The organism is Sphingomonas abaci (assembly GCF_014199625.1).
Taxonomy (GTDB): Bacteria; Pseudomonadota; Alphaproteobacteria; order Sphingomonadales; family Sphingomonadaceae; genus Sphingomonas; species Sphingomonas abaci.
In genome coordinates this window covers 55,022-170,364 of record NZ_JACHNY010000001.1, presented here as the reverse complement: position 1 = coordinate 170,364, position 115,343 = coordinate 55,022, and the positions used below count along the sequence as shown (strand labels likewise).

Annotated in this window: 81 protein-coding genes and 1 pseudogene (1 of these 82 cut by a window edge); 30 read left to right on the top strand and 52 right to left on the bottom strand. The window is 67.2% G+C overall.

The window, feature by feature from the left end; all coding sequences use genetic code 11:
• From GGQ96_RS00685 to GGQ96_RS00655, 8 genes and pseudogenes are all read right to left on the bottom strand, one after another.
• Window positions 1-559: the 5' portion of an ABC transporter permease gene (locus GGQ96_RS00685; protein ID WP_184110610.1), read on the bottom strand. The gene continues 239 nt to the left of window position 1, outside the view; 559 of the gene's 798 nt are visible here — the first part of the coding sequence; it begins with the start codon at window positions 557-559; its stop codon lies off the left edge, out of view.
• A complete protein-coding gene (locus GGQ96_RS00680; RefSeq protein ID WP_184110609.1) occupies window positions 556-1,653 on the bottom strand; it encodes a hypothetical protein in 1,098 nt (365 codons plus the stop codon). The genes GGQ96_RS00685 and GGQ96_RS00680 overlap by 4 nt, the downstream gene beginning before the upstream one ends.
• Before the next feature lie 3 nt (window positions 1,654-1,656).
• The gene (locus tag GGQ96_RS00675) at window positions 1,657-2,892 is read right to left on the bottom strand and encodes a glycosyltransferase family 4 protein (RefSeq protein WP_184110608.1); all 1,236 of its coding nucleotides are present in this window, start codon (window positions 2,890-2,892) and stop codon (window positions 1,657-1,659) included.
• Between the two features lie 6 nt (window positions 2,893-2,898).
• Window positions 2,899-3,027, bottom strand: coding sequence for a hypothetical protein (locus GGQ96_RS21630; protein WP_281392599.1), 129 nt, complete (start codon window positions 3,025-3,027; stop codon window positions 2,899-2,901).
• A 25-nt stretch (window positions 3,028-3,052) separates the two neighbouring features.
• A complete protein-coding gene (locus tag GGQ96_RS00670; protein WP_343058884.1) occupies window positions 3,053-5,446 on the bottom strand; it encodes a TonB-dependent receptor in 2,394 nt (797 codons plus the stop codon).
• On the bottom strand, window positions 5,443-6,384 hold the full coding sequence (locus GGQ96_RS00665) for a FecR family protein (RefSeq protein WP_184110606.1): 942 nt from the start codon (window positions 6,382-6,384) through the stop codon (window positions 5,443-5,445). Before GGQ96_RS00665 ends, GGQ96_RS00670 begins: the two co-directional genes overlap by 4 nt.
• Entirely contained in the window at window positions 6,381-7,061 is a 681-nt protein-coding gene (locus GGQ96_RS00660; protein WP_343058883.1) for an RNA polymerase sigma factor, read from the bottom strand. Before GGQ96_RS00660 ends, GGQ96_RS00665 begins: the two co-directional genes overlap by 4 nt.
• A gap of 211 nt (window positions 7,062-7,272) precedes the next feature.
• A pseudogene (locus GGQ96_RS00655) lies at window positions 7,273-7,742 on the bottom strand (integrase core domain-containing protein); the annotation flags it as partial.
• A 463-nt stretch (window positions 7,743-8,205) separates the two neighbouring features.
• On the opposite strand from GGQ96_RS00655, the gene GGQ96_RS00650 reads away from it, so the two are divergent.
• The 4 genes from GGQ96_RS00650 (at window position 8,206) to GGQ96_RS00635 (ending at window position 12,508) form a co-directional block, all read left to right on the top strand.
• Window positions 8,206-8,763 (top strand): 3'-5' exonuclease family protein, encoded by a 558-nt coding sequence (locus GGQ96_RS00650; protein WP_184110604.1) that lies wholly within the window; start codon window positions 8,206-8,208, stop codon window positions 8,761-8,763.
• A 300-nt stretch (window positions 8,764-9,063) separates the two neighbouring features.
• Window positions 9,064-9,909 carry an alpha/beta hydrolase family protein gene (locus GGQ96_RS00645; protein WP_184110603.1) on the top strand — a complete coding sequence of 282 codons (846 nt, stop codon included), beginning with the start codon at window positions 9,064-9,066 and terminating at the stop codon, window positions 9,907-9,909.
• Entirely contained in the window at window positions 9,906-11,144 is a 1,239-nt protein-coding gene (gene kynU, locus GGQ96_RS00640) for a kynureninase (RefSeq protein ID WP_184110601.1), read from the top strand. The genes GGQ96_RS00645 and kynU overlap by 4 nt, the downstream gene beginning before the upstream one ends.
• Entirely contained in the window at window positions 11,141-12,508 is a 1,368-nt protein-coding gene (locus GGQ96_RS00635) for an amino acid permease (RefSeq protein WP_343058881.1), read from the top strand. The genes kynU and GGQ96_RS00635 overlap by 4 nt, the downstream gene beginning before the upstream one ends.
• Before the next feature lie 50 nt (window positions 12,509-12,558).
• Here GGQ96_RS00635 and GGQ96_RS00630 read toward each other — a convergent pair whose 3' ends face one another.
• The gene (locus GGQ96_RS00630; RefSeq protein ID WP_184110599.1) at window positions 12,559-13,545 is read right to left on the bottom strand and encodes a phosphoribosylaminoimidazolesuccinocarboxamide synthase; all 987 of its coding nucleotides are present in this window, start codon (window positions 13,543-13,545) and stop codon (window positions 12,559-12,561) included.
• A 531-nt stretch (window positions 13,546-14,076) separates the two neighbouring features.
• Entirely contained in the window at window positions 14,077-16,065 is a 1,989-nt protein-coding gene (locus tag GGQ96_RS00625; RefSeq protein WP_246359988.1) for an alpha/beta hydrolase family protein, read from the bottom strand.
• Window positions 16,066-16,522: 457 nt separating this feature from the next.
• On the opposite strand from GGQ96_RS00625, the gene GGQ96_RS00620 reads away from it, so the two are divergent.
• The 3 genes from GGQ96_RS00620 to GGQ96_RS00610 all read left to right on the top strand — a co-directional run bounded on the left by GGQ96_RS00620 (window position 16,523) and on the right by GGQ96_RS00610 (window position 19,117).
• The gene (locus GGQ96_RS00620) at window positions 16,523-17,536 is read left to right on the top strand and encodes an EthD domain-containing protein (RefSeq protein ID WP_184110597.1); all 1,014 of its coding nucleotides are present in this window, start codon (window positions 16,523-16,525) and stop codon (window positions 17,534-17,536) included.
• Window positions 17,537-17,577: 41 nt separating this feature from the next.
• Window positions 17,578-17,988 (top strand): hypothetical protein, encoded by a 411-nt coding sequence (locus GGQ96_RS00615; protein WP_343058880.1) that lies wholly within the window; start codon window positions 17,578-17,580, stop codon window positions 17,986-17,988.
• Between the two features lie 187 nt (window positions 17,989-18,175).
• Entirely contained in the window at window positions 18,176-19,117 is a 942-nt protein-coding gene (locus GGQ96_RS00610; protein ID WP_184110593.1) for a D-2-hydroxyacid dehydrogenase, read from the top strand.
• A 372-nt stretch (window positions 19,118-19,489) separates the two neighbouring features.
• Here GGQ96_RS00610 and GGQ96_RS21265 read toward each other — a convergent pair whose 3' ends face one another.
• The 3 genes from GGQ96_RS21265 to GGQ96_RS00595 all read right to left on the bottom strand — a co-directional run bounded on the left by GGQ96_RS21265 (window position 19,490) and on the right by GGQ96_RS00595 (window position 22,237).
• Window positions 19,490-20,248, bottom strand: a complete 759-nt coding sequence (locus GGQ96_RS21265) for a PEPxxWA-CTERM sorting domain-containing protein (protein ID WP_246359987.1) — start codon at window positions 20,246-20,248, stop codon at window positions 19,490-19,492.
• Between the two features lie 343 nt (window positions 20,249-20,591).
• The gene (locus tag GGQ96_RS00600; RefSeq protein ID WP_184110591.1) at window positions 20,592-21,473 is read right to left on the bottom strand and encodes an NAD(P)H-hydrate dehydratase; all 882 of its coding nucleotides are present in this window, start codon (window positions 21,471-21,473) and stop codon (window positions 20,592-20,594) included.
• Window positions 21,470-22,237, bottom strand: a complete 768-nt coding sequence (locus tag GGQ96_RS00595) for a histidine phosphatase family protein (protein WP_184110589.1) — start codon at window positions 22,235-22,237, stop codon at window positions 21,470-21,472. Before GGQ96_RS00595 ends, GGQ96_RS00600 begins: the two co-directional genes overlap by 4 nt.
• A gap of 569 nt (window positions 22,238-22,806) precedes the next feature.
• Between GGQ96_RS00595 and GGQ96_RS00590 the strand changes: the two genes are divergently transcribed.
• Complete coding sequence (locus GGQ96_RS00590; RefSeq protein WP_221239737.1) at window positions 22,807-24,576, top strand: diguanylate cyclase; 1,770 nt, start codon at window positions 22,807-22,809, stop codon at window positions 24,574-24,576.
• Window positions 24,577-24,933: 357 nt separating this feature from the next.
• Here the strand turns inward: GGQ96_RS00590 and GGQ96_RS00585 are convergent, their stop codons facing one another.
• The 5 genes from GGQ96_RS00585 to GGQ96_RS00565 form a co-directional block, all read right to left on the bottom strand.
• Window positions 24,934-26,940 carry a putative bifunctional diguanylate cyclase/phosphodiesterase gene (locus tag GGQ96_RS00585; RefSeq protein ID WP_184110585.1) on the bottom strand — a complete coding sequence of 669 codons (2,007 nt, stop codon included), beginning with the start codon at window positions 26,938-26,940 and terminating at the stop codon, window positions 24,934-24,936.
• 140 nt (window positions 26,941-27,080) lie between these two features.
• The gene (locus tag GGQ96_RS21730) at window positions 27,081-29,039 is read right to left on the bottom strand and encodes a methyl-accepting chemotaxis protein (protein WP_184110583.1); all 1,959 of its coding nucleotides are present in this window, start codon (window positions 29,037-29,039) and stop codon (window positions 27,081-27,083) included.
• Entirely contained in the window at window positions 29,014-31,053 is a 2,040-nt protein-coding gene (locus GGQ96_RS00575; RefSeq protein ID WP_184110581.1) for a TonB-dependent receptor plug domain-containing protein, read from the bottom strand. Before GGQ96_RS00575 ends, GGQ96_RS21730 begins: the two co-directional genes overlap by 26 nt.
• A gap of 2 nt (window positions 31,054-31,055) precedes the next feature.
• Window positions 31,056-31,541, bottom strand: a complete 486-nt coding sequence (locus GGQ96_RS00570; RefSeq protein WP_184110579.1) for a YfiR/HmsC family protein — start codon at window positions 31,539-31,541, stop codon at window positions 31,056-31,058.
• Window positions 31,542-31,739: 198 nt separating this feature from the next.
• Complete coding sequence (locus tag GGQ96_RS00565; RefSeq protein ID WP_184110571.1) at window positions 31,740-34,184, bottom strand: S9 family peptidase; 2,445 nt, start codon at window positions 34,182-34,184, stop codon at window positions 31,740-31,742.
• Between the two features lie 346 nt (window positions 34,185-34,530).
• Here GGQ96_RS00565 and GGQ96_RS00560 point away from each other — a divergent pair, with 346 nt between their 5' ends.
• The 4 genes from GGQ96_RS00560 to GGQ96_RS00545 are packed head-to-tail and all read left to right on the top strand — an operon-like array spanning window position 34,531 to window position 40,494.
• Window positions 34,531-37,971, top strand: coding sequence for a response regulator (locus GGQ96_RS00560; protein WP_246359986.1), 3,441 nt, complete (start codon window positions 34,531-34,533; stop codon window positions 37,969-37,971).
• On the top strand, window positions 37,968-38,807 hold the full coding sequence (locus GGQ96_RS00555) for a CheR family methyltransferase (RefSeq protein ID WP_184110567.1): 840 nt from the start codon (window positions 37,968-37,970) through the stop codon (window positions 38,805-38,807). The genes GGQ96_RS00560 and GGQ96_RS00555 overlap by 4 nt, the downstream gene beginning before the upstream one ends.
• Window positions 38,804-39,361 (top strand): chemotaxis protein CheB, encoded by a 558-nt coding sequence (locus GGQ96_RS00550; protein WP_184110565.1) that lies wholly within the window; start codon window positions 38,804-38,806, stop codon window positions 39,359-39,361. The genes GGQ96_RS00555 and GGQ96_RS00550 overlap by 4 nt, the downstream gene beginning before the upstream one ends.
• A 17-nt stretch (window positions 39,362-39,378) precedes the next feature.
• On the top strand, window positions 39,379-40,494 hold the full coding sequence (locus GGQ96_RS00545; RefSeq protein WP_343058877.1) for a hybrid sensor histidine kinase/response regulator: 1,116 nt from the start codon (window positions 39,379-39,381) through the stop codon (window positions 40,492-40,494).
• A 169-nt stretch (window positions 40,495-40,663) separates the two neighbouring features.
• Here GGQ96_RS00545 and GGQ96_RS00540 read toward each other — a convergent pair whose 3' ends face one another.
• Together GGQ96_RS00540 and GGQ96_RS00535 are read right to left on the bottom strand one after the other, a co-directional pair.
• Window positions 40,664-43,525, bottom strand: coding sequence for a TonB-dependent receptor domain-containing protein (locus tag GGQ96_RS00540; protein WP_246359985.1), 2,862 nt, complete (start codon window positions 43,523-43,525; stop codon window positions 40,664-40,666).
• A 716-nt stretch (window positions 43,526-44,241) separates the two neighbouring features.
• Window positions 44,242-45,597, bottom strand: coding sequence for a serine hydrolase domain-containing protein (locus GGQ96_RS00535; protein WP_184110562.1), 1,356 nt, complete (start codon window positions 45,595-45,597; stop codon window positions 44,242-44,244).
• Window positions 45,598-45,896: 299 nt separating this feature from the next.
• Between GGQ96_RS00535 and GGQ96_RS00530 the strand changes: the two genes are divergently transcribed.
• The 3 genes from GGQ96_RS00530 (at window position 45,897) to GGQ96_RS00520 (ending at window position 50,602) form a co-directional block, all read left to right on the top strand.
• Window positions 45,897-47,648, top strand: a complete 1,752-nt coding sequence (locus tag GGQ96_RS00530; protein ID WP_246359984.1) for an adenylyl cyclase — start codon at window positions 45,897-45,899, stop codon at window positions 47,646-47,648.
• Between the two features lie 339 nt (window positions 47,649-47,987).
• Window positions 47,988-50,330, top strand: coding sequence for a PAS domain-containing sensor histidine kinase (locus GGQ96_RS00525; RefSeq protein WP_184110560.1), 2,343 nt, complete (start codon window positions 47,988-47,990; stop codon window positions 50,328-50,330).
• Window positions 50,331-50,332: 2 nt separating this feature from the next.
• The gene (locus tag GGQ96_RS00520; RefSeq protein WP_184110558.1) at window positions 50,333-50,602 is read left to right on the top strand and encodes a hypothetical protein; all 270 of its coding nucleotides are present in this window, start codon (window positions 50,333-50,335) and stop codon (window positions 50,600-50,602) included.
• Between the two features lie 328 nt (window positions 50,603-50,930).
• On the opposite strand, the gene GGQ96_RS00515 is transcribed toward GGQ96_RS00520, so the two are convergent.
• Both GGQ96_RS00515 and GGQ96_RS00510 read right to left on the bottom strand, forming a co-directional pair.
• Window positions 50,931-53,240, bottom strand: coding sequence for a M61 family metallopeptidase (locus GGQ96_RS00515; RefSeq protein ID WP_184110556.1), 2,310 nt, complete (start codon window positions 53,238-53,240; stop codon window positions 50,931-50,933).
• A 249-nt stretch (window positions 53,241-53,489) separates the two neighbouring features.
• Window positions 53,490-56,615, bottom strand: coding sequence for a TonB-dependent receptor domain-containing protein (locus GGQ96_RS00510; RefSeq protein ID WP_184110554.1), 3,126 nt, complete (start codon window positions 56,613-56,615; stop codon window positions 53,490-53,492).
• Window positions 56,616-56,861: 246 nt separating this feature from the next.
• Here GGQ96_RS00510 and GGQ96_RS00505 point away from each other — a divergent pair, with 246 nt between their 5' ends.
• Entirely contained in the window at window positions 56,862-57,707 is an 846-nt protein-coding gene (locus GGQ96_RS00505; RefSeq protein ID WP_246359983.1) for a SirB1 family protein, read from the top strand.
• 138 nt (window positions 57,708-57,845) lie between these two features.
• Here the strand turns inward: GGQ96_RS00505 and GGQ96_RS00500 are convergent, their stop codons facing one another.
• The 6 genes from GGQ96_RS00500 to GGQ96_RS00475 form a co-directional block, all read right to left on the bottom strand.
• Entirely contained in the window at window positions 57,846-58,895 is a 1,050-nt protein-coding gene (locus GGQ96_RS00500; protein WP_343058876.1) for an ATP-binding protein, read from the bottom strand.
• A 158-nt stretch (window positions 58,896-59,053) separates the two neighbouring features.
• On the bottom strand, window positions 59,054-59,710 hold the full coding sequence (locus GGQ96_RS00495; protein ID WP_184110552.1) for an alpha/beta fold hydrolase: 657 nt from the start codon (window positions 59,708-59,710) through the stop codon (window positions 59,054-59,056).
• Window positions 59,711-59,750: 40 nt separating this feature from the next.
• Window positions 59,751-60,398: a YjbE family putative metal transport protein gene (locus GGQ96_RS00490; RefSeq protein ID WP_184110550.1), complete on the bottom strand. Its 648-nt coding sequence runs from the start codon at window positions 60,396-60,398 to the stop codon at window positions 59,751-59,753.
• 4 nt (window positions 60,399-60,402) lie between these two features.
• Window positions 60,403-61,704 carry a CitMHS family transporter gene (locus GGQ96_RS00485; protein ID WP_184110548.1) on the bottom strand — a complete coding sequence of 434 codons (1,302 nt, stop codon included), beginning with the start codon at window positions 61,702-61,704 and terminating at the stop codon, window positions 60,403-60,405.
• Between the two features lie 31 nt (window positions 61,705-61,735).
• Entirely contained in the window at window positions 61,736-63,250 is a 1,515-nt protein-coding gene (locus tag GGQ96_RS00480; protein ID WP_184110546.1) for an OprO/OprP family phosphate-selective porin, read from the bottom strand.
• Complete coding sequence (locus GGQ96_RS00475; RefSeq protein ID WP_184110544.1) at window positions 63,247-64,326, bottom strand: ABC transporter substrate-binding protein; 1,080 nt, start codon at window positions 64,324-64,326, stop codon at window positions 63,247-63,249. Before GGQ96_RS00475 ends, GGQ96_RS00480 begins: the two co-directional genes overlap by 4 nt.
• A 100-nt stretch (window positions 64,327-64,426) precedes the next feature.
• Between GGQ96_RS00475 and GGQ96_RS00470 the strand changes: the two genes are divergently transcribed.
• Window positions 64,427-65,092, top strand: a complete 666-nt coding sequence (locus GGQ96_RS00470; protein ID WP_184110542.1) for a response regulator — start codon at window positions 64,427-64,429, stop codon at window positions 65,090-65,092.
• Window positions 65,082-66,512 carry a sensor histidine kinase gene (locus GGQ96_RS00465; RefSeq protein ID WP_184110540.1) on the top strand — a complete coding sequence of 477 codons (1,431 nt, stop codon included), beginning with the start codon at window positions 65,082-65,084 and terminating at the stop codon, window positions 66,510-66,512. The genes GGQ96_RS00470 and GGQ96_RS00465 overlap by 11 nt, the downstream gene beginning before the upstream one ends.
• Window positions 66,513-66,655: 143 nt before the next feature.
• Here GGQ96_RS00465 and GGQ96_RS00460 read toward each other — a convergent pair whose 3' ends face one another.
• The 4 genes from GGQ96_RS00460 to GGQ96_RS00445 form a co-directional block, all read right to left on the bottom strand.
• Window positions 66,656-67,819 (bottom strand): zinc-dependent alcohol dehydrogenase, encoded by a 1,164-nt coding sequence (locus GGQ96_RS00460; RefSeq protein WP_184110538.1) that lies wholly within the window; start codon window positions 67,817-67,819, stop codon window positions 66,656-66,658.
• Window positions 67,820-67,831: 12 nt separating this feature from the next.
• Window positions 67,832-68,365: an SRPBCC family protein gene (locus GGQ96_RS00455; protein WP_184110536.1), complete on the bottom strand. Its 534-nt coding sequence runs from the start codon at window positions 68,363-68,365 to the stop codon at window positions 67,832-67,834.
• Window positions 68,362-69,180 carry a Crp/Fnr family transcriptional regulator gene (locus tag GGQ96_RS00450; protein WP_184110534.1) on the bottom strand — a complete coding sequence of 273 codons (819 nt, stop codon included), beginning with the start codon at window positions 69,178-69,180 and terminating at the stop codon, window positions 68,362-68,364. Before GGQ96_RS00450 ends, GGQ96_RS00455 begins: the two co-directional genes overlap by 4 nt.
• A 123-nt stretch (window positions 69,181-69,303) precedes the next feature.
• On the bottom strand, window positions 69,304-71,148 hold the full coding sequence (locus tag GGQ96_RS00445; RefSeq protein WP_184110532.1) for a PAS domain-containing protein: 1,845 nt from the start codon (window positions 71,146-71,148) through the stop codon (window positions 69,304-69,306).
• Between the two features lie 134 nt (window positions 71,149-71,282).
• On the opposite strand from GGQ96_RS00445, the gene GGQ96_RS00440 reads away from it, so the two are divergent.
• The 3 genes from GGQ96_RS00440 to GGQ96_RS00430 are packed head-to-tail and all read left to right on the top strand — an operon-like array spanning window position 71,283 to window position 74,179.
• A complete protein-coding gene (locus GGQ96_RS00440; RefSeq protein ID WP_184110530.1) occupies window positions 71,283-72,458 on the top strand; it encodes a zinc-dependent alcohol dehydrogenase in 1,176 nt (391 codons plus the stop codon).
• A gap of 11 nt (window positions 72,459-72,469) precedes the next feature.
• Window positions 72,470-73,063, top strand: a complete 594-nt coding sequence (locus GGQ96_RS00435) for a hypothetical protein (RefSeq protein ID WP_184110528.1) — start codon at window positions 72,470-72,472, stop codon at window positions 73,061-73,063.
• Between the two features lie 24 nt (window positions 73,064-73,087).
• Window positions 73,088-74,179, top strand: coding sequence for a hypothetical protein (locus GGQ96_RS00430; RefSeq protein ID WP_184110526.1), 1,092 nt, complete (start codon window positions 73,088-73,090; stop codon window positions 74,177-74,179).
• A gap of 102 nt (window positions 74,180-74,281) precedes the next feature.
• Here GGQ96_RS00430 and GGQ96_RS00425 read toward each other — a convergent pair whose 3' ends face one another.
• Window positions 74,282-76,468, bottom strand: a complete 2,187-nt coding sequence (locus GGQ96_RS00425; RefSeq protein ID WP_184110524.1) for a putative bifunctional diguanylate cyclase/phosphodiesterase — start codon at window positions 76,466-76,468, stop codon at window positions 74,282-74,284.
• A gap of 530 nt (window positions 76,469-76,998) precedes the next feature.
• Between GGQ96_RS00425 and GGQ96_RS00420 the strand changes: the two genes are divergently transcribed.
• Entirely contained in the window at window positions 76,999-78,951 is a 1,953-nt protein-coding gene (locus tag GGQ96_RS00420; RefSeq protein WP_184110522.1) for a methyl-accepting chemotaxis protein, read from the top strand.
• Between the two features lie 83 nt (window positions 78,952-79,034).
• Here the strand turns inward: GGQ96_RS00420 and GGQ96_RS00415 are convergent, their stop codons facing one another.
• Window positions 79,035-80,747, bottom strand: a complete 1,713-nt coding sequence (locus tag GGQ96_RS00415) for a GH39 family glycosyl hydrolase (RefSeq protein WP_184110520.1) — start codon at window positions 80,745-80,747, stop codon at window positions 79,035-79,037.
• 246 nt (window positions 80,748-80,993) lie between these two features.
• Entirely contained in the window at window positions 80,994-83,144 is a 2,151-nt protein-coding gene (locus GGQ96_RS00410; RefSeq protein WP_184110518.1) for a putative bifunctional diguanylate cyclase/phosphodiesterase, read from the bottom strand.
• A gap of 520 nt (window positions 83,145-83,664) precedes the next feature.
• On the opposite strand from GGQ96_RS00410, the gene GGQ96_RS00405 reads away from it, so the two are divergent.
• Complete coding sequence (locus GGQ96_RS00405; RefSeq protein ID WP_184110516.1) at window positions 83,665-84,567, top strand: LysR family transcriptional regulator; 903 nt, start codon at window positions 83,665-83,667, stop codon at window positions 84,565-84,567.
• On the opposite strand, the gene GGQ96_RS00400 is transcribed toward GGQ96_RS00405, so the two are convergent.
• On the bottom strand, window positions 84,523-85,782 hold the full coding sequence (locus GGQ96_RS00400) for a cation:dicarboxylate symporter family transporter (RefSeq protein WP_184110514.1): 1,260 nt from the start codon (window positions 85,780-85,782) through the stop codon (window positions 84,523-84,525). The two genes, GGQ96_RS00405 and GGQ96_RS00400, sit on opposite strands and share 45 nt — an antisense overlap.
• A 159-nt stretch (window positions 85,783-85,941) precedes the next feature.
• Here GGQ96_RS00400 and GGQ96_RS00395 point away from each other — a divergent pair, with 159 nt between their 5' ends.
• The 4 genes from GGQ96_RS00395 (at window position 85,942) to GGQ96_RS00380 (ending at window position 91,338) form a co-directional block, all read left to right on the top strand.
• Window positions 85,942-86,775 (top strand): substrate-binding domain-containing protein, encoded by an 834-nt coding sequence (locus GGQ96_RS00395; RefSeq protein WP_246359982.1) that lies wholly within the window; start codon window positions 85,942-85,944, stop codon window positions 86,773-86,775.
• Window positions 86,772-88,082, top strand: coding sequence for an MFS transporter (gene tcuC / locus GGQ96_RS00390; RefSeq protein WP_246359981.1), 1,311 nt, complete (start codon window positions 86,772-86,774; stop codon window positions 88,080-88,082). The genes GGQ96_RS00395 and tcuC overlap by 4 nt, the downstream gene beginning before the upstream one ends.
• Before the next feature lie 58 nt (window positions 88,083-88,140).
• A complete protein-coding gene (locus tag GGQ96_RS00385) occupies window positions 88,141-89,628 on the top strand; it encodes an OprO/OprP family phosphate-selective porin (RefSeq protein ID WP_184110512.1) in 1,488 nt (495 codons plus the stop codon).
• A gap of 87 nt (window positions 89,629-89,715) precedes the next feature.
• On the top strand, window positions 89,716-91,338 hold the full coding sequence (locus GGQ96_RS00380; protein ID WP_184110510.1) for a M28 family peptidase: 1,623 nt from the start codon (window positions 89,716-89,718) through the stop codon (window positions 91,336-91,338).
• Between the two features lie 6 nt (window positions 91,339-91,344).
• Here the strand turns inward: GGQ96_RS00380 and GGQ96_RS00375 are convergent, their stop codons facing one another.
• Window positions 91,345-93,537 (bottom strand): penicillin acylase family protein, encoded by a 2,193-nt coding sequence (locus tag GGQ96_RS00375; RefSeq protein ID WP_184110508.1) that lies wholly within the window; start codon window positions 93,535-93,537, stop codon window positions 91,345-91,347.
• 28 nt (window positions 93,538-93,565) lie between these two features.
• Here GGQ96_RS00375 and GGQ96_RS00370 point away from each other — a divergent pair, with 28 nt between their 5' ends.
• Window positions 93,566-94,852, top strand: coding sequence for a metal-dependent hydrolase family protein (locus GGQ96_RS00370; RefSeq protein ID WP_184110506.1), 1,287 nt, complete (start codon window positions 93,566-93,568; stop codon window positions 94,850-94,852).
• 46 nt (window positions 94,853-94,898) lie between these two features.
• Here the strand turns inward: GGQ96_RS00370 and GGQ96_RS00365 are convergent, their stop codons facing one another.
• The 11 genes from GGQ96_RS00365 to GGQ96_RS00315 all read right to left on the bottom strand — a co-directional run bounded on the left by GGQ96_RS00365 (window position 94,899) and on the right by GGQ96_RS00315 (window position 107,709).
• Window positions 94,899-95,774 (bottom strand): NAD(P)-dependent oxidoreductase, encoded by an 876-nt coding sequence (locus GGQ96_RS00365; RefSeq protein WP_184110504.1) that lies wholly within the window; start codon window positions 95,772-95,774, stop codon window positions 94,899-94,901.
• A 163-nt stretch (window positions 95,775-95,937) separates the two neighbouring features.
• Complete coding sequence (locus tag GGQ96_RS00360; RefSeq protein ID WP_184110502.1) at window positions 95,938-96,924, bottom strand: aldo/keto reductase; 987 nt, start codon at window positions 96,922-96,924, stop codon at window positions 95,938-95,940.
• Window positions 96,925-97,008: 84 nt separating this feature from the next.
• Entirely contained in the window at window positions 97,009-98,109 is a 1,101-nt protein-coding gene (mgrA, locus tag GGQ96_RS00355; protein ID WP_184110500.1) for an L-glyceraldehyde 3-phosphate reductase, read from the bottom strand.
• 150 nt (window positions 98,110-98,259) lie between these two features.
• Complete coding sequence (locus GGQ96_RS00350; RefSeq protein WP_184110498.1) at window positions 98,260-100,656, bottom strand: GH92 family glycosyl hydrolase; 2,397 nt, start codon at window positions 100,654-100,656, stop codon at window positions 98,260-98,262.
• A 261-nt stretch (window positions 100,657-100,917) separates the two neighbouring features.
• Window positions 100,918-101,331 carry a VOC family protein gene (locus GGQ96_RS00345; protein ID WP_184112077.1) on the bottom strand — a complete coding sequence of 138 codons (414 nt, stop codon included), beginning with the start codon at window positions 101,329-101,331 and terminating at the stop codon, window positions 100,918-100,920.
• Between the two features lie 137 nt (window positions 101,332-101,468).
• Window positions 101,469-102,293, bottom strand: coding sequence for an alpha/beta hydrolase (locus GGQ96_RS00340; protein WP_343058872.1), 825 nt, complete (start codon window positions 102,291-102,293; stop codon window positions 101,469-101,471).
• 563 nt (window positions 102,294-102,856) lie between these two features.
• Window positions 102,857-103,819 carry a sensor histidine kinase gene (locus GGQ96_RS00335; RefSeq protein WP_246359980.1) on the bottom strand — a complete coding sequence of 321 codons (963 nt, stop codon included), beginning with the start codon at window positions 103,817-103,819 and terminating at the stop codon, window positions 102,857-102,859.
• 119 nt (window positions 103,820-103,938) lie between these two features.
• Window positions 103,939-105,336, bottom strand: a complete 1,398-nt coding sequence (chrA, locus tag GGQ96_RS00330; RefSeq protein WP_184110492.1) for a chromate efflux transporter — start codon at window positions 105,334-105,336, stop codon at window positions 103,939-103,941.
• Entirely contained in the window at window positions 105,333-106,145 is an 813-nt protein-coding gene (locus GGQ96_RS00325; protein ID WP_184110490.1) for a chromate resistance protein ChrB domain-containing protein, read from the bottom strand. Before GGQ96_RS00325 ends, chrA begins: the two co-directional genes overlap by 4 nt.
• A gap of 195 nt (window positions 106,146-106,340) precedes the next feature.
• Entirely contained in the window at window positions 106,341-106,835 is a 495-nt protein-coding gene (locus GGQ96_RS00320; protein ID WP_184110488.1) for a group I truncated hemoglobin, read from the bottom strand.
• 1 nt (window position 106,836) lies between these two features.
• Entirely contained in the window at window positions 106,837-107,709 is an 873-nt protein-coding gene (locus GGQ96_RS00315; RefSeq protein ID WP_221239735.1) for a DUF3034 family protein, read from the bottom strand.
• A gap of 103 nt (window positions 107,710-107,812) precedes the next feature.
• Between GGQ96_RS00315 and GGQ96_RS00310 the strand changes: the two genes are divergently transcribed.
• Entirely contained in the window at window positions 107,813-108,406 is a 594-nt protein-coding gene (locus GGQ96_RS00310) for a cupredoxin domain-containing protein (protein WP_184110484.1), read from the top strand.
• On the top strand, window positions 108,403-110,718 hold the full coding sequence (locus GGQ96_RS00305; protein WP_184110482.1) for a putative bifunctional diguanylate cyclase/phosphodiesterase: 2,316 nt from the start codon (window positions 108,403-108,405) through the stop codon (window positions 110,716-110,718). Before GGQ96_RS00310 ends, GGQ96_RS00305 begins: the two co-directional genes overlap by 4 nt.
• Window positions 110,719-110,763: 45 nt before the next feature.
• Here GGQ96_RS00305 and GGQ96_RS00300 read toward each other — a convergent pair whose 3' ends face one another.
• From GGQ96_RS00300 to GGQ96_RS00285, 4 genes are read right to left on the bottom strand one after another with little or no spacing between them, the layout of a single operon-like run.
• Entirely contained in the window at window positions 110,764-111,456 is a 693-nt protein-coding gene (locus GGQ96_RS00300; protein WP_184110480.1) for a fimbrial biogenesis chaperone, read from the bottom strand.
• Window positions 111,444-113,924 carry a TcfC E-set like domain-containing protein gene (locus GGQ96_RS00295; RefSeq protein WP_184110478.1) on the bottom strand — a complete coding sequence of 827 codons (2,481 nt, stop codon included), beginning with the start codon at window positions 113,922-113,924 and terminating at the stop codon, window positions 111,444-111,446. The genes GGQ96_RS00300 and GGQ96_RS00295 overlap by 13 nt, the downstream gene beginning before the upstream one ends.
• A 1-nt stretch (window position 113,925) precedes the next feature.
• Window positions 113,926-114,402 carry a spore coat protein U domain-containing protein gene (locus GGQ96_RS00290; protein ID WP_184110476.1) on the bottom strand — a complete coding sequence of 159 codons (477 nt, stop codon included), beginning with the start codon at window positions 114,400-114,402 and terminating at the stop codon, window positions 113,926-113,928.
• 24 nt (window positions 114,403-114,426) lie between these two features.
• Entirely contained in the window at window positions 114,427-114,993 is a 567-nt protein-coding gene (locus GGQ96_RS00285; RefSeq protein ID WP_184110474.1) for a hypothetical protein, read from the bottom strand.
• Between the last annotated feature and the right edge of the window lie 350 nt (window positions 114,994-115,343).

Here is a 115,343-nt window from a genome sequence, read left to right as displayed (position 1 = left end):
ACGAGGCCGGATGCCACAGCTTGTCGACCAGTTCGCTCTGATGACTGAGCGCGCCGAGTGTGATCGCCAGCACGGAGCCGAACCAGGCGATCAGCAGCCAGCCGCCGACCACCTCCAGAATGTTGCGCGGCGGGTCGATCCAGCCGAGCGTGATGAACAGCACGCTCAATCCGGCGAACGACATGGTGGCGCCGCCGAATTCCAGCGCCACGCGTGCGATGTAGATGTCGAGCACGCGGATGTTGCGGTGGTAGAGTAGCGACAGGTTGCTCCACAGCGCGCCGATGCAGCGACCTGGCATGTTGCGCCACAGGAGCACGCTGGAATAGCCCGTGAGCGCAAAGGCGACGATCGGCAGATTGCTGCCGTGATAGGCCTTGGCCGCCGTCCACAAGGCCGCGACACCGAGCGTGAACAGCATCGGTTCGACGAACAACCACAGGAAGCCGATGTTGTGGCGCCCATAGCGGGTCAGCATCTCACGCAGCAGCAGAGCCCAGAGGACGCGCCCCTGCACGCGCAGGTTGTGACGGAGGGACAGGCTGGCGGGCGCGGTCATCCTTCGCGATGCTCGCGGATGCCGGCGAGTAGGACGGAAGCGATGCCCCAGGCGAGCAGCCCGAGCACCAGCACCGCCAGCACGCCGCCCAGGCGGCGGGGGCGGATGGGGTAATCGGGCAAGCTGGGCGACGCGATCCGCTCGACATAGGCGCGTTTGCGCCGGGCCTCGGCATGCGCGTCCTGCAGCGAGATCAGGGCCGCGGCGAGTTGCTTGCCGGCCAGCTCGCTGTCGAGCAGGAGCACCTGATAGCGCGCGCCCGCTGCTGACAAAGAGTTGCGCCCGCCGGCAACCCCGGACCGGCGGCCCGCAATCTCGCGCTGCAGCGTCGCGACCTGGCTTCGCAGATAGGGGATTTGCGGTGCGGCAGGCGTGAACTGTTCCATCTGCTGAAGCTGGGTACGGACGGAGACAAGGTCGTCTTCCAGCTTGGCGATGCCCTGTAGGCGGGACTCGGCTTCCTTTTCGGGGTCGACGATGCCGGCGCGGTTGCGATAGCCGGCAAGCGCGACCGCCGCGTCACGGGCCCGGCGCTGCGCGGTGCGTGCGTCCTCCTCGGCGACCGACACCGCATCGGTCCGCGCGCGACTGGAGAGTCGGTTCACCAGCGCTTCCGACCGCTCAAGCAGCCGCTCATTGATCGCGCGCGCCTGGGCCGGTTCGAAGGCGCTGACGCTCAGATGGAGAACCTGCGTCGTTGGATCAGGCTCGACCTCCACCTTGCCGAGATAATAGTCGAAAAAGCGCTCGCGATTGATCGGCAGGAAGCCGCCAAACCGGTCGAGCACGAAGACCGAACCCGCGGTGTAGGCGTGGGTCAGCAGACCATCTCGATCGGCATCCGCCAGGGCGCTGCGCGACTCGAGATATTCGACGACGGCGTTGCCTTCTTCGCTGGCGCCGCTGAGGCCGCTACCGCTGAGCACTTGGCCAAGCGAGGTGGCCGCCGCCTTGCTGGGGCTGCGCACCACGAACCGCGCCTCTGACACGTACACGTCGCTGGCAAAGAAGGCGAAGTAGAGACATGCCAGGAAGGTCGGAAGGACGACCAGGATGAGGAACAAGGGCGCAGGGCGCGGCAGGCGGGACGACACGGATCAGGGTTCCACATTGAAGCGATGGCGGCTGGGTGCCGGAACGATGGGCGACGTGCCGACGATCGCCGCCAGCCACGGCGTGATCGTGGCGAAATGGTCATCCCAGCGTGGCGGGCAGTAGCCGTGCAGCGCGTCGACGCGCCGCTGGCGCCGGGCCGCGGCGAGATCAAGCGCTTCGATGCGTCTCGCCCAAGAGGTGACGTCATGGGGATCGAGAAGGCACGGAATACCCTGGCCCACTTCGCGGAAACAGGGCAAGTCGCTGGCGATCACCGGTGTGCCAAGCGTAAGTGCCTCGGCCATCGGTAAGCCGAAGCCTTCCGCAAGCGAGGGCATCAGCATCGCGCGTGCCCCGGCCATCAGCGACGCGAGTCCCACGTCGTCGCAATCATCGAGGATGCTGATGAGGCCGCCCGCCATGCCTGATGCCTGAAGTGCGGAGCGGAAATCCTCTGATCCCCATCCCCAGCGGCCGACGATGACCAACCGTGGTGTTGCAGGTCCCCGGCGAGCATGGATTCGTTGCCATACCCGCAGCAGGTGCTGGTGGTTCTTGCGGCTCTCGATCGTGCCGACGCAGAGGAAATAATCTTCGGTGCTGGCCGCATGCGCATCGTTGGGCTTCAGATCCGCTCCTGCTAGGGGTGCCACGACGATCGGTGGTTCGGGAAGGCTATGCCGGGCGGCGTGATCGTGAAGGTCGCGCGCCACGGCGTGCGTCGCGACGATGATCCCCGATCCCTGCGTTAGCGCCGCCGTCACGCGACCCTCATGGCGGGCGACGGCATGAGGACGGCAATATTCCGGATGCAGCACGGGGATGAGGTCATGCACCAGGTAGATCGGGCGTAGGGCATGCCGTGCGATCCATTGCCCGTGCGCGGGTAGATCGAAATCGGTATGAGTGACATTGAGGTACAGGCTACCCGGCTGCGGGCGTAGCGGTGCGGCCAGGGCAGCGGCCAGGTGCCCGGCGATGCGCGTACGGGTGGAGGAGCCGCCCTGAACAAGAAGATTGAACAGATGTCGCGATGCGCCCGCTCCGATAACCCGGATGACGCCGCGATGCTGCACCACGGCGCGGGCGACGTCAGCGAAATGCCGTGCATAGGCAACGCAGACGCGGTCGATGCCGTTCAGCTGCCGGCCGGTCCAGCGCAACTCGACCAGGCGCGTCACGTCGAGCAGGACGGGAGTGGATTTCGGATCAGGGAATGGGTGGCGGTGGCCGTGCATCCTTCCTCAGACGGAGGCGTGACGGCTCAGCCTTGGTGGAACACGTCTTTTTTTGTCAAAGGGAATGCCGAAGCGTTCGCCAGTGGCGTCCGGCGATAAAGCTACGATCATGATGACGGTCGATGTGTCGGCCATGCTCCTGCGCGAATAAGGCGGCATGCTAGAACCGCGTGTCCAAGCCGATCCGAACAGTACGTGGGCGCAGGGGCGTGACCTGGTCGCGACCGGTCGCGAACGGGGTGCCGAGTGCGAAGCGGTTGCCACGGGTGTCGGTCAGGTTGCTCAAGCTGGCGCTGACGCCAAAGCGGACGAAATCCAGACGCGCGGTAAGCTCGGTATCGAGATAGCTGCCCTGTTGTTGGCCAAGTACCGGGCCGATGCCCAGGCGCGATGAACCGATATAGCGTGCCCAGCCATCCAAGGTGAATTCGGCATCCTTGAGGCTGCGGGTGTAGATGGCGCCGATCCGTCCGGTGAAGCGGGCGATGTTCGGAATCTGTTCGAGGCGCGCGAGCGCCAGCGCGCGGGCGCTGGTACCAGGCGGGGGACCGGCAGGCACGGCAAGCGCGACCAGCGCTTCGGAGGGCTCCTCGATCAGGCCATCATTATACGTCGCGCCGCCCTCAATCCGCAAACCCGGCAACGGGCGGATGCCGGCCGCTGCCTCGACTGTCCAGAGCCGGCCATTGCCGATGTTGGCGGTGCTGGGCAGGCCGAATCCATCAATGAAATCCGCCTGGATGTCGCGCCATGCGGCCCGCGCGATGGTCACGCTGAGATCGACGCGGCGCGCATTGTGGCGGATGCCCGCTTCGATCGTGGCGACCCGGTCGTTGCGGAACTCGCGGACAAAGTCGCCCTCGATCGCGAGGCCACCGGGCCGAAATCCCTGTTGGTAGCGCGCGAACAATTTGGATCCCTTTGTGAGATCCAAAAGCAGCGATGCCGCGGGAAGAACGATCGTCTGCGACCGGCGTGCGGTCAGATCGTCGCGCTCTGCAACGACGATCGGAGACACGTCCTGGCCACGTCCCTTCAGCGTGGTGCGGGTCGCACGCAACCCGGCAGTTGCGAGCAGGCCGGGAAGGGGGCGGACACTGCCCTCACCATAGGCAGTCCACTCGGTCACGCTATTTATCACGCCGGTCGCCGGCGCGGGGCGATCGGGTGCGCCAATCAAACGGCGCAGCAACGTGCGGTTGTGAATGTAGCTGATCCCGCCCAGCCACCCCGAACCGTCTGCTCCACTATGCCAGACGCGTGTTTCATTCGCCTCCATACGCGTCTGGTTGCTCTGCACGAACACCCGTGCGGGGCCGCCGGCCGGGGTCGCATCGTAGCGCTCGAGTAGATCGTGCGTGGTGATGCCGCTGGTGGAGCGCAGATGGACGTCACCGATGGTGCCGGACAGGATGGCCTGTACCTGGCCGTAGTCCGAGCGGAAGCCTTCGGGCACCGCGGCGAGGCGAGAAAGCGGCGGGCCGGTGCGGTCGGCATATTGGCTGTCCGCGCCCCGAATACGCTGGCCGATGCCCACGAGCTCGGTGCTCCAGTCTGAACCCAGGGCGAGATGCGCCGTTACGCGTCCACCCATGATGCGGGTGCGATTGACGTCGGTGCGGGAAAGCAGGGGCTTGTCGATATAGCCCCCTTCCAAAGCGGCATTGGCGACCAATCGCACAGCGAGCCGATCCGTGACGATCGGGGCGTTGAGCACCGCCTGCTCGTCCAAGCCCGGCTGACCGTGCTCAGTTGCCGAGCTTCCTACCGTCAACGACCCACTCGTGGCGGACAGGTTGACCGGGTTCGGCACCAGGCGGATGATGCCGCCAAGCGAGCCGGCACCGTAAAGCGTTCCCTGCGGCCCCTCCAGCACCTCCACCGCGGCAAGATCGGCGAGGCGCAAATCGGGATCCGGCGCATTGTAGCTGAGGCGCAGGTCGCCATAATATTGGCCAACGGTCGCCTGGGTCGGTCCGGTGAAGCTGGAGTCGGCGATGCCGCGGATAAACAGTTTGTTACGGCCGGCCCCGAGATAGGTGGAGGTGACGCTGGTAAGCCGCTGAACGAGGCGCTCCGTACCGCCAGCGCCGCCGCGTTCCAGCTCGACGCCCGGCACGCGGGCGACCTGGCCGGCGAACTGGTCGCGGCTGGTGTCGCGTTTGCTAGCGACGACGAGGATGTCAGGATCAGGTGCCGTATCCGCTGGCAGCGCGGCGAGCCGTACGGGTGTGCGCCGCGGTCGCCGAGGCGGTGCCACGGCAGTGTTGAGCCGCCAACCGACCCCGCCGACCGGCTGAACAGTCGCGCGAGCCCGAGCGGCGATGCGTGCCAGCGCCGTCTCCACAGTCATGCGACCACGCAGGGCGGGGACGCGTCGCGCCCACAAGCCGGGGTCGGGCACGACGATGCTGGTGCGCATCTGACGGCCGAGTGCGGTAACCTGCTGGCCGACGGTGCCGGCCCGCAGGTCCACGAATGACGTCTGCGCCGTCGCCGCCGGGGCCATGGCGATCGCCGCGGCCGCGAGAAGGCTTCGAGGAATGAGGCTCAACGGCGCTCGTCCAATATCCATTCACTACCCTCGTGCCGCACTTCGACACCAAGCAGCGCACCTAAGACGCTTGGATCGTCGCGAAGCCCCCGCATCTCTAACGTTCCGTTGAAGGTGCGCCCAGCGACCGCCGGGGCGGCAGTGATCGGCAGGCCAAGTTGCCGCGACAGGTCGTCCGCCACGTCGCGCAACGCCGCATCGTCATAGGACAGACGACCGTCACGCCAGGCGCCCACGTCCGCCGCATCCTGCTGGCTGCGGCGTAACTGCCCGTCGACCTCGGTCACTGATTGGCCCGGTCCGAGCCGCAGCTTGGGACCTCGTGGATCGACCATCACTGCGCCCTCCGCAACCGCGACATGCGTCTGGTCACCCAGCAGGCGCACGTCAAACACCGTACCAAGGTCGGTGAGTTCGAGGTCGCCGACGTTCACGTGAAAGGGATCGCTCGCATCGTGGCGGACGCGGAAAAGCACCTGACCCGCTAGAACGCTGGCGCTGCGGGGGCGAACGGGGTCGAGCCGGACCCGCGACCCGCCCGCCAGCGCGATGCTGCTGCCGTCAGCGAGACGGATGGCGCGCTGCTCGCCTGCCGCTGTGGCGACCATGTAGCTGCGGTCGCGCTCATGCCAGACGCCGAAGCCAATCGCTGCGATCAGGGCAGCAGCCACTGCACCGCCGATCCAATGGCGGCGCACGGGCGAGGGCGAAGACGTGTGGTTTGAGACAGTGGGCGAGAATGCTTGATCGCGCACCATATCGGTCGCGGCCTCCAGCAAGGAGACTGCATGATCATAGCGGGCGGACCGGCCGGGGTCCGCCTCCAGCCAGGCCAGAAAGGCATCCCAGTCCGCCCTCGGTTCCGCCATGCGCAGCGCCCAGTCGAGCGCCTCGGCGTCAACATATTCGGTAGTGCCGGCCCTGCCCAGAGCGCTCATTGAAAAGCATCCTTCAGGGTGATGAGGGCACGGGCGGCCTCGCGCAGGTCGGCTTCGACGGTACTAAGGCTAACGCCGAATTCTTCCGCCACGGTGCGTTGCGCCACTCCATCGATACGAACCCGGCGAAAAATTCCGGCCTTACGATCGCCAAGCGCGTTCAGCACTGCCACGACCCGTTCCGCTTCCTGGCGCGCGCCCACCTCGCGTTCCGGCGTCGGCATCATGAAATTCTCGCCCTCCCGATCCTTCTCCCAGGCTTGCTCGCGTTTTTCGGCTTGGCTGCGCGAGCGATACCGGTCGATCATCAAACGGTCTGCGGCGCGGTGGAGATAGGCGACAGGATTGGCGATGGGCCCCTCGGAGCGGGTAGACACGGTCAACCACAGATCATGAACCAAATCTTCGGCTACATCTCCCGCACCGCGCGCACGCAGAAACCGGACGAGACGGTCACGGTTTTCCAGATAGACAAGTTCCAATCCGCTGGGCGGCATGTCGTGACGCGTGATCCGTGATGGCCGATGCCGCCTCATAATGGGTGGACCGCCGGTAAAGAAAGGTGCTTCTTCAACGTGCCGCGTATGTCGAACTGGTCGACCGGCGGCCTGATGCTCTGCGCGATGGACGCAGCCAGCACCGGGGTGATCGTCAAAATGGGTGTTGATGCCAAGCATATCTGTCTAGACGGAGACCTTGCTCAACATCCTTGCTGCGATCGCCAAACGCTTCTGGCGCAAGATAGCAAGCCTGTCTGAGGAGGGAGATCATAGATTAGGCGTTCCATCGTCATAGTCTGTCAGTAGCCCCTGGATTTCTGAACGCCTTCGGTCCTGATGTTGCGGTCAGGAGGCTGAGCAGCCCCCATCGGGTGGTCCGGGGTGCTAGTCAGTACATCGTGGTCCCCGCCGCCATTGCCGGGCGTAGGTGGAGCGAAGCGGAACCGGAGGCCGGCAACGGCGGTGTCGCCGCTTCCGAAGCCCAAGGATGATCGCCCAGGCTGCTGTGTGGCTGGATGGTGTGAAAGTAACGCCGCCAAACCTCGATCACCACTTCAGCCTCGATGAGGCTGTCGAAGATCTCGCCGCCCCGCAGTTCGTCACCCGGCGGGCCGTGGAAGCCCTCGTTGCAGCCATTCTCCCACGGCAAGCCAGGCGTGATGCAGAGCGTCTCCACCCCGATCTGCCTCAGCCACTTTTGGACAGCGCTGGCGATGAATTGGCTGCCGTTATCCAACCTGACAGGCCCAGGCGGTCCCCGGTCGATGGACAACTCGGCCAGGGCCGCCGGCACGTCTTCGTGCCGGAGCTGGCGGGCGACCGGCAGTGCCAGATATCCCTGCTTGCCTCGTCGGTGATCGGGCCGGCGTCGTGAACGTCCAAGCTGCGCCGGGATGCACGGACCGTCACTGCGTCACGACGAAGCGAGGTAGTAAGGTATTGAAACAAAGGGATGGAACCCCATTTCCGGATCATCGTCAACAACGGAAAGGAGGTGATCGGATGTCTCATTGTCAGATGCCGATTACGGCAACGAAAACGATCGTGGCGGCTTCGCTGGAGCATGGCCGGATCTGAACGGTTGCCGGCCTCGGTCGACAATGGAAAGGCCGCTCCGTGTCGGGGCGGCCTTTCGCTTTCCGGGCAGGCTATTTGGCCTCGGACAGGCCTCACATGGCGGTCACCCGTCGGCAGGTCGGTGAGGTACTTTTGACCTTTCGATGGCGCATAGGGCGGCGGGCGCGGGTCGCCGCGTGTCCCTTCTCACGACGGAGTGCGATCGGTGCTTGGCGGACGCCATCGCCTGAGTAAGGTCAAAGGCATGAAAGTCTTCTTGGATTTCGAGGCGTCGTCGCTGTCCGATCAAAGCTACCCGGTGGAGGTGGCATGGGTGTTTGAGGATGGTTGCGCCGAAAGCCATCTGATCAAGCCCGCTCCGGAATGGATCGAGTGGGACCCGCGGGCAGAAGCGATCCATGGCATCAGCCGGGCGACGCTAGTCCATGAAGGTGAAACGCACACCAGCGTGGCGACACGAATGATCGAGGTGCTGAGCGAGCACGAGCTCTTCGCCAGCGCACCATCCTGGGATGGCAAGTGGCTGAGCGTTCTGTTGCGGGGGGGCGGGCTGCCCCGCCATGCCCTGCGGCTCCGCGACACGGACGACGCCCTGCGAGCCACGGCCACGGAAATCCTCCGGACCGTCGTCCCAGCCGGCCGGCTGGAGGTCGAGGTCGACGGCCTCGTCGCGGCCGCCAATGCGGCGAAAAGCAACACTCCGGCTCACCGCGCGCTGGCCGATGCCATGGGTGAATATGAGACATGGTGCCGGGTGCGTCAGGCCGCACGCGCGTTGGCTGCCGACAAAGACTCGCGCTGACTCCGGAAAGGCCAGATAGGCCTCGTCTCGGAACCGTGCTGACCGGAAAGGATGACCGAAGGTGGGTCGCGTCATCCAACGCCCCGCTTCGGCGGTGGCCCCTCGGTCTTCGAGGTGAATGCCGATTTGCCCGCCGAATGCCGGTTCGCGCGTGGCTCGTAGGAAGCCACGCCGATAGCGCCCGAATCCGAATGCGATACCGGTCCGCCGCCGGAAGCATCGAAAAGGGCTGGTGCCGGATGGCCGCGCTGCCCTACGCGATCGCCGATGGATCATTCTTCTACGGTCATGCAGCGCATCATGAGCTATGCGGATTTCCAGCAGCTTCCGCAGCCTGCACCACCCGCCATCCTCGCCTATGGCAGCGATCCGCTCCAGCATGTCGAACTCTGGAGGCCGGTCGGCCACGGCCCCTTCCCGGTGGTGGTGCTGATCCATGGAGGCTGTTGGCAGACAGCTATCGCCGAGGCCGGCATCATGAGGCGATTGGCCGCGGCTTTCGTCCACAAGGGCGTTGCGGTCTGGAATGTGGACTATCGTGGGATCGACAGGCCGGGGGGCGGCTATCCCGGTACATTTCAGGACGTGGCGGCCGCCGCCGACCTGCTGCGTGACCGCGGCGCGTCCCTCGCTCTGGACCCGAACCGCGTCGTCGCCGTTGGTCATTCGGCGGGCGGACATCTGGCCTTCTGGCTGGCTGGCCGACCGGCGATCGCGGAAGAGAGCATGGTGTGGACCGATCAGCCTCTCGCCTTGCGCGGCGTCGTCAGCCTGGGGGGGCTGCTCGATCTCGCCGAGGTACGATTTGCCGCGGCCGAGGCGTGCGGCGTCCATACGGTCGACCGGCTGGTCGGGCCGGCGACGGCGGCTCGTCCCGATCCGTATAGCGACACGTCCCCGATGTCCCTGGCGCCGCTTGGCGTGGCGCAGGTGCTGGTCTCGGGCGACGCGGACACGATCGCACCGCCTTGCCTCGCCGACCAATATGCCGCCAAGGTCCGCGCGCGGGGGGATAATGTGCAGACGCTGACGATCGCGAACCAGGGGCATTTCGAGCTGATAACGCCCGGCCGACCAGCCGGAGATGCCGCGATCGCCGCGGCGCTGCGCCTCTTGGCGATCGAACAGCTGGAGGATCAATCATGACCGTAGCTTTCCGTCGGCAGGACGCGCTGTCCCTTGATGCTGCCGACCCGCTCGCCCCGATGCGGGACCGGTTCGTGCTGCCCGAGGGCGTCATCTACCTCGACGGCAATTCCCTGGGCGCGTTGCCGCGCACCACGCCGGCTCACTTGGCCGACGTTGTCACGGCGCAATGGGGGCGCGACCTCATCACCAGTTGGAACCGTCACGATTGGATCGGTTTTCCGATGCGGCTGGGCGCGATGATCGCGCCGCTGATCGGCGCACGGCCGGATGAGGTCATCGCGTGCGACTCCACGTCGGTGAATTTGTTCAAGCTGATCGCCGGCGCGGCCGCGTTGCGGCCGGAACGGCGTACGATCCTGGTCGAGGACGGCGGCTTCCCGACCGATCGATACATGGCGGAGTCGGTCGCGGCGCTCGTCGGCGGGTCGGTCCGCACGGCCCCGCGCGAAGCGATCGAAAGCCATATCGACGACAACGTCGCTTTGGTGGTCCTGACCCAGGTCGACTATCGCTCGAGCGACCGCGCGGACATGGCCGAGGTGACGGCCGCCGCACACCGGCGGGGCGCGCTGATCCTGTGGGACCTCAGCCATAGCGCCGGTGCCGTCACAATCGATTTGACGACCTGCGACGCCGACCTGGCCGTCGGCTGCGGCTATAAATATCTGAACGGTGGTCCAGGCGCGCCTGCCTTCCTCTTCGTCGCGCGGCGTTTGCAGGACGCGCTGCCGTCGGTCCTGCCGGGCTGGATGGGACATGCGCAGCCCTTCGCCTTCGAACAAGGCTATCGACCCGCCCCCGGGCTCGCGCGCCATTTGTGCGGGACCCCGCCGATCCTGGCCATGGCGGCACTGGAGGAGGGATTGGGCCAGTTCGATGGCGTCGATCTTCAGGCCCTGTTCGCCAAGGGGCAGGGGCTGGGCGATCTCTTCATCCAGCTGATGGAGGAGCGCTGCGCAGGACATGGCTTCACCCTGGCGTCCCCGCGCCAGGCGACGGCGCGCGGCAGTCACGTCTGCTTCGCGCACGATCACGCCTATCCGATCTGCCGCGCGCTGATCGAGCGCGGGGTCGTCGGCGATTTTCGCGCGCCCGATCTCCTCCGTATGGGCTTCACGCCGCTCTATACGCGGTTTGCCGATGTCTGGGATGCGGTCGAGACCCTTCGCGAGGTGATGACCACAGGCGTTTGGCAAGAGGACAGGCTCCAGCAACGCGAGGTGGTGACGTGACGCCCGCCTCCGCGACGCCCGGCCTTCGTCGCCGCTTGACCTCGGGCCAGTTGGCGATGATCGCGATTGGCGGGGCGATCGGTACCGGTCTATTCCTGGGCAGTGGACTGGCGATTGGTCTGGCCGGTCCGGCCGTGCTGGTCAGCTATGCGATCGGCGGGGTCATCGCGCTCCTGCTGATGGGTTGCCTCGCCGAGATGACCGTCGCGCATCCGACCAGCGGTTCCTTCGGCGACCTGGCCGAACTCTATCTCGGCTCATGGGCGGGCTTCGTGGTGCGCTATGCCTATTGGTCGGCGCTGGTGCTGGCGGTCGGAACCGAGTTGACCGCGGTCGCGATCTACATGCAGTTCTGGCTGCCGGCGGCGCAGGGCTGGATCTGGATGCTGGTCTTCGGTGCGGCATTGATGCTGGTCAACGCGGCCAGCGTCGGTCTGTTCGGCAGGACCGAGTATGTCTTCTCCGCGATCAAGATCGCCGCGATCCTCGGCTTTCTGCTGCTCGGTTCGCTGGTGGTCGCGCGTGCACCTGCCGGGTCCCCGATCGGCTTGGTGAACTACGTCTCGCATGGCGGCTTTTTCCCGCATGGTCTGAGCGGCCTCTGGAGCGCGGTGATCGTCTCCATCTTCAGCTATCTCGGCATCGAGATGATCGCGGTCGCGGCAGGCGAGGCGGTCGATCCCGAGCGGGCGATCGTACGCGCGTTTCGGGCAACGATGCTGCGGCTGGCGATCTTCTATCTCGGCACCCTGGCGCTGATGCTCGCGATCGTGCCCTGGGATGACGCCGGCACCGCCTCCAGCCCGTTCGTGGCCGTGATGCTGGCCATCGGTATCCCCGGCGGTGCCGGGCTGCTCAACGCCGTGGTGCTGATCGCGGCAGTGTCGGCGATGAACAGCCAGCTCTACACGGCCACGCGCATGCTCTTCAGCCTCGCGCGCGCGCGACAGGCGCCTCGGCGTCTTGGCCAGGTCAGCGCTGCGGGGGTGCCGCTGATGGCCTTGTTGGTATCCGCGCTGGGGATCGCGCCGGCGACGTTGCTATACGTGTACCAACCCCAGCGGGCATTCGGCATGATGATCGGCATCTCGGCGTTCGGTGCGATGTTCGCCTGGATGATGATCTTCCTGACGCACCTGGCCTTTCGTGCGCGCGCCGACGCCCGCGAGCGCCCGTTCCGGATGTGGGGCTATCCCTGGACGAGCGTTGCCGGAACGATGGCGATGGCCGCTATCCTGCTCACGACCCCCTTCACCGGCCCGTTCGCCTCGACCTTGCTCTACGGCGTTCCGTTTCTTCTGCTGCTGTCGCTGAGCTATGCCTGGGTCAGGCGACCTGGGCCGGCCGAGCCGTCAGCGGAATGACGGTCCGCCTTCGGGGTGTCGCAACACGGTAGCGATCGACCGATGCGGGATCACGCGGCCGTATCGGTGAAGAGCGGCGCCAACCGGGCGCGTATCCGTTCTAGGACCGTGCCGCCGGTGAGATCGGGCGTGAACGTGCGCCCGGTGATCATCTCGAACGCCTGCACATAGGCGGCAGCCGTACCGGCGATCAGATCCTCGGGGATTTCGGGGATCGGTCCCGAGTACGGATCGCACTGCGCGGCCACCCAGGCACGCACCACGTCCTTGTCAAAGCTGTCCGGTCGCTCGCCCGCGTCGAAGCGCGCCTCATAGCTCGACTTCTGCCAGTATCGACTGCTGTCGGGCGTGTGGATCTCGTCCGCGAGCAGGATCGCACCATCGGGCGTGACGCCGAATTCGTACTTCGTATCGGCAAGGATCAGGCCGCGTTCCTCCGCGATGGTCTGGCCACGCGCGAACAGCGCCAATGCGATGGCGCTCAGCTCCTCCCACTGATCCGGGGTCAGCAGCTTGCGACCGACGATCTCTTCGGGCGTCAGCGGTTCGTCGTGGCCGCCGTCGAATTCCTTGCTGGTCGGCGTGATGATCGGACTGGCCAGCCTGGCATTGTCGCGCAATCCATCGGGCAGGGTCATGCCATACATGGTGCGCTGGCCCTTTTTATAGAGCGTCAGGATGGAGGTGCCTGTCGTTCCCGCAAGATAGCCGCGAACGACGATCTCGACCGGCAGGATGGTCAGTCGACGGCAGATCAGGACATTCGGGTCCGGATAGTCGAGCACATGATTGGCGCAGATATCCGCGGTCTGTTCGAACCAGAAGCGCGCGGTTTGCGTCAGCACCTCGCCCTTGAACGGAATGGCGCATAGGATCCGGTCGAAGGCGCTCAAACGATCGCTGGCGATGATGATCCGCCGCCCGTCGGCCAAGTCGTAATTATCGCGGACCTTGCCCCGATAATGGTTGGGAAGCTCGGGCAGCGTGGCATCGGCGAGGACACGCGGGAGAAACGCTGGGAAATCGATCGGCGGCATCACGCGATTTTAGGCCGATCGGGGATGATATGCCAGAGCGGATGACCGATCGGAACGGCCTGCCGCTCCTCGCAAGCGGTCAGGTAGGCGGTGAGGCCACACCAGTGCGAATTCGGCTTTGAATGCGGTGACAGAGGCATCAGCCCAAGCGCGCGCGCCGCTCGGCGTCAGGAACGATGCGGGCTGTCCCGCCTACGTTGCGACCGACCGCGATCAGCGCGCCGGTGCCAGTACGCCAGGACAGGGCGCAGCCCTCGGCATATGTCTGACCACTTTGGCAGATGATGGCCCGATCGCCGGCTAGCCAGAGCTCAGATGCGGGGAGCGGCCGCACTGATCGTCGGACTGTGTTAGTCCGGCCGTGATCAGCGGGGGGCGAAGGCCGGAACGCCAAACCGTGTCAGAGCTTGGGCGACATTCGAACGTGCCGGCATCCATGTCCGGTCCCACGATAGACCGCCATGTGCCGGGCACGTCCTTTGAAGGGCCCGGCACACGGAGGTCATCCCGCCATTCATTTTTTTCCGAGCATCACCTTTTAGCCTGGAAAGCAGAGTTGATGAAAGTGTCGCTTTTATCCAGCACATCCGCGCGGACGTCAGCATCATCGAGCTGGTGGGTGAGGCCTTTATACTCGATATAGTCGACCTTGCCGCCTGCTGCGCGCAATTGCGACGCCATGAGGCGGGATTCGCCAACGCCAACATTCTGGTCCTGGTCGCCATGGATCAGCAGGACGGGAACCTTGATCCGGCCTGCGTTCTGCGCAGGCGAGCCCTCGCGAACATGCGGCCCATGGCCGATCCTCGCATCCTCGATTGCGTAGGTGACATATGCAGCTCGCTCTGTCCGCAAGGTTTCCAGGTCAGTAACAGGAGCAATCGCCACGATGGCCTTGAACAGGTCAGGGTCCAACACCGCAGATTGCAGTGCGGCGTAGCCCCCGTAGGACCAGCCGAGGATGGCGATTTTGCCAGGCGCTGCGATCCCGCTCGAGAGGAGGTAGCGGCCGGCGTCGTTGACGTCGCCTACGGCTGTCCGCCACGACTGAAAGCCGTTCTTCTGGAACCATGCCGTCCCATATCCCGACGAACCGCGAAAATTCGGTTGAAGCACCGCAAAGCCGCGATTGGCGAAGAATTGGCTAAGCCAGTCAAAGCCCCATTCGTCTCGAGCCTCCGGGCCGCCGTGTGGCATCACGATGGCCGGAATGTTCTTGCCATCGCTTCCCGGCGGCACGGTCAGATAGCCCGGAATGGTGGTGCCATCGGAGGCCTTGAAGGTGATGGCCTTCACGGGGGCCAACATCACGCCCGAGAGCTGAGGACGCGCGGGTAGAATCTCCGTCAGTTTCTTGCTGGTCCGGTCGAAGAGGTAGAAGCGTCCCGGATCCACATCGCTTCCGGCGAACAGCACCAGCCGCTGTTCGTCGGCGCTCGCATCGACAAACTCGACGATGGTCTCGTTCGGCAGCGCTCGCGCCAGCGACGATGCCAAAGCCTGGAGCTCCGGGTCGAAGAACACGGCTCTTCGCTTGTCGGTGGCGAAGCTCGCGCCGACGACCCGACGCTGACGACCGACCTGGATCAGCGCATCGACATCGACGTCGGGATTCTCAAGCACGAGCTCGCGCTTCATGCTTCCATCCAAGGCGATGCGATACAGTGCCTTGCGGCCGTTATGGGAGTCGAAACCGTAAACGGCATTCAATGCCCGATCCACGACATATGGATTGAAGCCCGCCGTCAATCCGCCATTATAAGTCAGCGTCGACAGCGGCTGCCAACCACGTTGCCCGGCTTTTCGGTAGAAATAGCTGGTTCGGGACTTCAGCATCCCTTCATTCGACGTTGGCGTTATTCCCATGACACGGATTTCTCCGTGGCCGTCGGAGATGTATTCGCTGGCATCGGGGTTCGGCTTCTCGATCTGCTGTCGTCGAAGCGTTGAGGTATCGATACGTTCGACGCCCAACCCTCCCAGCCGGGCCGCAAGCAAGGTGCCGGTACTTTGTTGCGTTCCATAGCTACGGGTCATCAGCACGGCACCGCCCTGGTCACCATCGGCCAGAAAGTCTAAGACATCGCCACCATATTGCGCGGCGCCCCCGATCGCGTCCCGGGTCTCGCCGCTGAGCTCCTTCAGTCCACTTCCATCCGCATTGAGGGTAACGACCCGGCTGAAACCAAGCCGCCTGCCATTCTGCATCATCAGCGTGGAAATCGTGCAGACAAGCTGAGTAGAGGTCGACCAGCGGCACTCATCGATCTGATCGGGCCTGCCACTGGATGCGAGGATTGGCTTGGGTGCAGCGCCCGCCGTCAGCTCCGCAACAAACAGAGCGGTGCTCGCTCCTTTGGTCGCACGGAGCATCGCGACACGCTTTCCGTCGGGCGAGAGGCTTACCTGACGCACATCTTCGCGAGCCCCGAACTTCTGCGCAGCCGACTCTTGTGCTTTTGTTGGATGCCCTGCTGCAAGCATTGCGAAGGCCAATCCGAAATGGACGTACTTTGCCAATATTTCCCCCTATTTGCTGCCAAGTCTTATCCAAGCGGAAAAATAACGCAATGCTAAGAAGGCCTTGTGCGTGTCGGCAAAGGCCTGGACGGCTTGCGGAGCAGGACGCCTCAAGGGGCGCATGCCGAACCGGGTCAGGCTCCGCGAGGGAAACGGAATGGCGCGGCCTGTTTCTCTGGCGGATGAGCCGATCGGGCGGTGGGGCAGGAAGCTTTTCCCGACTTGAACCCCTGTCGCACCCAATCGGATATTCGGTGACGATCATTGCACTGTACAGGCTTGACGGCTCGTCGCGCCATTCACGGTGGTGGCCGCCCAGCCGATCCTGAAGGCGCCATTGGACCGCCGCCTCTTGGCGAAGGTCGCCATGGTCCGCTGCAGCCGAGGCTGATACGGGTTGGGCCTTCCACGTTTGCCTGTGCGTTGGATCGCTGGTCCGCTGAGCCAGAGGAATTCCATGAGCACCGACTTCGCCCGTGCTGATAACGAACATCGCGCACCGGTTCGCCGTGCGTTTACCGCAACGACCAGACCGTTGATCGTGACGCCGACCTTCGTCAGCCGTGTCGACGACACGGCGCGAAATGTCCGTCCTGGGGATGCGGGATCGTCGAAGGACCGACAGGGCAGGGAGGTCGTGAATCCCGACCAGCGCCCCCATGACCTCGCAATCGAGTCTGATCCTAATCTCGCCTTTGAGCATTGGGACGAGTATTGGCGCAAGGTCCATGGCCCGAAGTTCGCTTGGGACGAGCCGGGCAGTTCGTCAGAGCAGGTGCTGCGATACGATCAGCTTCACCGGGTCGCGTCCGGACCGTCCTGCTTCTTCCGGCCGCCTTACCGAGCGATGGTGGACGACAATGGTCGATTGCCGACGGATCCCGAACGTCGAGTCCCCGCCTTTGGTCGCCCGCGCTGGGACGGACTTGCCTATATCACCTACGCTCAGGAAGCGGACATCGAGCGGGTGCTGGGGCAGGAAAAGTTCGCCAAGCGCATCATCGCCGACGAGCAGACCGCCTTTCGGATGGTGACGCGGGAGATCACCCGCGAGTTCATCCTGATCCCGTCCGCACGCCACCGCGATCCGATCAGCCTGGTCAAGATCCACCGGCGCCGCCCCGAGCTGTCACGCGATGCATTCCAACGCCGCCTGCTGGAAGCGCATGCAGAGGTGGTGATGAAGGCTCCGGCGACGCACGAGTTCGTGCGCCGCTATGCGCAGCTCCATAATATCGGCTCGACGCAGAAGGATCCCGAGGGCTCCAAAATCGATGCGGTCTCGATCCTCGCATTCGCTTCCCTGAATGACGTCGAGGATTATCTGGTCAGCGACGACCATGCGATGATCGAGGCGTCCGAAGAGGCCCTGGCCGGCGAGGGGTCGGAATGGTGGACCGCGATCAACTACTCGGTGATCAACCGGTTGCTGCCCGAGCTGGCGACCGAGCGCAACGGAGACGGTCGATGAAACCGTATCGGGCAGCGATTGTCGGTGGCCTGGTTGCGGGCGTGGTCACCACGCTGGTGATGACGGCGGGGCGCAAGACCGGCATGCTGTGCAAGACGCTGGACCGAGACGCGGTCGACTGGATGGACGATGTAAGCGGCAGCCGGGCGGTGATCGGCGACGCGGGAACCAGCGCCGTCGAGTTCGTCAACCATCTGGGCGCGTCCGCCGCATTCGCCGCAGCCTGGCCGATCCTGCGACGCTGGGCACCAGGCGTTCCTCCCACGGGCCTCGCAGTCGCCTATGGGACGATGCTGTATGCCGTGAATATCGGCGGCATCGCACCTCTGCTGGGCATCACCGAGGGCGAAGTTCAGGCGGGCGCGCGGAAGGCCACCGAGCGTTGGGCGGTGCATGTCATCCAAGCTGTCGTAACCGGGCTTGTCGCCGAGCGTCTCGGGAAATCCGAATGACCTTTTCGATCCCCGCGGACGACCGCCGAAATCCGGATGTCAGGGAGGGATGGGCTCGGTGCCGATCGATTGCGGCGGGTGCCAGGGTCGGTCATCGATCCATGCCAGCCTCTGCCGCTTTCCATGGCCGCCACATGCTGATGCGAACTCATCGGTGTCGCTGGATCCTTCAACGGGGCTGCTGACGATGACCATAGCCGTTCTTCCCGCCGTGACCCGCGGACTTCTAGAGCATCATCTACCGGCCGGCATCGAAGCACGCTGGTTCGCCAGTCCGTTCGAGGCCAACGCGATGATCGAGGATGCCGAGATCGCCTGGGTCGACATGCAACCGACGTCGCTCGTTGCGGATGCGATCCGGTCGGCGGGGTCTCGGCTTCGTTGGGTCTCGACCATCTATGCTGGCTTGGACGCCTTTCCTCTCGATGTCCTCCGGCAGGGTAATGTCACGCTGACCAACGGAGTGGGCGTGAATGCGATCGCGGTCGCGGAATATGCGGTCATGGGGATCCTCGCGGCGGCCAAGCGCTTCGACGACGTCCTGCGCGCCCGCGACCGGCATGAGTGGCCCAGCGACGCGCCAGGAAAGATCGAGCTGCCGGGGACCTCCGCCCTCATCGTCGGCATGGGCGCGATCGGGGCGCTTGTCGCGGAGCGGCTCCGAGCGTTCGGGGTATCGGTGACCGGCGTGACCCGATCGGGACGGGACGGCACGCTGACGCCGGACGCGTGGCGTCCACGGCTTGCCGAGTTTGACTGGGTGGTGCTGGCCGCCCCCTCGACCGGCGCAACGCGCATGATGGTCGGGGCGGGGGAACTGGCCGCGATGAAGCGCAGTGCGTGGCTGATCAATGTCGCGCGCGGGGACATGGTCGATCAGGAGGCTTTGCTCGCAGGCCTGGATACGGGGCTGATCGCCGGTGCCTTTCTGGACCCAACCGACCCGGAGCCTCTTCCGCCGGAGCACCCTCTATGGCGCGCGCGCAATGCGATGATCACCATGCATCTGTCCGGTCGCAGTCAGAGCCGGATGCTGGAGAGGGGGGCGAGCTTGTTCCTCGAGAACCTGAGGGCTTACCTGGCCGGACGTCCCATGAGGAACGTCGCAGATCTCGAAGCAGGCTACTGACGAGCATCGTGCCTGCCTGGCAATGGCGGGGCGTCGGTTCGCGCCCAGCGATCGAACGCCGGGAAGGCGGCGACTATCCGCTGCCTTTCTTCGCTGGAGCGGCTGCGGATCCGAGCGGCGGGAAGCGGGCGTGAATAGTCAGGTCTGAGCCGACTTTACCCCTGTCAGGCTCCATGCTGCGGACCGGGTCGTCCGACCCGCTCCGTCGCTGGCGGTTGGAGCGGAAGCGGCTGGGTGGAGAGGGCGGGGATGGTGTCAGCCCGGCGCCCTAAGACCATCACGGCGGATGAACGGTCGCCGGCGTCGCCGCCAGCGACCGTTCTTGAAGCCCTGCAGAAGGGTGGGAGTTCGGGCTTCAACCGGGAAGGGTGGTCAGGCCAGGGCGATCTTGGTCGAGCGGCGGCGATAGCGAGCGGCGGCGCCGACCATCGCGAAACCGACCAGCATCATGGCCCAGGTCGCCGGCTCGGGGACCGCCGCCACCGTCAGTTGCGCGACCTTGAAGAAGTCGTTGCGGTCATCCGGCCCATTGAACGAGCCACCCACGATCCAGACGTTCGACGCGTTGGCCAGCGGCAGGGCGTAGGTCTGAAGGGCCGTCTTGTAGGCGTCGCTGTTGCTGTTGAAGCTGCCGAGGCGGGTGTCGAACAGCTTGGCAACGTCCGTACCCGTCAGCGTCGTGCCGAGGCCGAGCTTGGACGCGTTCCAGCCGATAAAGGCGTCATTGTCGGTATAGGCGCGGTCGACGATGCCGAACGAGTTCAGCTTCGCGGATTGAAGAGCAACGGCTTCGCTGAACTGAAGAACCAGGAATTCCCAGCCATTGATGTTGTCGATCTGGTGATAGCCACCGTCGCGGCGCTCACCCTGCTGGTAGATGCCAAGACCGTCAGAACCGAACGATGCCATCTCGCCGGCCGTGAACGCGCCGTCGAAGCCACGCGACCAGCCAGTGGCCTTCATCGTAATGGAACGCGAACCATCGGTTCCAGTGTAGGTGAAAGCGTTGCCGTTGCCCGAGCCAGTAACCATGCCGGCGTTGGTCGTGTTGAACACGAAGTCTGCGGCCTGCGCCGAACCGGCGGTAATAAAGGCGCCAAGTGCTGCCGTTGTGGCGATGATCGTCTTCATGACATTCCCCGTGAACTGATGAACGATCTCCTAACGGCTAATATCATTGTCGCGCAATATGTTGTCGAGGCATGCTCTGTTTCACTATGAGGCTGGAGATGGTTAATTCGAATATTAACCACGAGGCGAGGGGATGGGATCGTTCCAGGTGCTTGGCAGTCGGTGGGCACGACCCGTGCTCGTGCGATCCGCATTCGGCGGGATGAGCGCGCGGACATTGGCGACGAGTCCACAGCGCGGCTGCAACGCCAAAGGTGAGGCGGAGGACGCGAGCGTCGGCCAGGGCCGACGACTGGATCCTTAGCGGCTCGCTGGTGGTGACATCATGGGTCCGGTGTTCCGGTCATTGCGGCAGAAGATGCGGGAATTCCCATGGCAACTGACGGGCCAAAAAGCCGATCGGGCCGCTCGAGGTCGCCAGGCGCCGGCCGCTCTGACCATGCAGCCACACGCCCCACCCGGTCGCGACAACAGGCGTCGCGCCACGAGACAGCAGCCCGGCGATGGCACCCGCCAGGACGTCGCCCGATCCGCCGGTCGCAAGACCCGCGCCCCCGCCGCCATAGTGGAGGCTCATGCCGTCGGGCGCGGCTATGAAGGTGTCGCTGCCTTTCAGGGCTACGACCGCGCGGTGCGCATGGGCGACATCGGCCGCTACGCTCCGAGGATCGTCCTCGATCTCGTCTTCACCAAGCCCACAGAGCATGGCCATCTCGCCATGGTGCGGGGTCAGGACGATCCGACCGGCGAATGCGTCGACCCCGTCCCGTACGGTCTTGAGGCAGCCGATCGCCATCGCATCGACCACGACCGTGAGATCGTCGCGGCGGGTACGCAGCACGACGCCGAGCAGAGCCGCCGCGACATCCGGGTCGCCGATACCGGGGCCGAGCACCACCGTGTCGCACGATTGGAGAAGCCGATCCAACTGGGTGTCCACCGCCCCGATCTCGCCATGTCCGTTCTCGGGCAGCGCGATCACGGCAGCCTCGGGAACCAGCAGGCCGAGCCCCAGTGCCGCCGCCTCGATCGTGGCGAGTTGCACCTTGCCAGCGCCGACCCGTAGCGCAGCCTCTCCGGTCAGTCGCAGGGCACCCGGCACTCGGCGCGAGCCGCCGATGACGAGCACGCGGCCGCGGCTGTTCTTGGTCGTTCCTGGACCATGGACGGGCAACGGATTGGCCGCGATCCAGCCGCTGTCGATGGGGATGAGGTCGTCGCTCATCCGCGAACTCCCGTTATCCGATCTGGCTCGACGGTGACGTCGGCCGTGCGGCTGGCGGCCAGATGTTCCACGCTGTTGTACCGGACCAGCGCCAGGCCGCCGTCTCCGATACCGTGATCGAAGCGATATTCGGTCACCGAGCAATTCGCGACGTCGCCGGCCGCATCGATGGCCAGGATCTGCGGTTCCGACAGGCCTTCGATGACGTAGCGCAGGCACAGCACTACAACCTGATGGGCGACGATCATCACGCGGCGTCCCGCATAGTGCAGCGCGATCATGTCCATGACAGACCGCAGCCGGAAGATCACGTCGCACCAGCTCTCCCCGCCGGGGGGACGGTGATAGAATTTACCCAGCAGCCGCCGGAATTCGGCTTGATCGGGATAAACGGAGGCGACGCCGCTGACGGTCAGGCCGTCAAGGATGCCGAACTCCTTCTCCCGCAACCGCTCGTCGATGCAGATCGGTGTGTCGTTCGCGCTGCCGCCTTCGCCACGGAACAGTGCCGCTGTCGTACAGGCTCGGGCATAGGGTGACGCGAGGATCGCGTCCGGGCGGTCGGCGACGGCCGCGCGCGCGAACCATCTGCCTAGCGCCCGCGCCTGTTCTTCGCCACGCGGGGACAAGGGAATGTCGACGTCGCGCGCCGAAAGTTCGATGCGGTCGTCACCGCGCGCGTGCGCCGCGTCGCGTGCGACATTGCCCGCGCTTTCGCCATGTCGAATGATCCAGAGCCGCTCCGGCCAGCGCCCTGAACTCATAGCGGCATACCCGCGCCCGATAGCGCGCCCAGCGCTTGATCTCGCGGACGGGAATCCGTCATTCCAGGCTCTCCTTCCGACGAAAAAAGCGCGCGGCCGGGGACCGAGTTCCCGCCGGCGTCGAGATGGCGCGTCTGGATCGCGGTGGAACAGGCGCGTTGCCCACGCTTCTAAGCACATGAGATAAAGATCTACTTTACTTCTGCACGAGCCGCGGCGGGGTCGGGGCCGGATGACCTGCGGGTGCCGAGCGGCATCAATCTCCTCAACCGCGCCAAGTTCGCAATCCACGACCGTGATGATCGACACGACCTCGGCGTTCGCCGAAGCAGGCTCTCCGGCACGGCGCATCGGCAGGCATTGGGCCTGTGGAGCCACCGTGTCGCGACCCGCGAATTGGTTCTTGCCGTCCGTGGTGCTGGCCTAAAACCTCCTTGCGAAATCTCTCAATCCGGGCCCGTCCGCTAATCTGCCGCTAACTAATCAGATATAGTTCAATATGGGTGTTTAGCTCTCTCTACAGCCGTATCGGTGCTCTCGCCCTTGTCGTGGTCGTGGCGCTCGCGTCCTTGGCTTGGCTGCTGGCGGATGCCGCGCATCAGACCGGCAGGAGCTTTCGCTGGGTGATTCACTCGGCGATGATCATCGAGACGACCGACGAAGCGTTGGGCGATTTGCGCGAGGCAGAGTCGGGGCAACGCGGCTTCGTCCTGACCCATGACCTATCCTATGCGCGCACGTTCGACGAGCGCATCAACAGCGCGGCCGCCAATATGGCGCGGGTCGTGGCCTTGACCACCGACAATCCGGTTCAGCATGCGCGCGCGCGCGCAATCGCTCGGCTGATGGCCGAGCGAACCATCGCTTTGGGCCGGCCCCTTAAGCTGGGCAGGGCAGGGGACTTCGCCGGAGCGCGGGCCTTTATCGCCAGCGGGCGGGGACGCGAGTTGATGGATGCGATCACCGTTCGTACGCAAAGCTTCCTGGATGAGGAGCGCGCGTTGCAGACGGTGCGCGTCGAGGCGGCGGAACGTCGGCTGGCACGAAGTCAGCGGTTGTCGCTGGCTGGTGCGTCGACCCTGGCCATCCTTCTCCTGCTGGCGTGCGCGTTGCTGATCCGCGGCATCCGACGACCGCTAGCCGCGATGATGCAGGCGATGACGGAGCTTGGGCGTGGGCAGAAGGCCCGTATCGCTGAGGGAATGGGCTCGCGCGAGTTCACGCTGCTGGCCAGAGGCTACAACGCCATGGCGGATCGTCTCGAGCTGGCCGTCGCCAAGCAGGCAACCAGCGAGCAGCGGCTGCAAGTCGCCAATATCGATCTGCAGAACCAGGGCGAGGCCCTGCGCGAGCGCAATGACGTGATCGAACTGCTGGGGGGCATGGCGCATCGCATGCAGGCGGCGCGCACTGATGAGGAGCTGGCGCAGATCATCCGTGTCTTCGTGCCCCGCGTGCTACCCGATCTCGCTGGCGCGCTGTATGCTCACAACAATTCGCGCAACCTGCTGGTGCCTGTCGCGTATTGGGGTGGCCTGACGTTGAGCCCGGATGGTTTTCCGCCCGACGCGTGCTGGGCGCTGCGTCGGGGGCGCAGCCACTGCGTGCTGGAGCCTGGCGCCGATATCGTGTGCGGTCACGCCTCGGGGGAGGAACTGTATCATTGCGAGCCTTTGCTCGCCGGCGGTGAGGTGATCGGCGTGCTCCATCTCCGTGGACGCGTGCCACGGGAAAGCCGCTTCCGGCTGACGGTGTTGACAGAGAACATCGCCTCTGCGCTGGTCAACCACCGGCTGCAGCGATCGCTGCGGGAACAGACGATCCGGGATCCGCTCACCGGCCTGTTCAATCGTCGCTACATGGAGGAGGCGCTCGCTCTGGAAATCGCGCGCGCGTCGCGTTCCGGCCAGCCCCTCAGCCTCGTCATGTGCGATGTCGACCACTTCAAGCGTTTCAATGACGAGTTTGGGCACGACGCCGGTGACGCCGTTCTTCAGGCGGTATCGGCGGAGATGCGCAATCGCTTCCGCGATGGTGACGTGGTCTGCCGCTACGGTGGCGAGGAGTTCACGATCATCGCGCCCGGTACGGACGCCACCGCCCTTCTCAATCGGGTCGAGCAGGTGCGGCTGGCGATTGCCGAGCTCAACATCCGCGCCGGAGGACAGAGATTGGGCGCCACCAGCATGTCCTTCGGCATCGCCACTTGGACCGACGCCATGGACCGCGACGGTACGACCTTGATCAAGGCTGCGGACGCGGCGCTCTACGACGCGAAGCGGGCTGGCCGGAACCGTGCGAAGGTCAGCCTTGTCGAGGCGCAGCGAGTGGCCGCCTGAGGTGATGACGGGTCCGGCCAAGGTCGGCATGGATAGGCGAGTAGGTGACGGTCACTCAGGTTAGTGCGCGCGAGATCAGTGGTCGCGATCAGCCCGCTCGTGATCGGCCTGGCGGGCGTGGTTGATCGCTTCCGCCGCTCGCCGGCGCGCCTCTCGGACGGCGTCTCATGGTGTCGCGCAGACGCAACGCGTGGTGGATGCCTTCGCGCTGCGGCTGCTTCTTGGTCGCAGACAGCGCCCGGTCGAGATCGTCTCCGTGATCGGCCAAACCAAGCGACAAGGCAAAGCGCTCGACCGCCGTCCTGGCGATCGGGTTGGGTCGGCGTCCCGTATAGCTGGAGCGATGGTCGGTAGAGGCTAGTCCGCGTCCTCGCAGAACCGGATCCCCGCCTTGCCCTCATCGACCCAGCGGACCTGACCCGCCCGGATTTGTCCCTGTAGAAGCTCAATGAGAACGTCGGTGTCGATATCGGAGGTCGTCAGGGCAGAGCCTTCGATCATCGCTCCGCCTTTGGAGACATTCCGTATCACGACCTCCTCCCGAGACCCGCCCTTGTTGAGTCGGGCTTTCCGTATCACCTTCTCGCGCGGGGCGCGGCTCACCTTATGGCCTACCGCCGCGGCAGGATCGCCATAGCCGGACAAAGCCGTAAGAACATGCTCGTTCCGTTCGGGGCGGCCGTAGACATAGCCTTGAATATGACTGCATCCGAGATCGCGAACAAAGGCGATCTCATCCTGATGCTCTACGCCTTCCGCCGTCGTCTCCATTCCGAAGGTCGTCGCCAGCGTGACGATCGCCCGGATGATCGCCGCATTGCGATTGCCGGCTTGGATCGCGCCGCGGACGAAACTCTGATCGATCTTGATTTTATCGAACGGCGCGTTCTTCAGATAGCCCAGAGCGGAATAGCCCGTTCCGAAGTCATCGAGCGCCAGACGGACACCGAGATGTTTCAGCGCCTTGAACATGCGATCGGTACGCCCGTCGTCGTTCAGGAACACGCTCTCCGTGATTTCAAGCTCAAGACGTGAGGGGTCGAGACTGGCCGTACTCAGGGCGTTCGCAACGATGGCCGGGAATTTAGGATTGGAAAACTGCATCGGCGATACGTTGACGGCCACCCGGATGCCGGCCGGCCAGCGCGCGCAATCCCGGATAGCGGTCCGCAATACCCATTCGCCGATGCCGGTGATCAGTCCTGCCTCTTCAGCGACCGGGATGAACTCGGCCGGACTGATCACGCCGCGCCGGGTGTGCTGCCACCGGACGAGCGCTTCGTACCCGACAATCCGCTCGGATACCGTGGAGACCACGGGCTGATAGACGACATGAAGTTCGTCATTTGCAAGCGCGTGACGAAGATCGTCTTCCATCTCCCTGCGCCGGGAGGCTTCGATCAGCAGGTCCTCGCTGTAGACGTGGTGCAATCCGCGCCCCTGGTCCTTGGCCGCATACAATGCCAAATCGGCATTCCGCACGAGATTCTCGACGGACTGCCCATGTTCCGGGGCGATGGCGATGCCGATCGAGCAACCGATGGTGATGACATTGCCGTCGACCGAGTAGGGCTGCGAAATGGAGGCGATGACGTTCTGCGACAGCGCTTCGACACGCATCCTTATCGTGTCGTTCGCGATGATCACCTGGAACTCATCGCCGCCCAAGCGTCCGACAACGCCATCGTAGCCGATCACGCGCTGAAGGCGTTGGGCCACCTGCTTCAAAAGCTCGTCGCCCATCTGATGCCCCAGCGTGTCATTGACGGCTTTGAAGCGATCCAGATCGAGCAGGAGCAGCGCTGTGGGCTGGAAGCCGCTCTGCCGGGTGAACAACAGGGTCTCCAGCGTGCCACGCATGCGTTCGCGGTTTGCCAGCCCGGTCAGGGCATCTGAATAGGCGAGCCTGGTGATGGCGGCCTGGGACTGGCGGCGTTCGGCCAGGTCACTGCCAGAGCCGATATAGCCTTCGAACTCGCCCCGTTCATCGACCTTGGGGCGGCCGGTTATCGACCATGCGATATTGGTGTCGCCGCCCGCGATACGCACGGGAACGTTGCGAAACGCAGCCTTTGTCGACAGATGGAAGCGAAGGGTGCGCGATGACGCCAGCTCGTGTGGATCGACCTCCAGAATGTCCGCCAGGACTATGTCGCTGCGGCGGACCGCATCGATCATCAGCTTGCGACATACATGGTCCGACAGGTAGATGATGCGGCCTTCGGCATCGGTTTCCCAGAACCAGCCGGAACCCTCCGCCTCGAATGCCTCGACGAAGCGGGATAGCTGCAGCGCCTTCGCATCGGCCGGTACGGCTTCGGCGCTGTTATCCCTGCTGACCAAGTGGCGGATTTGTCGAAGCATGGTCCAGAGGTAGTGATCGTTCGTTAGCAGGACGTTTACGGCTGGCGCAGGGACCTAGGGATTTCGCCCCGTCACGATTGCGTCGGAAGCCGTCCCAAGCCGGGTGAGTGCGATTGGTCCTCCGCGTCGTCGCGTGCCGACTACGGCTTGGTGCCGGCAACGGCGAACGTGGACGGACCTGAAACCGCGCGGCGCTCTTCCACCGCATCGACCGGCCGTGACCATGTGTCTGCCGGCTGCTCGCCATGAAGCAAGTCGCTGGTGAAGCGCTGAGCGTCCAGTGCAAGCGATTCGAGCGTCTGCCTGAGCGTTTCAGCTGTTTCCTGAACCTGTTGCACGGAGACAAGATTCGAGTCGGCTGATGTGCGGATCTCCACGCCGGTTTCGGCCAGCACCTGGCTGCGCTCCTCGACCGCGCTGATCCGGGCATTGAGTTGCTCGATCGCACTGGTTTGCCCGCGCGACATGGCCGCCACGCGGCCGGCACCGTCGTTCATGCTGTCGATCAGGCTGCTCAGGCTCTTCGTGCTGGCGACGACCGAGCGGATTTGTCCTTGCACAGCCTCGATCTTGCCCCGGACGTCGCCGGCGCTGTCACCGGTTTGCGACGCCAGCGTCTTCACCTCGGCCGCCACAACGGCAAAGCCGGCGCCGACGGGACCGACCCGTGCGGACTCGATCGTCGCGTTCAGCGCCAGCAGGTTCGTCTGCTTGGCGATCGCTGTGATCACGCCGACGATCTGCTCTATGCTATCGGCCTGCAGTTGCGACAGGGCGACCGTTTCACGCGCATCCCGCGCGTGTTCGCTGATCGACTTGGCCGCAAGGCTGGTGTCGGTGATCTCACGGTCGATGTCGTCGAAGGCTCGGGCCAGCGAGTGGGTTTCCTGACCGGCCTCGATCATCTCGCTGGCGAAGCTTTTCGAGATCGCGTCGACCTTCATCGCGAGATCACGGCTGTTGGTGATAGCGCCGCGCAGCGTGACCGCATTCGTCTCAAGATGGGTCATGGCATCCTGCGCGTTGCGGATGATACCGGTCACCTGACGTTCGAACGCCGCGGCGAGCCGGGTGAGCGTGGCCTCGCGATCCAGGCGCGCCTGCTCCCGAACCGAAGCGATGGCAGCGGTCTGACGCTCCGTCTGCTCCCGTGCCTGTCTCCGCATCGCCTCCGCCTCGTGCGCGACCAGCCTTGCCGTCGTCCGCTCGGTCTGGAACGAGGCCAGGGCGGTGACGACCAGTCCAAGCTCATCGCGGCGTTCCAGTTCGACAAAGTCGACGTCTCGGTCATCCAACACCGCTTCGGTCGCGGCAGCGATGCTTGTGATGGACGAGACGATCGATCGTCCGACCACATAGGCCAATGCGACGCTCATCGCGACGCTGACCACCAGCGCGAGCAGCAGCATGGCGATGGTGAGACGGGTGGCGAACAATGCGCCCTTGGCCCGCTCTTCCGCGCGCCCGATCCCGCCAGCGGCGACATGGCGGATCTGCGCGTCGATCCGGTGCGCGTTGAGGCGGAAAGGATCGATCATCGCGGCCGTGCTGGCGAAGTCGATACTCAGCATCGAGGTCAGTACATCCACGGTGGCCGTGTAGCGCTCCAGCTCCGCGATCGCAGGTTGCAACGATGCCGCCTGAGCACGGTGGGTGCGCTGAAAGGCCAGCAGGTCGCCGCGCACGCCCGCAAGGTCATGGTGGATGGACGCGACCTGTCGGTCGATCATCAAGGCAGGCGTCGCCGCCTTGGTGACCAGCAGGTGATAGACGCTGAGGTTCGCCGCGTCGAAGCGCTGCGTGATGCTGTTCAACGCGCCGATGTCGCGCATGTCACGGTTGACGATGTGATCAATTCGTTGGTTCGCGAACAGCAAGGCGGCGGTGCTGGCCAGCGCCATCGCAACGAACAGGACGAGCATGATGGCCGGCGTCGCTGCGACCTTGTGCGTGATCGATCGATCGGCCAGCCGCAGTCGTTGCTCAAAGCGGGCGGCAAGCGTCGACCGCTGCCTGCCACGGCCGCCGATGCTCCACCAGCGTTCGAGCCGCCGGGTCGTCTGCCAAAGGCGCTTAGAGGGCAAGGCGTAGTCCCGCACGCACCCGGCGATCCGCCGGAATGGGAGAGACCGCGGCGCCGCGCGCCAGCGTCAGGTTCTCGCCAGCCACGAACAGCTCGACCGCTTGCGTCAGGTGGAACGCGGCCCGTCCATCCACGGCGACGGCGGCGTCGACGGGATAGAGCAGCAGTTGCGGACTGGTGGAGAACGCGAATTGCCGGGTGGCGGACGTGTATCGCGCGGCGCCGCTGAGCGACGCACGACCCGTCGTGTAGGTCAGGGTGAGATTCGCCTTGTGCGTGGGCGTGGTCGATGCGGGTGACAAGGCGAAGGGGATCGGGAGCGCCGTTCCGCCGAGCTGGTCGTCGCTATGGGTCCAGGTGTAGTTCGCCCGCCAGACGAGCGTGGCAAGTTGGCCCGATGCGGCAAGTTCGGTGCCATAAGTGGTGAAGTCGCCGACTGCCTGGAACCGGGCCACGAGGGATGGCGCCGGGGAGAGGAAGAGTTCGGTCTGCAATCCGTCGCCGGGCGACGCAATGGCGTTCTTGGTGCGGGTGACAAACGCCGTCGCCTCCAGCCGAACGGGGCCCGCCGGGTGCGAATAGCCGATCTCGCCGCTCCAGACCGCCACCGGGTTGGTGCGGGGCGACCCCGCGACATAGATGGGGACGGGGGACGGCGTGATGATCGGCAACCGGATGCCGAAATCGACCAGCGAAGGCAGCTGGTATCCTCGACCGCCATTGATGCGCAGCAAGCCCTCGGCCCCAGTATGGACGAGGACCGCCGCATTGAAGCTGAAGCGCGTGAAGGCTCGGGAAAAGGCGGCGGGATCGTCATAGGCGGGTTGCGCAATCTCGCCGGACTGGTGGAGCCATAGCCGGTCGAGACGCCCCGCCGCCGTCAGCGAGACCTGCTCCAGCGGATGCAGGTCGAGCATCGCATTGGCGGATGCCACGTCATACGAGATCCGGTCGGAGAACTGATAGTCCGATCGCAGCCGGTTGTTGCGGTACTCGGTTCCGACCCGCAGCGTATCCGCGGCGCTCAACCGGATCAGGGACGAGGCCTGGGCGACGATGATGCGGTTCTTGAACGTGATCGGCGCCGTCGCATCCGGCACGGCCCCGACGCCATAGTCCGCGTCCAGCCAGTTGACGTAGCCGCCCAGCGTCAGCCCGCCCCAATCCGTGTCCCGGGTCATGAAGCCGTGCATGGTGTCGCTGCGGAAGTGCTGGTTCGACAGCAGCTGGCTGGGAAGATATTCGATCTGACGATTGTCGGCATGCCCGCCGCCAAGCGTCAGGTCCATGCCGCCCAGCGCCGCGGTCAGATCGGCCGTGATCTGGTTGCTTGCGACGGAATTGATCATCGCCGGCGTCAGCAATGTGGTGGGTATCGAGCGCTCGTCTTCGCGCGCGCGCGCGCCCGCGAGCTTCAGCCCGATCGTCGAGGTGACCGGAAGCAGGAGCGAACCGGAAATCTTGCTGATGCCGTGGTTGCCCAGTTCGGCCGTTGCCACGGCGGACGGGGCCTGCCCACCGCGGCGCGTGACGATGTTGACCACGCCGCTTGCCGCGTTGAAGCCGTACAGGGCATTGGCGGGGCCGCGGACCAGTTCGATCTGCTGGATTTCCTCCAACTGGACGCTCAGCAGATTCCAGTCGGTCATGCCGTAGTGATCGAGATAGACCTGGCGTCCATCGACCAGCACCAGCAGCCTGGCGTTATAGGTTTGCACCCCACCGCGGACGGCGACATCGGTCTGACCGGCGGTCCAGCGGTTCACGTCGATGCCCGCATAGGCCTTGAGCAGGCCCGGAACGTCGCGCGCGGGGGACTTGGCGATGTCGTCACGGGTGATGATGATCGCCGATGCAGGCAGCTCGGATGCGCGCTGGGGTTTGCCGGTCACGCTGGTGGTCACCGGCTCGCCGATCGTCTCCTGCAATGCCTGATAGTCGATCGCCTGCGCCTTCACGGCAGCCGGCGCCAGAAGGGTAGAAGCCGCAAGCAGCGAGCGGAGCAGAGGTGCGCGGGTCATCGCCGACATGATCAGATTTCCTTGACCAGCATGAGGAATGCCGATCCGAAGCGGATGTTGGAGGCGCGAGCCGCGGCCTTGCTGACGGTGATTTGCGTTTTCGGCACGGTGCTGATGCCCACGACGCAGCGTGCCGCCTGCACGCAGGCCGCGTCCGACGAGATCGTCAACACCGAAGACTTCGCAGCAGCAGCAGCGATGTCCCCCTGTTCGGGACGCAGGCCTGCCGTCACGAACGCCACGTGATAGCCGCTCAACGCCCCCATCGCCCCGATCGGGACCCGACGCGCTCGGATCGCGCTACGACCCGCGACCAGACCGTTGCCGACGGCGCGCTCGATGGCGTTCGCTTCCGCCTCCGAGGCGGCATTGCCGGGCTCGAACAAAATGGCGGCCGCCATCGTGCCACTGGGGGGCGGCTGGAGGAAAGAGACCACTCGCGCGGCGATCGGAACGTTCAGTTCGGCCGACAGCGGCGCGGCGCTGCTCAGCGCCACTGCGCTGCAGCTCCATATCCAAGCTTTGATCACGATAATCCTCCCACCATTCGGCGCGCATGGCAGGGGGGGTCTCTCTAAATAGTTAACGCCAGGGCTACGACGCTGAAATCAGAACCAAAAGCAGCGGCGTCTCCAGAGATGCCCACGAAGTGACACGAAGCGTGGCAACGGTGGGCCGTCTCCATCGGGCGCTCGTCAGTCAGGGCGTGATGGTCCCGCCGACGCCAAGGCCGCTGGCTTCGGCTTGACGTGACGGTCGAGCCAGTCTGTCATCTGCCACAGCGTCTCCTCGGTCGATTCCAGCGCCCGGTAGCCATGCGGCTCGTTGGGCAGGACGACATAGCGGACGGTCGCGCCATTGCCCTTCAGCGCGGCATACATGCGCTCGGACTGGATCGGGAAGGTGCCGCTGTTATCGTCGGCACCGCCATGGATCAGCAGGATCGGCGCCTTGATCCGGTCGGCATAGGTGAAGGGGCTCATCTCCGTATAGGTGGGCGTCGCCTGCCAATAGGTGCGCTGCTCGGCCTGGAAGCCGAACGGGGTCAGCGTGCGATTATAGGCGCCCGACCGGGCGATGCCGGCACGGAACAGGTCGGTATGCGCCAGCAGGTTGGCGGTCATGAACGCGCCATAGCTGTGGCCGCCCACCGCCATCCGGTCGCGGTCGCCGACGCCGAGCTTCACCACCGCGTCGACGGCCGCCTGCGCATCCTCGCGCAGCTGCTTGACATAGGTGTCGTTGGCCTCCGCGCCGCCTTCGCCGATGATCGGCATCGCCGGGTTGTCGAGGATCGCATAGCCCTGGGTCAGCAGGAACAGGTGGCTGATGCCCCGTGGGCGAACGAAGCGATTGCCCTGGTCGACCGTCTGTCCGGCGACCCTGGCATCGGTATATTCGGCGGGATAGGCCCAGAGGAGCGTGGGCAGGGGGCCGTCGCGCCGGGCGTCGTAGCCTGCGGGCAGGTACAGCGTTCCCGACAGCGGCACCCCGTCCGCACGGGCATAGGTGATGGTCCGCTGGGTCACGCCCGCGAACACCGGGGCCGGATCGGCAAAGGCGGTGACCGCCCGGGCCCGACCGTCCTTGACGCTGCGGATCACGTAATTGGGCGCGAGCGTGGCGCTCTCGCGGCGGGTGAGCAGCCGTTGCGCGGCGTCGTCGAGCAACGTCACCACGGGCTCGTAATAAGGCGGCTTGGCCGTCCACAGCCGGGTCTGCTTGCCCCCGGCCAGCGGCAAGGTCGCCAGGAAGGGGAAGGCGCCGGCCTTCGTCGCGCCGTCGCCGGTCACATAGACGCCGTCGTGCCGGGGCGTGAAGCGCATCACCGGCTTGCCCGCCGCATTGTCCTCCAGGATCGGACGACCAGGGTCGCCATATTGGTCCTGATAGTTGCGGGTGAGCAGCATCCGGCTCTCGCCCGGTCGCGACGGGACGATGGCCTGGCGGTGCTCGGTGCGCGACCGCCATTCGCGGTCGACGACCATCGCAAAGCCGTCATCGCCCCACATCGTCGTCGCATAGCGGGCCGGCGTTCTGGCCAGCTCGACCGGCGCGGCGTCGAAGGGGGCGGCCTGCATCATCAGCTTGTCGTGGAACGCGATCTTGGCGCGGGGATTGCCGCCGTCGAGCGTTTCGACCCAGACGAGCGTCGCGGGCGCATCGGACCGCCATTCCGCCTCGCGCGGGCCTTTCACAGCCGCATCGAAGTCGACCGGCAGGTCGTCGGCCAGCGGACGGTCGGCCAGCATCTTCACCGGTTTGCCGTCGATCGTCGACACCGCGACCTCGGTGGGAAAGAAGCGCGCGGGCAGCAGATAGGAATAGGGTCGTTTCACCCGCTCGGTCAGCAGATAGCGGCCATCGGGCGATACGCTGAAAGCGGTGACGAGCCCTGGTGTTCCAATCGGTCGCACGGTCCCGTCCAGCGCGACGCGGACGAGCTGGCCGGTGAAATAATGGTCGAACAGCGCCTCGTCGTGCGCGTCGCCCAGCAGATCCTCATAGGTGCGGGCGGCCGAGGCGCGGCCGTTGCTGTCCTGCACGATCGGCCCGGTCGGCGTGGTCGCCGCGACCGGTGCGGCGCCTCGGCCGGCGGGGACGGTGTAGGCGATCAGCGCCTGGCTGTCGGGCGTCCAGGCGAACGGGGTGCCGAAGCTTCCGTTCAGCCGCTTGGCAACGGCGCGCGCGCTCCCGTCCCGCTCGGCGATCCAAAGCGACAGACCCTCGGGTTCCTGCGCATAAAAGGCCACATGGCGGCCATCGGGCGACCACGCCGGCGCGGCGAAGCGCATTCCCGCAGGCAGCCGGACCCCGACCGTCCGTCCGCTCGCCACATCCTTGAAGCACAGCCCGTTCAGCCACTGCATGCGGACCTCGGCCTGGCCGTTGGTCGCCGGATCGATGCGATAGCCGCCCAGGCGCAGGATCGGCTTGGAGAGCGCGGCGATCGACGGCAGGGTCTCGCGATCGAGGATGGCGAGCGTGCGATGGTCGGGGCTCACCGCCACGGCGGGAGTGGGCGGCGCCTCCAGCGCCTTGGCGATGGCATCGGGCGCACGGTGATACGTGGTGCCGACCGTCTGGGCGGTAGCGCTGGTGGTCAGCAGGAGAGTGATCAGGCAGGCACCAGCGCGCATTCGTTATCCCTTGCAATAGAAGGGATGTTCATGTGGCACGGGCGTACCACGCCGGCCAGTGGTTTCCGCCGGATCCCCCCTTCGATCGTGCGGCTGGTACATTATACTCGCGGCCATGTCGGGAGGGGCTCGGCGGCGGAGAGCGGGAGAGTGGAAAGGACCGGCGGGCAACCACGACCGGTTCGTGTCGACGGGACCGGTCGGGGGCAGTGGGGCGCGACTGCGGACCTGGGCGCGCGGAACACTCGTCGCTGGCCTGTGGGGTGTGGGCTCTTGCTCTCCTTTCGAGGCGCGGTATGCGAAGCGCTAAGTTCAGCGGGGATAATAGTGCATGAAGCGCCGGAACATGTTGGATAGCTCCGGTGGGCGTTCCGCTTGGACGACGATCGGGCTGATCGTCGGTCTGGCGTTCTTCCTGCTGAGCGGAACGCTCGCCTATCGCAACATCGTAGCGCTCAAGGCGAGCGATGCCGCCATCCGGCATAGCCACAAGGTGCTGATCGCGCTCGACGAACTGCTATCCAGCGTGCAGGACGCCGAAACCGGTCAGCGCGGCTACCTGCTCACCGGCATACCAAGCTATCTCGAACCCTATAGCAACGCCACCCAGACGCTCGGCGCCAAGCTGGATCACCTGCGGGATCTGATCAGCGACAACGACGTGCAGCAGGGCAATGTCACGCAGCTCCGGCGTCACGTCGGTGCCAAGCTGGACGAATTGCGTGAGACGATCGATGCGCGCCGGGCGCGGGGGCTGGCTGCGGCGTTGGCAATCGTCGACACGGATCGCGGCAAGATCAGCATGGATGCGATCCGCGCGCAGCTTGCCGCGATGGCGCAGGAGGAAGGTCGCCTTCGCAAGGAGCGCCTCGCCGAGATGGCCATCGCGTCGCGGGCGGCGATCGCCAGCGGTCTGGTTTCCAGCCTGATCGGCGCGGCGCTGACCCTGCTGATCTTCGTCCTTGTCCGCCGCAACCAGCGCGCGCGCGCCCGAGAGGATTGGTTGCAGGACGGCCTGCTTGGCATCTCCGCCGCTGTGCGCGGCGACCGGTCGGTCGAGGAGATCGCCGACGCGGTGCTCGGGTATCTGGCCGACAAGCTCCACTTCCAGGCCGGCGCGTTGTTCAAGGGTGAAGCAGGCGAGTTCCGCCGCGTCGCCACGCTGGGGGTTCCAAATGATGCCGATGTGCCGGCGGGCTTCAACCTTCGCGAAGGGCTCCTCGGCCGCGTGGCGGCCGAGGGCGCCCCGGTTCAGCTCAACGATGTTCCCGACCGGTATCTGAAGATCGGCTCCGCCCTTGGCAGCGACAAGCCCCGTCATTTGCTGATCGTGCCCGCCAAGGCGGACGAGGTCGTCAATGCGGTGCTGGAGCTGGGCTTCTTTGAGGCGACCGAACCGCTGATGGTGGAGCTGCTGGAGCGGGTGTCGCCGGTGATCGGCGTCGCACTGCGATCGGCCCGGTTCCGCAGCCGTCTGCAGGATGCGCTGGAGGAAACGCAGCGCCAGGCCAGCGAGCTGCAGACGCAGAGCGAGGAATTGCAGGTCAACAACGAGGAACTGGAGGAGCAGGGTCGATCGCTGCGCGAATCCCAGGCGATGCTGGAACAGCAGCAAGTCGAGCTCGAGCAGACGAACAGCCAGCTGGAGGAACAGGCCCGCGCGCTCGAGACCCAGCGCGACGAACTGGAACGCGGCGGCGCGGCGCTGCTGGCGAAGACGCGCGAGTTGGAACAGGCTAGCCAGTACAAGAGCGACTTCCTGGCCAATATGAGTCACGAGCTTCGTACGCCGCTCAATTCGTTACTGATCCTCGCCAAGCTGCTGGGAGACGATGGGCCTGGCACCCTTACCGCCGAACAGGTGAAGTTCGCGCGCACGATCGAAGCATCCGGCAACGACCTGCTCACGCTGATCAACGACATTCTCGACCTGTCGAAGATCGAGGCGGGCCATGTCGACATCCGCCCCGAGCCGGTCAGCCTGATCAGGATCGGCAACGACCTGGGCCAGATTTTCCAGCCTGTGGCCAAGCAGCGCGGGCTCGATCTCGCGATCGCGCTCGACGAGGAAGCCCCGCGCAGCATCGAGACCGATCGGATGCGGCTGGAGCAAATCCTCAAGAACCTGCTCTCGAACGCGCTCAAGTTCACCGAGAAGGGGTCGGTGCGGCTTGATGTCCGGGCCGCCGGAGACCGGATCGCGTTCGTGGTCCGCGACACGGGCATCGGCATCTCGCCCGAGAAACAGCGCATGATCTTCGAGGCGTTCCACCAGGCCGACGGAACGATCAGCCGCCGCTATGGTGGCACCGGTCTCGGCCTGTCCATCTCGCGCGAGCTCGCCCGGTTGCTGGGCGGCGGCATCACGCTGCAGAGCCGACCCGGGGAAGGCAGCATCTTCACCCTCTCGCTGCCTACGAGCTACGACCCGGCGATGGTGGCGGCCCGCGCGCAGCCCCTGACGCCCGTCCCGCAAGCCGATCCCGCGACGCCATTGGCGCAGCCCGCGCCGGCTGCCGCCGCTCCGGCGCCGCGCCGATCCTCTGCGGCGGCCAACTGGGCGTTGGAAGATGACCGCGACTCGCTGATCTCCGGCGGTCGCCATTTGCTGGTGATCGAGGACGATCCGGTCTTCGCCTCAATCGTCTGCGACCTGTCGCGGGAACTGGGCTTCCAGTGCCTCGTCGCCGGCACCGCCGACGAGGCGGTTCACCTCGCGCAGACCTACCGTCCCAGTGCCGTGGTGCTCGATCTCGGCTTGCCCGACCAGTCGGGGTTGATCGTGCTCGACCGGCTGAAGCAGGAGGACGCCACCCGGCACATTCCGATCCACGTCATCTCGGCGGCCGACCAGAGCCAGACGGCCCTGTCGCTGGGGGCGGTCGGATATCACATCAAGCCGATCAAGCGTGATCTGCTCGCCGAGGTACTGAAGAACCTCCAGGAGCGCACCGCGAGCCGGATGCGCCGCGTGCTGATCGTCGAGGACGACCCTGTGCAGCGAGAGGCCGTCGCCCGCCTCCTCCAGAAGGACGATGTCGAGACGGTCGGCGTCAGCACCGCCGCCGAGTGCCTGGACAAGCTGCGCGCGCAGACATTCGACTGCATGGTGCTCGACCTGTCGCTCCCCGATGCGTCGGGCTATTCGCTGCTGGAGACGCTCAGCCAGGAGGATGGCGCACACAGCTTCCCGCCGGTGATCGTCTATACCGGCCACGACCTCAGCGCCGATGACGAGCAGAGGCTGCGCCGCTATTCGAGCTCGATCATCATCAAGGGCGCGAAATCGCCCGAGCGGTTGCTGGACGAGGTGTCGCTGTTTCTTCATCAGATTGTGTCCGAGCTGCCGAGCGAGCAGCAGGAGATGATCCAGGCCGCCAGGCGTCGCGATGCCGTGCTCGAAGGACGGCGCGTGTTGATCGTTGAGGACGACGTCCGTAATGTCTATTCCCTGACCAGCGTGCTGGAGCCACGCGGCGTGATCGTCCGCATCGCCCGCAACGGCCAGGAGGCGCTGGATGCGCTGGCCAAGGCCGCGGCAAACGCCGAACCCGCGATCGACCTCGCGCTGATGGACGTGATGATGCCGGTGATGGACGGCCTGACCGCCACCCGCGAGATCCGCAGGGATCCGCGTTGGGCCAAGTTGCCGATCATCATGCTGACCGCCAAGGCGATGCCGGACGATCAGGAACGCTGCCTGGAGGCGGGAGCGAGCGATTACATGGCCAAGCCGATCGACGTGGACAAGCTGTTGTCGCTGGTGCGCGTGTGGATGCCGCGATGATCGACGAGGTCGCACCATCCGATATCGACGATATCGAAATCGAGCTCCTGCTCGAGGCATTGTACCGGCGGTACCATTATGACTTTCGCCATTATGCCCGTGCCTCGATCAAGCGGCGGCTGATCCAGGCGCGGGGGCGACTGGGCGTGGCCAGTTTCTCCGCGTTGCAGGAGCAACTGCTGCGCGACCCGGCCATGCTGGCGAAGCTGCTGAACTACCTGACCGTCCAGGTCAGCGAGATGTTCCGTGATCCGAGCTATTTCCGTGCGCTGCGCGAGCGGGTGATTCCTCATCTGCGCACCTATCCCTCGCTCAAGGTCTGGGTGGCGGGCTGTAGCAATGGCGAGGAGGTCTATTCGCTCAGCATCCTGTTCCGCGAAGAGGGGCTGGACCAGCGCACCCTGTTCTACGCGACCGATATCAATCCCAAGGCGCTCAAAGCTGCGGAGGCGGGCGTCTATCAGCTCGATCAGATCCGCAAGTTCACCGAGAACCACCAGAAATCCGGCGCGCGTACCTCACTGTCGGACTATTATGTCGCCGATTACGACCGGGCGATCTTCGACAGCAGCCTCCGCGCCAATGTCGTCTTTTCCGACCACAGCCTGGCTACGGACTCCGCATTTGCAGAAATGCACCTGATTTCGTGCCGCAATGTGTTGATCTACTTCGACCGCGACTTGCAGGAGCGAGCGGTTGGCCTTTTCGAGGAGTCGCTGGTTCGGCGGGGATTCCTGGGTCTCGGGCACAAGGAAAGCCTGCGCTTCTCCGACCATGTCGCCGGCTTTGCCAACTTCAGTCGCGAAGAGAAGATCTACCAGCGGCGGGAGCGATGAGCGGGATGATCGTCATCGGTGCCTCCGCCGGCGGCGTTCAGGCGCTGCTCACGCTGCTGCCTGCTTTGCCGGCGCAGTTTCCCCGGCCCATCCTGATCGTCCTGCACGTGCCGCCCGATCGCGACCACGGATTGGTGACCCTGTTCCGGGCGCGGTGCGCGATGCACGTGTGCGAAGCCGAGGATAAGCAAGCGCCGGTCCCCGGCACCATCTATTTCGCGCCAGCCAATTATCACCTGCTCGTCGAGTCCGGTGGCAGCATGGCGCTGTCGGCCGACGATCCGGTCAACCACAGCCGCCCGTCGATCGACCTGTTGTTTGAGACCGCAGCCGACGCCATGCGGAGCCGTCTGATCGCTGTCTTGCTGACCGGGGCCAACGCGGACGGTGCCATGGGACTACGCGCCGTGGCCCGAGCCGGCGGCACTGCGATCGTCGAAGATCCGGATACCGCGCAGGTGCGCGCCATGCCGGCCGCCGGCCTCGCGCTTTGCCCCGATGCTGTTCGCTTGGTAATCAATACCATAGCCCCGTACCTCCTGCGATTGGCCTGAGCCGAATGTCTGCACCAGTGAAGTTCCTGCTCGTCGATGATCTCGACGAAAATCTGCTGGCGCTGGAAGCGCTGCTGCGACGCGACGGGCTGGAATGCTTGAAGGCGCGGTCGGGGGACGAGGCGCTCGAATTGCTGCTGGTGCATGAGGTCGCCCTGGCGCTGCTCGATGTGCAGATGCCCGGCATGGACGGGTTCGAGCTTGCCGAGTTCCTGCGCGGCAACGAGCGCACGCGTCACGTGCCGATCATCTTCCTCACGGCCGGCAGTGCGGACGCGCAGCGTCGCTTCCGCGGCTATGAGGCCGGCGCGGTGGATTTCCTCCAGAAGCCGATCGACGCCGGCGTTCTGCGATCGAAGAGCGAGGTCTTCTTCAATCTGTATGAGCAGCGACGCCAGATCATGGAGCAGCGTGACGCGCTCGAGCGGATGACGCGCAGCCTCCAGCTCGCCGATCGGCGCAAGAACGCGTTTCTCGGCATGGTCGGGCATGAGCTGCGCAATCCGATCGCGGCGCTCGGTGCTGGCGTGCACCTGCTCGGACGCAGCCGCTCTGACGAGGCGATGGAGCAAGTCCGTGACCAGATGGGGCGACAGGTCGCTCACATGACCCGGCTCATCGAGGACCTGCTCGACGTGGCCCGGATCGATCAGGGGAAGATCGTGCTTCGGACCGGGCGGATGCTGCTCGCCGACGCCGTCGCGCTGGCGGTGGAGATCACCCGGCCCCAGATCGACGCACGCGAGCACCGCCTGACGATCGATTTGCCGGAGGCACCGATCTGGCTCGATGCCGACCATGCGCGCATCGCCCAGATCCTGAGCAACCTGCTGGCCAATGCCGCCCGGTACACCGAGCCCGGCGGCGCCATCTCCCTCACCGCGCAACGCACCGGCACTCAGGTCGCGATTGAGGTCACCGATACCGGGGTTGGTATCCCGCAGGACATGCAGTCGCAGGTCTTTGATCTGTTTGCGCAGGTGGACCGCGGCCATGGGCCAGCGGATGGACTCGGTATCGGGCTGGCGCTGGTCCGGCAACTCGTGGCGCTGCACGGCGGCGGCATCCAGCTCAAGGAAAGTACGGTCGGGCAGGGCTCCACCTTCCTGGTCCGGCTACCCTGCATCGACTGACCGGCTCGCCGGAGCACATGCCATTGGCACGTCGGCGCGCCGGATTGCGCGGTCCCGTGCCGCTAGACGCCCTGAGCCCCATCACGGTCATCTCGGTGGAAAAAACGTTCCTCCCGCCGACATGGTGCCGGTCCCCGCAGATCGACCTGGGCCATCTGCGGGGCGTCCGTCAGAAGCCGTAGGACAGCCGAAGATAGCCGAACCGGCCCGGGATGTCGTACGTCGTTGGATCGTAATTGTTGAGGCTGCAGCTGAAGCAGGCGGGTGGATCCTTGTCGAAGACGTTGTTGACGCCAAGCGTCAGCGCCAGCTTCGACTCCAGCCAAGCGGGGCGGAACTGGAGCTGGACGTCGCCATAGAAGCGGCTCTTCAGCGCGTTGTCGGCCGCGATCTCCTGCACATTGTCTATATAGCGCCCGGTGACGCTGGCCGTGACGGGGCCGACGGACCAGTCGATCGTGCCCAGCCCCTTGAAGTGCGGGTAGGTCTGGTCGGGCGAGCCGCGTTCGGTGCCGACATAGTCGGTCGACACGAAGCCGGTGGTCGCGGGCGTCCGCTCGCTATATTTCAGCAGGTAATTGCCCGACACATACAGGCCGAAGCGGCCCGCGCCGGTCTCGCCGGAGCGGATCGTCAGGGTGGCGTCGACGCCCTTGGTGCGGATGCCGCCGGTGTTGAGCAGCAAACCGTTGATCGCGGTCACGATGCCGCTCGGCGCCCGGCGTACCGCGGCGCAGCTCAGGGCGTCGCCGGTCTGCGCGCACCGGCTGAGCAGGACCTGCGCCGGGATCGAGGCGATCGCGCCGTTCACCTTGATGTCGTAGTAGTTCACCTCAAGGCTGAGCGCCGACAATCCGCCGCCGCGCGCCCAGCGCGGGCTATAGGCGCCGCCGAACACCAGGGTGCGCGCCGTCTCCGGTTGCAGCTCGCGGTTGCCGCCGGTCAACACCGGCAACTGGCCCGAAGGTTCGGCATAGCTGCCGTTGGCGGGAACGCCATTGGCGATGCAGTTGGCCCGGACGGTCGCGTTCGACTGAAAGAGGCCGCCGCTCGCGCTGGTGCAGGGGTCGTCGATCGAGGCGTCGAACCGGGACTGCGCGCCGAACAACTCGCCGATCGACGGCGCGCGCAGCGATTCCGCATATTGGCCGCGCAGCAGCAGGTCGCTGACCGGTTTCCACAGACCGCCACCGCTGAACGTCGTGTTGCCGCCGAAGGTCGAGTAATTCGAGTGGCGGACCGCGCCGTTCAGCTCCAGCGACTGGATGCCGGGAATGTCGCGGAGCAGCGGCAAGCGGATTTCGCCATAGACCTCGTCGACATTGAAACGGCCGCTGGCGGCCTGTGCCGGAATGTCGGCGCCCAGCCCGGCCTGGATGACCGGGTCGGGCGTGAAGCTGCCGAACTGGTAGCGATGCTCATAACCGATTGCGATACCGACCGGACCGCCGGGCAGGTCGAACACTTCGCCGGACAGGTTGGCGGTATAGTCGTTCAGCACCTGGCGGCTGCGGTCGCGCTCGTCGAAGCCGATATAGGCGAGCATTGCCGGGGTGACCGAACCGACGCCGCCGAAGAAGTTGAACGGCACGCACGCGCCGGTGCACTGGCTGATCGGCCCGATCGCTTGGGCCAGTCGCGCCGCGTTGATGTTGCCGGTGAACAACTGCTTGGCATCGTTATAGCCGATCACCGCATTGGCGTCCCAATACCAGTTGCGGCCGAACATCTGGAACTTGCCGTCGAGCGTGCCGGTCAGCGACATGGTGTCGACCTGCTGGCTGTAGGTGCGCTGCCCCGCTTCGACCAGGCGTCGGAAGATGGCGGTGTAGTTCTGTCCCGGCGTCAACGTCACGCCGAACGGGTTGTAGGGATTGGTGGCATCCACCGACAGCGTGTCGAGCAGATTGCCGTTGCCGACATCCGGACCGATGCCCAGCGGCAGGAACGCGGCCTGGTTCTGCGAATTGCGACGATTATAGACCGCCTTCACGCGCAGGTTCAGCGCGTCGGAGAATTCGGCGCGGGTGTTAACGAAGCCGCCATAGCGTTCGACCGGCGTCAGGAAATAGTTGAACGGGGCGAAATTATAGCGGTCGGCCGCCGTGAACGCCTTGAAATCGCCTGTCGCCAGGGTGGGATCATAGACCGGCCGACCATTGGCCACCGGTCCGCGCAGGGTCAGGTTCTGGCCGTTGACCAGGAAGCGGCCGAGCGGCGTGAAGCTGGAGCATCCACCGATCGGGTCGGCGCAACTGGTCTGGCCCGGATTGGGAAATTGCGAGATCGTGCGGTCGGCCGCGCTCACCGCACCCTGCTTGGTGTAATATCCGCCCGCGACGACATGGACCCCCTGGCTGCCGATGCCGTAGCTGAGCTGATAGTCCTGGGTTTTGCCGTCGCCGTCACCCAGATACTCGCCATATTGCGCCGAGCCCTTGAAGCCCTTCTGGTTCTGCTTGGTGATGATGTTCACCACGCCGGCGATCGCGTCCGACCCATATTGCGGCGACGCCCCGGATTGCAGCACCTCGATCCGCTCGATCATCGACGTAGGGATGGAGTTCAGGTCGACGGTCGACGGTATGCCACTGGCGGATGCGCCGTTGACGAAGCGGAGGCCGTCGACCAGCACCAGCGTACGCTTTGCGCCGAGATAGCGCAGGTCCAGCACGGCCGATCCCGCACCGACGCCGCCCCCGTCCGGCGGATTGCCGAAGTTGCCGGAGCTGTTGAACTTGGAGTTGAGCCCGCCCGACGAGGCAGGCAGGCGTTGCAGCACATCGGCGATCGACGAAAGGCCGGTCCGCGCGATGGCGGCGTCGTCGACGGTGGTGATGGGCGACGGCTGGTCGAGGGGATCGCGACGGATCCGCGACCCGGTGACGACGATGTCGTCGACCGGCGCATCGGTCGTGGCCGCGGCGGTGGGCGATTGCGGATCGGTGGCCAACTGAGCGGCGGCTCCGGTCGCGGCGAACAGAAGCCCGGCGCCCAGCGCCAGATTCGACGACCATATCATCCAGGACATACGGCGCATCATTTCCCCCTGTGACGTGCCGCTTCGCGGCGTTGCACAATTGTTACGGCGGGGTTGGCGTCCTTGACCATATGGAACAAAGGTCTGATCTTCGAAGAAAAAATATTGTCGTTCCGCTGTTGCGTCTATGTCACATCTATCGTGCGGTGCCAGCGCGACCGGCTCGGAAAGACGTCGACCGGGCGCTCCGGACCGGATCAGCGAGCGGGAACGGTCGTTCCCTCCAGCGCGGGCCGGTCGAGCTCTATCCAGCCGTACGGGTCTTTCGTCGCGGATCGATCATCGTCCAGCCTCGGTGCTACCGCGCATGTGGCCAACCAAGCGTGCGTAGCGTTGAACCCATGGGGACCGGGTGGGGAGCTGCCATTGCAGCCTCTCGTCCGGACGGATGCTTCAACGTTCCGGAACGGGCGGACGCTCCGCGGTGACCGTCGACGCGCGGATATGTGAACGTTCCGGGACGGAAAAGGGGAGGGCGGGCGAATGGTGTGATGCGGGTCTCGTGGCCGCCGCCGCCTCGCTTTCCGCTAGGCGCTATGACACCGCGCCGGCCGCCGCGGGCAGGGCAGTGGCGAGGTCGAGATCACCCTGCTGGCGGGCCGCAGCAGGACCGTCCTGGCCGTATTGTCCGAGGCGGCGTTCGCGGATCAACAGCGCGCCGGATCATGGGCCGGCATCGCTATGATCCCGCTCGACCGGATCATAGCCTAGGGCAGCGCCGCGGCGACATCGGCGGCGAAGCGCGCGATGTCGAAACGGGCCACGCCGGGATCCTCGCCGCGCCGGACGATCACCAGATGCCGCGCAGGAATGACCATCACATATTGCCCACGATTGCCCTGGGCGGCGAAACTGCCGACCGGCAGCCCCTGTTCCGGGCCGAACAGCCACATCGTCGCGCCATAGCCGGGCCCGCTTGGCGGTTGCGGTCCGCTGGGCGTCGTCATGGTGCGCATCCAGCCTGCCGGCAAAAGGCGTCGGCCCGACCAGACCCCGTCCTGGGACCAGAACAGCCCGAGCCGTGCGAGATCGCGGGCGGTCGACCACACCTGGCTGGAGAGGACGTAGTTGCCGCGCCAGTCCGTCTCGGCGACCGTATGCGCCATGCCGAGCGTGCCGAACAATTCGTTCGGCCATGTGCGATACCGGTCTTCGCCGATCCGCTGGCGCGTGGCGTAGACCGCCAGGAGGATGTCGTTGTTGGCATAGCGGAAGCGCGTGCCAGGCCGCGCCTCCAGGGGCCAGGAGACCGCCTGCTCGTCCACGGCGGTGCCGCCGAAATAGATCGCGTCGGTGCGGTTGCCGGCGGTGTCGCTGTGCAGGCCCGACGCCATGCGCAGAAGGCTGTCGAGCGTGATCGATCGCCGCGGATCATCGGCGCTCCACTGCGGCACGGCGGCGGGTGACTGGAGCGCGCCGGCATCGGCCAGGCCGATCAGCGTTCCGGCGATCGACTTGCCGACCGACCAGGTCCGATTCGACACATAGGGTCCGAAGCCGCTGCCATAACGTTCGGCGACGACCGTGCCGTCCTTCACGACGATCACGCCCACCGTCTTGGCGCCGGCGCCATAGCCATCGGCGAACGCCTTGCCGACCACTGCGGTCAGTCGCGCGGAAGGGCGCGCGGCGATCCCGGCATCGCCCTGCGGCCACGGCCGGGGGTCCGCGCCCGCAATCGGCGGGAGGGCCGCCGATCCGCCGCCTGCCGGTGCCGTGCTGCCGATCGGCAGCGTCATGCAGCCGCGACCGTCACGCCACACCGCGTATCGCGGCGGCAGCGCGCGATCGAAGGTGACGGCGACGGATCGGCGCGGGCGGTCGACCCGCGCGATCAGCGTGGGCACGATCTTGTCGTATTCGGGATAGATGCCGGTCAGTTCGTCGGCATCGATCTGCGCCGGGGTTCGCCCGGCGTTGAATAGGCCCGAGCAGTAGAGTGCCGCCTTGTAGCCCGCCGCCACGGCGCGCGGATAGGCGCCGGCGGAAGGCTGGGCGACGATCTGTGCGGTCGCGGGCACCGACAGGAGGAGGGCGAGGACGGCTGAGCTTGATATCCGCATCGCGGCATCATTCCATCCCGGCCACGGTACGGCAATCCACTTATCTGGCTGGTTGTCCAGCCACTTGTCGGGCCAGGCGTCTCGCGTGCACCGATCGGCCTCTCGCCCGGCGGGGATGCCCGTCACCGTCTCCGCGACGTCACGGCTGCGCTTCGATTTTCCATGCATGCGCCTGGGAACAGGGGCATGTATGCGCGCGCCCGTCATGCGTTCGCATTCTCCGCCGGAGAATGGTCGTGGCGATCGGGCCAGGACAAGGAGGACCATCGATGCGGCGGCGCGACGCAGGAGAGGCCGGGATGAAGACGACGACGCGTCGCGGGATGGTCGCCGGCATGGCCGCGATCGGGATCGGTGCGGTCGCCCGATCGACGCCGGTCGCAGCCGGCCGCGATCCCGATCTGGGGCCCAACGTCCTCGTCGTCGATCCCGGCGCGCCGGGTGCGCAGGCGATCATCGCCCGCTGGTTCAAGGAGCAGGAACGCGCGCATTTCACCGACAGGCGCCGTGCGATCCTGCTCAAGCCAGGCAACCATCGACTCGACATCAATGTCGGCTTCTTCACCCAGGTCGCGGGGATGGGCGCCAGGCCGGGCGACGTGACCGTGACCGGCCATGTCCATGCCGAGGCGGATTGGGCGAACGGCATGGCCCTGGTCAATTTCTGGCGCGGCGCGGAGAACCTGACGATACGCCCGCCCGATGGCGCTGATCGCTGGGCCGTGTCGCAAGCGGCTCCGTATCGCCGTATCCACCTGGCTGGCGACCTGGCGCTGGACGATGGCGGCTGGTCGAGCGGCGGCTTCATGGCGGACTGCCGGGTCGACGGCACGATCCGGTCCGGCACGCAGCAGCAATGGTTCACCCGCAACAGCCATATGGGTGGCTGGGAAGGATCGAACTGGAACATGATGTTCATGGGCGTCGCGGGCGCCCCCGCGTCGCGCTTCCCGACACCGCCCTATACGACGCTGGGGACCGTTCCGGTGATCCGCGAGAAGCCGTTCCTGTGCGTCGGGCCGGGGGGCGCATGGACCATCTTCGTCCCCGCGCTGCGGCGCGACGTGGCGGGCGTGTCGTGGGACCAGCCCCCTGCCGGACGCCACCTGCCCCTCAACGAGGTGCTGATCGCCGATCCGACGACGCCGGTCGCGACGATCAATCGCGCGCTCGCGGCCGGCCGACATCTCCTGCTTACGCCGGGCATATACCGGCTGCGCGAGCCGCTACGGGTGCTGCGGGCCGATACGGTTGTGCTTGGCCTGGGACTGGCGACCTTGCTGGCCGAGGGCGGATCGGCGGCGCTGACGATCGCCGACGTGCCCGGGGTGACGATCGCCGGACTGCTGATCGATGCGGGGCCGCAGGCCTCGCCGATGCTGGCGCAGGTCGGGCCACGCGGTGCGGATGGCGATCATCGGGCCAATCCGACGCTGCTCGCCGACCTCTTCTTCCGCGTCGGCGGGGCAGCCATAGGGAATGCCGCAACCTGCCTGGAGATCAACAGCCACCACGTCATCGGCGACCACCTCTGGATTTGGCGCGCCGACCATGGCGATCGCGACAGCGGCCGGGTCCATGTCGGCTGGGACGAGAGCCGGGCGACCCACGGCCTGGTCGTCAATGGCGACCACCTCACCTGCTACGGCCTGTTCGTCGAGCATTTCCAGGGTTGGCAGACGCTATGGAACGGCGAGGATGGGCGGACCTTCTTCTATCAGAACGAACTGCCGTACGATCCGCCCAGCCAGCGTGCCTGGCGGGCGGACTCGCCGCGCGGATGGGCGGCCTATAAGGTCGCCGATCACGTCTGCCGGCACGAAGCGGTGGGCGTGGGGGTCTATGCCAATTTCACCGCCGATCCGTCGATCGTGCTTGCCAGCGCGGTGGAGGTGCCCGACACGCCGGGCGTGCGCATATCCCATGTGACCACGATCTCGCTGGGCGGCGGCAAGGGGACGATCGCGCATCCGGTCAACGAAGCGGGAGACGCCGCCCGGCCGGGCAGCATCCGCCAGACGCTGACCCGATATGCCGGTCGCGGGACGTAGGGCCGGTCGGGCTCGCCAGCCGTTCGTCCGAAGGGCGGTGATGGCCGGCGGCCCGATGACCGGATCGCGCCGGGGCTGGCCGGGGCGAGGGCGCCGTGACCCCGGCGCATCGCGAGCCGGCGCGTCCGGTCGCGTCTATTCTCGTTTGGATTCATGATCTTCTGGGTATTCCGCAGGGTTTCGAGCGGTTCTAGGATGCGGCAATGACCAGCACCGTCATTCCAGTCCCCCCCCGCGAAGGTCGATGACGTCCTGATCACGGCCGAACTGGCGAACCGACCCGCCCGCGCGAAAAACCATGAAAGAGAGAGCCACGCGCTCGGACTTCTGGCCCAGGAAATGGCGACCAATCCCGCCGGGGTGCTGCAGAAATGCGCCGAGCTGGCCATGGAGTTGTGTCATGCGGAGTCCGCTGGCATCAGCATCCTGGAGCCCCAGGGGGCAACCGACGAGCTCCGCTGGCACGCCGCCGCCGGCGCGTTTGCGCCGCACCTTCATGGCACCGTGCCCACCGAGGCGAGCCCGTGCGGGACAGTGATCGAACGGGACTGCGTCCTGTTGTTCAAGGAAGCGGAGCGGTTCTTTCCCGCTCTCCGCAGCGTCGAGCCACGCATCTACGAGAACCTGCTCGCGCCCTGGCATGTGAAGGGCAAGGCCGCCGGGACGCTCTGGGCAGTCAAGCACACGCCCGAGGGGCGGTTCGATGCCGAAGATGCGCGTGTCCTGCAGAGCCTGGCCCGGTTTTCCGCGGCCGCGTACCAGATGATCTCGGCCCTCGACGAAGCCGCCGCCGAACGGTCGTCGCTCGGCGAGAGCGAGGAGAGGTTTCGTTCGCTGTTCGAAGAGATGGACGAGGGGTTCGCGCTTTGCGAACTCGTGCGAGACGCGGTCGGACATGCGGTGGATTTTCGCTATGTCGAAGTGAATCCGGCCGTGGTGCGGCACGCTGGCATCAAGCCCGAGACATTGCGAGGACGGCTTGCCAAGGAAGTGTTCCCCAACCGCAGCGCCTGGTACGTCGAGACCTATGCACGCGTCGTCGAGAGCGGGCAGTCGGTCGTCGAGGAACATTATTTCTCCCATGTCGACCGCTGGCTCCGCATCAACGCCTTTCCGCGCGGCGGGGACCGTTTTGCCGTACTCTACAGTGATATAAGCGAGCGCAAGCGCACGGACGCGGAGCTCCAGGCCAGCGAGGAGCGGCAGGCATTTCTGCTCCGCTTCACCGACGCGGTGCGTTCGGAGCGGACGGAAGCGGCGCTCATCGCCCGCGCCGTCCAAATGCTTGCCGACGAGTTGCGGGTCGACCGGGCCTATGCGACCAGGCACAATCCGGCCGCCGATCTGACCAACGTCGTCTATGAGGTACGCGCGCCCGGATTGACGCCGCTGCCGACCACGCTCCGCTTTTCGGATTTTCCGGAAGCTGGGCGGCAGACCTTCGAGAGGACCTTGGTCTTCGAGGACACGGCGCGTGACGCCGTCCTCACCGACGCCGACAAGGTCGCCCTCGCCTCCATGGGGGTGGGTGCGCTATTGTCGCGGCCGTTGCGTCGGGACGGCAATCCGCTCTTCGCGCTCGGCGTCGTCAGCACCCTACCGCGTGGCTGGACGCATGCCGAGATAGCCCTGGTCGAAGACGTGACGGAACGGACCTGGGAAGCGGCGGAGCGGCTGCGTGGCGAAACGGCGTTGCGCGATAGCGAGGAACGCCAGAGAGCGTTGATCGAAGGCGTGCCGCAATTGGTATGGCGGGCCAGCCAAACCGGCCAGTGGACCTGGGCAAGCCCGCAATGGACCGAGTTCACCGGCCAGAGCGAAAAGGATAGTCGCGGCTGGGGCTGGCTCGAATGCATCCATCGAGACGACCGCGACGCGGCTCGGGCAGCATGGTCACAGGCTTTGAACCAGGGACGTTTCGAGGCGGACTATCGCATCGCCGCGCATCAGCCGGGTCAGTACCGGTGGTTCCAGACGCGGGCGACCCCGATCCGCGACGGGGCGGGCGGGATCATAGAATGGCTCGGCACCTCGACGGACGTGGACGATCTGCGCAGCCTTCAGGAGCGTCAACAGGTGCTCGTCGCCGAACTCCAGCACCGAACGCGCAACATCATGGGCGTGGTCCGCTCCATGGCCGACAAGACGGCGCGGACCAGCGTCGACCTTTCCGACTTCCGCGACCGGCTGCAGGCGCTGTCGCGTGTGCAGGGCCTCTTGTCCCGGTTGAACGAGCATGACCGGGTCACCTTTGACGAATTGGTCGAGACTGAATTGGCCGCCATGGGCAATGGTGGCAATCGGGTCCGTCTGGAGGGGCCGAAAGGCGTGCGCCTTCGCTCCTCCATGGTGCAGACGCTCGCGATGGCGCTGCACGAATTGGCCACGAACGCGGTCAAATACGGGGCGCTGGGGCAGGCTGACGGGCGACTGGCGGTGACCTGGCGTCTCGTGTCGGATGAAGACGCTGGCGGCCCCCGTCTTCATGTCGACTGGCGGGAGAGCGGCGTGGCGATGCCTCCGTTCGGATCCCGGCCCAGCGGCAGCGGCCAGGGCCGCGAATTGATCGAGAAGGCCCTGCCTTATCAATTGGGTGCCCAGACCCGCTACGTGCTCGGACCGGACGGTGTCCATTGCACCATTTCCATTCCCGTCTCTGCTGCGCCTGCTGAAGGGGTTTGATCATGCCCGATCAGACGCTTTGCGGTTGCCGCATGCTTACCGTCGAGGACGAGCATGTGCTCGCCCACGCACTCGCAACCGCACTTACCGATGCCGGCGCGACGGTCGTGCAGCCGCTCGGCATGCTTGCGGGCGCGACTACCGTCATCAAGGTCGATGTGCCTGTCGACGGCAGCCATTCCCGGCGTGGATTTGCGTGGCGAGATGGTCGTACCCGCCGCGCTTCGCGCAGGTGGACCGGTTCGAGAAGCCCATCACTATCGAGCGTGTGACGCGGGCGACCGGCCGCGTGATCCCCGACTAGGGAACTCGCCAGGCGGCCTGTCTGAACGGACTTCCCTGTGACGGGGTGCCTCGCCGGGCGGCGGCTGGCCGACATCCTGCGCGAGGCGGACATTCCAGAGCGGTTTTGATCAGGTTGAACCGCCGTCGTCGCGCTGCGGTTGAAAGGGGCGGGCGGGGCGGGGCGGGGCGCGTTCGATCCGGGGCGGCGTTGCCTGCCGGTTACTTTGTTCGGGCAATGCTCCCTCCGCGCGCCCTCCCTCGCACCGCGATCGCCGCCGTGCCGATGATCCCACCTGATCAGAAGCCGCGCTGGAGCTAGGGATAAGGCACTGCACGCAGGATCGCGTCCAGCAGCCTGACATCCTGACTGGTCGGTTCCAGATGGGGGAAGCGCAAACCCTGCGTCGCGGCGAGCGCGGCGCGACGGACCCTTGTGCCGGTGCGGAGCGTCAATTCGGTGGCGCCTTCACGCACCGCTTGACAGAGCAGTGCGATGGAAAAGGCCCGGTCGTTGATCGCCACGATCCGCGATCCTGCCGTGACCCCGGCGTCGAATGCCGGCCCGTCCCACAACACGTCCGCCACCTTGCCATCAGGCTGTACGATCAAGCCGATGGCATGGCTCAGGTCGGTGATGTCGAACACCCGCTCGAACGATTGCTGATAGTCGCTCGGCCAGTCGCGATAGACCAGTCGGTAGCCGCCCCGCGCCAAGCCGTCGAGGGGCGCGCCCGCATGGGTGGTCGTGAGCTGCTCCGTCAGGAAGCCGTGCCAGTCGAACGGAACCAGGGCGCCGAGCGTCTCGACGATCTCCTCGGCGGCATAGGTGTGGGTCGACCAATCGCCCGGCACCGCGGCAAAGAAACGGCGGGCAAAGTCATCGAGCGACACGACACCCTTCGACGCGGCCCGCAGACGCGTATCGACGTCAAGCCAGAGCAACGCGCCCTCCGCGTAATAATCCTCGCTCCTTTGCCAGCTCGGCCAAGGCAGCGGGGCCCGCGCGGCGATGATCGGGTCACGCGTCGTGTCGATGGTGGGCCGCCAGCGGCTGCCCGGCCGGACATCGTAGCGCGCCGCAGTGAAGGCCAGAGCTTGAAGCGTCTGCTCCGTCGTCCATAGCCCGGACCGAGCGCACAGCACATAGGTCCAATATTGGGTCAGGCCTTCATAGACCCACATCAGGCTGTTGCGGATCGGCTTTTCGAAGCAGGGCGTCCAGGAGTCCTGACCGCGTCGGTGCTTGCCGTTCCAGCTATGCACATATTCATGTGGGATCGTGTCGCGTCGGGCGAAATTGGCCTCCCAGCCGGTGAAATAGTCCGGCAGGCTGATCGCCTCGAACGATCGATGATGTTCGATCCCGACCCCGGTCAGGTTATCGCTGAGCCCCAGCAGCATCTCGAACCGGTCGAATGGTTGCGAGCGGAACAGCCGGTCGGCCTGCTCCACCACGGCGCGATGTCGTGCAAGCTGCGCGTCGCTGGCCTCCAGGAAATGGGGCTGATCGGCAACGATGGTCAGGGCCACCCGGTCGCTTATCGCTACACGGCGGACGTGACGGCCGGCCAGAACCGGCGAGTCGACCAGCACGTCCAAGCTGGTGCGTTCGACGGTGATGCTGCCCGCGTCCTGCGTCCGCATCTCCAAGGCGCACGCGGCCTTCCAGCCCTGCGGCAGACGCAATTCCGCATCCACCATGATGCGTCGGGCGAAGTGGCCGGCGGGATAGAGAACCGTTGTGTGCCAGGGCAGGCACAGCATATCGGCGGAGCAGAGCACTCGTCCCTGCGACGGGTCGGTGGGGGAGAGGAACTGGAATTCCGCAATGATCGTGTCGCTGTCTGGCGGCACGTCGATCGTGAAGGCGTTGACGGTGACCGGATGCCGTTTCCAGCGTAGCGCCCTGTCACCCGCCGTCACCCGAAGGCCGGCGAACAGTTCGATCGGCGCCTGGGGCGCATGGAAGCCGGGGAGCCACTTCGGATAGAGCAGCACCAATTCTCCGGCCGCTGCGACCGGTATCGTTTCGCGGATCCGGAAGATGCCACGGACCACGTCCGTCGCATCCACCACGACGTGCAGCGTTCCTGGATAGAGAACGTCCACGGGTTCCGGGATGCCGGGCGGATCTGGCAGGGGTTGCGGAAGAGGGTGGAGAGCCACGGTCATCGCGGCCGGTTGCGCGCCTGTATCGGACATCGCGGCCGTCAGGAGATCGCGTGGAGAGCATCCGCGCAATAGACGCGCGCCACGGGTCTGTTCTGTTCGTCCAGCACATCCATCCGGCCGGATGGTTCGAACATCGCGCGGCGTGCGCCTTTCAAGATCTTGCACAAGTGGCGATTGGCCTGACCCAATGCCGTGGAGACGCAATGCGCCTTCACCTTGCGACGAGCGACAATATGTCCGGTATTGTCTAAAAAAGCGAGAGAATACAATGGCATGATCGACGAACCGCTGCGTTTGGATGGCGGTTCCGCCTGCCTTAACAGCGTTATCTACATCGCGGGCCGACCCTAACCGGGGATATGGTTTTCGACCGAGCGTGGCGAATTCTTGCGGCGTGATCTCGCGTGGCGCGCCGCGCGGCCCGCCGCCTTGCGCTTCGCGCGAAGCGATCACCCTCAATCCGGCCGTCCGCCCCGCCGCCAAGCGGTGCTTCAGCCGCCGTGCTGCTTCGACAAGCCGATGGCGGGCGCTGCAATACCGGGAAAAGGCCGTGAATCGGCGGGCGTGGCGCCGCGCCGCGCCATGCCCCGGGGTTTCGCGGCTGCCCGTTCGCCACCGCCGCATGACCAGGGCGTATCATGGCCTGCCGTGTCGTAACAAAAAGGGGCAGGGGGCCTTGTGCCGCCCTGCCCCGAAATATCCTTAGAACTGGATCGTGGTGCTGACGGCCAGGTTGCGCCCCAAGCTATCGTAGCGCTGGGGGATCGTGTTCGACCGGGCCAAGCTGATATTGTACGAGTTCGCCAGGATCGGTGGGTTCTTGTCGAACAGGTTGTTGGCGATCAGGCGCAGGCTGAAGCGCTGCGCGATGTTGAAGGTCAGGGCCAGGTCGAAATAGCTCTGCGCGCCGATATAGTAGAAGGTGGTCTGCGCGCGATCCGGCGTGCCGCCGATCGCCGGATCCCCGGAGTTGTTGGCGCTGGTCAAGGAACCGGTGTACCGCCAGTTGAACGACGCGCTGAACGCATTGTCGGGCAGGGTATAGGTGGTTCGCAGCGTATGCGCCCATTTGGGGAGCAACTGGCTGCAACCGTTGCCGAAATAGCCCGTGCAATTGCGTTGCGGCTGATCCGGCGCATCCTGGCCGCCGGCGAAGGTCGTGCGCGTGCCGTTGAAGTCGAAATCGAGTCGTCCCGCACCGCCCAGACCGAGCGCGTAATTGCCCTGGAAGTCCCAGCCGCGCGCGATCGAGAAGTAATAGTTGGTCGTCCCCTGCCGGATGAACCCGCTGGTCGCGTTGCTGTTGAGGGGGGCATAGAGGGTGCCGTTCGCCGCGCGGACGATGCCCGAACAGAAGAACGGATCGCCGTTGGAGCGCTGGCAGCCGTCGGTATAGTAGGTATAGTCGTTATACCCGAGCGAGTTGTTGATCTTGATGCGGTAACGGTCGACCGAGAAGGTCAGGCCACGCAGGAAACTGGGCTTGAGCACCAGGCCATAGGTCTGCGTATAGGCGGTTTCCGGATCGGCGGTGAAGCCGCCGGAGCGGACGGTGCACTGATTGTCCGGGCAGAGCAGCGTCGTGCTGCCGTACAGGGCATCGGCGAGACCGGTGGCGCGGCAGACCTCCCGCGAGGCGACCGGCGTGCCATAGGTCACCGCGCCGGTCTGCGGATTGGTGGTGACGGTCGGAGCGCAGAAGTCGTTCTGCGACCCGCCCTGCCGGGTATAGCTGATGTTGCTGGCCTGGTACGCCTCCACCACGGTCGGCGCACGCTGCGCCTTGTTGAACGAGGCGCGGACGGTGAGGTCCGATACCGGGGCATACAGCCCTTCCAGCTTCCACGTCGTGAACGTCGACGGGTTGGAGCTGTACTTGGACACGCGGCCGGCGACGTTCGCCTGGACCAGGTGGGCGAACGGCCGGTCCTGCACCAGCGGCAGCTGGACCTCGGCGTTCGCCTCCCAGACATGCTGGCTCAGATCGGAGTCGGAACCGCCATAATCCTCGCGGAAGCCCGCGGTGGCGGAGGAGAATTGCCGATCCTTCCGGAACTCGGTGCCCAGCGCGATGGCGACGCCGTCGTTCGCGAAGGGCGAGGTGATCCCGTATTTGCCCAGATCGCCAGTGACGTTCGCCTGCACGTCATAGAGGATGCCGACCGTGGTCTGGATCGCCGGGCCGACGCCCTGCGACAGATAGTCCAGCAAGGCCTGATTGTTGTTGCCGGCGCTGAACGCATCGAAGGGCACGCAGTTGGGATCGCTGCCATCGATCCGCGAAACGCAGGTCGGGGTGCCGTTGACCGCGACGACGTTCAGCGACCGGTTGACGGCGGTGTAGTTCAGGAGGCGCGACGAGTTCCAGTCCTGCTGGTTGCGTGCGTACACCCCGCCCAGATCATAGGTCCAGGCATCGCCGACCTTGCCGCGGATGCCGCCGGTCGCCCGGATGCCTTTGTTGACATAGCTGTCGACCTGATACGGCAGGCCGCTGAAGCGGTAGCGGACATCGAGCGGGACCAGCCCGCTGCTCGCCGCGCCGCACAGCGTGGTGCGCTGGCCGGCGGACAGGAAGGGGTTGTCGCAGTTCACCAGATACTGCCCGGCATCGTAATTGGCGGCCGCGAACACGCGCGTCGGATAGCGGTTGATCGACTTGTCGCGGAACCACAAGGCGGAGCCGTAGATCTCATATTCCGGCGCCAGCTTCAGCGTGACGAAGCCGCCGGCGTTCACGCGGTTGAGCTGGCGCTGGTAGGAATAGCCGTCATAGGGATTGGCCGCGTTGCCCGCGCCGACGCCATAGGGAACGAAGGTGCGCGACCCGGCTGGGTCGTTGACATAAGCACGCCCGCTGTTCGCGCCTGACAGCGGCGAGATGTAGCCGCTGGTCGAATAGGTCGACAACGAGCAGGACAGCGGGCCATCCTTCGCGGCCTGCACCAGCTGGCAGGCCGAGGTGGACCGCGCGTCATAGGGGATCAGGTCGGCATGTTTGTAGTTGACGAAGCCCGATAGGTTCAGGGTTCCGTCGAACAGCCGCTTGCCGACCGTCAACGTGACGTCCGTGCGGCCGCCGTCGTTCACCTGGCCCAGGCGGGGCGTGAACCCGCTGGCCTCGGCGACCGGCGTGACGATGTTGGCTTTGTTGTCGTGATTGTAGAAATTGTAGTTGGCGTCGATCCGCACGCCATCGAAATCGGGTCGCAGGATGAAGTTGACCACGCCAGCCACCGCGTCCGATCCATAGACCGACGAGGCACCACCGGTCAGGATATCGACGCGCTCCAGCAGCGACACGGGGATGATGTTGGTGTCCTGCCCGTTCTGTGTCCCCAGGCGCTTGCCGTCGATCAGGACGAGCGTGCGCTCAAAGCCCAAGCTGCGCAGCTTGATGCGCTGTCGACCGTCGGAGTCCTGATAGGTCTGCTGGTTGTCGGGTGAAATCTGCGGCAGCCGGTTGAGCACCTCTTCGACGTTGACCGGAGCCTGCGCCCGGATGTCGGCCGCCGTGACCGAGGTGACCGGCGCCGCGGAGGCGATGTTCGGCCGCTGGATGCGGGTACCGGTGACAATGACCTCGCCACCATCGCCAGACTGATCGGTGGAGGCCGCCACACCGGCGATCGCGGCACCGCGTGCGGCCGAGCTGGCGGCGCGTTCCTGGTCGATGGAGGGGCTGTCGCCGGACGACGTTGCTGCGGCCGCGCTCCCCGCCAACTGGTCTGTCGTGTCCGCATCGCTGGTCTGCTGCGCTGTTGCTGGTACTGCTATCGCCAACGCGCCACCCAATGCGAAGAGCGAGACGGATTGCCGCAATTTCATAATGATCCCCTATTTATCGCCGCACGATCCTTACCGTCATGACGATAAATGGTATGGTTTACCAATATCATGCCTGGGTCAATACCCATGACATACCTTTTGTGGCGGGCGGTGCCGCTGGTCGCTTGGTCCGCACGCCGCTCGAACGGCGACATGCCCTGGGCCCGCCTCCGGAATGGCACCGAGACCGATGACGGTCGGCAGTCGTGGCACGGCTGCGGCTGCGTTGGTTCAACGGCGACCCCGATGCGCATCTTTGCACGGCCGCAAGCGAACACCATGTTGGGCGACATGGACAATCTTGAAGAGCTGGGCCTGGTGGACGATGACGACATCGTCCTGGACGAGGCCGCGCTGATGCTGGCGCGGCTCGATCACGATGCGATCGACCTCGGCCCCTATGAGGATGTGCTTTCCGACATCGCGTCGCGCCTGGGCGAGGTCGGCGCCGATGCCGCCGATGGGTCGGAGCGTGCCGCCTGCCTCGCGCAGGTGCTGGCCGGGGAATTCGGCTTCGTGGGGGACCGGCAGACCTATGACGATCCTGACAATGCCGACCTGATCCGCGTCGTCGACCGGCTGCGCGGCTTGCCGATCAGCCTGTCGATCCTGTACGTTGCCGCTGCACGACGCATCGGCTGGTCCGCCGAGATCCTGAACCTGCCGGGGCATGTGCTCGTGATGGTCGGACATGAGGCCACGCCCGTGATCATCGATCCGTTCCGCGGCGGCGTACGCGTGGGGATCGACGAGATCACCGCGTTGCTCTCGGCGGCGAACGGCGGCGTGTCGGCAGCGGTGCGGCACGTCGCGGCCATGCCGAACCGGGCGATCCTCGTTCGGCTGCTGCTCAATCAAGCGACCCGCGCAGAGCAGGCTGGCCAAGGTCGACGGGCGCTGGTGCTCTACAGCCGGATGACGGCGGTCGCGCCAGACTATCCGCATCCCTGGTGGGAGCGCGCCCGGCTCGAGCTTCTCGACGATGACGTGGCGGCCGCCCGCGCCAGCCTCACCGCGATGCTCGAGATCACGCGCGAGCCCGCGCTGCGGGAACGGGTCACCGGCACGCTGGACGCGCTCGCCGCGCGATAAAGGCCTGGCGCCTCCTTCCGGTAGCGTGGCATCGCCGGCCGGCCGAACGGCGGAAGCCCGAGAACGGGCAGGCGACCGCATGTGGGCATGGCGCGTCGAAGCGGCTGGACCGCTCCGCCCAGACGCGACCATCCATCGTCAGGCCGTGACCGGCGAACCCAGGCTCCACGGGGCGGCAAGCATCGCCTGCAAAAGGTCGACATAGCGCCAACCATCGGCGCGCGCGGCGATCGCGGACAGGCAATCCTGATCGTCCCGACCGGGGCGTCCCGGACCGGTCATGTTCGGTTTCATGTTGAGATCGAACAGCTTGAACGAGCCATGTCGATCGGCCCGGCAGTCGATCCGGATCGCTGCGCGGGCATCGACCAACGCGGCGGCCGCCACGCAATGATCGATCATCGCCGCAATTTCGGGATCGTGGAGGCGCTCGGCCTCGATCGCTTGGCTGTTGGCGGTGACCGGCACGTCGCCATTATAGGGGGCCACGCCGCCGCGCTGGTCGAAACGATAGACGGGTCGCAATGCCCAGTGCCGGTGGGATCGTACCCCATCGGGGCGCGGCGAGGCGGGGGGCAGAACCGTGATCGTCATCTCGTCACCCTCCAGGAATTCCTCTACCATCAACATGTCGCCGAACGTGGCGGCCTCGATCAGTGCGGCTGCGGCCTCGCGCAACGCGCCGAGATCGTCGACCAGGGTTACGCCCTGGCTGCCGCGTCCACGCACCGGTTTGACGATCATCGGAAAGGACATGCCCCGGTCTGACAAGGCCCGTTCGACCTCGGCTAGCGAACAGACATTTTCCTGTGCCGCGCCCGACAGTAGAAACGATGACGCGACGGGCAGACCCGCCTTGGCCAGCAGGCGGTTCGTTTCGAACTTGTCGTCGAACGCCTGCATGGCGGCGGGCAGCTGTCCCACGACTTGGTAGTCGGTGAGTACCGCGTCGAGGGGGTGACCTTCGAACAAGACCGTGTTCGCCCACAGGATGGTTGCTCCGCCGGCGCCGGCCCGGCGGAGACCTTCGGCGGTGTCCGGGAACACCCAGTCAAGGGCGATGCCGGGGGCCGGCGACGTCATCGGCGTGACGACATCGACACCTGCCGTTCGCAGGGCGTAGGCGATATCGGCACCGCCATCGGAGTAGCCGCCCGGCTTCGCGTCTTTCCGCAGCCCGTTGATCACCGGTGGCGGCAGGGCCTGGTACAGGATGGCGACCGGCGCTGATGTCATGCGAAACTCCTCTGCGGGGGGCATTAGCGGGCGGCGGCACGGCAGCGCAAATGGATCGCGGGGCGGACCGCCCGTGGCGCTGCGACGCCGGCATTCCGCTCCTGAACGGGTCAGCCCTGCAACCAGCCGCGCAAGAGCATGGTGACCTCTCCGGGACGCTCGATCGGGGCCAGGTGCCCGCAATTGCGGATCTCGTGGAAGCGCGCGCCTGGGATTCGGTCGGCGAGCGCACGGGCGTCCGCGGGCAGGCAGATGCGGTCGCGGTCACCCACGGCGACCAGCGTCGGGCCATGGACGGCGGCGATGGCGGGAGCGATGTCGGGCCGGGCGAGCAGCGCGCGTTGCTGGCGCTCGAACACCGCCGCGCCGACGCGCTCGGCCATCGCCTGGACGGGACCGCTGACGATCGGGGTCAGCAGGGGATCGGCATGGGGCGCGGTGGCGAGCATGCCCTGTTCCGCGACCGTTCGAGGACGCATCTGCATCGAGGCCCGGGTACCGAACAGCGCCACCCTCTCCACCCGCCCGGGTGCCTGGCGGATGATCTCCAGCGCCACATAGCCGCCCAGGCTGACGCCGGCGACGGCGAAGCGCGGCGGGGCGTGCGCCAGCACGCGCGCGGCCATCGCCTCCAGCGTATCGTCGACGGTCAGGTCGCCCAGCATGGGATGGGTGACGTCGCTCAGGTCGATCACTTGCCGGGCCCAGAGCTGTCCGTCGCATCCCATCGCGGGCAGCAGGATCAAGGGGAGCGCGTTGCGGATCATGGCGAGGTTTCCCTGGAAGTGACGTGGAAAGGGGAATGGGTCAGGCGAACAGGGTCAGGACGCCGCGCACGGGATCGGTCAGCCCTTCCCAGATCATCTTGCCCGCGACCCACAGGATGACGAGCAGGCCGACATAGGCGAGCCAGCGATAGCGCTCGATCACGCGTGCGAGCACGTTGGCGGCTAGACCCATCAAGGCGACCGACAGGATGAGGCCGATGGCGAGGATGCCCGGATGGTCGCGCGCCGCACCCGCGACGGCCAGGACATTGTCGAGGCTCATCGACACGTCGGCCACCGCGACCGCCCAGGCCGCCGACCAGAAGCGGCGCGGCGCTGGCGCGGCGAGCGGTTCGTCCGCCGCCGAACCGGCACGCAGCTCCCGTCCCATCTTCCACGCCACCCAGACCAGCAACAGGCCACCCGCCAGCACCAGCCCGACGATCTGGAGCAATTGCGTGACGACCAGCGCGAAGCCGATGCGCAGGACCAGGGCGGCGACGACGCCGACCAGGATCACGTTGCGCCGCATCGCCGCAGGCAATCCGGCCGCCAGCGCGCCGACCACGATGGCGTTGTCGGCGGCGAGCAGGACGTCGATCAGGACGACCTGGACGAAGGCGGCCAGCGCGGCGGGCGAGCCGATGGCGGAAAAATCGGTGACGATATGCTGCCAGAGCAGTGCCATCGGATCAGCCCATCAGCGGGAAGGCGAGCACCGCCATCCCGACCAGCGTCATGACCACGCACACCACGGCGGCGGGAACCAGCGTGAAGCGCTGGTGATCGGCCAGGTCGATCCCCGCCAGGCTGACCAGCAGATAGGTCGAGGGAACCAGCGGGCTGAGCAGATGGACCGGCTGGCCCATCAGCGAGGCGCGGGCGATCGCCATCGGCGACACGCCGTAATGCCCGCCCGCCTCCGCCAGGATCGGCAGCATTCCGAAATAGAAGGCGTCGTTGGAGATGAAGAAGGTGAAGGGCAGGCTGAGCAGCGCGGTGATCGGCGCCATGTACGGCCCCAGCACTGGCGGGATGAAGCCGACCACTTGCTTGCTCATCGCCTCGACCATGCCGGTGCCCGACAGGATGCCCGTGAAGATGCCGGCCGCGAAGATCAGCGAGACGACCGACAGGACGTTGCCGGCATGGGCGGCGATCCGTTCCTTCTGCTCGGCGACCTGCGGATAGTTGACGATCATCGCCACCGCGAAGGCCAGCATCATCAGCACCGACAGCGGCAGGATGCCCGACACAAGCCCGCCGATCAGCATGAGGGTCAGCGCGGCGTTGAACCAGCGCAGGCGTGGGCGGCGCGCCTCCGGGAATTGGGACACGGCCATGCCGGTGAAGGCGGTGGGCTCGCTGGCCTTCACATGGCCGATGCGGCGTCGCTCCTTGCGGCCGAACCAGATCGCCAGGCCGATCAGAAAGGCGAGGCCCGCGATCATGCCAGGAATCAGCGGCAGGAACAGCGTCGCCGGGTCGAGCTTCAGCGCGCTGGCGGCGCGCGCGGTCGGCCCGCCCCAGGGGGTCAGGTTCATGATGCCGCTGGTGCTCATGAGCAGGCAGCACAGGTACAGCCGGTTCATGTCGAACCGCTTGTAGAGCGGCAGCAGCGCGGCGATGGTGATGATGTAGGTCGTCGACCCGTCGCCATCCAGGCTGACAAGGGCGCACAGTACCACCGTGCCGATCAGGATCGCCAGCGGATCGCCATGCACCACGCGCAGCAGCCGGTTCACCAGCGGGTCGAACAGCCCGGTATCGGTCATGATCGAGAAGAACAGGATCGCAAAGAGCAGCATCACGCCGGTCGGCGCGAGGTTCTTGATGCCGTCGATCATCATGTCGCCGAGGCCCGAGGCGAAGCCGGCGATCAGCGCGAACGCGGTCGGCACGACGATCAGCGCGACCAGCGGCGTCATCCGCTTCGTCATGATGAGCGTCATGAAGGTGGCGACCATCAGGAAGCCAAGCAGGGCAAGGTCCATCGAAGGATGCTCCGAAAGGGGAGGAATGCGTTTAGAAGGTGACGGCGAGGCGGGTGCCGATGGTCTCGCCGTCGTCGGGACCGATGAAGGCGCCGGCGCGATTGTCGGTGTCCCAGTGCACCCAGTTGAACTGGAGCCGGGTGAAGCTGTTGAGGTACCAGTTGACGCCCGCCGTCGCGGCCCAGCCGCGCCCGCCGGTCGGCAGGTTGGTATAGTCGAGATCCTCGTAGCGGGCGGTCAGCTCGATCGCGCCCGGCCCGCCCTCGAAGATCGGTTTCAGCACTCGCGGCTGGCCGAAGCTGCCCAGGCGCGGGTTGTACGGCGGCAGATCGCCGGTGAGGAACCAGCCGCCGGACAGGCTCCACGCCTTGCTGAGGAAGTCGGGCCGGTCGCCGGTCAGCCGCGCACGGCGCTCGCCCGCCTCGGCCATCACCCAGACCGGGCCGACATAGCCGCCCAGCTCCGCGCCGTATCCGGTGGTGCTGCGTCCGCCGAGCAGCGTGCCGGTCGAGACGCGAAGCGCCCCGTTGAAACGGCCGCCGATCACGGTGTTGCGGGTCAGCGTGGTCGCGGCGGAGGACAGGGCCTCGTCGAACCCCCAGAGGCCGACATGCAGGACGGACCGGTCGTTCTTGACCGGGTTCCAGTGCGCGCGGCCCAGCACGGTGCGGCTGTCGTTGGTCGCCTGGTTGCCGTCGATCCGGTCGCCGGTCACGGTCAACGAGGCATGGCCCGTCTTCCAGAACAGGCGCGGCATGATGCCGACGCCGTAGAAGCCGCGCTGCGGGATGATCGCGGTGGAGACGACGGTCCGCTCCATGAACGGCGTCGAGTCCGAGCCCGTCGATCCCTCGAAGCCGCGATCGTTGAACAGGTGGCCGGCGCGCAGATCATAATCCAGACCCGGCCGGATGCGATTGCGCCAGCCGATGAAGGCGGTGACGATATCGACCTCGTTTTCCGAAAAGTCGGATTCGAATTGGTAGAAGAAGTGGGTGCCGACCCCGCCTTCCAGGCCGAGGCGCAGCGCGCGCATGCCGGTGGTGGTGATGTTGCGTCCGTTGTAGCGCGATCCGAAGGTCGAGCTGACATCGGTCAGGATGCGGCCGCGCGGCTTGAAGGTGTAGATGCCGTCGGCCGAGTGGAAGACGGGCAGGCCAGCGCCCCACTCGGTCGTCACGCCCGCCGCATTGGCCTGTCGCGCCTGGGTCACATCGCGCTCGGCGGGGCCGGGGGGCACGAGTTGCGGCGCGAAGGGACGGGTGACGGTGCCGCGCGACGCCGGATCGCTTTGCGCCAATTGCGGCGCAGGCGGCGTCGGCATGGGGGTGCCGGAAGGACTGGGGGCGGCGGGTGCGGGTGCGGTGGCGGCGGGGGATGCGCTCGCGACGCCTTCCAGCCGGTCGAGCCGAGCGCGCAGGGTCGCGATCTCGGCGGCCTGCTGGCGGACGAGGGCGGCCAGCTCGTCGCTGCTGGGCGTCTGGGCCAGGGCGGGGGTGGCGGCCAGCAGCGCGATCAGCGCGGAGGCGGTTCGGATCGGGATCATCGCTTGGGAACCTCTTGGGCAAGGGTGGCGCGCCAATCGACCAGGAAGCGGCGGCGCTTGATCGTGTCGAGATTGACGAGAAGCTGCGGCCCGACCCGGATCGGGCGTTGCTGTTCGGGCGACAGCCGGGGGGCCCGGACATCGGCGCGCACCGGCAACAGCCATTGCTTCGCGAGCAGCGTCTGCCCGGTGCGCGACAGCAGGAAATCGAGGAATAGCCGCGCGGCCGCCGGATGCCGGGCGTCGCGGGCGATGAAGGCGACCCGCGAGGCGACGATCGTATAGTCGCGCGGGAAGACGACGTGCAGCCGCGGGTCGCGCATCGCGCGCGTCAGCGCATAGGGGCCGACGACGTTATAGGCGATCGCGATGCGCCCCGCCGAGACCGCGTCCAACATCGGCTCGGTCGTGCGTGCGAGCATCGGTCGCGTCGCCGCGATCGCCTGCACCAGCGACCGGGTGTCGCGGGTGATCGCATGATCCTCGGTCAGATAGAGATAGCCGACATTGGACTGCGCTGGGTCGTAGGTCGCGACCCTGCCCGTGAGTTCGGCGCGACGGGCGCGCAGCAGCCGTTCGAACGCCTCGTGCGTGCGCGGCACCTGCGCGGCCGGGATCAGGCGGCGATTGAGGACGAAGGCGACCGGCTCGGCGGTGACGCCATATCCCATGTTCTTCCAGATCGCCGTGGCCGGCAGCGCGGGCTTTTCGGGGCTGAGATACCCTTGCGCATAGCCGTCGTTGATGAGCTTGGCCTGCAGGTCCATGGCGGAGGACCAGACCAGGTCGGCTCCGGCCGCGCCGGCGCGCGCCTCGGCGACGACGCGGTCGTAGATGGTGCTGGACTCCAGATCGTCGTAGCGCACCGCGACGCCGGGATAGGTCCGGCGGAACGCCGCGACCAACGATCGCAGCGCGGCGGTGTCGGCATTGCCGTAGACGCGCACCATGCGCTCGTTCCGCGCCTCGGCGACGAGCGCGTCATAGGAGCGGGGATAACCGGCCGGGCGCTGCGCATCGGCCTGGCCGGCTGCGACGGCGCCCAGCATCAGCATCGACAGAATTCGGGTGCGCATCGTTCAGCTCCTCTCGCTTCCCGCCTCTGGGTTCGGGTAAGCTCAAGGACATGGATTATGACCGCAAGCTGTCATCCGCCTTTCACGGACCCGCCGCATCATGCGGATTCTGATCGTCGAGGACGATGCGGCGCTGGCGCGCGGGATCGTCGCGCTGTTGCGCGCGGCCGGCCATGCGGTCGATCATGTCGCGACCGGCGAGGACGCGCTTATGGTCGCGGCGGGCGAGGCTTATGCACTGGTCGTGCTCGATGTCGGACTGCCCGGGACCGACGGCTTCTCGGTCCTCCAGACCTTGCGCCGACAGGGAAACCGGGTGCCGGTGCTGATGCTGACCGCGCGCGACGCGCTGGACGACCGGGTGCGGGGGCTCGATCTGGGCGCGGACGATTATCTGCGAAAGCCGTTCGCGCCGGAGGAACTGGAGGCGCGTATCCGGGCGCTGGGACGTCGGCGTGGCGGCGATCCGACACCCGAGCTGGTGGTCGGGGCGCTGGTCCTCGACCGCTCGCGCGGCGCGGCAAGGGTGGGGGCGCGGACGCTGGACCTGCGTCGCCGCGAATGGGCGGTGCTCGACGCGCTGGCGACCCGCGCCGGGCAGATCGTGCCGCGCGAGACGCTGCAATCCGAGGTGTTCGGCTATGACGAGCCGGTCGGCCCCAATGCGATCGAGGTGAACATCACGCGACTGCGCGGCAAGCTGGCCCCCGATGGCCCGGCGATCCGGACGGTGCGCGGCGTCGGCTATATGCTCGATGCCCATTAGGCGCGCGAGAGGACGTGCCCTGGCGCTACGAACCCGGCTGCTCGCGGCGATGCTGGCGCCGATGCTGGCGATCGCGGTGCTGCTGGGACTGGCGGGCGCAACGCTGATCGCCGACGTGGTTCGCCGCACCAACGACCGCGTGCTGGGCGGCGCCTTGGGCGCGGTGGCCGAAACGGTGCAGGTGGAGCGCGGCGCGGTGACGCTCGATCTGCCGGCCGCCGCGTTCGGGATGCTGGAGAACAGCGAACGCGACAATGTCTATTATCGGATCGCGGTGGGGAAGCGGCTGCTCACTGGCTATGCCGACCTGTCTCCACCCGAGATCGCGGAGCTGGCGCTCGATACGCCGCGCTTCCGCTTCGCCCGCTATCGCGACCAGGAGATCCGCATCGCCGAGGTGCGCCGCGCGCTGCCCCGGATCGACGCCCCGGTGATCGTGCAGGTGGCCGAAACGCTCGACGGTCGCCGGGCGCTGCAACGACGGCTGGTGATCGCCCTGGTGCTGGGCGAGATCCTGTTGGTGGGCGTCGCCCTGTTTCTGATCCGTCCGGCATTGGCCTGGAGCCTGCGGCCGCTGGCGGGCCTGCGGGGCGCGGTGGCGGCCCGGGATACGCGTGCGACGCCGGACCTGTCGCCGCTCGATACCGGGCCCTTGCCGGCCGAGCTTCGTCCGCTGGCCGATGCGTTCGACCATCTGCTCGCCCGGTTGGACAGCGCGACGGCCGGCATGCGGCGCTTCACCGCCGATGCCTCGCACCAGATGCGCACGCCGCTGGCGGTGCTGAAGGTCCAGGTGGCGCTGGCACGGCGCGGCAGTCCGAGCGCGCTGGGCGAGATCGCCGATGCCGCCGATCGGCTGGAGCATCTGGTGACGCAGCTGCTGGCGCTGGCGCGTGCCGAGGAGGCAGGGCGCGCGCCGCCGCGCGAGCGGGTCGACCTGCGCGAAGTGGCGGTCGCCGTCATCAATCGCCGCATCGCGCAGGCGATCGAGGCGGGGGTCGACATCCATCTCGATGCACCCGCCGGCATCGGGATCGCCAGCCACCGCACATTGCTGTTCGAAATCCTTTCGAACCTGCTCGACAATGCGATCCGCTACAACCGCCGCGGGGGTCGGGTGGTGCTGACCGTATCGTCCGGCGAAGGGGAGGGGGCCAGGATCGTCGTGGCCGATGATGGCCCCGGCCTGCCCGATGCCGACCTCGCCCGTCTGGGTGAACGCTTCACCCGCCTTTCCACCGCGCGCGACAGCGAGGGGAGCGGCCTGGGCCTGGCCATCGTCCGCTCCGCCGCGTCGCGGCTCGATGCGTCGCTGGCGATCGTCAATACGCGACCCGGACTGCGCATCACCCTAGGCTTCGCCGCCGCCGACACGCATCCGGACGTCATCCGGGACGTCGATCCGGATGCGCGGCAATAGATATGGCGCCGGCCGTGACGTGCGCGGGATAGGTTCACGGCGTCCCCCGGTGGCCACCCGCAACGACCGCGCCACGCCCGCCGGCCACCCTTCGCGCCACGTGCGCCCCTCGTAAATCGGACCGATCGAATCCCCACCGGCAGTCAGGGCGCGAACACGGCGCGCAGGCAGCCATCCTCCTTGTGCTTGAACATGTCATAGCCTTTGGGGGCGTCCTCCAGCGAAAACCGGTGCGTGGCGAGGGAGGCGGGGGTCAGTTCGCCGCGCTGCGCATGGTCCAGCAGGCGCGGAACATAGGCTTGCCCGTGCTGCTGCGCGGTCCGGACCGTCACGCCCTTGTTCATCAGCAGGCCGAGCGGGAATTTATCCATCACGCCGTAGACGCCCAGAATCGACAGGATGCCACCCTTGCGGACCGCCAGCATCGCCTGGCGCAGCGCGGTGCCCCGATCCGTCTCCATGTACAGCGCCTGCTTGACCCGGTCATAGGCCTGCTGGAGCCCGGTCCCGCCCGCTTCCATGCCGACCGCGTCGATACAGGCGTCCGGACCCCGGCCGCCGGTCAGCTCCCTGAGCGCCTCGACCACGTCCACCTTCGTATAGTCGAGCGGGATCGCGCCGAACGCCTCCGCCTGCGCCAGCCGTTCGGGATAGCGGTCGATCGCGATCACGCGCTCGGCGCCCAGCACCATCGCGCTCTGCTGCGCCATCAGTCCGACCCCGCCACAGCCCCAGACCGCGATCACGTCGCCGGGCTGGATATCGCAGAAGTCCGCGCCCATGAAGCCGGTCGGGGCGGCGTCGGAAATGAACAGCGCCGTCTCGTCGGAGACGCCGTCGGGGACCTTGAAACAGTCGGTGTTCGCGAAGGGCACCCGGACATACTGGGCATGCGCGCCGGCATAGCCGCCAAAGGCATGCGAATAGGCATAGATACCGGCGGTCGGATAGCCGAGCAGCGGCTCCTGCAACTCCGGCTTGGGATGGCTCGTGTCGCACAGCGAATAGAGGTCGTGCTGGCAGTACCAGCATCGCCCACAAGAAATGAACGACGGCACGACGACCCGGTCGCCCTTCGCCACTTTCGTGACCGCCGCTCCGACATCGACGATTTCGCCCATGAATTCGTGACCCAGGACGTCGCCTGCGCGCATGGTCGGGATCAAGCCGTCGATCAGGTGCAGGTCGGAGCCGCAGGTGGTCGACAGGCGCACCTTCAGGATCACGTCACTGGGATTGAGGATCTCCGGGTCGGCGACCGTCTCCACGCGAAGGTCGTTGACGCCGTTCCAGCATAGCGCGCGCATGATGATGTCTCCTTAGCGGTCCGTGCCGCCGTGGCGGGCGGCCGGCTGCGGGTCGGTCGTGGGGATCTCGCCGGTCAGCGCCAGTGCCCGGAACCGGTAAAGCGCCGTCCGCACGATCTCGCGCGGGGCGACATGGAACAGCTTGGCGAGCGCTTGCCCGACCACGCCACCCGGCGGATCGAAGCGAACCGCGAGATGCAGCTCGGTGCCCCGGTCGCCGGGGGCGGGGCGGAAGGTCAGCACGCCGGCATTCGGCACGTCGGCCCCGTCATGCGTCGACCAGCGCAGGCGGTCCGGCGCCTCGTCGACGGTTGCCGTCCGCCAGCGATACTCACCGCCCGTCAGGCCGGGCACGGTCCATTCCGCCGTACCGTCGTCCAGGGCGCGGACGGTGGCGAAATGCGACCAGATGCGGGATTGGGTGTCGGGCTCCAGCCAGAGCGAGCGCACCTCCGCGATGGGCTTGCCGACCGTCATCGACGCGGTGGTGGCGGTGTCGACCCCGGCTTCGGGTTCGGCTTCGGCTTTGGCTTTGGCATGGCTCATGACGGACCTCGGCTGTTCGTGGTGGCGGATGGCGAGGGCATGGGGCCGCCCTGCTGCGGCCGGATGGGCAATCGGCGGTCGGTCACGGTCCTGTCGGCCTCATCCGTCCGCCAGCCGGCGATGGCGTGCAGCCGATCCCGGTCGAGGATCGTCACCTGCCGCTTGCCGATGATCAGCACGCCGTCGCGGCGCAGTCCCTGGACGACGCGATTGATATGGACCGAGGTCAGCCCGAGCAGATCGCCGAGCTGTTCCTGGGTCAACGGGCAGGCGAAGGCGCCACCCCTGGCCAAGCCGACCCGCTCCAGGCGGTGGTGCAGGTCCGCGAGGCCGTAGGCGACCCGTCCGCGCGCATCGCGTCGCCCCAGGCTGGTCGCCTGCGTGCGAAGCCGGCGGATATCGCCGATGATCGCGCGCTCCCGGCGCGCGGAAAGGGCCTGGAGGTCATGTCCCTCCACCATCCGGCGCAGCACCGCGACGCGGGCCGGACCGCTGGCCCGGATCTCTTCGTTCGATGCCGGCGGCACCCAGTCGCAAATGTCGCCCGGCACCAGCACGTCGGTAATCTGGCGCGCGCCGTCGAGCAGTCCTTGGGCGCGATAGGCCCAGCCCTCGATCAGCAGGTGCAGGTGGACGTCGGCGTCGGAGGGGCCGCACACGAGGGCGGCGTTGCGCACCGGGACGATGTCGACCAGCGTCCCGGCCAGTGCCTGGCATTCCTCGACCGTGGCGCGGTCGCCGAGCGCCAACCGGATCGCATCGGCCGCATAGGGGATCGGCTTCGTGCCCGCGTCGATCGCGACCAGGATGGGCATGGTCCCGTCGCGCGGGGGGCGTGGTCGGGACGCTGGCGTGGAATGCATGTGGAGCATCGTTCAACCCCTTCAGTCGCAACGACATTTGGGGAATTCACCGCGGTATCGGCACTCGTAGTATTCCTAGGTAGGCTTCCGCGCCGCATGGCCCTCGCCGGGGGAGGCGAGTCCGGCCGCCATGGCGAGCTGGATCAGTTCGGCCAAACTGCCGGCATTCAGCCGGTTCATGACCTGGGCGCGGTGCAGTTCGACGGTGCGCGGGCTGATGCCCAGCTTCCTGCCGAGCATCTTGTTGGTGTCGCCATCGACCAGCCCGACCAGCACCTCCCGTCCGCGCGGGGTCAGCCGGGCGAGGCGCGCGCTGGCGGTCTCGTCGCGAGAGACGGGGCGGACCGCGGCGAGACATTCGGCGATGGCGCTCGACACGCCGAGGCACAGCGCGGCCTCATCGGTCACGACGATATAGTCGGTCGCGCCCGCCTTCATCGCGGCGACCGCCGAGGCCAGGTCGGCGTCAGTCCCGTCCAGCACCACGCTGGGCATGGCGATCGCCCGCGCCTTCAACTCGCGAGAAACGGACAGCCCTTCCACCTTCGCCTTGCGCAGATCGATCAGGACGCATCCGGGGGCGAGGACGGCGGCGATGTCGAGAAAGGCCGCCGGGCTTTCGAAGGTGCGCGCGCGATAGCCCATCGACCGCACGAGGCCGGCCAGCCGCCGGGCCTCGAGCGCCTTGGCGCTGACGATATAAACCTGGCCCAATTCATCCTGCGTCAGGTCCTCGACAATGCCGCCGATGCGGCTGACCGCGCCATGGTCGTCGAGAATGGGGAAGCCGGTATCGCGCAGGCGGCGGACGGCGCCGTCGCTCGGGCGGATGATGCGATATTCGAACTGGGTGACTTCGCCGGCCCCGACGGTGGCCAGCGCATGTTCGACCTGCGCGCGGTCGTCCGGGTGGACATCCTCCAGCCACCGCTTGATGAACCGTGCGCCATCCTCGCGCGGGATGCCCCAGATCCGCTCGAACGCGGCGCTGCGATAGAGAATGGTCCCGGTCGCCGGGTCGCCGATCCAGAGCAGGTTGCTGCTATGTTCGGCGAAGCCGCTGAACTGCGCCTCGCTTGCGCGGATCGCCGCTTCGGCATGGCGTTGCGCGGTCATGTCGATCGCCGCGCCGATGAAGCCGATCGGACAGCCATTCTCGAACGTCGCGCGTCCCGACGTGGCGATGTGGCGGACGATGCCGTCGTCGCGGCCGACCACGCGATATTCCAGCGCGTAGCTGCCGTCCCCTGCCGGATCCACGCAGGCCGCGATCGCCGCGCGGACCCGCCCCCGGTCGTCGGGATGGATGCCCTGTTCGAACAGCTCCTCGTCAATGGGCGTGCCGGATGGCAGGCCCCACATCGCGCGCAGCCGGTCGTCCCAGTCGAGCGCACCGGTGCGCGGGTCCCACGCGTAGATGCCGACCCCGACCAGTTCGGTCGCGGCGCGCAGCCGAGCTTCGCTGGTCCGCAAGGCTTCCTCGAAGGCGCGCCGCTCGCTGGTGTCGTGCGATACGCCGACGACCAGCTCGACCGATCCATCCGGCCCCAGCACTGGCCCCCAGGCATAGGAGAAATAGGCCGCATGGCCGGTGGGGCTTCGGTAGAAGACCTCGTTCTGGATCGTCGCGCCGTCCGCGAAGATCTGGTCGATATGGCCGTTGAGCAAGGCTGCGAGATCGGCCGGATAGTCGAGATCGATGAAGGACTTGCCCAGCATCTCCTCCGATGTCAGTCCGAACAGCCCCAGCATCGCCGGATTGGCGTAGGCGAAACGCCGGTCGCGATCGAAGGCATAGACATAGTCCGGGATCGCGGACAAATTCGCCTCCAGGAAGCGCACCTGCCGCGCAAGTGTCTCGCCCGCGCCGTAAAGCGGGTCATCGCCTCGCGCCGGCGCGGCGAGTGAATATTCGTGCATGGGCCGGCGCTCCTCAACCTTTGCCGGTCACGCCGGCAAGCGCCCGTCGCCGGGTAAAGTTCCCTAGGGATTGCCCGGATGGGCCGGTTCCGATGGACTGCCTACCTCCCCCCCAAGCAACAGAGGAGAGCGGCATGAAAGCCCTGGTCTGGCACGGCAAGGAGGACATCCGGTACGACACGGTGTCCGACCCTGCGATCGAACATCCCCGCGATGCCATCATCAAGGTTACGAGTTGTGCGATTTGCGGGTCGGACCTGCACCTTTTCCACAATCTCGTGCCCGCGATGTTGCCGGGCGACATCATGGGGCACGAGACGATGGGCGAAGTCGTCGACGTCGGCAGCGCCGCCAAGGGATCGCTGAAGAAGGGCGACCGCGTCGTCATCCCCTTCACCATCCAGTGCGGCGAGTGCGACCAGTGCCGGCGCGGCAATTTCTCGGTGTGCGAGCGCAGCAACCGCAAGAAGGAGGTCGGCGACAAGGCGTTCGGCCATGCGACCGCCGGGCTGTTCGGCTATACGCACCTGACCGGCGGCTATCCGGGCGGCCAGGCCGAATATCTGCGCGTGCCCTTCGCCGACACCACCCATATCAAGGTGCCGCACGGCATCGACGACGAGAAGCTGCTGTTCCTGTCGGACATCCTGCCGACCGGCTGGCAGGCGGCGGTGCAGGCTGACATCCAGCCCGGCGACACGGTCGCTGTCTGGGGCTGTGGTCCCGTCGGGCAAATGGCGATCCGGTCGGCGATCCTGCTGGGGGCCGAACAGGTGGTCGCGATCGATCATCTGCCCGAACGCCTGTCGATGGCGGCCGCGGCCGGTGCGATCACGATCGACTTCGAGCAGGAGAGCGTCGTCGAGCGGTTGAACGCGCTGACCAAGGGCCGGGGGCCGGACAAGTGCATCGACGCGGTCGGCACCGAAGCCCATGTCAATCTCGGCCAGCCGGACACCGTGCTCGATCGCGCCAAGCAGATGCTGATGGCGGAGAACGACCGGCCGCATGTGCTGCGCGAGATGATCTATGTCTGCCGCCCCGGCGGCGTCATCTCGATCGTCGGCGTTTATCTGGGCCTGTCCGACAAGGTCCCGATGGGCCAGGCGATGAACAAGGGGCTGACCTTCCGCATGGCGCAGACCCATGTCCCGCGCTGGACGGGTGACCTGCTCCGCCGGATCGAAGACGGGCAGATCGATCCCTCGTTCGTCATCACGCACAAGGTCGACCTGTCCAAGGGACCCGAGATGTACGCGACCTTCCGCGACAAGGCGGACGGCTGCGTCAAGGTCATGCTCCAACCGTAAAGGAGGCTTCCATGCCACTCACCAACATCACCGGCATCGCCCGTTCGGAGGGCGACCCGAAGGTCGAACGCAAGGGGCCGAGCTCGCTGACCGGTGCCGATCAGCTGGCGCGCGCGCTCGGCTGGTTCTCGGTCGGGCTCGGCCTGGCCGAACTGATCGCGCCGGGCCGTCTCGCCCGCACATTGGGGCTCGACGGCAAGGAGGGGCTGATCCGCGCCTATGGCGCGCGCGAACTGGCCAGCGCGGTGCCGACGCTGTCGATCGACAAGTCGGTCGGACTGGCGGCGCGGATCGGCGGTGACGCGCTCGACCTGGCCACGCTGGCTGGTGCGCTCCACCGCGACAATCCCAAATGGCGCAATGCCGCGGTCGCGACCGCGCTGGTGGCCGGGATCACGCTGCTCGACGTCGCGGCTTTCAAGGGGGTGAAGGCCGCGCATGCCCGCGAACCCGGCGCGGATCGCGACTATTCCGATCGTTCGGGCTTGCCCAGGGGCGCGCAGGCGTCGCGTGGCCTGGCCCGTAAGGATTTTGACATTCCGCCGGACTATAACGCCGAAGGCAGGGTGGCCGATGCCCTACCGGCACCTGCGCTCCAGGCCTGAGCCGCGAACGACGGAGGGCCAGCCATGACGCTGGAACAGGGGCTCGGGGCGGCTTTGATCCTGCTGTTCCTTGCCGATGTCTTCCTAACCGTTCTCTATGCCCGGGCTGGGACCGGGTTGCTCGCGCCCCGTTGGACGCGAGCGGTCTGGGCCGCGCTGCGCGCCGGGGCCTCACCGTTCGGCCGGCGGCGCGGCGCGATCTTTTCTTTTGCCGGGCCGATGATCGTCGTATCGCTAATCGGTTTCTGGGCCCTTGGTCTGACGTTTGGCGCGGCGCTCATCATCCGACCGGAACTCGGGACGGCGATCCGGCCTGCCAGCGGCGACACGCCGACCGATCTTGTCACCGCCATGCTCGTTGCGGGCAACAGCCTGTCGATTGTTGGGGGCGGCGACTATGCGCCGCACAGCACCGCCACGCGCATCCTGTTCCTCATCAACTCGCTGATCGGCGCGTCGGTGCTGTCGCTGGTGCTGAGTTATCTCGTCCAGGTCTATTCGGCGCTGCGGGAGCGCAATGCGCTGGCGTTGACCATCGACCTGATGACCGACGGCACGGGCGACGCGGCGGTCATGCTGGCGCGGCTGATGCCCGGCGGGGAACCGGGCAACGCAGCCGGCCCGCTCGGCAACCTCGTCCCCTCGCTCGCGGCCACGAAGGAAGCGCATCATTTCTATCCGCTGCTCTTCTACTTCCGGTTCGACGACCCGCGCTATGCCGTGTCACGGTTCGGCTTCGTCCTGCTCGATCTCGTGACGCTGATCGACACAGCGCTCGACCGCCAACGCTATGCCAGCCTGGTCGCGTCCGCGCCGGTCGCCTCGCTTCGCCGTGGTACGGTGCTGCTGCTGGAGACGTTCGATTCACACTTCCCTACGCCGGGCCATGTCGACGGGCGTCCCGCCGCCGACCAGTCGGCGCGGCGCAGCTTCATGGCAGCGGTGCGGACGCTGGCAAAGGCCGGTCTTGCCGTCCGCGACGACGGCGCCGACGCTTATGTCAGCGGACGACGGGCATGGAATGCGCTGACGGCCCGGGTCGCGTCCACCATGGGGTACATGATGATCGAGATCGACCGCCGGACCGCAGATGGGGCGCAGCCCGTGGTGGCATGACGACTCGATCACGAAGTAACGGAGCGCGGCACTTGGTTAAGGGAGCAAACGCCGGATAGTCGATGAAGGGACGTTCGCCCGATCAATGCCCGGACGCCGCGTCTACGCCGCTTGTTCGAGGCGTCCGAGCAAGCGGCGGAGGGCAGCGGCGGGCACCGCTTCCGAGAACAGGAAGCCTTGCATCTCGTTGCATCCAGCATGTTTCAGGAACGCGTGCTGCAACCCGGTTTCAACGCCCTCGGCGGTGACGACCAGTCCCATCGCATGTCCGAGCCGTACCACGGCGTGGACGATCGCCGCGGCGTCGTCGGCTTCGCCTAGTCGCTGGATGAAGCTGCGATCGATCTTGATCTTGTCGACCTTGAACTTGCTCAAATAGCTCAGGCTGGAATAGCCCGTGCCGAAATCGTCCAGCGCTATGCGGAAACCTGCGCGGCGCAGCGCGCTGAGCGTCGAATGCACGACCTCGTCATTATCCAGCAGGACGCTCTCGGTCACCTCGAGCTCGATCTGTTGCGCGCGCGCGCCGGTTTCGCGTACGATCGCGATCAATTCGGCGGCCAAGGTGCGCGAGCGGAACTGCACGGGCGAGATGTTCACCGCGACCGAGAGGCCCGGCCATGCTATCGCTACGCCGCAGGCATCGCGCAGCACGCGGCGGGTCAGTGGCCCGATCAACCCGCTTTCTTCTGCGACTTTGACGAAGGCGGCCGGCGCCAGCGAGCCCCGGCGGGGGTGCCGCCACCGCAATAGGGCCTCGACACCGATCACCCCACCGCCGCTGCCATCCATCTGGGGCTGATAATGGACGCAGAGCTCGTCCTCGCGCGTGATCGCTGCGCGCAGATCCTCCTCGATCTCCCGGCGCAGCTTCACGCTCTCGTCCATGTCGGGGGCGAAGAAGCGATAACCGTCCCGGCCTTCCGCCTTCACGCGATACATGGCGATATCGGCGGTGCGCATCAGCTCGGTGCGGTCACCTTGAGCGTCGCGGAAGCAGGTTATGCCGATGCTGGCGCCGATATGCACGTTCGTGCCCAGGACCACGAACGGCTCCTTGATCGAGGACACCATCGCGGCCGCCACGGCTTCGATCGCCTTCTCGTTCGCGCGCGCGCTGAGCAGCACCGCGAACTCGTCACCGCCCAGCCGCGCCACCAGATCGCCCGGCACCACCAGCGCCTCCAGCCGCATCGCCACCTGCCGGATCAGGTGATCGCCGCCGAGATGCCCCAACGTGTCGTTCACCTGCTTGAAGCGGTCCAGGTCGATCAACAATACCGCGCTCACGCCCTCCGCCGTGGCGGCGCCGAGCATGTCGTCCAAGACGGTGATCAGCCGGGCGCGGTTCGCCAGCCCCGTCAGCGTATCGTGATAGGCCAGGCGGTGCGCCTGGGCTTCCTTGGCTTGCAGTTCGAGATGCGCGACGCGCAGTTGATCGAGCGAAGCGGCATCCTTGCGCATCAGTCGCCCGACCCCGCCAAGCAGGGCCGCGACCGTGGCGAGAAGACCGGCCAGCACGGCTGCGGCAGTCGGCACCATCGTCATCCACACGGCTTGACCGGGGCGATCCGCACGCCAGGCGAGCATGCCCACCGGCCGGCCATTCTCGGCGATCAGGGGAACACCGTGCTCGGCCGGACGTAACCGCCCGGTGGTGGCGCGTGCCCCGGCGAGGAGCTGGACCGACGCCAGTTGCCGTACGAACGACCGGTCGAGATAGCGGACGCTCAGCAACAGCGGTGCTGCGCCTGGAGGCGCGTCGCCGTCGCTGCCGTCCGGGATGATCCGCATGACGCTGATCGCGGCGGGGCGATCGCCGACCGCGACCGTGCTGGTGGCATGGATCGCGCTGGGCGAGGTGCGGACGGTCGCATGGCTGGCGATGGGCTGGCCAGGCAGCCGCTCATGACGGTTCGCCGGCCGTCGCGTCCGCTCGCGGACGGCGGCAATCAGCGGTGCGGCGGCGCGGATATAAAGGGCGGCCGCCGGTGCGGGCGCGGCTAGCCGCGCGCCATCGCTCATCATGTAGACGGCTGCGTCTCGCGGCGAGAGAATGATGTCGACATCATGGGCGAAGACCGAATTCAGCCACGTGCCTGCGTTGATGTCGATCCAGTCCCAATTCGGGCGGGGCTTGTAGAGTTCGCGCAACAGCGGACTCCAGATTGCCACGCCTGCCTGGCTCTGCGCCAATCCGTCGATCGCATCGTCCACGGCCAGACGGGCTTCACGGCCCTGCCGCTCCGCCGAAACCAGGTCGGCCTGCTTCGCAGCGGTGCAGCGCATAGAAGACCGTCGCGGTGAGACCGAGCGCGAGCAACGCCACAGGCAGCGCCACCACGGCCAGGAACCGCCGTTGGGGATGGGTGAGGATATGATGCCGATTTAAGCGCAAGACGTTGAACCTCCTGCACTTTTATGCCGGAAGACGGTAAGGGTCCGGTTAACGAAGGCTTCATGCCGGATGTATACAGAATAATTGATGGGAAAGAGCCCGGCATCGGCAAATGCTCCGCGAGCGGCCGGTTATGGTTCTCGACATCCGAGCCAGACAGGCGGCCTTACCACTCGTCCGACGTATTACATCCATTGTGATTTGTTTAGCTTGATTTAACGCAGTGCTGATTAACCACTTCGACGTGACCCATTCTTGTGTCATCAACGCGGCATGGACCGCTATTTATTTCAGTTGATCTAGTGCCATGGCAGAATATTCACCAAGTGACGCACCAAGTTCATGCAGATCCTTAAGCATGATCGCCTGAACTGGCGCGTAACGGTTAAGCGACATTGGTCATTTGCGAACAGAGGTGGAAGTGGCAAAACGGCTGTTGCAATTTCTCGAGGCATCTGGCGACCGTACGGTGGCGAGATGGTTGCACTTCGTGAAAACGCCAGTCGCTCTCTTGCTCCTTGGCCTTTCTCTTGTAGCGTTGATCAGTTCGTCAACTGTCGTGGCGTTCCTGATCCGAAGCACCAACGCCCAAGCCAACGAACTGGCCGCAAAAACGATCGGCGGTGCGATCGATCGTGAACGTTCGCGTATCAGCAATGAAACATACATCAATGCTCGCTGGGACGATGCCGCAGCGCATGTCTATGGTACGATGGATGCCCGCTGGATACATTCCAACTACGGTACGCCGATCGCGCGCAACTATATCATCGATGCTGCGGGACGAACGCTTTACGGGCATCTGCCGAACGGGGTCGTATTGCCACTTGACCGGATGATCTCCGCCGACGCCCTCCGGACCCTTCTCGCTCGCCTTCCTGCGACGGAGCTGGCCGTGCGGCGACGCAATGATGCAACGGTATTGTTGACCAAGTTCAACGGCGTGCCGGCGCTGATCGGATTCTCGCCCATCGTCCGTGAAAGCGGCCCGGCGAGATGGGATCGCGGCAACTACCGGATCTTCGTCGACATCCGGTTGATCGACGACGCGCTGCTCGAGGAGTGGTCGGCCGGTTTCAAAATTCCCGGTCTGCATTGGTCCCGCGGCGCGGCTCCGGCGGATGTCGACGCGCTGACCGATGTGCGGGATTGGAAGCAGCGCGTCGTCGAACAGATCGCCTGGCGGCGTTTGACGCCGGCCTCGACCGCGCTCATCCAGATCTCCCCACTGGTCCTGCTATGCCTCGTCGCCTTCCTCGTCCTGTCCTGGATGTTGATACGACGTATCCTCTGGCTCAACAATGATCTGGAGGAGAAGTCCCGCACGGCTGAGCAGGCGGCGCGCAAGGAGCAACTGGCGCGCGTGGCGGCCGAGCAGGCGCTCACCGACCTGCATCGGGCACAGATCGAAGGCGGGCGTGAGACTCGCCGCCGGGAAGACGCGGAAGTGCGTCACCGCGCGGAGATGGTCGCTGCGTCCTGCGCCGTCGCGGACCGTTTGCAGCAAACGATCGGCAGCCTGATCGGCGATCTTCAGCTATCGGCCAATGACCTTGATGTCAGCGCGGACCATACGCTGGCGACGATCGTGGATCAGCAGCGGCAGGCGGCGACGGCACGGACGGTCGCCGTGAACACCAACACGACGACCAACGACATTCTCGACACGCTTCGTCTCGTGGCGGTCAGCGTCGACCGGATCGGCAGCAAGGCCAAGAGCTCCGCCGAACTGATGATCGAGGCCGCGCACCATTCGGCCACGGCCCAGAACGCTAACGACACGCTCAAATGCAGCGTCGCCGCGATCCAGGATGCCTCCCGCCATATTCAGGGCATCCATCACGCCACCAAACTTTTGGCGCTCAATGCGTCCATCGAAGCCGCACGGGCCGGCGAAGCGGGCCGCGGTTTCAACGTGGTGGCTCAGGAGATCCGGAGCTTTTCGCTGGAAGCGGATATCAAGACCCGATCGATCGCCGAGCGTGTCGACGATATCAGCGCGGCGACGGGCACCGCCGTCGCCGTAGGCGTCGCGCTTGGCGATGCGCTCTCGTCGATGGCGCAGGCGGCGCAGGAGACGATCGACACGACCGAGCAGCAGCATCATGTCAACGCCCAGCTTCGCGCCGCCATCCTCTCGATCGAGTCCTCGACTCGCACGGCGCATGACGCCTTGGAAGCGCTGAGCGGGATGTTCGACGAGACGTCGCGAACCGCCCAGCGGACGCGCACGATCAGCAGCGACATGCGTGCGCGCACAAAGGGGCTTCAGTTCGAATGTGATCGCATGGTCGCGATGCTGCGCGACACCGCGCGGTCGCCCGGCACCGCGACAGCCGTCGCGTCGCCGGTCCTGGACGCGGTCGCGGGATGAGATGCGATCCCGGCCGCCGGCGTGCCTGCCGGTTCGGCCGGATATGCCGATCCCTTGGCGAGCGGACGCTGGATCGCCGCGGATCATCCTGACGGCGGTGTCGCCACCAGCAGCGCCACGCCCTGGCGGGGGAGGTCGAACGCCAGGTCGGCATCACCCTGCCGTGGCGACAGCCGTATCGGCGTGGTGCCGATCGTCGCCAGCGCCGCCGCCTTCAACAAGGTGGCGCGCTGTGCGTCCGTTGGGGCCAGTGGCGATCCCATGGCGCGCCACGCGGCGAAGCTGTTGGAATGCATGCCGTCGATCCGGTATTGCGTCACCAGCGCGCCGCGCGCGAAGGCCGGAGGCAAGTTTCGGAGGCGCAGCCGGATCGCCGCGTCGGGGCCGGGCAGGTCGTCGTCGTGGTAATGCCAGACCAGCACCGCGAGCGATCGGCCGTCGATGCTGGCGACGCTGCCGACATCAGCCGCGCCGCGCACGCCGTCCCGCATGACGGCGTCGAGCCCGAGCTGGTGGTCCGACACCGCCGGCACATATCGGCCGGTCAGCTTGGCGAATAGCTTGAACATGTTCATCACCGGCAGGTCGATGCCGTTCGAGGTCAGTTGGCGAAACCCGGCGAATGGCGGCTGATCCTCGAACTCGAACGCCCAGGTCAGGATGCCCCGGAGAGTCAGGCTCCGCCGCTCCGCGAGCGCGAGCAGGCGCGGGAAGGATGCGGCGGTATAGCTCGAATACATGGTGCCGTTGCGATAGGCGTTGGCCGGACCCTGACAGGCGGCGCAACCTTCCGGATCGGACTCGCCGATGATGATGGGCTTATTCCGGAACGCCGGACTGGCGGCGATCGCCGCAAATTCATGGTCGGCGGCCTTGAGATGGGTGTTCAGGCCCATGCGGACATGGCGGCCGGTCGCATCCTGGATGACGTCGGGCTGTCCCTTGGCGTGGAAGGACAGGAAGTCGGTGGGCGTGCCGGCGGCTTGCGCATGCGCCATGAACGCCGTCAGGAAGTCGTCGCCCGCGCCGGCGCTGTCCGGGCCGCCGACGCGCGCCTGCGGTAGCGCGCGGCGCACGCCGCGAATGGCGGCATCGTGCAGGCGGAAGAATTCCGCCCGCGTGCCGCCCCAGTAATATTGCGGCAGGTTCGCCTCGTTCCAGGTCTCGAAATACCAGCTCGCCACCTCGTCCCGGCCATAGCGGTCGATGCAGTGCCGCACCCATTGGTAGATCAGCGTCTCCCAGCGGTCATAGTCGCGCGGGGGGTAGGCCCAGCCGGTGCGCAGCGTGCCGCTGCCGGGCCGCCAGTCATGCTGGTAAGGGATCGGCCTGGTGGACAATGCCTCGGGCATGAAGCCCAGCTCGACATAGGGCTTGATGCCGCGGGCGCGATACGTATCGAAGATCCGGTCGACTACGGTCCAGTCATATACCGGCGCGCCGTTCGCGTCCTCGCCGTAGATGCCGGTCGATCCCCATTTCAGCGCAGGCGTGCCGTCGCCGGACGTCAGCAGATTATGGGTGCGGAAATATACCTGATCGGGGGCAAGGGCGCCCAGCGTGGCCAGCGTCGTCCGCCCGTCCTTCATGGTGGCGTAGTTCGGCTCGTCCGCGCCGAAGAACCGCCATACGGGATCGACGATCTTGCCGGGGCGACCGGCGTCGATCGCGATCGTGACCGGGAAGGCGGCCGGATTGGGCGTGGAAGCGGCGGTGGGGTTGGGGTCGGGGACGCGGTCGGCATTGGCCACGACCGGGGCGGCGGCCAGCATCGACGCCAGAATCAACCGTTTCATCGCATCCCCGCCTGTTCTTGTCGCTGCCGATGATGCGGACCGAACCCGTCGAGCGCAACCGCGCTGCACGCTTTCCCAATCTCGTGCGTGACCGTCACCGCCGGCGTGCTCACCGTCCCATGCAGTCCGCGAACGACGTCGCGGCGCGACCGATCATGCCGATGGCGCCCGGGCGGCCATGGGGCGTCGCCACGATGCGGAACGCTGCCAGCCGGCTTCCGACCTGTACGCCAGAGCGCCGCAATCCTAACCGTGCTCGACGCGCCTCGCCGCGTCCGCAGCCAGGAGGGCCCTGGCGTCCTCCGCCGGCATGGGCCTGCCGAACAGATAGCCTTGCGCATGGCTGCAGCGCCGGGTGAGCAGATAGGCCGCTTGCTCGGCGGTTTCGACGCCCTCGGCGACCACCGCGATGCCAAGCTGCTTTGCCAGTCCCAGGATCGCGTCGACGATGGCGGCATCCCCGGGGTCGGTCAGCAGGTCTGCGACGAAGCTGCGGTCGATCTTGATGACGTCGACGGGATATTCCCTCAGATGTTTGAGCGATGCGTAGCCGGTGCCGAAATCGTCGAGGGCGACGGTGACGCCGGCGTGGTGGAAGGCCGCCAGTGTCTCTCCTACGGTTTCCGCCCCGCGGCCGAGGAACACCGTCTCGGTCACTTCGAGCTCCAGCAGCTCGGCGGGCAGCGCGTGGCGATGGAGTTGCCCCATGATGCGGTCGAACAGGTCGTCGCGTCGGAACTCTGCCGGGGACAGGTTCAACGCCACGCGCGTGAGCGCCAAGCCATCGTCGCGCCAGCGGGTGAGATCCGCGCAGATCCGTTCGAGCATGCGCTCGCCGAGCGGAACCGCCGTGGTGAGGTCGTCGAAGGCGGCGGCGATCGTGTCGGGCCCCTGGACGCCGAGCGTATCATGCCGCCAGCGCAGCAGCGCCTCGAACCCGGACAGCGCGCCGTCGCTCAGCCTGACCTTCGGTTGGTAAAAGGGCATCACGCGGTTGTCGCGCGCGACCATTCGCGCGACCGAGAGCATCGATGTCCGGCGCTGCATGCGCGCTCGCATCTCAGGTCGGAAGCGCGAGACTTCCCCCCGTGCGGTCGCCTTGCCAGCGTAGAGGGCGAGATCGGCCGTCTTCAACAGGTCAAGGGCGCTCCGCCCATCATGCGGATAGGCGGAAAGGCCCACCGTGGCCTGGCAGTCGAGCGTGATCGTGTCGGCCACGACCGGCTCGCGCAACGCGCGCAAGGCATGGCGGAGGCGTGCCTCCGCCATCGCCTCGGGCCAGGTCTCGATGATCGCGGCAAACTCGTCCCCGCCCAGGCGCGCCACGACGACGTCGTCGCCCAGGGCTTGCGCGAGCCGCGTGGCAACGGTGCAGAGCAGCGCGTCGCCGGCGTCGTGCCCGATCGTGTCGTTGGTTTCCTTGAGATGGTCGACGTCGAACAGTGCCAGCGTGAGCACCGATCCGCCCGACCGACCCGCCCGCGCGATGGCCTCCTCGAGCAGGCGGTTGAAGGCGGCGCGGTTGACGAGCCCGGTCAGCGGGTCGTGCTCTGCCGCCCAGCGGACCCGCTGCTCGGCGGTGAGCTGTTCGGTCACGTCCCGGACGGTGACCAGGACGCGCTCGATCCGCCCGTTGGCCGCCTCGACCTTCCAGCCACTGGTCTGCATCCAGCGCAGTGCGCCATCGTCGTCCCGCCGGATGCGAACCGTCAGTTCGAAGCGCGGGTGGGTGTCGCCAGCGTTGATGGAGTCGACGAGCTGCTGCAGCATGGGCCGGTCCTCCGGAACGACCAGAGCGAGCGCGGTGGCGGGCTCGGCCGGCACGTCCGGATCGAGACCGAGCATGGCGCGGAAGACGTCCGACCATAGGCGACGGCCGAGCAGGGCGTCATAGTCCCAGATACCGACGCCCGCCGCTTCCGCAGCCAGGCGAAAGCGCTCCTCGCTTGCCGACAGCGCATGCTCGGCGCGCTTGCGATCGTCGATATTCTCCAACGTGCCGAACCAGGCCAGCACCGCTCCGTCTTCATCGAGCTGGGGTGATGCACATGACCGGAACCAGCAGTCGCCGCTCGGCGTGCGCAACCGATAATCGACATCGACCGACGAAGCCGTCTCCAGCGCCAGCCGCCACGCTCGCAGGGTCCGCTCCACATCGTCGGGATGAACGGCCTCCAGCCAGCCGTTATCCAGCGCCTTGCTGACATCGATGCCGGTGACCTCCGTCCATCGGGTACTGACCGTACGGATGGCGCCGCTGGCGTCCGCACTCCAGCTGATATGGCGGGCCATCTCCACACTGGTGCGGTAGTGATCCGCCTCCCGCCTTGCCGCTGCCAGCACATCCAGCAGAATACCGGACGCGGCCGGCCGCCCAGGCGCGACATCGTACGTCATGCCTGCTCCTGCATCGAACGCGCCCCCGGTCCGTCGATCCCTGCCCATTGCCTCGGCATTCTGTCACGAAACGATCGAAAAGACTATAAACAACAATGCTTTAGAATGGTTTAGTGTCAGTCTGCGCCGCTGCGGGAATGCCGGTTCAACCCTCGACCCGCGTCGGGCCTGGGCCATGATCCCATCGGTCCGGCGGCACTGTTTGTCGGCTGTCCGGAAGATGACGCCCCCCTGTCTTTCGCGCATATGAGCAAGACTTCATTTCCCAGTCCAGCTATTCGGTCGACGGATCGAAAATGGGAGGCGCAGGCGTACGGGACGGTGCATACGGCGACAGTTGGTTAGGCTGGCAGGGAGGGCCGGCCATGCCGGGCGGCGGGATCGCGGTGCGTCGTCGTCCGGGGCCGAACCATCCCACCGTGAAATGGCTTGAACTGGCGTGACCGGAGTAGGGGCCTCATGCCCGCTCGCCGCGAAACCACGCTCGCCAATCAGCCGACCTGTTGGTACCGGTTCGCGCATGGTACCGCTCAACTGCGAACTCCTGGACCTTCGCGCCATCATCGCGGTGGCGGATGGCAAGAGCTTCCTGCGCGCGGCCGAACAGCTCAACCTGTCGCAACCCGCGCTGAGTCGCCGCGTCCAGAAGCTGGAGGCGACGGTGGGCACGGCCTTGCTGGAGCGTACGACGCGGAGCGTGCGGCTGACCCCGGCGGGGCAGGAGATCGTCCCGCTGCTGCGGCGGTTGATCGAGGAGATCGACAGCTCGTTGCTGGGGATGATGGCGCTGGGCGAGCGGCAGGCGGGGCGGTTGACGGTGGCCAGCATCCCCAGCGCGACGGTGCGCTTCCTGCCCGATGTGCTCGAACAATTCGGGCGCGAATATCGCAACGTGCGGGTCCGCGTGCTCGACCTGTCGGCGACCGAATGCGCGGAGGCGGTGCGGACCGGGGAGGCGGAGTTCGCGATCAGCCTGCCGGTCACGTCGGACGGCGACCTGTCGTTCGAGCCGCTGACCGATGACCCCTATGGCCTGGTGTGCCGGCGCGACGATCCGCTGGCCGAGTTGCCCGACCCGTCCTGGGCCGACCTGACGGGATTGCGGCTGGTGACCGTTCATATGGGCAGCGGCAATCGCACTGCGCTCGACGCCGGTCTGACGCGCGCGGGAATCGAGCTGCGCTGGTTCTACGAGGTCACGCGGCTGACCTCGGCGCTGGCGCTGGTGCAGGCGGGGCTGGGGCCATCGGTGCTGCCGCGCCTCGCCTGCATGGGGCCGGACGCGCGCGATCTGCTGTGGCGGCCGTTGCGCGGCGCCGGGATCGTGCGCACGATCGGGGTGCTGCGCCGGAGCTCGGCGACCCTGTCGCCGACCGCGTCACGCCTGATGGCGCTGCTCGCCGCGGCCTGGGTCGACCGCTGACGCCAGTGTCGCGCCACTCCACCGCGACACGAGCAGCGACGCGGTGACGTTCGCGGTGGCGCTGGTCAGGGCGCGGATTTCCGACAGGAAGCGGTCGATGGCGATCAGCATCGCCGCCGCGCCGACCGGGATGTCCGGCAGCAGCGACAGGGTGAGCAACAACGCCGAGAAGCCGCTGCCGGTCACGCCCGCCGCGGCCTTGGACGTGACCAGCATCACCAGCAGGAAGACGCCGATCCGCGCCGGCGGCAGGGCGATGCCCAGCGCCTCCGCCAGGAACATCGTCGCGACGATCAGATAGACGGCGGTCCCGGCCAGGTTCAGCGAATAACCGAGCGGCACGGTGAGCCCGACGATGCTGCGCGGGCAGCCCAGCGCCTCCAGCTTCACGATCAATCGCGGCAACACGACCTCGGTGGAGGCGGTGCCGAGCACGATCAGGATCTCGTCGCGGAAAACGCGCAACATTCGCCCCGCGCCTAGACCGGTCGTCAGCCATACGGTCGTCACCAGCGCCCCGATCAGAATGCCACACCCCAGCGCCAGGGTTGCGGCGAGCAGCCCGAGCGAGCCGATGAAGGCGAGACCATAGGTCCCGATCGTATAGGCGATCGCACCAAAGGCGCCGACCGGCGCGGCCCGGATCAGGAAACCGAAGATCGCGAACTGAAGCCGGGTCAGCGCCTCGATGGCGCGGACAATCGGCGCACCCGCCTCGCCGATCCTGATCAGGCCGAACCCGACCAGCCCGGCGACGAACAGCACCGGCAGGACGTCCCCGGCCGTGAAGGCGGAGAACAGCGTCTCCGGCACCATGCGAATCAGGAAGTCGCCCGCGCCGGTGACGTGCCGCCCGGCCAATTGCCGCTCCACCTCGGCCGCCGCCGCGCCAAAGGCCGGTAGCGGCAGCCCGTCGCCCGGCCGCAGCAGCAAGGCTGCGGTCAGCCCAATCGCCAGCGCCGCGACGGTGATCAGCAGGAAGACGACGAGGCTGCGGACAACGGTCGTGCCGGTGTCGCGCGCCGCGCCGTGGCGGACGATGCCCTCGACGATGGTGCAGAACAGCACCGGCGGCACCATCATTCGCATCGCCTTGACGAAGGCGATACCGAGCGGACCCAGGTCGCGCCCGAACGCCGGCGCGGCATAGCCGATTGCGGTCCCGGCGAGGATGCCGAGCAGCATCTGGACGTATAGCCGACGGAACGCCCGCAATCAGTTTTCCTTCTACTTATGCGCCGCACGCATCAGGCACACCGATCATTGCATTTGATCGATTGGTGCTGAGTGCTGTCTACTGCCCTGAGCGGCACGGCGGCTCAAGCCTTTTGCCGGACGGAAAACCGCCGACGAGCGGGACGGAGAGAGGTTTGCATGGAACCCCCACCACGATCACCGACACGGCGCCGCGCGCTGGGTCTTGGCCTGATGTTCGGCATCGGGCTGCTGGCCGCGCCTGCGCCGGCGCGCGAGACCAGGCCGGCCGCGGTCCGCGAACTGCATGTCGTCACCTCGGGCGGATTCAACGCCGCGTTCGAGGCGCTGGCCGATCGCTACCGCCGCGACACCGGCATCCGCATCGTCACCGAACATGGGCCGTCGATGGGGGAGACGCCGCAAGCGATCCCGCAGCGGCTGGCGCGGCATGAGGATGCCGATGTCGTGATCCTCGCGCGCAGCGGGCTCGACAGGCTCGCCGCGCAGCAGCTGGTCGCGCCCTCGACCGTCACCGACCTGGGATTGTCGAAGATCGCCGCGGCGGTGAAGGTCGGCGCTCCGGTCGTCGATATCGCGACCCCCGAAGCGCTGAAGGCCACGTTGCTCAATGCCAAGTCGGTCGCGTGGTCGGACAGTGCGTCGGGCGTCTATATCCAGTCGACGATGCTCGACCGGCTCGGCGTCGCCGACCAGGTCCGGGCCAAGGGCAAGATGATCCCCGCTACCCCGGTGGGGCGGATCGTCGCGGAGGGCAAGGCCGAGATCGGCTTCCAGCAGCTCAGCGAATTGAAGCCGGTCAAGGGCATCCGCATCCTGGGACTGGTCCCGGAATCGCTCCAGAAGGTCACGCCCTTCTCCGCAGGGGTCGTCGCCTACTCGCCGCATCAGGTCGAGGCCCGCGCGCTGATCGCCTATCTCGCGTCCCCCAAAGCCTATCCGATCATCCGCGCCAGCGGACTGGAACCCGCATCGCAAAAGGCCCAGCCATGACTGCTGCCACCGCATCCCTCGACGCCATCGCGCCGCTCTCCGCCGAGCGGAAACGCTCGGCCTTCAAGTCCATCTTCATCGTTGCCAGCGGCAACTTCCTGGAGATGTTCGACTTCATGGTGTTCGGCTATTACGCCACCTATATCGCCAAGGCGTTCTTTCCGACCGGCAGCGAGTTCGCTTCGCTGATGCTGACGTTGATGACGTTCGGCGCGGGCTTCTTGATGCGCCCGGTCGGGGCGCTGGTGCTGGGCGCCTATATCGACAAGCACGGGCGGCGGCAGGGGCTGCTGTTGACCCTGGGGTTGATGGCGCTCGGCACGCTCGCGATCGCGATCACCCCGACCTATGCGCAGATCGGCGTCGCCGCGCCGATCATCATCCTGCTCGGGCGACTGGTGCAGGGGCTGTCGGCGGGGGTCGAGGTCGGCGGCGTGTCGGTCTATCTGAACGAAATCGCACCGCCCCATCGCAAGGGCTTCTTCTGCTCGTGGCAGTCGGCCAGCCAGCAGGCGGCGGTGGTGTTCGCGGCGCTGATCGGGCTGATCGTGTCGACCAGCCTGTCGCCGGAGACGATGCAGGCCTGGGGCTGGCGCATTCCGTTCGTCATCGGCTGCGTGATGATCCCGTTCCTGTTCGTCATCCGCCGCCACATGGAAGAGACCGAAGTCTTTCTGAAGCGCAAGGATCGCCCCAGCCTGGGCCAGATCATGCGCACGATCGGCGGCAATTGGGGCGTGGTGCTGCAGGGCACGCTGATGGCGGTGATGACGACCGTCTTCTTCTACATGATCACCGCCTACACCCCGACCTATGGCAACAAGGTGCTGGCGCTGACGCCGGGTTCGGCGCTGTTCGTCACCGCCTGCGTCGGCCTCACCAACTTCGTGCTGCTGCCGGTGATGGGCGCGCTGTCGGACCGCGTCGGCCGCAAACCGCTGCTGATCACCGCGACGGTGCTGGGGGCGGTGCTCGCCTATCCGATGATGAGCTGGCTGGTCGCCGCGCCCAGTTTCGGGCGGCTGCTGACGGTCGAGCTGCTGCTTGCCGCCATCTACGCCACCTATAACGGCGCCTTCATCGTCTATTTGACCGAGGCGATCCCGCCGCACGTCCGCACGGTCGGGTTCAGCCTGGCGTACAGCCTGGCCACGGCGATCTTCGGCGGGTTCACCCCTGCGATCAGCACCGCGCTGATCGGCGCCACTGGGGACAAGGCGATCCCCGGCGCATGGTGCGCAGCTGCCGCGCTGCTGTCGCTGCTGGCGCTGCTGATCGGCGGGCGCCTGCGCCGACCCGCCGCCTGACCACCCTGCCGCCGGTCGCCGATACGGCGTCCGGCGGCCCCGTTTCGAGGCGACGGCCATGCAGCCGCGCCCGCTCGCCCGAGAGGATACCGACATGTATCGAGGAGCGCTGCTCGTCGCGGGCCTGTGCGCGTCGCTGCCCGCCGCCGCGCAGGACACCGGCGATGTCGCCCGCCTGTCGCGGCTGGTCGAGGCACAGCAGGCGCAGATCGCGCGGCTGGAGGCGCGCCTGGCCGCATTGGAGGGCGGAGCGACCACGGCAGCGCCCGCCCCGCCACAAAGCGCGCAGGCCAACGCGCCACAGCGCACGCCCGCGCCGCTCGGGCAATCGCTTCCCTCCGACGCACATCCGCCGTCGCTCGACGCGCGGCTGGCGCGGATCGAACAGGCGCAAAAGGAGAATGTCCATGTCGACTGGTCGAAGGGCACCCCCGAATTCACCAGCGCCGACGGCAGGCTGTCCTTCCGCCCGCGCGGGCGCATCCTGATCGACTGGGGGACGACGACCGGCAGCAAGGTCGCCGATCGCAACCTGACCGCGACCCAGGCGCGCTCGCTGCGCCTGGGGTTCGAGGGCTCGGTCGGCCGGCACCTGTCGTATCTGCTGGAGGGCGACTTCGCCGATAACGAGGTCGCGATCAAATCGGCCTATCTCGCATGGACGACGCGCTCCATGGGTCAGCAGGCGGAGTTCGCGCTGGGCAACCGGCTGAACGATCGCGGGCTCGACGGGTCGAGCGGCACGATCTCGGTCCCGTTCCTGGAACGCAACGTCGTGGGGGCCGGGATCATCCCGGTGCGCGGCTTCTTCGGGCTGGGCGCGGCGGCGCGTCTGTATGGCGACGGCTGGCACATGGGGCTGCAGGTATCGGGCGACGACATCAACAACCCCGGCACGACGGGCGACGGCCTGACGATCGGCGCCCGCGCCCACTGGAACCCGGTGAAGACCGCGCGCTGGATCGTGCATCTGGGCGCCTGGGGGTTCCACGAACGGCTGGCCGACGACGTGACCCGGCCGACGCGCAGCATCGCGATCGGTGGCTTCTTCAACGACAATCTGCGCGTCTCGCCGGGCACGTTCCGAAATGCGCGGCTGGGCGACGGGTACGGGTTCGAGCTCGGCACCTTCCACAAATCCCTGTGGGCTTACGGCGAATACGGCGCGCGTCGGCTCGAAAGCGCGGCCGGCGACACGACCCGCCAGTCGGCATGGGCGGTGCAGGGTGGCTGGTTCCTGACGGGCGAGACGCCGCCCTATCTGACGCGCGGCGGCGTCTGGAGCCGTCCGCGCGTGCTGCGCCCCTTCACCAGCGGGGGCAGCGGCGCGATCGAGCTGGCCGCGCGCTATGAGGCGATCGACTACAGCGACAATCCCACCGCCGGGCGCGGCACCGCCGGAACGCTGGGCGTCAACTGGTACCTCAACAATTTCGTCCGGCTGCAACTGAACGCGATCGACTGGACGATCACCAACCCGCTGCCGGCGACGGTCGGCACGGATCATGGCCAGACCGTGATCGGACGTGCGCAGGTGGCGTTCTGACCGGCCGGGACGACGATGGCGGAAGTGGCATGCGGTGATGGCCGAGGCTCGCTTGCACCCCGCCGCAGGAGCGGTCAGATTGCGGTCATGATCCGATCGCTTCCGCTCCTGCTCCTCGCCACCACGACGCTCGCCTCTGCGGATCCCCGTCCGCCGATCCTGTCCGCCGCGCGGATCAAGGCCGATGTGAAGACGCTCAGCGCCGATGACTTCCACGGGCGTGGGCCGACCCAGGCGGGCGAGCCGATCACCCTGGCGTTCCTTGCGCAGCGCTTCGCCGCGCTCGACCTCAAGCCGGTCGGCGACAAGGGCTTCCAGCAATCGGTGCCGTTGCTGCGCTGGACCCGCGACGCGGCGCGGTTCCAGCTGTCGCTCGGCGGCACGACGCAGCTGCTCCGGCCGGGTGTCGAGATCGCGGCGTCGTCGCGGCTGGTCGGCACCGCGAAGCTCGACGGGGCACCGGTCGTGTTCGTCGGCTACGGCGTGGTAGACCCCGGACTCGGCTACGATCCCTATCGCGGCGTCGACGTGCGCGGCAAGGTCGTCGTGGCGCTGGCGGGTGACCCGGATGTCGAAGCCGGACGTGATTTGGGCTTTGGCGGGCGGGCGTCGAGCCCGGCCGCGCGCACCAAGCTGGCCGAGGCGCAGAAGCACGGCGCGGCGGCCTTCTTCCAAATTCACGACACCTTCCCGTCGAGCTATCCCTGGCTCCAGCTCGCCAATGGCGACGCGGTGCCGGGCTATGCGCTCGACACCGGCACCGTCCCGCCCGCCTTCGGCATCCGCGGCACGCTGCGCAACGACATCGGCGTCGCGATGCTTCGCCAGGGCGGGCTCGATTATGCCGCGGCCAAGCGCGCCGCGCAGGCCGCGACCTTCCGCGGCATCGAGCTGAAGCAGGTCGCCTTCTCGGGAGAGGTGCGCACCAGCCTCGATCGCGCCGTCAGCCACAACGTCGTCGGCGTGCTGCCGGGCACGGATCCGAATGCGGGCAGCATCCTGTACGGCGCGCATTGGGATGCATATGGCGACAACGCGTTCGATCCGCCCGCCGATCGCATCCGCAACGGCGCGGTTGACAATGGCACCGGCACCGCCACCCTGCTCGAGATCGCGCGCGCCTTCGCCCAGGCGCCGCGGCTGCGTCGCTCGGTCGTGTTCGCGCTGTGGACGGCAGAGGAAAAGGGGCTGCTCGGCGCGAGCTGGTATGCCGATCATCCGGCGCTGCCGCTCGCGACCACCGCGGCGCAGTTCAACCTCGACCCGCACGTCGTGCTCGGGCGCACGCGCGACCTGGAACTGATCGGCGTCGGGCGCACGCCGCTGGAGCGCGACCTCGCCCGCGTCGCGGCGGCGCAGGGGTTACGCATCGTGCCGGAGGAGAATACCGAAGCCGGCTGGTATTATCGCTCCGACCATTATGCCTTCGCGCAAAAGGGGGTGCCTGGCGTCTATTTCCGCGCCGGCCGCGATCTGGTGCATGGCGGCGCGGCGGCGGGCGAACGCGAACGCGCGCGCTACAATGCCAATTGCTATCACCAGACCTGCGACGAATTCCGGCCGGGCTGGGACATGACCGGCGCGGCGCAGGAAGGCAGCGTCGCCTATGCGCTCGGCCGCGAGATCGCGGGCGGGGCGACCTGGCCGACCTGGAACGCGGCCGAGCCGTTCCTCGCCGAGCGCGCGAAGAGCGATGCGGAACGCCGCTGACCGGACTCAGTCACCCGGACGATAGCGGCGCTCAACATGCCCGGTCAGCTCGTCCGGGTAGAAGTAGACCGGGCGTAGGCGACCGTCCGCGTAGCGATCGATCTGGTCGGCGAAGTGCGGCGAGGCCGGGTCGCCGCTCTGCCCGCCTGCCATCACCGCGCTCGCCCTTACGCGTGGGCCGAATTCGACGATGGCGACGAAGCTGTTGCCGCTGGTGCCGTAATACCGCCTGGTGCCCGGCCAGGCCTTCGCGCCGAACGAGGCGAGGCTGCCCCATTGCGCCGAGGTGAAGGGCACCGGGGTCGAGGGGCGCGCATCGTCGAAGCGGGGCTGGATCGAGTCGTCGAGCCGCTGGAAGCGGTTGATCGCGCGCCACGGCGTCCGCCACGTGCCGAAGTCGCGGGTAAGCCGTGCGACCGCCGCGTCCAGCGCGGCGAGCTTGGCGGCGGCAGCGACGTGGGTGGCGATATAGTCGGGCACGTTCATCCGCTCGGCCTGGGCGAAGCCGCCGACCTCGCGCCAGAGCTCGTCGCCCCAGAACACCGCGAGGCTGGTCGCGACCGAGTCGAGGCGCCAGCGATGGTCCCAGGCCGCAAGCGCCGCAATCGGGGCGGCCAGCGTGCGCCGGCGCGGATCGCCGGGCGGCAGCGCCCGCCACGCCGCGACCAGGCCGGGCAGCAGGTGCGCGAAGGCGGGCAGGAAGGGATCATAGGCCGCGGCGCGCAGCCGCTCGCTCGTCCAGCCGCGCTGACCCGTCAGCAGCAGATCGGCATGTTCGCCGCGCGCATTGCCGCCCACCTGGTCCATGTAGCGCGGATAATCCGCCGCGCGCGGACTGTCGGGACCGGCCGCGCTCCAGGGCCAGTCGTTGGTGTTGTGGACCCAGCCGACCGCCGGATTGGCGACGCTCGGCAGGCTCGGCAGCGGGTGCAGGCCGCGCCAATCGGTCGCCGGATCGCTGCCGTCGACCGGGCGGGTGTAATCGAAACGGTCGTCGCGCACCGGCATGAACTGCGGCATGAGGAACGCGATTTCGCCATGATCGTCGGCGAACAGCGTGTCGTTCGAGGCATTGGCCTTGCGCTCGGCGACCCGGAGATAGTCGGCCAGGTTCGTCGCCTTGGTGCGGAGCCAGCTCTGCTCCAGCGCCGGAACCGGCCGCCACATCAATGCGGTCGCGATCCAGCGGCCGTCCTTCGCCGCGACGATCGGGCCGTGGTGCGTCCGCCAGGTGACGAAGCGGCGTTCCCCCAGGCTGCCGTCGGCGCGGCGGACGCGGATCGTCACGTCGCACTGCGTAACCGGCCGCGTCTCCGGCCCGTAGCGATAGGCCCAGCCACCCGCGCGGCGCTCCACCCGCTCGGCGAACTGGTCGACATTGTCGACGGTGGACGAGGTATGCATCCACCCGGCATGTGCGTTGAACCCCTGATAGACGAAGAACTGGCCCCAGGTGCTGGCGCCATAGGCGTTCAGCCCCGCATCGCTCGTCATCTGCGCCTCGGAGCGGAAGTAGAAGCTGGTGTGCGGGTTGATGAGCAGCAAGGCATGGCCGTCGCGGGTCAGCCGGGGCGCGATCGCGATGCCGTTCGATCCCGATGGTTCGCGCGGGATCGTCCCACGCTCCTCCGGCGTCGGCGGCGTCGGCTGGCCGTAGAAGGTCTTGAGCTCGGAAAGCGAGATCCGCTCGATGTCGCCGCCGATGCTGCCTTCCGTGAAGCTCAGCGCCATCCACGGCTCGAACCGGGTCAGCACCTTCGGCTTCGTCGCCGGGTGGGTCGCAAGATAATAGTTCAGCCCGTCCGCCCAGGCTTGCATCAAGGCGCGCAGCCAGTCGGGGCTGGCGGCATAGTCCGCCCGCAACGCGCCTTCGTCGACGAACAGCCGCTGGCGCAGGTCGGCCCAGATCGCCGCCTCGCCCTCCGCTTCCGCGGTGCGGCCCAGGGCCGTCAGGTAATTGGCCTCGACGCGGGCGAAATCGTCCTCGGCCTGCGCATAGGACAGGCCGAACACCGCGTCGGCGTCGCTGCGTCCATGGACATGCGGGATGCCCCAGTCGTCGCGCGTGATCGTGACCCGGGCGGCCTGCGCCCGCCAGCGCGTCCTATCGGGGTCCAGGTCCGGGTCGGGCGCGGCCGCCACCGTTGCCAGCATGGCGAGAAGCAGCGGATTGCGCGCGCGGCGAAGGAGCTTATCCATGACAGCGGTTTAGGACGGGGAGGGGGCGATGACCATGCGCTGGCTGACGATCGCGGCGATGCTGCTGCTGGGCGGCGCGGCGGCGCCGTCCGCCGATCCCGCCCCGTTGCTGCTGCGGCCGGCCGGCGTGTTCGACGGGTTCGACGGCACGGTGCATGCCGGGTGGCAGGTGCTGGTGCGCGGCGAGCGGATCGTGGCGGTCGGACCCGAGCTGGCGGTGCCGGCAGGCACGCGCGTCATCGATCTCGCCGGCGACACGCTGATGCCGGGGATGATCGAGGGGCATGGCCATCTGTTCCTCCACCCCTATGACGAGGCGAGCTGGGACGACCAGGTGCTGCACGAACCGCTGGCGCTGCGCACGGCGCGGGCGGTCGCGAACGCACGTGCGACGCTCCACGCCGGCTTCACCAGCGAGCGCGACCTCGGCACCGAAGGCGCCGGCTATGCCGATGTGGGATTGAAGCAGGCGATCGACCAGGGGATCGTCGAGGGGCCGCGGTTGCGCGTCGCGACACGCGCCATCGTGGCGCTCGGCGCCTATGGGCCCAAGGGCTTCGAGCCGGGCGTCGCGATCCCGCAGGGGGCCGAGGAAGTGTCGGGTCCCGAGCAGATGGTCGCTGCGGTCCGGCGGCAGATCGCGGCGGGGGCCGACTGGGTGAAGCTCTATGCCGACTATCGCTGGCGCGGAGGCGAGGATGCCCGCGCGACGCTGAGCCTCGCGGAGATGAAGGCGGCGGTGGCGGCCGCGCACGATGCCGGGCGTCCGGTGGCGGTCCATGCATCCACCGCAGAGGGGATGCGTCGCGCGGTCGCGGCGGGCGTCGACACGATCGAGCATGGCTATGGCGGAACGCCGGCGATCTTCGCCAGCATGGCGGCCAAGGGGATCGCATTATGCCCGACGCTCGCCGCCGCCGATGCCAGCGCGCGCTATCGCGGCTGGACCGGCGCGGAGCCGGCGCCACCCGCCGTCCGGGCGGCGCGCGCGAGCCTCGGCCTGGCCCGCGCGGCCGGCGTGCCGATCTGCATGGGCGGCGATGCCGGCGTCTACGCCCACGGCAGCAATGTGCGCGAGATGGTGCTGATGGCGGCCGCGGGGATGACGCCCGCCCAGGTGCTGATCGCCGCGACTTCGGGCAATGCCCGCTGGATGGGGATGGGCGACCGGCTTGGTGCCGTGAAGCCGGGCCTGCTCGCCGACCTGGTCGCGGTCTCGGGCGATCCGACCACCAACCTGGCCACGATCCGGGACGTGCGGCTGGTGATCAAGAATGGCACCGTGATCGCGCCGGGGACCGGCGGTCCGCGATAGGCGCACGGACCGCCCGGGGCGATTTTCCGTCGCAGAGCACGATCCTTCAGGGGGGCGGCCGTCGGAGCTTGGCACCGTCACGCACCGTGAGGGCGATGCCCGCCCAGTCGACATCCGGGCCTTGCGTGGCGATCACGGTGCGAAGATGGTCGCGGACGATCCCGAGCAGCGGCATGGCCGTGCCGAACGCGGTGGCGGCGGTGTCGACCAGGGTCATGTCCTTCAGTCCCAGCGGTGCCGCGAAACCGGCTGGCCGGAAGCGGTCCTCGACCAGGATCTCGCCATAGGTCCGGTAGACCGGCGCGTCGAACAGCGTTCCGGTCAGCACCTCCAACAGGGTGCGACGATCGACGCCGCCTTTTTCGGCCAGCGTCATCGCCTCGGCCATGGCTTCCACCGCCGCCATGATCATGAAGTTGCCGCTGAGCTTGACGAGGTTCGCGGCCGACGGCGTGTCGCCGATCCGGAAGACGCGCTGGCCGATCGTGGCGAGTACCGGCTCGCAGCGATCCAGTGCCGCCTCCGGCCCGGCCGCGACCACGAACAGCGTGCCGGCGGCCGCTGCCGGCGGGCGGCCGAAGACCGGCGCGGAGACATAGCCGCCCGCGCCGCTGTCCGCCGCCAGTCGGTCGGCGAGCGCGACGCTGATCGTACTATGCCCGACATGAAGCGCAGGAGCCCCGGCGATGCCATGCTCGCCGAACACGATGTCGGCCACCGCATGATCGTCGGCGAGCATGGTCATCACGACATCGCCCTGGGCGGCGTCCACCGGACGCCCGGCGCGAGTCGCACCCGCGCGGACGAGCGCGTCGGCCTTCTCCGGGGATCGGTTCCAGACCGTCACCGCGTGGCCGGCTCTGACCAGATTGGCTGCCATGGCGCTGCCCATCTGACCCAGCCCGATGAACCCGATCCTCATGCGCCCGCCTTCGGATGGCCAGCGGATGCGGCCCGATCGGGGTGCCGACGCGGCGGGGCAGGGCGGTGCCCGACGATCTCGGTCCCGGCCTGGCCGCTACCGCTCGCACAGGCGCTGACGGGGGCGCGCTCATCTGGCGCATGCGCGGCGGCAATAGACCTGTTCACCGGTTGACGCTCGCCATCGTCGCGGTGGGATAGCGCATGCCGCTCGCCGCGCCGGGCGGCAGGACGGCGTCGATCCGGGCCAGGTCGGCCGCGTCCAGTTTCACGTCGATCGCGCCGAGATTCTCCTCTAGATAGGTGCGCCGCTTGGTGCCGGGGATCGGCACGATGTCCTCGCCCTGCGCCAGCACCCAGGCGAGCGCGAGTTGCGCGGGCGTGCAGCCCTTGTCGGCCGCCATGGTGCCGATCTCGCGGACGAGATCGAGATTGCGCTGGAACGCTTCGCCCTGGAAGCGGGGATGGTTGCGCCGCGTGTCGTCGTCGGCCAGATCGTCCGGGGTCCGGATTTGCCCCGTCAGGAAGCCGCGTCCGAGCGGGCTGTACGGCACGAAGCCGATGCCGAGTTCCCGGACCGTCGGCAGGATCGCGTCCTCCGGGTCGCGGGTCCACAGGGAATATTCCGTCTGCAACGCGGTGATCGGATGCACGGCATGCGCCCGGCGGATCGTGTCCGGCGCCGCCTCCGATAGGCCGAGATACCGGACCTTGCCGGCCGCGACGAGATCGCCCATCGCGCCGACGGTTTCCTCGATCGGCACGTCGGGATCGACGCGGTGCTGGTAATAGAGGTCGATGATGTCGAGGCCGGTGCGTCGCAGGCTGGCGTCGCAGGCCTGGCGCACATAGTCCGGCCGGCCGTTGATGCCACGCGCATCGCCGTTGGGGCCGCGAACGATACCGAATTTGGTCGCGACGATCACCCATTCGCGTCGGTCGCGCACCACGCGTCCGACCAGGTTCTCATTGGCGCCGACACCGTACATGTCGGCCGTGTCCAGGAAGGTGACGCCGCGATCGAGTGCAAGGTTGATGGTGGCGATCGATTCCGTCTCGTCGCGGCCGGCGTAGAAGTCGGACATGCCCATGCAGCCCAGCCCCATGATCGAAACTTCGAGGCCTTGCCGGCCAAGCTTGCGGGTTTTCATGTCATGTCTCCGATGGGACGACCGCCTGCTCGACGGTCGGGTGGGGAGCAGGCCAGTGCCGCTTACCCGTCAGTGGATCAGACACTACGGGCGTTCCCGCGCCGGCCCGGACGCCGGAACACCCTGCGCGGCGGGCAGCGTCGTGATGTCGGAGGATGCGGCCCAGAGATTGATCCCGCCATCGGCGGCCGCCTGATCGATCGCGGCGCGTTCCTCCGCGGAGAAATCGAGGTTGCGCACCGAGTCGAGGGAGTCGTCGAGTTGCGCGACGGTGCGGGCTCCGATCAACGCGGAGGTGACGCGCGCATCCCGCAAGACCCAGGCGATCGCCATCTGGGCGAGGGTCTGACCACGCTCCGCCGCAATGGCGTTCAAGGCCCGGATCGCGGACAGGTTGGCGTCGGTGAGCAGGGTCTGCGACAGCGATCCGCCGCGCGTGGCGCGCGCATCGTCCGGGATGCCGTTCAGATATTTGCTGGTGAGCATCCCTTGCGCCAACGGGGAGAAGGCGATGCAGCCGGTGCCGAGGTCGTCCAGCGTGGCCAGCAGGTCACGCTCGATCCAGCGGTTCAGGATCGAATAGCTGGGCTGGTGGATGAAGAGCGGCACCTTCTCCTCCGCCAGGATCGCCGCCGCACGCCGGGTCAGGCCCGGCTCGTACGAGGACAGGCCGATATACAGCGCCTTGCCCTGCCGGTGCAGCTGGACCAGCGCGCCCATCGTCTCCTCGAGCGGCGTCGCGGGATCGACGCGGTGCGAGTAGAAGATATCGACATAGTCGAGGCCCATGCGCTTGAGGCTCTGGTCGCAGCTCGCGATCAGATATTTTCTGGACGAGCCGATATCGCCATAAGGCCCCGGCCACATGTCCCAGCCGGCCTTGGTGGAGATGACCAGCTCGTCGCGGTGGGACCTGAAGTCGGTCGCCAGGACGCGACCGAAATTCTCTTCGGCCGATCCGTAGGGAGGGCCGTAGTTGTTCGCGAGATCGAAATGGGTCACGCCACGATCGAAGGCGCGGCGCAGGATCGACCGTCCCGTCTCGAAGACGTCGCTTCCGCCGAAATTCTGCCAGAGCCCCAAGCTGATCGCCGGCAATCGCAAGCCGCTTCGACCGGTGCGGCGATAGAGCATGCCGCTATCGTATCGATCGGGTGCGGCGGCATAGGGAGACGTGAATGGCATGGATTCTCCTCGTTCGGGGGCTTCAACGCGCGGGACGGCAAGCGTTCCAGCCGGATCTCCGCAGCCTAACCTGTGTCACGGACAAGGGCCGGCCGCGACGACGATCGGACGCGGGCGCGGTCCTGCGCGGGCGGCTGGCCCAAGGCCGCCTCAGCCCGGACCGGCGGACCGCGCGGGCAGTCGCGCCGTGCTGGAGGAATATGGCCGGTCCGCCCGGCGCGATGCCCAGGCCGTGTTCGGCCCCGGCTGCATCGTGAACCGCAGTTCACCGCCGGCCATGATCTCCGCATGCCGTAGATAGGCGCGCGTGACGGGCACGCCGTTCAGCGTGACCGCCCCGACATAGGGATGCCCGTCGTCCAGCCGGTCGGCGATGATGGTCAGGTGCCGGCCGTTGGGAAGCGCGAGCACCGCCCGGTTCACGAACGGCCGGCCGATGACATATTCCAGGCTGGCGGGCGTCACCGGGTAGAATCCCAGGGCGGTGAAGACCAGCCATGCCGACATCTGACCGAGATCGTCGTTGCCGGACAGCCCGTCGGGTGTCGGGCGATACTGGCTTTCGACGATCTGCTTCAACCGGGCCTGGGTCCGCCACGGCGCGCCGGCGTAGCTATAGAGATAGGCGACGTGATGGCTCGGTTCGTTGCCATGGATATACTGGCCGATCAGCCCCGCTATGTCTTCGGCATGGCTGTAGTCGAGCTTCGAATTGTCGAACTCGAACATGGCATCCAGCTTGGCGATGGTCGCCGCTTCGCCGCCCAGCGCGCGGACGAGCGCGGCCTGGTCCTGCGGCACGAACCAGCTATATTGCCAGGCGTTGCCCTCGGTATAGTCCGATCCGTAATTGATCGCGGTCGGGTCGAACGGCACGCGGAACGCCCCGTCGCTCTTGCGCGCCCGGATGAAGCCGGTCCGGACGTCGAAGCTGTTGCGCCAGTTGCCGGCCCGCTTCTCGAACGTCGCGGCGATGTCGGTGCGCCCCATCGCGCGGGCCATGCGTGCGATCGTCCAGTCGTCATAGGCATATTCGACCGTCTTGGAGGCCGCCTCCGGCTCGCGGTCGATCGGCACGTAGCCGCGTGTCATATAGGCGCCGAGGCCGCCATAGGGCGCATAGGTCGCGCTCGCCTCCATCGCGGCGAGTGCGGCATCCGCATCGAACCCCCCTATGCCTTTCAGATAGGCGTCGGCGATGACCGGCGCGGCATGATAGCCGATCATGGTCCAGGTCTCGCGCCCCTGGAATTGCCAGACGGGGAGGATGCCGTCGGGACTGTGGTCCCGGCTGGCGACCAGCGAGCGGACGATATCGCTCGATGTGCTGGCCGGCTGGATTAAGGTGAGTAGCGGATGTTCGGCCCGGAACGTGTCCCAGAGCGAGAAGGTCGACCGGAAGACAAAGCCGTCTGCGCGATGGATCTGGTTGTCGGGTCCGCGATAGCGCCCGTCCACGTCGCCCGCGACGGCTGGCGCGATTAAGGCATGATAGAGGGCCGTCGCGACCGATGTGCGCATCGGTGCGGGCGCGTCGATCGTCAGCACGTCGAGTGCGGCGCGCCATGCCGTCCTTGTCTTCGCGCGGATGGCGTCGAAGTCGCCGGGTTCGCTCGCCAGATTGGCGATCGCGCCTGCCTCGTCGACCGACGAGATGGCGCTCGTTACCTCGATGGCGCGATCGAGCGGACCGAAATCGAAGCGCGCCACCAGGGATCGTCCGGCGCGTTCGGCCACCGCGTCGCTGCCGCGGCCCGGCCCCTGGAAGCCCTTGTAGGTGACGTCCGTCTCGGTCGACACAAAGGCATGCCCCGTGAGCGGCGCCGAAAAGCGTAGGGCGAAGCAGAGCGTCCGGTCCGGCGCCCAGCCGCGGGTCTGCCGGCAGCCGGTCACAATGCCGTCGGGGCGCAACCGGACCGAGGACCACAAGACCTTGCCGGGATAGTTGTAGAGCGAACTGCGCAGGTCGAGCACCAGGTGCATCGGCTGCGTGCGCGACGCGGCGCGGTAGCGAGCCACCCCGATCCGGGTGCCTGCGGTCAGTTCGGCGTGGACGCCCCGGTCCTTCAGCACGACCGCATAATAGCCCGGCCGCGCGACCTCCGCGGCATGATCGTAGCGCGAGCGATAGCCCGAGCCGGGCTTGCCCGGGTCGCCGGGCGCAAGCGGCACATCGTCCCCGGCGACCGGCATCATGAGGAAATCGCCCAGGTCCGAATGACCGGCACCCGAAAAGTGCGTCAGCGAGAATCCTTGGATCGTCGGGTCCGCATAGCGATAGCCGGCGGCGTGGCTGTAGCATTCGCGGACCACGCAGCTGGTGTCGGTATCGGGTGAGAACTGCACCATACCGAAAGGTGCGACCGCGCCGGGGAAGGTATGGCCCTCGCCACCGGTGCCGATCATCGGGTTGACCAGATCGATCGTCGCCGGACCGATCGGGGCTTGATTGGGCGGGGCCTGATTGGGCGGGGATTGCGCGGGAAGCGACGCCGCGGCGAAGACGGCGAGCCATGCTGTCACGGCGGATCGGTGAAGAATCGTCATCGGGGGATAAGAGCATCCCGCCGCCATTCGCGGAAGGTCGCTCATCGACGCACGGCCATCTTTTGAATGGCTTGGAGTGAAAGCCGGGCTGGACTCCGCCAGCCGAACACGCCGTCGACGCCGTGCCCGATTGGCGGCGTGTGGTAGATCCCGGGCGGCGTTGCCTGTCGGTCACGATCCCCCGGCATCGCTCCCGCCGCCCGCCTTGTCCCGAACCGCCATCGCCGCCGGGCCGAGGATCCGACCGGATCGGAAACCGCGCTAGTAGCTCGGCCAGAGTCCCGGCGTGGCGATCTCGAGGACGTGCCCGTCGGGGTCGCTGAAATAATAGCTTTTGCCTCCGGTCGGCCAGGTGACTTCGCTCAGCTCCGCGACACCGGCGCGCCGGAGGTGATCGCGCCAGGCGTCATAGTCGCCGGCGGCAACCTTAAAGGCCATGTGCAACGGCCCCGCACCGTCATGACCCGGGATATGGCCGCCAGGCGTATCCTCGCCGTCCAGCGATGCCTTTCGCGCGAAAATCAGGAGGATGCTCCGCCCCCCTGCATCGAAGGCGGTCAGGCGCTCCTCGTCGCGGACGATGGTCAGGCCCATGACGTCGCGGAAGAAGGCGACGGACCTGGGTTTGTCGTCGACATAGAGCGCGGATTCGAGAATTCCCTGAAGCTGCGGCATCGCCACCTCCTTGCTCGTCGCCCAACGCGCGATGGGCGAGATGGTGGCTGCGCCGGTATCCGGATCCACCCGATAAAGGCGGGCGAGGGCGGCCCGGCCCGACGACCCCGTCTCGCCGGTCCGCAGCGGTTCGATCCCTAGCCGCCTGAGCGCGGCTTAGGCGCGCTCCCGTCGAGCCAGCCTTCGTCCGCCAGCCAGTCGGCTAGCCGGTCCGGCCAATGCAGGATCGACAGGCGGTTGGACTCGTCGAGGTTGAAGGCATGATCGGCCCCGGCATACATATGGAGCTCGGCCGGCACATGCGCCTCGCGAAGCTGCTGGTACAAGGCCACCGATGGTGCGGCGCAGCAACGATCCAGCGATCCCGCCGTGATGAATGCGGGCGGCGCATGGGCGACATCGCGCGCCGGCAATCCTTCGGGGCCGGGAAATACGAGAACCTGGAAGTCCGGCCGCGCGCTGATCCGGTCGATCGCGTCCGTCACCGGCCGTCCCGCCGGTTCCGGATTGTCCGCGATCAGCGAGACCAGCTCTCCGCCCGCGGAAAACCCCATGACGCCGACCCGCGCGGGATCGACTCCATAGGCAGCCGCATGGGCCCGGACCCACCGAACGGCCCGCCGTGCGTCATCGGCGGCGTCGCCGGCCACGGTGTAGGTCGAACCCGACTCGTTCGCGAGGCGGTATTTCAGTACGAAGGCGGTGACGCCCATCCGGTTGAGCGCCGTCGCGACCTTCGTGCCCTCATTGGTCCACACCAGCAGGCGGTGACCGCCGCCGGGGAAGATGATGATGCCGACGCCGTTGCGGTGTCTCGGGTCGGCCGGGAAGGCGATCAGCGAGGGATCGTGGATGTTGCGCAGCCAGTAATCCCGCCCGATCTCGGCTTCCTTCCGCCTGGCTTTCGAGCCGGGGGCCCCGTCGGGCCATAGGGGCTGCCCCTTCAGCACCGGCTGTTGCACGGGAGCGGGGTCATCCGCGCGTAGCGAGGCCGGCGTGGCAGCAGCGAGGAGGAGGGCCGTGGCAAATCTCAACCACATAGATCATCTACCTTTTCTGAGTCATATGCCGCTTTGCCCTTGCTTCGGACGGGATGCAGCCGCCGTCAACCGCACTACACGGTCGCGCCGACACCGACGGCTGCCAGGCCAGGCCACGCCATGCCGTCGTCCGGTCCATGTCGACCCGCATCCGGTCCAGCGTGATGAACAGTGGCGACGGCTCCAGCGTGACGTGGTGCGCGAGCGGCAGCCTCGCCTACCGGTCCGCCTGCCGATCGATCCTGGCGGCCCGCGCCATAGCTGGACCCCCATGAACCTGGTGGTGACGAGCTGATCCATGCCGTGTTTGTCGTCGGCTCCACCGCTCCGGTACAGGTGCGGGTGTGTGTGGACGTCCTGGTCGAGCGGCTGGCCGGCCGGGTCAGCGCCGACCGCCGACCGCCGACCGCCGGCAGCGGGTCAGAGGGGCAGGAAAGGAGCATCGTTGTTCGCCGCGACGGCGAAGCGTGTCCGGCGCACCGTGGTCAAAGCCCCGGGTCGCCAAGGGTCACGTGCGTGCAGAAGCCCTTGTCGACCGCCTCGTGCTGGACGCTCCCGCCCATCTGCTTGGCCAGCAGCCGGACGAGCTTCGATCCCAATCCAGGTTCGGCCCCTTCCGGACAGCCGGCGCCGTCGTCCGTGACGGTGACGGTCATCTTCGCCCCGGCGCGGGCGACGACGACGGTGACGATGCCGCCCCGTTCGCCGGGATAGGCATATTTCAGGCTGTTGGTGACCAGTTCGTTGACGATCAGGCCGACATGGATCGCGACCGAACTGGGCACCTCGATCGGGTCGCACGTCACTCGCACCGCGATCGGCCGGACATCGCGCAGCAGGTCGCCCAAACCCTGGCACAGCGTCTCGATATATTCGGCCAGATCGACATGGCCGCCATCGCCATCGCCGCGCAACCGTTCCTGCGCGCGCGCCACGACCAGCACCCGCGCGTTGGCGGCATCTAGGGCCTCGCTCACCTCGGGATTGGAGGCGGCCCGGCTCTGTAGCTGGATCGCGGAGCTGATGATCGTCAGATCGTTCTTCGTCCGGTGCGCCAGTTCCTGCAGCACCAGCGCCTTGGTCCGCTCGCTCTCGTCCAGCCGGGCGATCGTCCGCCGCAGCATTTCCGTCGTCGCCGCCATGGTGAAGCCGATGAGGATGAATATCCCGACCGCGATCGCATTCTCTCCGCCGATGCGCAGTGAGAAACGGGGCTCGATGAACAGATAGGCCGCCAGGAAGGCGCTGAGGATTGTGGCGAAAAAGCCCGAGCCGCGATCGAACACCAGCGCGCATAGGAAGACCGCAGGGTAGAAAAGCAGGATTGGGAAATTATGCAGCGTTCCTTCCAGCGAATAGCGGAGCAGCGCGGTCAGCGAGACGATGAGCGCACTGGCGGCATAGCGCGCGATCACGTTTAGGGGTGGCCCGGCCAACAGCCTGAGCAAGATATTTTCTTCGATCATGGCCCCCCTGTCCGGTCGGTGCGGCTTTCCGCCTCTGGTCTCGGCATCGTGGCTAGGCCCGGGCGGCCGGGGCGACTATCATCTGGATCAGTCCTCCCCCCTCAATGCAGCGCCCCCAGGGCGTAGAGGGCGAGCCCGGCCCCGGCGGTCGCGAGCAGCGTGGCGATGACCCCGGCCCGAGTCATGAAGATGGCATAGGCCGCGCCCAGCGACAGGACGAGTGCGGCGGGATCGATGCTGGACGGTTCCGGCGCATCGAAGCGGAATGGCCCCGCCGCGACCGCGATCGTCCGGCGGAACAGCGTATGCAGCGCGAACCAGACCGCGAGGTTGAGGACCACGCCGACGACGGCCGCCGTGATCGCCGACAGCGCCCCCGCCACGGCGGCGTTGCCGCGAAGCCGCTCGATGAAGGGCGCACCGAGGAAGATCCACAGGAAGCACGGCACGAACGTCACCCAGGTCGCCAGCAGCCCGCCCAGCGTCCCCGCCACCAGCGGCGACAAGCCATGGGCATCGCGATAGGCGCCCAGGAAGCCGACGAACTGGAGGACCATGATCAGTGGCCCCGGCGTCGTCTCCGCCATGCCGAGTCCGTCCAGCATCTCCTTCGGTCCGAGCCAGCCATAGGTTTCGACGGCCTGCTGCGCGACATAGGCGAGCACGGCATAGGCACCGCCGAACGTCACCATCGCCATGGTCGAGAAGAAGGTGGCGATGCGGCTGAACACGTCGTCCGGGCCAAGCGCGACCAGCAGCGCGCCGACTGGCAGCAACCAGAGGGCGAGCCAGATCAGCGCGGTGCGGATCGTCTCGGCCCGGGTGGGCCGCGCATGGGCCGGCAGCTCCTCGCCGAGCAGCGTGTCGGCGTCGGCCACGACCGCGCCCCCGGCCGCACCGTGACCGCCGCCGCGAAACGCCGCGCCGCCGTGCCGCGCGGACCACCAGCCGATGAGACCGGCGCCCAGCACGATGAGCGGAAAGGGCGCGCCGACGAAGAAGATGAGCACGAAGGCGAGGGCGGCCAGCGCCTTGGCCGGGCGTGTCCTAAGCGCCCGGCCGCCAATCCGCACCACCGCCTGGAGCACGACCGCCAGCACCGCCGCCTTCAGGCCGAAAAACAGCGCGGAGACGATCCCGACGCGCCCATAAAGGACATAGATCCAGCTCAGGGCCATGATGGCGATCGCGCCGGGGACCACGAACAGCACGCCGGCGACGATGCCGCCCCGGGTCCGGTGCATCAGCCAGCCGATATAGGTGGCGAGCTGCTGCGCCTCCGGACCGGGCAGCAGCATGCAATAGTTCAGCGCGTGCAGGAACCGCTGCTCGCCGATCCAGCGTTTCTCGTCGACCAGGATGCGGTGCATCACGGCGATCTGTCCGGCCGGGCCGCCGAACGACAGCAGGGCGATGCGCAGCCACACCCAGAAGGCCTGGCCCAGCGTCACCGGCCCGGGGCGCGGCGGCGTCGCGGCGGGCGCGGCGACCCCGGTCATGCCGGCACCCGTGCGCGCCCGGGCTGATGCGACGACCAGTCATGCCGTTCGCCGTGGGCGTCGCGAGCCCAGCGGTAGAGCGCGTCATAGACGAGCATGCCGGCATCGAGCTGCGCATGGTCGTCGCCATGGCTGCGCGACAGGCCGAGCGATATGGCGAGAAGGCCGGCGGCCTCCGGCGCGATGTCCAGTCGGTCGGTGTCGGCGCCGCGCACGATGGCGGCGAGCCGGGTCAAGGGCGCGTGGTCGGCCAGCCCGAACGCCTCGACCATGATGTCGAAGGTGCAGCGATCGCCGCGATGGCTCCAGAAGACGCGCGGGTCGGCGATGTCGAAGGGTTCGGCCTGCTCGCGTTCGGCCACGGCCAGTACCTCCGGCGGCGGCACGAACAGGAAGCGGGCGTCCGGGTCGACGAAGCGGCGGATCAGCCAGGGGCAGGCGATGCGATCGACCTTGGGGCGGGACCGCGTCACCCACCAGGTCCGGCCATCGGCATGGCGGGGCGGCAGATGCGCGGGCGACACGGTCGGCAGACGGGCCGCCAGCCATGCGGCATGGCCGCCGCCCAGGATCTCCGCGTCGACGCCGTCGCTGCGCAGGACCGCCGCCGCGGCGGTCGCCCCGGTTCCGCCATCATCGTCCACGACGACGACGGTGGAACCGGCCGCCGGTCCGCCGGGCGGGCTTCCGGTCACCGCCCCTGGAATGACGCGGTCCGGCGAGTCGCGAAGGTCCAGGATGCGGGGACAATGGGCGGTCCCGACCAGGCGGGACAGCTTTTCGGGCGTGATGGCATTTGGCGCGGGCATGGGGCGTCCTTGATGCGATGGGGACGCGATTCTCCGGCTGACGCCTCGTGGGGAGATCGCCGTCCCCATGGGTGCAGTCAGCCACTGCGGGACGGCGTTGTCAATCGTGACGCGGCGCGGTCCGTCCGATGTGGTCTCGTCCGCGATCCGACCGAGGATGGCGCATCGCAACCTCGCCCGGCGCACGCATCGCGTTCAGCGCGCGACGATCGGCCTGTGCATGGGGGCGAGCTTCGCCAGCAGGCGGTTCTGCGCGGCCATCGGCACGTGTTGGCCGCGCATGGCGGCTTGCAGGTTCTCGACCAGCGCCGCCATGTCGGCCTGCTGGATGCCCATATCCTTGTGCGACTGCGCCATGGTCTGACCGGAATAATGGCAGCCGCCGTTCAGGATATAGCAGAATTGCTCGAACAGCGTGCGACGCAGCCGCACCAGGTCCCTGTTCCTGAAGATGTCGGTGATCCGGGGGTCGGCGGTGTTGCGCGCGACGAGATCGTCGACGATCGCATGCACGCCGGCGGCGGCGCCAAAGGCCCGCCACATCGCGTCGCCGCGAAAGGGCGCGGCGCCGGCATTCGCGTCGGATTCGGCGTACGGCGCGACCGGTTCCTCACCGGCGGGGGTGGGGGCTGGGGCGGAGTTGGAGGTGGCGGCGGTCTGCAGCGCGAGGGCGACCAGGCTGGCGATCATCTCAGAAATTACCTCGCAGGGAGAGATAGGCGCCGCGCTGACGGCGGAAGGTGGCGATGTCGCCGAGATCGACATAGGCGGCAGTGACGGTTAGATGTCTGGCCACCGCCCAGGCGGCGAAGGCGTCGAGCGCGCGCTGCTCGCGGGCGAAGGCGAGATTGTCGGGCTTGGTGCGCCATTCCGCCCCCAGCAGCAGCGAGGGGGTGACGAGCAACCCGGCCGATCCCTCGAACTGTAGCGATCGCCCCCGCCGGCGATCCCCGCCGAATCCGAGCAGCCCGAACTGATTGGCCTTGGTCCACCGCATTGTGGCGTCGACGACCAGGCTCTGTGCCAGCACGACCTTGGTCGCGGACGCATAGAGATCGGTACCGCTGGCGGACCGCCCGCCGATCTGGCGGATGACGGCGCCCTGGTCGGCGACCTTGTGCTGCACGCCGATCGCGATCTGGGGCAGCCAGCGATCCTGATCCCACACCGCATCGCCGACCAGCCGAACCTTGCCGGAGACGATGTGCTGGCCGAAGGTGAAGCCGCGACCCAAACCCAGCGCGGCACCGGCGCGGCGCGTGTCGAACCGCTGATAGGCATAGGACAGTTCGACCCGGTCGTTGAGACCGAGGCTGATGCCCGCGGTCTTCAGGTCGAAGTCGGGCAGGGCGACCAGCGTGGCATGGGCGCTGCCGCCGATCCCGTCGCGCGTCTCGCTGCCGGCGATCACCGCCCAGCTCGCCAGGCCGCCGCCCGCCGCCCCTTCCACGCTGCTCACGCCGTCGGTCAGGCGCAGCTTGCCGCCCCAGCGGCGCTCGCTTGCATCGGCGGGCATGGCATGGGCAAGCAGGGACAGGCCGAAAAGAGAGAGGAGGCGTCGCATCGGCGAACCTCTGCGCCGAAACATCTCAAAGGCGGATTAACGACCGGGATAAATGGATTGGGGAGTTTACCGGTCGGAAACCTCATGGCGGGCATAAGCGGGCATGATCTTCCGCCATGCCCTTGCTTCGATCGCGATCCTGTCCATGGCGGGGGTCGCCCAGGCCGCGCCCGTCACCGTTCAGGTGGTCGGTGTCGATGGCCGGCCCTTGCCGGGTGCGGTGGTGACCCTGACCCTGCCGGGCACGCCGGCCCCGGCGGTGCGGGGGCCGTACCGGGTGGCGCAGCAGAACATCGCCTTCGACCCGAAAATCCTGATCGTCCCGGTCGGGGCGCAGGTCAGCTTTCCCAATCTCGACCGGGTGCGCCATCACGTCTATTCCTTCTCGCCCGCCCGGAAGTTCGACCTCAAACTCTATGGCCGCGACGATAGCCGTAGCATCACCTTCGACAAGCCGGGCCCGGTCGCGCTGGGCTGCAACATCCATGACGGCATGAACGGCTTGGTCTACGTCACCGCCACGCCGTTCGCCGCCGTGGCGGATGGCGAGGGGCGCGTCTCCTTCGCCGGGGCTGGCGCCGGGCGGGGGACGGTGACGGTCTGGCATCCGTCCATCCGCAAGCCGGGCAACACGCTGTCCCAGCCGCTCGCCGTGTCGACGGCCGGCGCCACGGCGGTCGTCCGCCTTCGTCCATGATCCTGCCGGTTCGCTTCCATAGCCTGCGGGCGCGGCTGACGGTCCTCTATGCCGGGCTGTTCTCCGCCGGATTGCTGGCGCTGGCGATCCTGGCGCAGGGGATGATCGAGCGAAGCGCCCGCCGCACCGCCGCCGATGCGCTGGCCGCCAGCGGCAGCGTCTATGAACGGTTGTGGCAGGAGCGGGAACGCTCGCTCCTGGGGGCCGCCGATGTCCTCGCCCGCGACTTCGGCTTCCGCTCGGCGGTAGCGAGCGGCGATGCCGCCACCATCGTCTCGGCGCTCGCCAGCCTGCGGACGCGGGCCGATGCACCCTATGCCGTGCTGATCGACATGACCGGGCAGGTCATCGGCAATGCTGGGCCCGTCCATGACAGGCTGGCCACTCTGCACGGCGACATGATGGGGGAGCGGCGCGACGCCGTGGTCGCGGTCGACGGCCGCGCCAGCCGCATCGTCACCGCGCCGGTGCTGGCGCCGCTGGAGATCGGCCGCATCGTCCTGATCGTGCCCTTGAACGCGCAGGAGATGCGCGGGCTGGAGCAATTGTCGTCGATTCCGCTCAATGCCGGCATCCTGGTCCGCCAGCACAAGGGCTGGACCGGCGGCGGCCGGCGCATCGGCCTGTCCTCGCCCGCCGACCGGGTCTTCACGCTGTCCGGCCCGGCCGGGCAGAGCTTCGCCATGCTGAAGCCGCTGCACGGCATGGGCGACACGGCGGAGGCGGCGCTGCTGCTGTCCTATCCCATGGACCGGGCGATGGCGCCGTACCGCTCGATCCAGATCGGCCTGGTCGTCGCCGGTCTGGTCTGGCTGGCGCTGATCGGCGTCGGGTCCGCCAGGCTGGCGCGCAGCATCGCCCGCCCGGTCGTGGCGCTGGACCGCGCCGCCCGGCGGCTCGCCGAGGGGGAGCGGACCGAAGTGGCGGTCGAGACCGAGGACGAGATCGGACGGCTGTCGGCGAGCTTCAATCGCATGTCCAAGGGCATCGTGGAGCGGGAGGAGCGCATCGCGCATCTCGCCTTCCATGACGTGCTGACCAACCTGCCCAATCGCGCCTTTTTCCGCCAGTCGCTCGACCAGGAGATCGCCCGCGCGGCGCGCAACGGCGAGTCGCTGGCCTTGCTCTACATGGACCTGGACGGGTTCAAGGTCGTCAACGACACGCTCGGCCATCCGATCGGCGACAGTCTGCTGCGGATGGTTGGGCAGCGCCTGCTCGAACTGTCGGACAATGCATTCGTCGCGCGGCTGGGGGGCGACGAATTCGTGATCGTCATCAGCGAAACCGCCGACCACAGTTCTTCGCGTCGCCTGGCGCATGGCATCCTCGACCTCTTCGCGCAACCGATCCTGGTGGAGGGGCGGGAGGTCACGGCCGGGATCAGCATCGGCATCTCGCTGTTCCCTGCCGACGCGGCGACCGGCGAGGCGCTGGTGCGCAATGCCGACCTGGCGCTCTACCGCGCGAAACAGGACGGGCGCGGCGTCTACCGCTTCTTCGAGCAGGCGCTGGACGAGCAGGCGCGGCGGCGTCGCCAGATCGAGGCGGACCTGCGCGGCGCGATCAGGACCGGCGGGCTGGAGCTGCGCTTCCAGCCGATCGTCCGCACCAGCGACATCGCGATCCGCGGCTTCGAAGCCCTGCTGCGCTGGCCGCATCCGACCGAGGGCTATATCCCGCCGGTCGAGTTCATCCCCGTCGCGGAGGAGACCGGCCTGATCGTGCCGCTGGGCGAGTGGGTGATCCACGAGGCATGCCGAGTGGCGGCGGCGTGGCCTGCCGACATCCGCGTCGCGGTCAATGTCTCGCCCCTGCAGTTCCGTGCGCCCGGCTTCCAGGCGGTCGTGCTGCAGGCGCTGGCGCGCAGCGGCCTGTCGCCCGCGCGGCTTGAGATCGAGATCACCGAATCGGTCTTCCTCGACGGGGTCGATGCGGTGACCGACATCCTGCACCAGCTACGCGGCCTGGGCGTGCGGATCGCGCTGGACGATTTCGGCACGGGCTATTCGTCGCTCAGCTATCTCCGGTCCTTCCCGTTCGACAAGCTGAAGATCGACCGGTCGTTCGTGACCAATATCGCCGACGATCCCAATGCCGGTGCGATCGTGAAGGCCATTCTCGACCTGGCCTCGGCCCTGCAGATGGAGACCACGGCCGAGGGCGTCGAGAACCCGGCACAGCAGGCCGAGCTCCAGTCGCGTGGCTGCGACACGCTGCAGGGCTTCCTGTTCAGCCGGCCGGTGGATGCCACGGCGGCGGGCGAGTTGATCGAGCGCGGCCACCAGCAAGGCCGCAGCCGCGCGGCGTAACCGAAACGTTGCGGAGGCCGATCCGCCGCCGCCAGGGAACTCGCTCTAGAAGCGCTGTACGGCGGACGTCTTGCCGACCGCGACGCGGTAGGTGACCGGACCGGTGCCGGTCAGCGCCTGTCGCCATTGCTGGCCGACATAGAGCCGCTGCGACGGCAGGTCGCGGCAGCGCGCCGGCGCTGCGGCGTCGCACTGCTGCCCCTCGAACAGCTCGACATTCGTGTTGCCGTCGTTGCGCAGCACGAGCGTCGATCCGTCGCGCGCGCCGACCACCTTGGCCACCGGCGCGGCGGGCCGGACGATCACCAGCACGTCGTATCCGACCAGCAGCTTCAGGGCCGTGCTCGGCGCGGCGATCGCGCCTGCCACCGGCTTCACCGTGACGCGGTAGATGCGGTCGCTCGGGCCCCGGTCGGCGATGGCGGCGAAGCGGATCGTCTTGCGCTCGCCCGGTTGCAGGATCAGGCGCTGCGGCGTGACCAGCAGGCCGCCGACCGCCGGATCGACGATGGCCCGGCGCGCCTCGCCCGGCCGGCCCGCGTCCTGGATCTCGGCCGGCTCCACCACGACATAGGCGATGTCGGCGCCGTCATTGGCGATCTCGACATTCTGCGCGATGTCCGAGCCGGGCAGGATATCCAGCACCACCTGGCTGAGCACGATGCCGGCGGCCGCAGGCGTCGCGCCGACGAGGGCGGCGAGCGCCAGGGCGGGTAGGATGCGGGTCATGGTCGGCATGGTACGTCTCCCAGGGCGGTAAAAGGCGCGGCCCGGCCGGGCGCGTCAAGGGTCGCGGTGCAGGTGGCGCCATCCGCGGCGTGGACGGTGAGCACCGCGTCGCCGGGCGCCTGGATCTGGAAATAGCCGTGGTCGTCGGTCGCGGCGATCGCGTCGTGCGTCGTGATATCGCCGCTTCGGATCGGCGCACCGGCCGGATCGACCAGGCGCCCGAACATCGCCAGCACGGGACGGACCGACCAGTCCAGTGTCGTGTAGGAGCCCGGATGCATGTCGACCCGCCGGGTTCGGGTGTCGAACGTCCAGAGCTGGTCGCCGACCGCGCGCAGGCGCACGGCATAGCGGCGATAGGGTTGCACCGCGATCACCGCCCGCTCGCCGGGGCGAAGCATACCGCGCACCGCATCATCGACCAGGATCTCGAAACGAGCCGAACCCTTGGGACCGCGGAGCTGGACGGCGATCACGCTGTCGGTCTGCTCCCGCGACCCGACATGCAGCCGGCCGCCGCCCCATCCCAGGGTCGTCTGAAGCGACAGGCCGTATTGCCGGCTGTCCGCCCCGTCCGCCAACCGCTGGACGAGGGTGCCGCCGGCATAGCCGGCGGCGCCGCGCGCATCCGCGCTGGCTTGCAGGACGGTCGCTCCCGGTCGATGTTGCACCAGCGCGGCGGCGTTGAGCGGTCCGCCCGACCGATCCTCGCGCTGCACCGACGCGCCCAGCTCCACCGCCTGCTCCATCCCGCGAGACGCCGTGCCGCCGCCCGACTGGCTCCTGACCGCGGCGCTGATCTGGCTGCGGGCGCCGAGCAGCTGGAACTGCACCCCGACCGCGATCGAGTCGCCCCGGTCGGTCGCGGCATAGTCGCCCGTGCACCCGAGCCGGAACCTGTCGCGCTCCAGCATGGTCCAGCGTAGGCCGGGTCCCACGGCATAGCTCGGCCGACCCGCGCGATCGCGGCGGTAATAGCCCGACAGGCCGAGCTGGGCCCGCCCCAGATAGGCCGACACGCTGCCCGTCGCCTGGACGTAGTTGGCGCTGCGGTCGAGGAATGGCCCCGTCACCACGCCCGCAATGGGCCGCCAGCGGCCGTCATCCTCGACCGGGATCATGGCGCGATGGTCGGCGCTGCGGACGTGGCGCAGGTCGAAGCCGTAGTTCAGCCAGCCGGCATTGGTGGAGTTGAGCTGGATCACAAGGCCGCGATCGCCGCGCGACGAGCCGAGCAGGCCGACGCGCCCCTGGGCGACCGACGTGACGAGCGTCGCACCGACCTCCGCCAGGATCTTGCGATCGGTGGCGATCGTCGCGGCGTCCCAGGCCAGGTGCGGGCCCCGGCGGCCGGCCAGCCCGACATTCAGGATCGGCGTCGGTGTGATCATGACCGGCACGCCCTGCCGCGCCGTCGCGAGCCAGCCGAGCTCGGCATGAAAGCGGTGACCGCCCACCGGCGCGAGCGTGGGGTTCTTGGTGAAGAAGCGCCGCTCGACTCGCCGGGCACCGCCCGCGTCGCGGATGTGCAGCTCGATCATGTACGAGCCGTCGGGCAGGTTGGTCGTGTCGAGCCTCTGGTTGCCGCTCTCCAGCGCCTGCGAGCCGACCAGCCGGCCCTGGACATAGGTGTCAACCTGCGCGCGCCGGTCGAGGAAGAGGATCAGCGGCGTGCCGGTCATTGATGCACGGTCGACGCGCGTGTCGAATTGCGACCCGACCCCCAGGCCGACGATCCGGCGGCGCCCGACCAGATCGGTGCCGGGCGCGTAGAAGAGGCCGGCGGCATAGCGGCGGCCGGGCCGGTCGACCTGCGCCGCCAGCGTGTCGAGATCCAGCCCACGAAAGGTGGAGGTCGCCATCTCCGCGACGAGGCGCGCCTGTCCGAACCCGGCGACCAGGCGGTTGCGCAGGGTATAGGCGCGGGGCTGGCCGCTGCCGCCCGCGATGGCGAGGCCCAGCGTGTCGACGGCGGTGAGCGCCGGCGCGGGCGGCGCGAGGAACTCCGCGCCGCCGCCGTCGCGGACGCGCAGCAGGCGCGGGTTGACCTGGAGGTCGATCCGAAACCGCGCCGGATCGTAGACGATGGAGGCGATTCCCGGCGGCGGCGGCCGGTCGCAAGCCGCCGCCGGGGATGCACACGGACGAGCCGCGTGCGCGGGCAGCGTCCCGCCCAGCGCGATCGCGACGCTCTGGCGATCGAGCAGATCGGGGATGGCCGCGGCGACCGCGTCGGGATGCAGGAAACGCAGCGCGGACGGATCGGCTTCGACTTCGAACTGGCCGATGCGCCGGTCGCCGAAGAAGACATCGAGGACGGCGATCCGCTTGCGATCCAGGTCGACGAATTCGGCGGGCATCCCGGCCGTCACCGCCGATGCAGGCGCGGCCGCGACGGGCGTGGCGTCGACGGCGTTAACCACATCGCCGGGTGGGGCGAGCAACGCCAATGCGGCGGGGGCCAGCGCGGCATGCACGTCAATTGGCCGACAGGATGATGGTCAGCGTGCCGCCATAGCTGCCCGACCGCGCTGCGCTCAGCGCGGTGCCGCGCAAAATGACGATCAGGCTGGCGTTGGTCGATTGCAGCACCGGGCAACTCAGCAGCATCGTCTGCCCGGCAAGCGGACTGCCGGCGATCAGGTTGGTGCCGGATGTCTGCCCGGACGAGGCGCTCCACTGGACCTCATAGGGTAGGGTGGCGGAGCCGTTGGACAGGGTGAATGCGCCGCCGGCCCCCGATCCGGAGGCCGTGACGGTGTAGCGCCCGCCCAGCACGCCGCTGAAGGCGCAGACCGACTGGGCGCGGACCTTGTCGCTGGCGACATCGGTCACGAGGCCGAAGCCGAGATCGGAGAGGTTCGAGATCTGCACGCCCTGCGCGACCGCCGGCGCCACCATGAAGGGGCCCGCCAGGCCGAGCGCCAGCAGCATGGCGGGCCGCACCGACAGCATTGCTCTCCCTCCGGCGCTCCGCCCTTATTGCGGCGTGACGAGCAGCGTCAGCGAACCGGTATAGGTCGTTGCCGACACCATCGATTGCAGGCTGGGCGCCGAGATCGTGACGATCAGGCTGGATGTCGTCGACGGGCTGGTGCTGCACGTCGAGTTGGCTGCGGTCGTCGCCAGGCCGGTCAGCGCCGTCCCGGGCGTCAGGGCCGTGCCCGTGCTCTGGCCCGATGTCTGGCTCCACTGCACCGAATAGGGGACGGTCGAGGCCCCGTTCGCCAGCGTGAACGCGCCGCTCGTCCCGCTGCCGGTGGCGGTGATGCTATAGCCCCTGGTCGCGGTGTTGCTCCACACGCAATTGTTCTGCGCGGCGGACGCCGCCGTGGCGGGATCGATATTGGTGAAGGTCACGTCCGACAGGCCGGTGATCTGCGCGCGGTTGGCGACGCTGACCGAGATCGAGATGCTGCCCGTCGATGTCGCGCCCAGCGTGCCTTGCGTCGACGCGGACGCTGGCGTCGCCGCCGTCACGGTCCAGATCGTGCACCCCAACAGCACCGCCACCCGTTTCGCGGTCGCTCTTCCCGTACGCAGCATGATGATCCACCCCTGGTCTTGAACCGATCGCTCGGCAGCTTGCGCAAGGGTGGCGTGATTCCGTTAATCCGTTCTGAAAAAGTCAGATCGGGTGCGATAGCTGTTAGGGTGGTTTTAATAGTCGCGTCGGTTCCGCCGGCCGTGCGGCACTGGCATTCGGGTCGCGCCGCGGCGGGACCGGCCCCGCGGGACGTGCGAGCAGGATCGAACAGCCCCGTGCGGCCGGTGCGAATGGGAGGAAGTCTCTGCGCCACCGGCAGGCCGATCGGGGCGCAGGGAAGGGGCACCAGATTATGTCGGCAAAGGCGAGCGCCCCACTCGTCACCGCTATATCCGTGCGAACTGTCGCG

Coding starts and splice junctions, on each gene's coding strand:
- GGQ96_RS00360 (WP_184110502.1), bottom strand. CDS start 96,924: ATGAAAACCCGCAAGCTTGGCCGGCAAGGCCTCGAAGTTTCGATCATG.
- GGQ96_RS00385 (WP_184110512.1), top strand. CDS start 88,141: ATGCAGCCGCGCCCGCTCGCCCGAGAGGATACCGACATGTATCGAGGA.
- GGQ96_RS00465 (WP_184110540.1), top strand. CDS start 65,082: ATGCCCATTAGGCGCGCGAGAGGACGTGCCCTGGCGCTACGAACCCGG.
- GGQ96_RS00645 (WP_184110603.1), top strand. CDS start 9,064: ATGAGCTATGCGGATTTCCAGCAGCTTCCGCAGCCTGCACCACCCGCC.
- GGQ96_RS00485 (WP_184110548.1), bottom strand. CDS start 61,704: ATGGACCTTGCCCTGCTTGGCTTCCTGATGGTCGCCACCTTCATGACG.
- GGQ96_RS00560 (WP_246359986.1), top strand. CDS start 34,531: ATGTTGGATAGCTCCGGTGGGCGTTCCGCTTGGACGACGATCGGGCTG.
- GGQ96_RS00525 (WP_184110560.1), top strand. CDS start 47,988: ATGGCGACCAATCCCGCCGGGGTGCTGCAGAAATGCGCCGAGCTGGCC.
- GGQ96_RS00660 (WP_343058883.1), bottom strand. CDS start 7,061: ATGCTTGGCATCAACACCCATTTTGACGATCACCCCGGTGCTGGCTGC.
- GGQ96_RS00450 (WP_184110534.1), bottom strand. CDS start 69,180: ATGCCCATCCTGGTCGCGATCGACGCGGGCACGAAGCCGATCCCCTAT.
- GGQ96_RS00475 (WP_184110544.1), bottom strand. CDS start 64,326: ATGCGCACCCGAATTCTGTCGATGCTGATGCTGGGCGCCGTCGCAGCC.
- GGQ96_RS00490 (WP_184110550.1), bottom strand. CDS start 60,398: ATGGCACTGCTCTGGCAGCATATCGTCACCGATTTTTCCGCCATCGGC.
- GGQ96_RS00300 (WP_184110480.1), bottom strand. CDS start 111,456: ATGCCGACCATGACCCGCATCCTACCCGCCCTGGCGCTCGCCGCCCTC.
- GGQ96_RS00445 (WP_184110532.1), bottom strand. CDS start 71,148: ATGCACGAATATTCACTCGCCGCGCCGGCGCGAGGCGATGACCCGCTT.
- GGQ96_RS00345 (WP_184112077.1), bottom strand. CDS start 101,331: ATGCCGCAGCTTCAGGGAATTCTCGAATCCGCGCTCTATGTCGACGAC.
- GGQ96_RS00510 (WP_184110554.1), bottom strand. CDS start 56,615: ATGAAATTGCGGCAATCCGTCTCGCTCTTCGCATTGGGTGGCGCGTTG.
- GGQ96_RS00395 (WP_246359982.1), top strand. CDS start 85,942: ATGGAACCCCCACCACGATCACCGACACGGCGCCGCGCGCTGGGTCTT.
- GGQ96_RS00495 (WP_184110552.1), bottom strand. CDS start 59,710: ATGATCCGCAACGCGCTCCCCTTGATCCTGCTGCCCGCGATGGGATGC.
- GGQ96_RS00620 (WP_184110597.1), top strand. CDS start 16,523: ATGAGCACCGACTTCGCCCGTGCTGATAACGAACATCGCGCACCGGTT.
- GGQ96_RS00455 (WP_184110536.1), bottom strand. CDS start 68,365: ATGAGCCATGCCAAAGCCAAAGCCGAAGCCGAACCCGAAGCCGGGGTC.
- chrA (WP_184110492.1), bottom strand. CDS start 105,336: ATGACCGGGGTCGCCGCGCCCGCCGCGACGCCGCCGCGCCCCGGGCCG.
- GGQ96_RS00595 (WP_184110589.1), bottom strand. CDS start 22,237: ATGAGTTCAGGGCGCTGGCCGGAGCGGCTCTGGATCATTCGACATGGC.
- GGQ96_RS00415 (WP_184110520.1), bottom strand. CDS start 80,747: ATGAAACGGTTGATTCTGGCGTCGATGCTGGCCGCCGCCCCGGTCGTG.
- GGQ96_RS00540 (WP_246359985.1), bottom strand. CDS start 43,525: ATGTCCTGGATGATATGGTCGTCGAATCTGGCGCTGGGCGCCGGGCTT.
- GGQ96_RS00610 (WP_184110593.1), top strand. CDS start 18,176: ATGACCATAGCCGTTCTTCCCGCCGTGACCCGCGGACTTCTAGAGCAT.
- GGQ96_RS00650 (WP_184110604.1), top strand. CDS start 8,206: ATGAAAGTCTTCTTGGATTTCGAGGCGTCGTCGCTGTCCGATCAAAGC.
- GGQ96_RS00320 (WP_184110488.1), bottom strand. CDS start 106,835: ATGATCGCCAGCCTGGTCGCCCTCGCGCTGCAGACCGCCGCCACCTCC.
- GGQ96_RS00430 (WP_184110526.1), top strand. CDS start 73,088: ATGACGCTGGAACAGGGGCTCGGGGCGGCTTTGATCCTGCTGTTCCTT.
- GGQ96_RS00370 (WP_184110506.1), top strand. CDS start 93,566: ATGACCATGCGCTGGCTGACGATCGCGGCGATGCTGCTGCTGGGCGGC.
- GGQ96_RS00325 (WP_184110490.1), bottom strand. CDS start 106,145: ATGCCCGCGCCAAATGCCATCACGCCCGAAAAGCTGTCCCGCCTGGTC.
- GGQ96_RS00535 (WP_184110562.1), bottom strand. CDS start 45,597: ATGCGGATATCAAGCTCAGCCGTCCTCGCCCTCCTCCTGTCGGTGCCC.
- GGQ96_RS00405 (WP_184110516.1), top strand. CDS start 83,665: ATGGTACCGCTCAACTGCGAACTCCTGGACCTTCGCGCCATCATCGCG.
- GGQ96_RS00600 (WP_184110591.1), bottom strand. CDS start 21,473: ATGAGCGACGACCTCATCCCCATCGACAGCGGCTGGATCGCGGCCAAT.
- GGQ96_RS00440 (WP_184110530.1), top strand. CDS start 71,283: ATGAAAGCCCTGGTCTGGCACGGCAAGGAGGACATCCGGTACGACACG.
- GGQ96_RS00460 (WP_184110538.1), bottom strand. CDS start 67,819: ATGCGCGCGCTATGCTGGAACGGCGTCAACGACCTTCGCGTGGAGACG.
- mgrA (WP_184110500.1), bottom strand. CDS start 98,109: ATGCCATTCACGTCTCCCTATGCCGCCGCACCCGATCGATACGATAGC.
- GGQ96_RS00480 (WP_184110546.1), bottom strand. CDS start 63,250: ATGATCCCGATCCGAACCGCCTCCGCGCTGATCGCGCTGCTGGCCGCC.
- GGQ96_RS00530 (WP_246359984.1), top strand. CDS start 45,897: ATGAAGACGACGACGCGTCGCGGGATGGTCGCCGGCATGGCCGCGATC.
- GGQ96_RS00305 (WP_184110482.1), top strand. CDS start 108,403: ATGATCCTGCCGGTTCGCTTCCATAGCCTGCGGGCGCGGCTGACGGTC.
- GGQ96_RS00585 (WP_184110585.1), bottom strand. CDS start 26,940: ATGCTTCGACAAATCCGCCACTTGGTCAGCAGGGATAACAGCGCCGAA.
- GGQ96_RS00290 (WP_184110476.1), bottom strand. CDS start 114,402: ATGCTGTCGGTGCGGCCCGCCATGCTGCTGGCGCTCGGCCTGGCGGGC.
- GGQ96_RS00365 (WP_184110504.1), bottom strand. CDS start 95,774: ATGAGGATCGGGTTCATCGGGCTGGGTCAGATGGGCAGCGCCATGGCA.
- GGQ96_RS00675 (WP_184110608.1), bottom strand. CDS start 2,892: ATGCACGGCCACCGCCACCCATTCCCTGATCCGAAATCCACTCCCGTC.
- GGQ96_RS00575 (WP_184110581.1), bottom strand. CDS start 31,053: ATGTCGGCGATGACCCGCGCACCTCTGCTCCGCTCGCTGCTTGCGGCT.
- GGQ96_RS00410 (WP_184110518.1), bottom strand. CDS start 83,144: ATGACGTACGATGTCGCGCCTGGGCGGCCGGCCGCGTCCGGTATTCTG.
- GGQ96_RS21630 (WP_281392599.1), bottom strand. CDS start 3,027: ATGGCCGACACATCGACCGTCATCATGATCGTAGCTTTATCGCCGGAC.
- GGQ96_RS00505 (WP_246359983.1), top strand. CDS start 56,862: ATGCGCATCTTTGCACGGCCGCAAGCGAACACCATGTTGGGCGACATG.
- tcuC (WP_246359981.1), top strand. CDS start 86,772: ATGACTGCTGCCACCGCATCCCTCGACGCCATCGCGCCGCTCTCCGCC.
- GGQ96_RS21265 (WP_246359987.1), bottom strand. CDS start 20,248: ATGAAGACGATCATCGCCACAACGGCAGCACTTGGCGCCTTTATTACC.
- kynU (WP_184110601.1), top strand. CDS start 9,906: ATGACCGTAGCTTTCCGTCGGCAGGACGCGCTGTCCCTTGATGCTGCC.
- GGQ96_RS00380 (WP_184110510.1), top strand. CDS start 89,716: ATGATCCGATCGCTTCCGCTCCTGCTCCTCGCCACCACGACGCTCGCC.
- GGQ96_RS00470 (WP_184110542.1), top strand. CDS start 64,427: ATGCGGATTCTGATCGTCGAGGACGATGCGGCGCTGGCGCGCGGGATC.
- GGQ96_RS00435 (WP_184110528.1), top strand. CDS start 72,470: ATGCCACTCACCAACATCACCGGCATCGCCCGTTCGGAGGGCGACCCG.
- GGQ96_RS00630 (WP_184110599.1), bottom strand. CDS start 13,545: ATGCCGCCGATCGATTTCCCAGCGTTTCTCCCGCGTGTCCTCGCCGAT.
- GGQ96_RS00425 (WP_184110524.1), bottom strand. CDS start 76,468: ATGCGCTGCACCGCTGCGAAGCAGGCCGACCTGGTTTCGGCGGAGCGG.
- GGQ96_RS00310 (WP_184110484.1), top strand. CDS start 107,813: ATGATCTTCCGCCATGCCCTTGCTTCGATCGCGATCCTGTCCATGGCG.
- GGQ96_RS00315 (WP_221239735.1), bottom strand. CDS start 107,709: ATGCGACGCCTCCTCTCTCTTTTCGGCCTGTCCCTGCTTGCCCATGCC.
- GGQ96_RS00375 (WP_184110508.1), bottom strand. CDS start 93,537: ATGGATAAGCTCCTTCGCCGCGCGCGCAATCCGCTGCTTCTCGCCATG.
- GGQ96_RS00665 (WP_184110606.1), bottom strand. CDS start 6,384: ATGAGCGCTCTGGGCAGGGCCGGCACTACCGAATATGTTGACGCCGAG.
- GGQ96_RS00285 (WP_184110474.1), bottom strand. CDS start 114,993: ATGCTGCGTACGGGAAGAGCGACCGCGAAACGGGTGGCGGTGCTGTTG.
- GGQ96_RS00555 (WP_184110567.1), top strand. CDS start 37,968: ATGATCGACGAGGTCGCACCATCCGATATCGACGATATCGAAATCGAG.
- GGQ96_RS00350 (WP_184110498.1), bottom strand. CDS start 100,656: ATGACGATTCTTCACCGATCCGCCGTGACAGCATGGCTCGCCGTCTTC.
- GGQ96_RS00520 (WP_184110558.1), top strand. CDS start 50,333: ATGCCCGATCAGACGCTTTGCGGTTGCCGCATGCTTACCGTCGAGGAC.
- GGQ96_RS00550 (WP_184110565.1), top strand. CDS start 38,804: ATGAGCGGGATGATCGTCATCGGTGCCTCCGCCGGCGGCGTTCAGGCG.
- GGQ96_RS00565 (WP_184110571.1), bottom strand. CDS start 34,184: ATGCGCGCTGGTGCCTGCCTGATCACTCTCCTGCTGACCACCAGCGCT.